Origin of the sequence: Candidatus Liberibacter brunswickensis (genome assembly GCF_036858155.1) — a bacterium.
In the GTDB taxonomy this organism is placed as follows: Bacteria; Pseudomonadota; Alphaproteobacteria; order Rhizobiales; family Rhizobiaceae; genus Liberibacter; species Liberibacter brunswickensis.
In genome coordinates this window covers 1-85,396 of record NZ_JAAEJX010000006.1, presented here as the reverse complement: position 1 = coordinate 85,396, position 85,396 = coordinate 1, and the positions used below count along the sequence as shown (strand labels likewise).

Genomic DNA, 85,396 nt, shown 5'->3' with positions numbered 1-85,396 from the left:
AACAGATAACATAATTTAAGTCAACTAAAATTACTCATAAAAAATTACTCAGTCACTATACATAACATAACCTAAAATATTTGACTCTTACAAAGAAAAATATTTATAAAATATAGCGATATACATCCATTTCAGAAGAAAAATCACCTATATGTAAACGCACGTACTTTGAATCAATCACAACGGTTTTTTCTTGAAGCTCTGAAGCAGAAAAAGATATATCTTCTAAAACCCTCTCCATCACTGTTTGCAATCTACGAGCACCTATATCTCCAACAGTACTATTTAAATTCACAGCTACATCAGCAAGAGCATCTATTGAATCATCAGTAAAGTTTAAAGTAACACCTTCTGTCTTCATCAGCTCCTTATATTGGAGTATGAGATTTGATTCCGTGTCAGTTAAAATCAATTTAAAATCATCTCTAGTTAAAGATTTTAAATGAACACGGACTGGGAACCTTCCTTGCATCTCAGGCAAAAGATCAGCTGGCCTAGAAACATGAAAAGCTCCCGATGCAATGAAAAGAATATGCTCTGTATTAACAGAGCCATATTTCGTCGAGACAGAAGATCCTTCTACCAAAGGCAAAAGATCACGCTGCACCCCTTCACGAGAAACACCTATTCCGTCTCCTGAATCTCTTGCAACTATTTTATCAATTTCGTCAAGAAAAACAATCCCGTAATTTTCAACCATTTGGATACTATCTCTATGCAATTTATCCATATCAATCAATCGATCAGATTCTTCACGTATAAGTTCTGGATAACACTTTTGAACAGATGTACGAATCTTTTTCTTACGTCCTCCACCCATAACCTTGGAAAATATTTCTGAAAGATTTAGAACTCCTACACTCGCTCCTATTCCTGGTATATCTAGGTTTGAAATATCAGGAGCTGTATCAGATACCTCCATATCAATTTCCTTATCAGACACTTCCCCATTGCGTAATTTTTGACGAAATACTTCTCGCGTATTAGGTGTGGAAGACTTTCCAACCAGAGCATCTAATATTCTCTCTTCTGCATTAATACCAGCTTGTTCTCGCACCTCATAACGTCTATTTTCACGGACTAGATTGACTGCAACATCAACTAAATCTCGTATAATCTGCTCAACATTACGCCCAACATACCCAATCTCAGTAAACTTAGTCACTTCAACCTTAATAAAAGGTGCTCCTGCTAACTTTGCCAAGCGACGGGAAATAGCTGTTTTTCCAACACCCGTAGAACCAACAAGCAATATATTCTTGGGCATCACTTCGTCACATAAATTAGCAGGTAACTGCTGCCTTCTCCAACGATTTCTCAGTGCTATCGCTACAGCACGTTTAGCGTCTTTTTGGCCAACAATATAGCGATCAAGCTCAGAAACAATTTCACGCGGAGAAAAATTAAATGTAAGTGTAAGCATAGTATTTCCTATTCACCTCCGACTTCCAATGTTTCTAATACAATTTCATGATTAGTATAGACACAAATATCAGCAGCAATAGACATAGCCTCGCGAGCTATTTCCTCTGCACTCTTCTGAGTATTCATCAAAGCACGAGCAGCAGCAAGAGCATAAGATCCCCCAGATCCGATTGCCATAATTCCATGTTCTGGCTCAAGAACGTCCCCCATACCTGTAATAACCAATGTTGTTGCTTTATCAGCTATCAATATCATTGCTTCAAGATTGCGCAAATACTTATCCATACGCCAATCTTTAGCTAATTCAACAGATGCACGTAAAAGCTGATTTGGGTATTGTTCAAGTTTTTTTTCTAATCTTTCTAAAAGAGTAAATGCGTCTGCAGCAGATCCAGCAAATCCAGCTATTATATTACCCTTACTTAAACGACGAACTTTACGAGCATTACCCTTCATAACAGTGTTCCCAAGGCTTACCTGTCCATCACCAGCAACTACGACAATTCCATCCTTACGCACCGTTAAAATTGTAGTAGAATATATTTTAACAGCAGAATGCTCATTATTCATTGCTTCCATAATTGCTCCGTAAATTATTGCTTGATTAAAAAAAAATCTACCATCATAGGAATATCCTTATAAAATTATGATATTAAATGCAATCCGATAAAACATTTATGGTATATATCACAATAAATTATCTTAATTATAGCGTAATTAAAATTATAAGTGAAATTCCTATTAAAGATAATATGAACACATGTTCTAATATACAGAATAACAAAAAAAAAATTATTTCTTTCAATGATTTATGATTTATGCAAAAAATATGTTATGCAAAGTATAACATTTCCCAATTGTGTATTGTGAAATATCATAAAAGATAAAATTATCTTAAATGTATGCCTCGTGATAAAAAAATGAGGATACAAAACTTATATAATTTTAATTACCAAAGAATATTATCTTATGAATATGAAAAATAATTCCCTTTATCACTTTTTTACATCTCACGAATGGACGGATCATGTAAACATTTCTTCTGCCCAAATTAAAGCAATAGATAATAAATTACTTTTTATTGATAATCCAATTAATACAAATGAAATAATCAAAACATACCTACCCTTATCATATTTTTTACTGATAGATGTGATCTCTAATAAAAAAAAATGTCAACAGTATGATAAATTTTTAAGTATCAAAAAAACAACTAAAACAACATTGACTATTGGAATTACGGGATCTGTTTCCGTAGGGAAGTCCACTGTTGCCAGCGTCATATGTCTTTTGTTACAACAAATTTCTAATTTTAAAGTTTCCCTTATTTCGACGGATAACTTTCTTTTTCCTAATGAAATTCTAACTAAAAAAAATCTTATGCACAGAAAAGGATTCCCTGAAAGCTATGATGTAAACAAAATAATAAGGTTTCTTTATGATGTAAAATATGAGAAAAAAAAAGTTTTTGTACCACGTTATTCGCACTCGGAATATGACATATTAGAAGGAGAATTCTACGAGATCAACCAACCTGATATAATTTTGATAGAGGGGGTTAATATACTACAACAAAATACTTCGTTAGATGTTCATAAAAATACACCTATAATTTCAGATTTTTTGGATTTTTCAATTTACATAGATGCCGATGAAAAAGATATCTATCAATGGTATCTAAATCGCTTCATGGAATTGCGAACAAAGGCATTGCTTGATCCAAGTTCATATTTTTATAGATTAAACAAAATAAGCGAAAAAAATTCTTTACAAATAGCAGAAAAAGCTTGGCACGAAATAAATCTACCTAACTTAAAACAGCATATTTTGCCAACACGAGGACGCGCAAACATTATTTTATCAAAAGCGAATAATCACTTAGTAGAAACAATTGCTATAAGAAAATTATAATATATTTACCCTTTACGAAAAAAATTTGCTTTATGATATCAGCAATTTTTTCTTTTTAGAATTATCCTCAAACATTGACAATAGTTCTCTCACTTTTATATCGTATGCTTTAATATCGCTCCAAGAACTTCTTGGATCCAAAATTTTTTTATCTAATCCCTCAACCTCTATAGGAACAGAAAAACCAAAATTTTCATCAATACGATAAGGCATATTTTTAATAGAATTATCAAAAATTGCTTTCAAAAGTGCACGTGTTACGCTTAGAGGCATACGATAACCTTCTCCGTATGAGCCAGAAGTCCACCCAGTATTTACAAGCCAACAGTCAACGCAATACTTATTAATATAATCCTTGAGGATTTTACCATATTTAGCAGGATCTCTGGACATAAATGGGGCTCCAAAACACGCTGAAAATGTTGCTTCTGGCTTTAAAACTCCCTTTTCTGTTCCAGCGACTTTAGCAGTATAACCAGAAAGAAAATAATATAATGCTTGCTCAGGATTTAAATATGCGACTGGAGGCAAAACTCCAAAAGCATCAGCAGCAAGCATAATAATATGTTTCGGATGTCCTCCTACTGACTTTAATGCATGATTAGGAACAAAATTCATAGGATAAGCAGCACGAGTATTTTCTGTAATAGAACCGTCTCTAAAATTAGGAACACCACAATTGTCAACAACTACATTCTCAAGAACTGCTCCAAAACGACAGGAAGCAGCAAAAATTTCCGGTTCCATTTCTTTCGAAAGATTAATAGACTTCGCGTAGCAACCTCCTTCAAAATTAAAAACCCCCTCTTCATCCCAACCGTGCTCATCATCCCCGATAAGAAATCTTTCATTACTTGCTGACAAAGTTGTCTTCCCTGTTCCAGAAAGACCAAAAAATAACGCTACATCTCCCTTTTTATCCATATTAACAGCACAATGCATTGGCATAATCCCACGTTCTGGAAAAACATGATTGAGATAAGTAAATATTGATTTTTTTATCTCTCCAGCATATGAAGTTCCGCCTATTAATATCAAACCTATACTAAAATCAATTGCTATTATTGTCTCTGAACGACATCCATGTCGATTTGGATCAGCACAGAATTCAGGCAATACTATAACCTGTAAATTCTTCATATCATGAATATATTCAAGATCTTCTTTATGCTTCAACAAATTTCGTATAAACAAGGAATGCCATGCATATTGCGTCACTACACGTACGGAAATGGAATTTTTTGTATTAGGACAAGCAACTAAATCCTGTACGAATAGTTCTTTATCCTTGATATAATCCAACATGTCAGATTTTAACGCAGATAAATTATCAGGAGAGATATGTTTGTTATTCTCCCAAAAAACATCTTTTTCGGTAGAATCATCTCGAACAATGAATTTATCACGAGCCGAGCGACCTGTATGTTGCCCAGTTAATGCTCTCAAGGATCCATGACAGGTGACAACTGTTTTTTCTCGGCGGATTGATTCTTCATATAATCTGCTTATACTCAAATTATAATATACACGAGGAGATCCCGCCAAATCAAATTTATCCATAAAAAAACTCTTCCCCTTATCACCAATATCCATCAAAATACACTATAGTGAAACATTTTTATCATTTATGAATTGTCTTATATAGACAACCAAATTTTATTATAAAAGATTCCAGATTATTATATCTCAAAAAACTGCATGATACATAGCTAATCTTTTTGTACTAGCCAATATTTTTTATATAATAATTGTCATGAGAACAAAATATTGATTGATTATAATTAGTATTTCACTATCTAAATCAATGATATCTTAAATAAGTATATTATCTTAATTATACTATAATAAAAATAAGAATATCAAGGATAAATTAGATATTAAAAGCATATTATTCCTCCTACTAGAGGGAGCTTTACTTAAGATAGAAAAGAAGGTAAAGACTATAATTTTTTAAAAGACACTTACTCATGCTGACATATCAAAGATACTTACTCATGCTGACATGTCCTAGTATTCAAAAAATACTGATTTTGATTTGTAATTTATTTCAAAATAGTAGAAAATAAAATAGTTTCAAAAAAACAAATAGAATACAAAAAATCACAAAGCAAATAGACTGTGACAATGTTGACACAAACAAAAATCCCTCGTCAAAATAAGATATAATATGCTCAAAAGATAATTTATTTTCTACAATAGCCACTTAAATTGGTTATAATAATGTAAATGATGACAAGCATTGCAACAATAGGCACAGGAAATTAATTAGGAGTTTAGACAATTATCTCTTGTAAAATAGCACTATTTGGAACGATAGTTGTAATACTATCCTTTACCATTACTTCAATAATACTACTCGTGCGACAAAGGAATAATATCGCTAAGAAGCTTAACGAAACATACTCTTGTCTTTCTAAAGTATATTATCAATTATCAAAATACCATTCATTGTTGACTAAAAGTAATTGTATAATCATTGTTTGGGATGGAAAAGATGAAAAAACTGAAGTAATTGGACAATTAAATCAAGAAATAGATATTCCTCAAACAAATATTGACATTCTATCTTTCGAAAATTGGTTAAAATTTCATCATTATATAAAACTATCAAGGGAAATAGAGAATTTACGTAAAGATGGTAAATGTTTTGATCTCATAGCAGAGACTAAAAATGATTGTGCAATTAAAATAGAGGGAAGAGTATCTGGAAGTTGCGCGTTTCTTCGTATTTTAACTCTTAATGGTATATATTCGGAATTAGCAGAAAATATTTTGCAATGCAAAAAACTCAGTGGTCATATATCAATTTTCAAATTATTATTTGATTCCCTTGATTCCTTAGTATGGCAACTTGACCAAAGAGGAGATATTATCTGGACCAATAATAGCTACAAAAAAAATACAGAAACAGAAGAAGATTTTATTAAAAAAATAATTTTTGACAATCGTAAATTATTCGAAGAAGAAATTAAAAAGAAAATGCTATCTTATAATGAATTAGGAGAGGAATTTTGCGAAACTATCTCTACGTTGGAACATGAAAAAAACAAATCTTATAAGATAATTCGTTCATTAAATTCTTTTGGAGAAGCTGGTATTGCCATTGATATTTCAAAAGAAATAGCTTTCAATAGTCAGCTTACCGATACATATGAAATACTACATAATTTGGCATTTGCCATAGCAATATTTGATCAAAATAGATACTTACAATTTTACAATCAATCTTTTATAAAATTATGGGGAATAGATTCGACATTTCTAGATTCCAATCCAAGTAATGATGAACTTATTGAATTTTTAAGATCTGCAAATAAATTACCGGAGCAACTCAATTGGAAAACTTGGAAAGAAAATATTTTTTCTGTTTACCAATCTTCAGGAACGTATGAAGACACTTGGCATTTACCTAATGGACAAACACTACATGTTGTAGTCTCTTATAATAACCCACGTGGAGGAACAACTTGGATGTTTGAAAATTTAACAGTCCAAGTAGACCTAGAAACAAGATATAACACCCTATTAAAAGTACAAGGAGAAACTATCGATCATTTGTCTGAAGGAATTGCTGTTTTTGGGCCGGATGGTAAAATAAAGTTATCAAATCCTGCTTTTAGATCTCTATGGGAAACAGATGAAAACCAAATATCTCCTGGAACACATATTCGTAATATTGCAACTGCTTGTTCTAGATATTATAATAAGTCAGATGGATGGGATATATTTGCTGCAATAATCACAAGTTTTGATGATGAAAGGAAATCATTACAAGGAAAACTTGAGTTGTTATCAGGTTCAGTCCTTGAATATTCTATTATTCCTTTGCAGAATGCACAAACAATGTTAACTTTTGCAAATGTGACAGATTCAGTTAGAGCAGAGAGAGCTTTAACAGAAAAAAATGAGGCATTATGCAAAGCAGATGAAATTAAAAATAATTTTGTCCAACATGTATCTTACGAATTGCGTTCTCCTTTAACTAATATTATTGGATTTACTGATTTACTTAAAACATCTAAATTAGGTAGATTAAATCCTAAACAATCTCAATATGTAGAGTATATATCTACTTCGTCAGAGCTTTTGTTAAATCTAGTCAATGATATTCTTGATCTTGCTACTGTTGACGCTGGAATTATGGAATTAAATTACAGTACCATTGTTCTCAATGATCTATTAAATGAGGTAAAACAATCTATTGCTAGCAAAATGCATGAAAATAATATAGAGCTCAAGGTTGTTCCTAGTTGTGAATTAGGATCTTTCGTCGCAGATAAACAAAGATTACTTCAAATTTTTGCCAAAATACTCAGTAATGCTGCAAATTTTTCTTCTAAAGGATCTAAAGTAATTTTAAATGCTTCTCGTGAAAATAATGATTTTATTTTCTCTGTTACAAATAATGGATCACCTATTCCTGAAGATATATGTAAAAATGTATTTAATAGATTTATTTCAAATGCACCTCCTGGACAACGCAGAAGGGTAGGATTGGGATTATCCATAGTAGAAAGTTTTATAAATCTTCATGGCGGAAATGTATCAATTAATAGTTCTCATGAAGGAATTACAACAATCAATTGTAGAATTCCCTCAAAAGAATGAAATTAGATTTACTATGAAGTTTTATGAAGAAAATATTGCAATAATTCCTCTTCCTAATGAAGAAAACACTATTCTACTTGGGAAGTGTTTAGCGTCTATACTCCAACTAGGAGACTGTCTAAACCTATCAGGGGATTTAGGATCAGGAAAAACTTTTTTAGCACGCTCTATAATACGTTTTTTAGCAAATAATAATGAATTAGAAGTTTTAAGCCCTACTTTTACATTAGTACAATTATATGAAGCTAGTATACCAATAGCTCATTTTGACTTTTATAGATTATCTAGCTATCAGGAGATATTTGAATTGGGATTTGATGAAATTTTAAGCGAAAGAATCTGCATCATTGAATGGCCTGAGATAGGGAAAAGTTTTCTTCCGAAAAAATCTATTGATATACAACTTAATCAAGAGAAAAATGGAAGACAAGCTACTATTTCAGCGGAGAAATGGATTATATCCTATCTTAATAAAAATTACTCATTCATATCAAAAATAGAATAATTTAACTAAGATAAACCAATTATAATTGATAAAAATGCGAAATAAAAAATCCAATATTTTTACTATTTCACCGTCTTCTAATTTTTTTAAGGAGATGATCGTTCATTTATTAGATGGATCATTAGTAAAAAATTTTCAATACGATTCATTTAATCCTATATCTTTAGCTTCAGTTACAATTTATGTCCCCACAAAACGTGCAATCCAAGAATTGCGTTCAGAGTTTATAGAAATTATAGGGCAGAAATCTATCATTCTACCTGTAATAAAATCATTGGGAGATATTATAGAAGGAAACTTCACTGCAGATCTTCTACTCTCATATAATCTCAATCCCCCTGTTCCGAACATACAACGCCTTTTAGAACTAGCACACTTAATTCTAATTTGGCGAAATCAGTTGCCTAATAATATAAAAAATATATATCCAGAATCACCATTAATATTGCCAATAAGCCCTGCTAATGCCATTTGGCTCGCAAAAAATTTAGCAGAGATTATTGATATAATTGAAACAGAAGAAAAACAATGGGAAGTATTGTATAAACTTAAGAATGAACAATATGGTATGTGGTGGTTGATGGCTTTAGAATTTTTAAAAATTGCTAGTAAATATTGGATAGCAAGACTTTTTGAACTTAATTACTCTTCTCCTGTTCAGTATAAAATAGCTCTCATGAAAGCAGAAGAAGAATACATTTTGAAAGGGACAAAAGGCCCTATAATTATTGCTGGTTCAACCGGTTCAATCCCTGCAACTGCCAGATTAATGTCAACTGTAGCAAATGATCCAAATGGTGCAATAATTTTACCAGGATTAGATTTTTCTATACCAACTAAGATATGGAATATGATTACAGAAAAATCTAATAATATTGCAAACTCAAAAGTAAAATACTCATCTCACCCTCAATATTCTTTAGCAAATCTTTTGAAATTTTTGAATATTAAACGTGAAGATGTTAAAAATTTAGGAACAGTTGATGACGAAATGTATTTTCGTTCAGTAATTATTTCAAAATCATTTTTACCACAAGATAACTCTGAAATACATGATACAGATCTTTTAGAAAATAAAATAAGACAAAATATCCAAAAATCTTTTTCCAATGTAAAATTAATTGAAGCAGATAACGAACGAGAAGAAGCAACTGCTATAGCAATTGCATTGCGTATGTCTATCGATGAAAATAAAAAAACAAAATCCGCACTGATAACAACTGATCGAGACCTAGCTCGTCGTGTAAAACTAGAACTTACACGCTTTGGGGTAAATATTGATATTTCTGCTGGTATACCATTATCAGCTACCTTACAAAATTCAATTCTTATATCTATTTTAAATGCAGTATTTAAACCCAATGACGCTATGGCTATTGCTATCTTAATTAAACATCCTCTAGCAAAATTTGGATTTTCTGAAAAATATCTATCCAAAGCAAAAAATGCACTTGAATTAATTGCACTTCGGGATAATACCAATCATTATGATATAGTTTCTTTAAAATCTCTAGTTATTGAGAAAATTAATGCACAAAAAGATGATTCGCATATTCCTAATTGGCAATCACGCTTGTCTGAAGAAGATAAAGAATTAGCTATATTACTAGCTGATAAAATCGTAAAATCCATAAAACCTTTAATTGAAAATCAGATGGATAAAAATTACGATAACAACTTAAGTATATCAGATTGGACAAAATTAACAACTATTTGTTTGCAAAATGTATGCATTGATGAAAATCAAGAACTACCCGATTTGTGGTTAACAGAAGAAGGGAGAACTCTATTTTCATTATTCAGGAAAATTCTTGAAACTGGTTCTTGCATAAAAGCAAGCAATATTGAATGGATTGATATTATTAAATCTCTTATTGCTGGGGAGACGGTTCAACCTAAGATTGAAAAGTCATCTAATATATTCATATTGGGTACATTAGAATCTAGATTACTACATTTTGATACATTGATACTAGGAGGTCTGAACGAAGGTACTTGGCCTAAAAATATCTCTAAAAATCCTTTTTTATCACGAACAATGAAATTTGATCTAGGGTTAGAAACAGATGAAAAATACATAGGGCAAGCAGCACATGATTTTGAAACAGCAAGCGGAACACGCCATCTTATATATACACGCTCTTTACGAGAAAATAATATTCCAACTATTGCATCACGTTGGTTGCAACAACTTTTAATTTTTGGAGGAAAAGATTTTTCAAATAATCTCAAAAAAAGAGGTCAATGCTATCTAGATTGGGCTAGGAATTTAGATAATACAAAAAGACAACCACATTACACACGCCCGAAACCTTTCCCTCCCCGAAATATGCAACCTAAAACTTATTCTTTTTCAGAGATAAAAAAACTAATAAGCGATCCATATGCTATTTACGCAAAGAAAATTCTCAAATTACATTTTATACCTAGATTTAAGAAAGATCCTGACCAACGAGATCGCGGAATACTTTTTCATGATATTATCGCAGAATTAGTAAAAAGAAGAATTAATAAAAACACACCTGAAATGAATTTTCTTATGACAAAAATTATTGATTCTGCTTTTGAAAAAAAAAAAATTCCTCATCATATAGATATTATTTGGCGTCATCTTTTTCATAAAATATCTCATTGTTTTTTAGAGAATGAAGAAAAAAGACAGAGGAAACGTTTAATAAAAAAAAGCTTTGTCAATGTTCATGCAAGCATGAAAATAGAATCCATTGGAGTTAATTTAACTGGTTTTGCTGATCGCATTGATCTGTTAAAATCTGGTTTCGTTGACATCATAGATTATAAAACTGGGGATAATCCTACTAAGAATATGGCTCAGCAACTGATTGATCCACAACTTGCTCTAGAAGCTGCAGCTTTGCAAACTGGATCTTTTAATCAAATTGATTGCAAAAAAGTTGATAATCTTATTTATATAAGGCTCAAACAAAAATTTAAAGAAGATTGTATTACAGATAATAAAAAAAAATGTTCTGCTGTTGAGCTTGCAGAAAGATCTCTCAACAATTTAATAACAATGATAACATTGCTACAAAATGGTAAGAGACCTTTTATATCACATTTACGTCTTTCAGAAAAAAACGATATTTGTATGGAATATGATCACCTTGCCCGCGTGGCAGAATGGAGAGAAGAATATGATACATCATAATTCATTCCAAGATAATTTTGAAACTACAAACTTAATATCTCAAACAAAATCAAAACAATTATTAGCTTCTGATCCAACTAGTTCTGCATGGGTTTCTGCTAATGCTGGATCTGGAAAAACCCATATTCTAGTTCAAAGAATCTTGCGTCTTCTCCTGGCTAATTCTCATCCTTCTACTCTTTTATGCCTTACTCATACTAAAGCAGCAGCAGCAGAAATGTCGCATCGTGTTCTAGAAATAATTACTGAATGGTCTCATTTATCTACCGAAATTCTTTCTGCTGAAATCACGAAAATCCAGGGTAAAAAGTCCACGAAAAAAGATATTTCCAAAGCTCGATCTTTACTTACTAAAATACTTGAAACTCCTGGAGGATTAAAAGTTCAAACTATTCATGCTTTTTGTGAATCAATTATGCAACAATTCCCCTTGGAAGCAAATATTACAAGTAATTTTTCTATAATAGACGACGATCAATCAAAAAAGCTAATAGCAGAAGCTCAAAAATCAATGCTTTCTTCTATCATGTTAGATAACAATATAGAGCTCAAAAAGGCTTTTTATAAAATAATTGAAATATCAAATGAAACAGATCTAGAAACATTAATGTCTGATATCATTAGTAATAGAAATGCTCTTAAGCAATTTTCTTGTTTTGCTAAGAATCATGGTGGAGAAGAACAATTATTAAAAAAGCGCTTCGGCCTGTCTTCTAATGAAAGTTATGAACTTATATATAAAGATTTGTTGATATTACCATGTTCTCAAGAAAATTACGTGCAGGAATATCTTCAGTTACTTATAGAAACAGAAGAATATGAAATATCAGATCAAATTCGAAATCTAAAAAAATCATCTAAAAATCAATGTATTGAAGAATATTTTAATATTTTATCATATTTTTTTTTAACAAAAAAAGGATCTCCTAAAAAGAATATTATCTCAAAAGAAATTGCTAAGAAAGCACCTTACTTAAAGGAAAAACTACAAGAATCACAAGAAAAGTTCTTAGAAATAAAAGATCGCTTTAACACATACAAAATTTTTAAATCAACTTTAGCATCATTAACATTAGCTAAACATATCCATTCTCATTATGAAGAATTGAAAAAAAAGAACTATGTTCTTGATTTTGAAGATCTAATCATTTACACTAACGATCTTTTAAAAAAACGTGATGTAAGTGCATGGATACGCTATAAAATTGACCAAGAAATCAATCATATACTAATCGATGAAGTACAAGATACTAGTCTTATTCAATGGGAAGTAATTCGTTCTCTAACTGAAGATTTTTTTTCTGGAAAGAACCAAAATACTCGTACATTATTTGCAGTAGGTGACGAAAAACAATCTATTTATTCTTTCCATGGGGCAGAAACTCATCGTGTTTCACGTGAAAAAAAAATTAATAAAAAACGTGCTACTGATGCAGGACAGAAATTTTCTATAATAGAACTTCCCATATCTTTTAGATCAACTTCGGATATTCTAACTGCTGTAGACAAGGTCTTTTCTATACCAGATAATGCAAAAGGGCTTAGTGAAGATAATAAATCTACTATTATGCATCGTTCTAGTCGCATTGGACATGTCGGAACAGTACAGCTTTGGGAAGAATTAATTTCAGAGCGTAATTCTGAAAATGAAAATTGGATATCTTATTTTGATTCTACTCCAAAAGAATCTTCTGCTTCTATTTTAGCAAGACGCATTGCTCATACCATTGCGAATATGATCGGTTCTGATACCATCAGAAGCAATGATAAAAAAAGGTTTATTCAAGAAAAAGATATACTAGTATTAGTACGAAAGCGCAAATCTACTCCTTTTATCACATTTCTGACAAGATTCCTTAAAAATGATTACAAAATATCTGTTGCTGGAAATGATAGATTCATTCTGACAGATCATCTTGCTATAAAGGATTTAATCGCTCTTGGACATTTTATTTTATCACAAGAAGATGATTTATCTCTGGTTTCCATTCTGAAAAGTCCTTTGTTTAATTTTTCTGAAGAAGAGATATTCTCAATATGCACACAGCGTGGTAAAGAAGAAACTGTTTATGAATATATAAAAAAAATGGCCAACAACGGCATATCTAAATTCAAACATATAATTCAATATATAAATGAACTCATTAATATTTCCCAATTTTGTAATCCTCATGATTTTTTTACATTAATATTAGTAGCAAAAAAAGGCAGACAACAGTTCATTTCTCGTTTTGGAAGCGAAGTTATTGACGTTCTTAGTGAATTTATTAACTTTATATTAAGGAATGAACAAAAAGGCTGTTTTAGTCTACAAGAATTAATGTCAGAACTAGAACATTATCCACCTATTATCAAAAGAGAAAACAGTACTAATCATAATGAAGTTCGTATTATGACAGTGCATGCTGCTAAAGGATTAGAATCTTCTGTGGTTTTCCTTGTGGATACAGGATCAGCATATTTTTCTCATAATTACATAAAGAAAATGCATATTGCTCCATCTTTTAGCGATGATCCTGGAACGCCAATGTGGATACCAAAATCTAATGCACGCAATAATATGGTTTCAAATATCATCGAATATATTAAAAAATCTACTAAAGAAGAATACAATCGTCTTTTATATGTTGGAATGACAAGAGCTTCAGACAAATTAATAATTTGCAAGTATTCCAATAACAATCATAACAATAATCATGAGAAAAAATCAAATAAAAGAACTTGGTATGATATGGTCTATGATTCTTTCTCTGGTGATCAAAGAGTAAAAAAAATAAAGTTAAAAAATTCTTTAAACAAAGATGAATGGACAGCATATGAATGGAGTATTCATCATCCTGAGAATATATCAGTTGAAACAGAACCAATTACAAAACAATTATTTGAACAAAAGATAATTCCTGAAAAACTTTTATATCCTATTAAAAATAAGATAAACGAACCTTATATTCTCAATCCATCGATGATAGAAAAAAACAGTGCAACAAGTCTAACAACATTATTATCTGAAAGTAATACTTTAAAACGTGGATTTATGATTCATAAATTACTACAGATAATTTTTAAAATTCCTGAAAACGAACGAAAACAATTCATAACTTCATACTGTAAAAAAAATGCTAAGTTTTACTCCGTACAAGAGTATAAAAATTTAGTACTATCTATTACAAATCTTTTAGAACATCCAATCATGATTACAGCTATGTCTTGTGATTCTCATACTGAAGTTTCAATTTCTGGAAAAGTTTTTTTTCCAAAAAAAGATGTTATAGTCTCTGGACGTGTTGATCAAATATCGATCTCAAAGAAAAATATTTTTATATTTGAGTATAAAACTCATCATAATGTTCCCGAAGAAATTGATTCTATTCCATCTAATCATATTGAACAACTTTCTATATATGAACAAATCCTTAAGGATTCATATCCTAATAAGAGCTTAATATGTTTGCTTATTTATGTTTCAAAACCAAAGATATTTGTTATTCCTCAACATAAATTAAATAAAGCTTTTGCAGAAATAGAAATTAAGATCCCTTGATTATAAATTAGATTAAGATTAGTAAAGTATTGAATTAATTGTTTTACATGGAGTATATGTGATGAGTGCACTAAAGGTAAATACTGATAGTTTTGATTTAGAAGTTTTAAAATGCTCTAGTCCAGTAATCGTGGATTTTTGGGCAAGTTGGTGTCGTCCTTGTATGATTTTATCACCTATTATTGACGATATTGCAGATGAACTTGCTGAAAAGATAAAAATAACAAAGCTTGACATAGAAGAAAACCCTTCTATATCTAAGCAGTATAAAATATCTTCTATCCCTACCCTTATTTTATTTAAAGATGGTCAAATAGTAGGCACCATGATGCCAGGCGGTTCTTCTAAGAGTGATATAACTAAATGGATACTATCTCTCGTATAAATATTATTAATACAAGAGTGAAATAATATTAAAGCTAAATAATAATGGTGAAAAATAGTAGATAATATTTAATTTATTTGCACTCCATTTTTATAAAGGAACTCTCCTACAAGGTATAAAGATCCTCCTATTAGAATAAATGGAGGAGGCATTTTACCGTTAATTTCTTTTACTTTTAAAAGTGCCTCTGTAATAGAAGAGCAAGCTAATGCTCTGAAACCTAATTTCATGGCTTCTTGCATTAAAACCTTTGTATCCACACTTATTGATGATTTAATATCACTTTTATTGTTCATAACAGGAACCGATATTACAATTGGGGATAATCTGACGAATGATTCCAAATATTTTTTATAGTCTTTTTCCTTACGCATACCTATTACAAGATAAAACGTCTTGTGATAGAATCCTGGTAATTTAGGTATTTCTTTAGAAATAGCTAAACCAGCACCTGGGTTATGACCACCATCTATCCATATTTCAGAATGATCTGGTAAATTGCTAAGCAAGCAACCATTATTAATTTTTTGAAGGACTCCAAACCATTGTACTGACTGTAGTGCATCGTTAATAAAGATATCTTGTAATACAAAACCAGCCATCTGAACAGCACAAATAGCAGTTGCTGCATTAATATACTGATATTCACCTATTAGGTTAGGCATAGTTAAATATTTTTGAGAAATCTCATCTTTGTATACAAGACATTTATTTTTTTCAAAAGAACAGAAATGATCGCCGTACAAACGATATGGGCATCCCATTTTTTTTGCTTCTGCAATAAGAACATCACGTGCATCATCATATATTTGATGACCTATTACTACAGGACATTTACTTTTCATAATAGCTGCTTTTTCTTTTGAAACTTTACTAATAGTATCTCCCAAATATTCTACGTGATCTAAAGAAATAGACGTAATTATAGAAACAGCAGTTCTTTCAATTATATTAGTAGCATCAAATCTTCCACCCATACCAACTTCAATAATAGCACAATCTGCTGGATATTCTGAGAATAAAACAAAAGCAACCGCAACTGATAATTCAAAAACAGTAATATTTCTGGCACTTTTTAGTCTCATAACACGACTAAATACATCAATTAACAAGAGATCTTCTGCTAATTTTCCCCTACCTCCCTTGACACCTAAACGGAAACGTTCATTCCACTTAATAAGATGAGGAGATGTATGGACATGTACAGATAATCCCGATGATTCAAGTAATCTTTGAGAAAATGCTGCTGTAGATCCTTTACCATTCGTCCCCGCTATATGAATTATCGGAGGAAGACGATCTTGTGGTCTACCTAAATCTTTTAAAAGATGCTTCATTCTATCTAGTGAAAGAATACCCATATAAATCCATCCATGAAGCAAAGGAAAAAAACAACGAATAATTTACTTATTTCTTACTGTGCAGATTTAGTTAGTATTTTACATACAGAAGATATAACTTTTGGAATATCATGCCGATGAACAATCCTATCTATCATTCCATGATCCACTAAATACTCGGATCTCTGGAAATCATCTGGCAATTTTTCTCTTAATGTCTGTTCAATAACTCTCCTTCCAGCAAAACCAATTTCAGCACCAGGTTCAGCAAAATGAATATCGCCAAGCATTGCATAAGAAGCTGTAACACCACCAGTTGTGGGATTAGTGAGTACGACAATATAAGGAAGACCTAAATCTTTCAGCATATTTACTGCAATTGTAGTCCGAGGCAACTGCATAAGTGATAAAATACCTTCTTGCATACGTGCACCTCCAGATGCAGTAAACATCACAAGAGGACATTTTTCAGCAATAGCCCTCTCACAAGATTTTACAATGGCTTCACCTGCAGCAATACCTAATGATCCTCCTATAAAAGAAAATTCGTGAACAACAGCAACTAATTTTAAACCTATTACATTACCAACAGCAGATATAATTGAATCACTTAAACCTGTTTTTGAACGATTTTCTTTTAAGCGATCTATATACTTTTTACTATCACGAAATTTTAATGGATCTTGACATACTTCAGGTTGTTCTAATAGACAATATTCAGATTTATCAAATAAAAAATTCAACCTTTCCTTTGCAGGTATTTTCATATGAAAATCAGAAGAAGGTACGACCCACTGATTCTCTTTCAAATCTTTGTGATAAACCATTTCTCCTGTTTCTGGACATTTTACCCAAAGATTTTCTGGAATTTTCCTGTTACCGAATACAGAATTTATACGTGGACGAACAACATTTAAGATCCAATTCAAATTAAAAACTCCTAATTACAATGAGTGTTTACTCTAAAAACTTACCCATAATAAGCATTTTATCAGATATATCAAAAAGTTTTTTTAAAAAAAATCCAAGAACACAATCCTTCAATATCCTATTCTACTTAAAAACATCATTGTTTTTTATAAAAATATTTTAGTCTAATTAATGAATTGCTATTTTAAATTTTGATAATTATTTACTTAAGATCAAAATTTTTTAAAAATTTTCTTTATTATAAATAGAGGTATAATGATACTAATATCCAACATTATAAAATAATATTTTTATAAAAAAATAATTGTTACAATTAGGGTAAATTTTTATATCAAATAAAAATTAAACTATAAAATTTTTAATAAAGTATTCTTTTATAGTAATGGTATATTCATAAAAGTTTTACATTTTTTACTGATGTTGAGGTGTATAAGTGTTGGTTATAGGATTAACTGGATCCATTGGAACAGGAAAGACAACTGTAGCAGAATTTTTGAAAAAACAAAACATTTCAGTCATAAGTTCTGATGACATAGTTGATCAACTATATCATAATGAAGCAGTAGATGTAATTGGTAATTTTTTTCCTGAAACAATTCAAAATAACAAAGTGAATAAATATTATCTATTGGAAATATTACAAAAATACCCTGAAAAATTAGATATTCTTGAAAAGATCGTACATCCAATGGTTAGGCTTAATGAAAAAAAATTATTATATGAAATGTTTTATAGAGGAGAAAAAATAGTTTTTTTTGACACACCTTTGTTATTTGAGAAAAAAAAAGAGTATTTATTCGATGCAGTAGTCGTTGTTACTTGCAGCTTTGAAACACAACGTAATCGTGTTTTATCAAGGAAAAATTATACAGAAGAAAAATTTCGTTTTATTCTTTCTAAACAAATAAACGAAAAAGATAGAATATCTCGTGCTGATTATGTGCTAAACACAGAAGGAAAAATTGAGGCAATAGGAATAGAAATTCAGAAAATGCTCAAATATATTATTGATATAAGTGATTTTAAAAAACAAAATGCGTAAAATAATATTTGATATAGAAACCACAGGACTTGATGAAAAAAACGATAGAATAATTGAAATAGGAGCTATTGAGATATTAGATTATTCTAAAACTGGTAGAACTTTTCATACTTATATTTCTCCTGGCGATAGAAAAAATAGTACTGGTGCTTTTAAAGTACATCGTATAACAGACGATTTTTTAAAAAATAAGCCATCTTTTTCTTCAATTTTTCCCAAATTTTGGAATTTTTTTAATGATAAAAACGCAGAATGGATAGCTCATAATGCCAAATTCGATGTAGGTTTCATTAATGCTGAGTTACAACGAATAAACAAGGATCCTTTAGATCCATCAAGGATTACTGATACTTTATCAATTGCAAGACGTAAACATCCTTCGTCTAAGAATGATTTAAATTCCCTTTGTAAACGATATGGAATAGATATTTCTAATCGATCAAAACATGGAGCATTATTGGATTCTCATCTTCTTGCAGATGTTTATGTGCAAATGATGGTTGGAGGATCACAAATAGATTTTGGATTCAAAATAAACAAAGATTCCTCCTTTAAAAAAAGTGAAAATAAAACAATAGATATCTATTGTTTAAAACGAGATAAAAAGCTTGATGTGAGAATAACAAAAGAAGAACTGAATAGACATACTAAAACAATACAAATAATAGGGAAAAATGCTGTTTGGGATAAATATATCTTTTCTAATTAATAATTATTATTTGATTTTTTATCAATTATTCTTGGTTTTCTATTGAGTTTTTTTGTTGAAATAATTTTAAAAAATCAATTGTATCGATCATAAAAGGAGGAAAACCGCCATCTCTTATTGTATTCGAAATCATTTGTCTTACAAAAGGAAAAAGCAGATTAGGACATTCAACAAATAGAATATGCGGAATAGAATCTTTTGGACAACTTACAATCCTAAGAATTCCACTATATGAAATCTCTAAACTAAAAATTATTTTTTTATCGCTTTTAGCTTCAATATCAAATGAAAGAACAACATCAAAATCAGTATCAGAAATAGAATTTGAATTTACTTGTACATTGATTTGTATTGTGGGTTGCTGATTTTTAACATCAGAAAAACAGTAAGGAGCATTAGGAGATTCGAAAGATAAATCTTTGACATATTGATTTAAAATAATAAATTGTTGTTTTTGTTCCATTTCTAATCCTTTTTTATCGTCCTTATTGAATTTGAATCATACAACCCTTGCCTATGGAAGTATAAAAAGGTATTGTACTTAGTACGATTGAATATTACTATCCTTTGAGGTTATACATGTATTTTAAAAAATTTAAAACAGGCTTCAATCAAGATATGTTTTTTTTACAATTATGCCTTTCTTAATTTAAGATAAATAAAATTTGAAGTCATTACTACAATAAGCTTACTCAAACTTTAACAAAGATGGTTTTTATCAAAATGGATTTAGGTGATTTTTTGATACTTTTATTTGCTTTTATAACGATTTTTATTTTTTTACAGTTACGTAGTGTTTTAGGAAAAAAATCTACGCGTGAAAAACCTTTCCCAGATTATTTAAATGAAAAAAAGAAAAAATTCTCTCTTTCAAAAGAGGATACCTGGAATGTTTTGTCTTTTAAAAAAGTGAAAAAACAAGATATTTTAGATTCTGTTAATGAATTATTCCCTATCGGGACTCACCTTAATAAAACTATGCGAGATATTATTTCAATTTGTTCTAATTTCGATCCCAAAGATTTTTTGAATAATGCTCGTAGTTCTTACGAAACAATTGTTGATTCTTTTTTTGAAGGAAAGATTCATGAAATTGAGAAATTAGTCGATGGTAAAGTATATCAAGACTTTAATGATTCTCTTATGGAACGAAAATATAATGAAAAAAATGTTAAGTCAAGTCTCGTAGGTATAGACGATTTCAAAATTGTTAATGCAAGTATAGAGAATAATTCTATATATATAACAATACGTATAGTTGGGCAGTTTATTTCTGCTTCTTATGATAAAAATGATGCATTAATTTCTAGTGATCCTGAAATTTTTGGAAAAGTTATTGATGTATGGACTTTTACACGGAATGTTTCTTCTGATAATCCTAATTGGATATTAATTTCTACAAAACCAGGAGAATAAATATGATTTTTCTAACTTCTTTTTTGAAAATTTATTTCATTGTATCGGCAAATTAGAGAGTTTCCAAAAAAATATGACTAATGATATAAAAAAATCCAATTATAGTGCTGATTCGATAAAAGTTTTAAAAGGGTTAGACGCAGTTAAAAAAAGACCATCTATGTATATAGGTGATACAGATGATGGATCTGGATTGCACCATATGATATACGAGGTCTTAGATAATGCGATTGATGAAACACTGGAAGGATACGCAAATATTATTACTGTCACATTGAATATTGATGGTTCTTGTACAGTAAATGATAACGGACGTGGTATTCCAACAGATATCCATAAAGAAGAAGGTATATCTGCTGCAGAAGTTATTATGACCAGATTACATGCTGGAGGCAAATTTGATCAAAAATCTTATAAAGTATCAGGAGGATTGCATGGAGTTGGTGTATCTGTGGTTAATGCACTTTCTTCCTGGTTAAAATTAAAAGTTAAACGAGAAGGAAAAATATATGAAATTTCCTTTATCAATGGAATAGTAAATAGCCCATTAACTGTTACAGGTGATGCTTATAATGATACTGGCACAGAGGTGACTTTTTTGCCAAGTAGTGATATTTTTTCAACTCAAGAATTTAATTATGATATTTTAAAGCACAGGCTAAGAGAGCTTTCATTTTTAAATTCTGGCGTACAAATTTCTTTAATAGATAAACGTGTCCCTCAGTCTAAAGAAATAAAAATGTGTTATGAAGGCGGTATAAAAGCTTTTGTTTCTTATTTGAATAGACATAAAAAGCCATTGATACCAGATCCTATTAAAATCCAAGGCTTAAAGGATAATATTAGTGTTGATTTGGCAATGAGTTGGAATGATGGATATCATGAAAATGTTTTGTGTTTTACAAATAATATTCCTCAAAAAGATGGTGGGACTCATTTATCAGGGCTACGTTCTGCTCTAACCCGTCAAATAACTTCTTATGTAGAAAAAAGTTGTGGTTCTAAAAAAGATAAAAGATCAATTGTTGGTGATGATTGTAGAGAAGGATTTACATCAGTTCTTTCTATAAAAATGCATGATCCAAGGTTTTCTTCTCAAACTAAGGAGAAACTTGTATCATCAGAAGTTCGTTCTGTAGTAGAGGGTCTTGTTAATGATGGTCTTTCTTCTTGGCTAGAAGAACATCCTGTTGAAGCAAAAATTATAGTAAAAAAAGTTGTAGAAGCTTCTATGGTTAGAGATGCAGCTCGGCGTGCTCGAGATCTTACACGTCGTAAAGGTGTTCTAGATATAGCATCGCTACCAGGAAAATTAGCTGATTGTTCAGAAAGAGATCCTAAAAAATCAGAATTATTCTTAGTCGAAGGTGATTCTGCTGGTGGTTCTGCAAAGCAGGGTCGTTCACGCGAGAACCAAGCAATTTTACCTTTGCGTGGAAAAATTTTGAATGTAGAACGAGCCAGGTTTGATAAAATGCTATCAAGTCAAGAAATAGGAACCCTAATTACTGCTCTTGGAACAGGAATAGGACAAGATAGCTTCGATATCAATAAATTACGGTATCATAAAATTATAATTATGACAGATGCTGATGTTGATGGAGCTCATATTAGAACTCTTCTTTTAACATTTTTTTTTAGACAAATGCCCTCCTTAATACAAAATGGATTTTTATACATAATAAAACCTCCCCTATATGGAATCACAAGAGGCAAGTCTTTGGAATATGTTAAAGATGAAGAATCTCTTGAGGATTATTTAATAAACCAATCTCTTTTGGAAAAAATAGAACTTTATTGTGATGATACAAAAACAATAAGTGGAGATAATTTACGAAATTTTATATATGAAGGTTTAAAAATAGATAAGATAATCAGAAATTTTTATCCAAACCATGATAGAAAATTAATTGAACAAGCAGTAATTTCTGGTATTTTTAATTATGAAAGTAATCAAGAAATTAATATAGATCTTGCTTCTAAGTTAGCAAATAGATTAAATTTTATTATAGAAAAATCTGAAAGTTCTTGGTCTGGTAGCATTATTAATAATTCTGATATAGTAGTTAATCGCATATCACGTGGTGTTAAAGAACAATTTATTATCGAAGGATCTTCTATTCTTGCTTTTGGAGCTAAGTATAAGAGAATCTTGTCAGAAGGAATTGAGGAAAATTATTTAAAAATTCTATATTTGGTTTTTAATGGAGAAAAAATAAAAATAACAGGACCTTGTTCTCTATTAGATGCGGTATTTTCTATAGGTAGAAAAGGTGTTTCCATGCAACGTTACAAAGGACTAGGAGAAATGAATGCTAGTCAGCTTTGGGAGACTACATTAAATCCAGAAACCCGTTCTTTATTGCGAGTTAAAATAAACGATGCTTCTCAAGCAGATGACTTATTTTCTCGTTTGATGGGTGATGAAGTGGAGCCACGTAGAGAATTTATACAAGAAAACTCATTATCTGCTACTATTGATATATAGTTTTTTTTAAAATATTAATCAATTAATTTTTCTTTTTTAAGATCATTAATAAGTTCTGTAATAGGAAGTCCAACTATAGCAAAATAACTTCCTTTAATTGAGCTAAATAATTGAATACCTTCTTTATCAATTTGATAAGAACCTACACTTAACAAAGCTTTTTTACCAATTTTTTTTAAATAATTTCTAATTAATTCTTCAGAAAATTTGTACATAGTCAATTGTGCTATAGAAATATGGTGACATAAAACCTTACAGTTTTTTACTATAACATATGCACTTCCAATACGATGTTTCTTACCAGATAATTTTAATAAGTTTTTTTCTGCTTCCAACATATTTGCAGGCTTATGATAGATATCATTACCCAAAGACATAGTCTGATCACATCCTATGACAACAGATTGAGGATATCTATTGCTTACTTCTATAGCTTTTTTCTCTGCTAATATGAGTGCAACTTTTTCAGATCTTTTTCTATCGGAGATATCTATTTTTTTTTCTATTTCTCTTTCATCAATATTAGGTTTCACAATCGAAAAATCAATACCAGAATTTTCCATGATTGTTTTACGAGACAAACTAGAAGATGCTAAAATAATATTTTTTGACATATTTTTTATATATATAAACCATTTTTTAATAATAAAGACATAATATTTTATACATTGTTAAATAGTTATTTTTCCACTACATGCATCCTTTTAAAATATTTTTATAATTATTTAATATACTGCCTGTAAAAAAGTAAATTAATTATTAACCTATTATGAATAAATTTCATATTTTTCCAAAGAATTGAAATATTCATCTATTTTAACTTTTTAATAACTTATTAAATTGTTATACATTATTATAACTTGATAAGTGATTGATTTATCTTCTATAAATTATAGAAAATATTAATCATTTAAAAAAAAATTTTTTCTGTTAATTGTAGATAATTTATTCATAAGTTTAATATAGTGTGTATTATAGAATAATTACCGTTATTTACACACAATAATAATAATAAGTTTTTATAAAAATAATTAATTATTTATGAAAGAAAACAAACAAAAAATAATTAAAGTTTTAGAAGGAAATGTAATTAATCCTCCACCTATTTGGCTTATGCGACAAGCAGGAAGATATTTGCCAGAATATAGGGAAATACGTAAACATTTTAAAAACTTTTTGGATATGTGTTATACACCTGATTGTGTTGTAGAATTAACTTTACAACCTATACGTAGATATAATTTTGATGCTGCTATCTTATTCTCTGATATTCTCGTTATAGCTGATGCTCTAGGTAGAAATGTTCGTTTTATAGAAAATGAAGGTCCTAAAATGGATCCTATAACTGATAAAGATATATATTTGTTAAATCAAAATGTTGATATGATTATTGAATATCTTTCGCCAATATTTAAATCTATTTCTATTTTACGAAAAAAGTTACCTATTCACACAACATTAATTGGATTTTGTGGTGCACCATGGACTGTTGCTTCATATATGATATCTGGTGGTTCTATAAAAGATCATGCTAAAAATCGTCTTTTTGCATATCAAAATCCTCGTGCATTTAATTGGCTTTTAGATTTTTTATCTGATATTTCTGCAGAATATTTAATAGCTCAGATTAATTCAGGAGTTGATGTAATTCAAATATTTGATACACATGCTGGTTGTCTTGGTGCATATGAATTTGAAAATTATGCTGCTAAGTCGGTTGGTCGCATAATATCTAAAGTTAGAAATAAATTTCAAAATGCTAAATTTATTAGTTTTTCTAAAGGTGCTGGATATATGCTTAAAAACTATCGTAGTTTGACTGATTCTGACGCTATAGGGCTTGATTGGTCTGTTCCCCTATCATTTGCTTCTGAGCTTCAAAAGGAAGGTCCTGTTCAAGGAAACCTTGATCCTATGCGTTTATTAGCTGGCAATCAAGTAATGATAGATGGAGTTAATGCTATCTTAGATGCATTAAGTTCTGGTCCGTTTATTTTTAATCTTGGTCATGGCATTACTCCTCAGGTTGATCCTAAGAATGTTTTTGATTTAGTTAAAAATATACGTTTGGAGAATAATTAATGAAGTTTTTACTGTCAGACTTTAAGGGTAAAAGAATACAGAATATAGCTTTTCTTGCATTATTTTTATTTTTATTTTTATCTTTATTTTTATTTTTTTTTTTTACGGCTAAATTTGATTTATGTGTAAAAAGTATACACATAATATCTGTAATATCTTGGATGGCAGGATTATTGTACATGCCAAGGATTTTTGTTTATCACAGTTTATCATTGCCACATACAGATCAATATAAAACTTTTGAAATTATGGAGGAAAGACTTTTAAAAGTTATAATGAATCCAGCTATGGTATTGTCATGGATATGTGGTATATATTTATCATTAAAAACTTCTTATACTAATATTGGTTGGTTGCGTATAAAAGTAATTTTTGTTTTCATTCTATCTTTTTATCATATTTATTTAGCTTTTTTAATGAAAAAATTACGTTGTAAAAAATCGTCTCACAGTCCAACATATTTTAAAATTATAAATGAAGTACCAACTTTAGTTATGATTGTTATTGTATTTTTATCTGTTATAAAGCCTTTTTAGTTTTTTTTTTGATTTTATATTCATTTTCATATATTCTATTTGATAGTTGTTATCAATTAGCTCTTGTATTTGTTGATTGGTATCTTTAAAGCATATATTTCTTTTGTGCTTTTTATTCCCTAATTTGTTCGTTTTTTATTATTAAATATAATCTAGGTGGTATATCTATGTCTGAAATGAAGCTTCAAGAGCTTAAAAATAAGTCTCCAACTAAACTTCTTGCTTTTGCTGAATCACTTGATATAGAAAATGCTAACGTTATGCGTAAGCAAGAACTTATGTTCTCTATATTAAAAGTTTTATCTGGTAGAGATGTAGAAATTATAGGGGAAGGAGTTATTGAAGTTCTTCAAGATGGTTTTGGTTTCTTACGTTCTCCTGATGCTAATTATTTAGCTGGTCCAGATGATATTTATGTTTCTCCTTCTCAAATTAGGATTTTTTCTTTAAAAACAGGCGATACAATTGAAGGACCAATTCGTGCTCCTAAAGAAGGAGAACGATATTTTGCTCTTTTAAAAGTAAATTCTATTAATTTTGATGTTCCAGAAAGAGTGAGAAACAAAATATATTTTGATAATTTAACACCCCTTTATCCAAACAAGAGATTTAATATGGAGTTGAATGATCCTGAAAATAAAGATATATCCTCTCGTATTATTGATTTAATAGCTCCCATTGGAAAAGGACAAAGAAGCTTAATAGTTGCTCCTCCCCGTACTGGTAAGACAATTCTTTTGCAAAGTATAGCTCATTCAATTAAAAAAAATCATCCAGAATGTTATTTAATTGTATTGCTTATTGATGAAAGGCCAGAGGAAGTAACTGATATGCAGAGATCTGTACAGGGAGAAGTTATATCTTCAACATTTGATGAATCTGCGGCTCGTCATGTACAAGTTGCTGAAATGGTTATTTCAAAGGCTAAATGTCTTGTAGAGTATGGACTTGACGTTGTAATACTTTTAGATTCGATAACTCGTTTGTGTCGTGCTTATAATGTTTTAATGCCATCTTCAGGGAAAATCTTGACTGGGGGAGTGGATGCAAACGCACTTCAGCGTCCAAAAAGATTTTTTGGTGCAGCTAGAAATATAAAAGAAGGTGGATCTCTTACTATTATTGCTACTGCATTAGTAGATACTGGAAGTCGTATGGATGAAGTGATTTTTGAGGAATTTAAGGGTACTGGTAATTCCGAAATAGTTCTAGAAAGAAAAATAGCAGATAAGCGTATTTTCCCTGCTATGGATATTATTAAATCTGGAACTCGTAAAGAAGATTATTTAATAGAAAAGCAAGATCTTCAAAAAGTTTTTATGTTGCGTAGAGTTGTTTCTTCTATGAATAGTTCTGATGCTATAGAATTTTTAATTGATAAGATAAAACAAACCAAAGATAATAAAGAATTTTTTTATTCTATGAATAAACAAAATTGATTTAAAATAATTTTGAAACTATTGAAATTAATTGTTAATGGATTATAAAAAAGAAACAATTTTTGCTTTATCAACTGGAAGTCCTCCATCAGCTATTTCTATAATTCGTTTGTCAGGTCCTTCTTGTTTTAAGGTTTGTGAATTTATATGTAAGCAAAAAAATTCTTTTCCACGTATAGCATCGTTGAGATCTTTTTTTAGTTCAGATTATAGAATACTAGATAAAGGTTTATTGATTACTTTTCCTGCACCAAAATCTTTTACAGGTGAAGATTCTGCTGAGTTTCATGTTCATGGTGGTATTGCAGTTATAAATAGTATATTGGAAGAATTAGCAAAAATTCCAAATTTACGCCTTGCAAATCCAGGAGAATTTTCTCGTAGAGCTTTTGAAAATGGTAAAATTGATTTAGTTGAGGCGGAAAGTTTAGCTGATTTAATTTCTTCTGAAACTGAAATGCAACGTCGTCTATCAATGGAAGGAATGTCTGGAAAGTTATCTAATTTATATAATAAATGGATAGATAAGTTAACATATATACGTTCTTTTATAGAAGCTGATTTAGATTTTTCAGATGAAGAAGATGTTCAAAAAAATTTTTCTACAGAAGTATTGAATGATATTTTTCTTCTTAAGAATGAGATTTATTCTCATATATCTAGAGGAAGATTAGGTGAAATTATTCGTAATGGTTATAAAATTGTTATTTCAGGAAATTCTAATGCAGGAAAGTCAAGTTTATTTAATGCACTAGCGAAAAGAGAAATTGCTATTGTTACTGATATTCCTGGTACAACTCGTGATATTCTTACAATAGATTTAGATTTAGAAGGATATCTTGTAAAAATATCGGATACTGCTGGTATTCGTGAGACTGACGATATTGTTGAAAAAGAAGGTATTAAAAGAGCATTTATTGAAGTAGAAAGTGCTGATTTAATTTTATTATTGCAGGAAATTAATTCAAAAACAGAAATTTCTTTTCCTAACAATATTGATTTTATTTTTGTTGGGACAAAAAGCGATATTCATACTACTAATTTTCAAAAATATGATCAGATTATATCTAGCGTTACAGGAGAAGGCTTAGAAGAATTAATCAATAAAATTAAATTTATTATTTCTAATAAATTTAATAAAATTTCTTTTTCTATTCCTAGTCATAAAAGACATTTAGAACATTTATCTAAAACTATAGAATATTTAGAAATGATTTCTTTAGATAAAGAAGAATTTAGGTTAGATATTATTGCTGAAAATTTACGTTTGGCATCATCTTCTTTAGGGAGAATAACAGGACATGTTGATGTAGAACAATTACTTGATATAATTTTTTCAAAGTTTTGTATAGGAAAGTGATTTTTCGCAATATGAGGTAAGTTATGATAAATAGGTCTTATGATGTTGTCGTTATTGGGGGCGGACATGCTGGTTGTGAAGCGGCAGCAGCAGCAGCAAGACTAGGTGCTTATACGGCTCTTATAACCCATAAAATTTCTACTATAGGAGCTATGTCGTGTAATCCTGCTATTGGAGGGCTCGGGAAAGGTCATCTTGTTAGAGAAATAGATGCTTTAGATGGTTTAATGGGTCGTATTGCTGATGCTTCTGGTATTCAGTTTCGTATATTAAATATTAAAAAAGGACCAGCAGTACGTGGCCCAAGAACTCAAGCAGATCGAGAATTATATCGTTCGGCTATGCAGAAAGAAATTTTATCTCAAGAAAATATAGATGTAATCCAAGGTGCGGTAACGGCCTTTAATGTAGAAAACAATAGAATTACTTCTATAACAATGGAAGAAAATAATGTTATAAGATGTTCTTCTGTAGTTTTAACAGCAGGAACATTTTTAAGAGGTATTATACATATAGGAAAATTAAAAATTCCAGCAGGAAGGATGGGTGATATTCCATCAAATGCTCTTTTGGATAGTTTTATGAAGTTTAATTTTGATATAGGGCGTCTTAAAACTGGGACTCCTGCTCGACTTGATGGAAGAACTATTTTATGGGAAAAAATAGAAAAACAATATGCGGATGATAATTTAGTTCCTTTTTCTTTTATGACAGATAAAATCACTAATAAGCAAGTTGAATGTGGAATTACTAGAACAAATTTAGATACACATCGTATTATTATTGATAACATAAAACATTCTGCTATTTATTCAGGTGATATTAAATCTTCTGGCCCGCGATATTGTCCATCAATAGAAGATAAAATCATTAGGTTTGGAGAACGTAATGGGCATCAGGTTTTTTTAGAACCAGAAGGACTTAATACTGATATAGTATATCCTAATGGGATATCTACCGCCTTACCAGAAGAAATACAACATCAATTTATTCGCACAATTCCAGGTTTAGAAGAGGTAAAGATTATTAGTCCTGGTTATGCTATTGAATATGACTATGTAAATCCTAAAGAACTATTCCCAACTTTAGAAAATAAAAAAATTTCTGGTTTGTTTTTAGCTGGACAAATCAATGGAACGACAGGATATGAAGAAGCAGCTGCTCAAGGATTGGTTGCTGGCATCAATTCTGCTCGAAAATCTAAAGGATTAGATTGTGTTTTTTTTAGTAGAACTGATTCTTATATTGGAGTTATGATAGATGATTTAACTTCTAAAGGAGTTTTAGAGCCTTATAGAATGTTTACTTCACGTTCGGAATATCGCCTTTCTCTTCGTCCAGATAATGCTGATAATAGATTAACTCCTATTGGTATAGAATGGGGGTGCGTTGGGAATAAAAGAATAGAGCGTTTTAAAAATTACATGCAAGAATATAATTTTCTTAGTAACATGCTTAGATCTTTGGTTTTAACTTCCAAAAATACTTCTTCTTTTATGTCTCTTAAAAAATGTGGAAAAATTATTACTGCGTATGATTATTTGTCGTATCCAGATTTTTCTACTAAAAATCTTTTTTCTATATGTCCTGATGCATGTAAATTTTCTTCAATTGTCCTTGAAAGGCTTCAGATTGAAGCTACTTATAGTGTTTATACAAATAGGCAAATGATAGAAGCAAGAGAAATTAGATTTGAAGAAAAGAGATTGATTCCAAATGATTTTGATTATTATTCTCTTCCTGCATTGTCTAATGAGTTAAAAGAGAAATTATCTCGCGTAAAACCTTTTAATTTGTTACAGGCGTCTAAAATTGAAGGTATGACTCCTGCAGCTTTAAATTTACTATTGATTTATCTTAAAAAAAATGTTGCTATAAAGGTAAATAAAATAGTTTAATATAAAATATTACGGTTTGAGTGGTATATTGAGAAAAAATTATTTTTTAAACAAATATAATGTTTCACGTGAAACATTAGAAAAATTAGAGTATTTTCATTTTTTATTTCTAAAATGGTCAAAAAAAATAAATTTAGTATCATCTTCTACTGTAGATTTTTTTTGGGAACGTCATGTTGAAGATAGCTTGAGAATATTCCAATTGCATCCTTATCCTTCTACTTGGATTGACCTTGGTAGTGGAGGTGGTTTTCCTGGAATTGTTACTTCTATTCAACTTGCAAGTATTGGTGGAGGATTGGTTAATTTGGTTGAATCTAATAACAAAAAAGCTAGTTTTTTGCGATATGTTATTCAGAAAACCGAAGCCAGGGGCAAGGTTTTTCATTGCCGTATTCAAGATGCTTATAAAATAATTACAAAATGTGATGTTATATCTGCAAGGGCATTAGCAAGTCTTGATAATCTTTTGGAATATAGTTTTCCTTGGCTTTCGAAAAACGTTCATACTAAAGCTTTTTTTTATAAAGGATGTAATTATGAATTAGAAATTTATAAAGCAAAGAAAGAATGGAATTTTTCTTTTATAAAACATAATAGCCTTGTTAAGAATGATTCTATTGTTTTAGAAATATCTCATGTAAATCGTATTCTAAAGTCTTAAATACTAAAGGGGTAGTCATGAAAGGGAAAAATAGTCGTATTATTACTATAGCTAATCAAAAAGGAGGAGTAGGTAAAACTACAACAGCTATTAATCTTTCTACTGCTTTAGCAGCTATTGGAGAAAATGTTTTATTGATTGATTTAGATCCTCAGGGTAATGCTAGTACTGGACTTGGAATTGAATTGGAAAATAGAGAATATTCTTCATATGAAGTATTAGTCGGAGAAAAAAACATTGATCAAGTTTTAATTCAAACCGCTATTCCTAAGTTATCAATTATTCCTTCTACTATGGATTTATTAGGAATAGAAATGCAGATAGGTAGTGAAAAAGATAGATTGTTTCGTCTTGATAAGGCTTTGTCTTCCCAATTAAAAAGCGATTTTTCCTATATCTTCCTAGATTGTCCTCCTTCTTTTAATTTGTTAACTATGAATGCTATGGCAGCTTCTGATTCAATACTGGTTCCGCTACAATGTGAATTTTTTGCTTTAGAAGGATTAAGTCAGCTTTTAGAAACAGTTGAGGAAGTTCGTCGTACGGTTAATTCTTCTCTTGATATACAAGGTATTATATTAACTATGTTTGATTCTAGGAATAGTTTATCTCAACAAGTTGTTTCTGATGTTAGGAATAATCTTGGAGAAAAAGTATATAATACTGTAATCCCAAGAAATGTTAGAATTTCCGAAGCTCCATCTCATGGAAAACCTGCTATTATATATGATATAAAATGTGCAGGAAGTCAGGCATATTTAAAATTAGCTTCAGAATTAATACAACAAGAACGTCAAAGAAAAGAAGCTGCTTAATTTGTTTGAGGAGGAAAAATGTCAAATAATTATTCTAAACGTCGTCTTGGTCGTGGACTTGCTACTTTGATTGGAGATATTAGTCCATCTATTGATTCTAGTGAAAAAAAAAGAAAAGATTCATTTGAATCTCAAAATTATATATCGATTCATTCTATAGTGCCTAATCCTAGTAATCCTCGAGATTATTTTGATTCAGAAGAATTAGAAGGACTTTGTGAATCAATAAAATCTCATGGTATAATACAGCCAATAATTGTGCGTGCAACAGATAATGGATTATATAAAATAATTGCTGGTGAAAGACGTTTTCGAGCTGCTAAAATGGCTTCTTTATCAGATATTCCTGTTATTATTCGCAATATAGATAATAAATCTTCTCTTGAAATTGCAATCATAGAAAATATTCAGCGTAAAGATTTAAATCCTTTAGAAGAATCTTTGGGGTATGAAAAATTAATTTCTGAATATGGATATACACAAAATGATTTAGGATCTATTGTAGGCAAAAGTCGTAGTCACATTGCAAATATATTGAGGATTTTAAAACTACCTGATTCTGTTAAAGATATGATTTGTAAAGAAGATATCTCTTTAGGTCATGCTCGTGCTTTGGTTTTAACATCTGATCCTTTAACTCTTGCAAAAATTATTGTTGATCAAAAAATGTCAGTGCGTGATACAGAAGAATTGGTTAAAGGAAAATATAATAAAGAAGGAATAATCAACAAACCATTTAAAACAAATATTAGTAAAAAAAATGATTTTTCTGATTTAGAAAAAAAGATATCTACTGTAATTGGTTTAAATGTTTGTATAAAAAATAGCAATAATAAAGGTCAATTTTGTATTAAATATGAAAATAATGATCAATTCAAGCTAATATGTTCTTTATTAGGTGAAAATGATTCTTAAATATCTCATATCTTTACATGTTATCATAAGGAGCTTTTCCTTTATTAGGTATTTCTGAAATTAGTAATATAGTTTGATATATTATACTTTTCTCCAGAGATCTTTTTTTTCTTGTAATACTAATTGTTTGAGCGATTTTATATAAAGCTTTTTTTACAATAACTTTATTCCAAATTTGTAAGGATTTTTGTAATAATATCTTTTTTTTAGGAATAATGTTTTTTTCAATTTTTTGGATTATTTGTTCAAATGATATATTAGAGTATTCTTTTTCTATATGAATTTTATCTAATAACTGAAATTTTTGTAAAAATCCATGTAGTAGAGCATGTGAAGACATTTTTGATGTAAAAAAAAAATCAGTTAGCATAATCGCATTATATGTTTTCCCTTGTAAAACAGCATTAATAATTTCTTCAATATATAATACGTGCGTATCACAAATTATATTTTTTACATGTTCTTCTGTTATTAAACTATCTTCTAAACAATAAGATGATAATTTTTGAATTTCATTTCTAGAAGAAATTCTATCTCCTCCTAAGTTTTCAAGTAATATATTTTTTGCTTCTATAGAAATTGATTTTTTATTTAATAATAGATTTTCTTTTATTAAGTTCATTAAATCAATTTTAGTATCAGGATAGCAAGATATAGCAAGAACATTTTTAAATTTTTCTGCTATCTTTTTTAAAATATTCCCTTTTTTCATTTCATAAGACTTAATAATAATAGTACTATTATTATTATTTTCTGTAATTATTTCTTCTAAACATTTAATAACGTTTTTTTCATTAGATAGGTTTTCGATTAAAATTATTTTTTTTTCATTAAATAAACCTATTGAATTTATTGCATTCCACAATATTACTGGATCTTTTTGAATTTCTATAGAATTTAGCACAATAATATCAAATGAATTATTATACGTAATACGTATTCTTTCTTTAAATTTATTAATTAATTCAAATATTAATCCTTTATCTGATCCATAAAAAATGAACACAAAATGAGAAAGACAAAGTTCTTGGGTGGATTTTTTAATGAATTCATATGATTTGATTATGGGCATTTTATTATTCGATGTTTTTTATGAAACTTATAATATCAACGTAGATATTTTCTGATAATTCTTGGATAGCATTATTCTTTGAATTTTTAATAGATCTCATTGTAGAAAATTTTTGATTTGAAAAATCAAATATAGAAGTTACATAAGTACGATTTTTATATAAGATTTCTCCTTCTGGGACTTTTATTAAGCTATAATTTGCTTCTAAGGTAATTCTTCCTGTATTTTTGAAATTATCATCAATAATTGAATTATCTATATTTGCTTTTACCACTATGTTGAGTTGATATCTTTGTTTTGTTAGAACATTAGATGTAAAGGAAATAAGATTATCCTGTATTTCTTGTTTATCAATATTACTAATAACTGATATTTTAATAGGATATATGTATTTTAAATTATCTTTACTTCCAACATAGTGTAGAGGATACATTTTACAGCTAGTAAAGAAGAAACAAATTAAAAAAACAAATATTAGAGATATATATTTAGACAACAATATTTATTATCCTCTTTGAAACAAGAATAATCTTTTTAGGTATTTTACCTTTTAATATATTCTTTACTATATCTAAATCCAGTGCAGTTTTTTTTATGAAATCATCTTCTGAATCAATCGGTACCGTGATATATCCCCTTTTTTTGCCATTTATTTGTATTGGAATGACAATATCCGTGTTAAGTTCTGCATTATAATCAATTTTTGGCCATTTTTTTTGAGCTACTAATCCTGTATTACCTAATAATTGCCAACATTCTTCTGCAAAATGTGGAATTATGGGAGATATTACAATGATTAATTTTTCTAAAATATCTCGAATAGTAGATCTTGTAATTTTGGAGCTTTCTTTTGAAGCAATTTTTATGAGCGGTTTGCTTAAGATATTTATTAGTTCATGAATATTAGCTATAACTTTGTTAAAAGAGAATTTTTTATAATTTTCTTCTATTTTTTTCAAAATTGTCTTAGATTTATTTGTAATAGACATATCTTTTTCTGTTAATGATATTTGTAATTCATCTTTAGCATCATAAATTAATCGCCACATCTTCTGTATAAACTGGTAAGTGGAATTTACTCCGTTACTAGACCATATAAGATCACGATCTGGAGGAGAATCTGATAAAACATACAATCTAGCGGTATCTGCACCGTAAGATTTTATTATTTGAATAGGATCTATTACATTTTTTTTTGATTTTGACATCTTTTCTAAAGAGCCTATTATTACTTCAGAATTATCAGAAATGCGAAATGCACAATTTTTATCGTTTATCTTTTTAAAAAATATTTCTTCTGGTTTAAGAAAATTTTTATTATTTATTCCCTTTAATTGGTAATATGTTTCATGAACAACCATACCTTGAGTAAATAGACGTTTGAATGGTTCTTCATTATTAATGTATCCTATTTTTTTCATAGCATGAGCGAAAAATCTAGCGTAGAGAAGGTGTAATATAGCATGCTCAACACCACCGATATACTGGTCTACAGGCAACCAATAATCAACTAATTCCTTATTAATAGGATTTTTTGCGTGTGGCATAATATATCTCATATAATACCATGAAGAATCTACAAAAGTATCCATAGTATCTGTTTCACGTACAGCTTCTGCTCCACATTTGGTACAACAAACTTTTTTCCAAGTAGGATGATTATCAAGTGGATTCCCAGATATGGTAAAATCTACTTCTTCTGGTAATTGCACAGGTAAATCTTTTTTGGGGACTTCAACAATACCACATTTTTTACAGTGAATAATTGGAATAGGACATCCCCAATAGCGTTGACGAGATATACCCCAATCACGCAAACGAAAGTACACTTTCCTCTTTCCTATAGGAAATCCTTTAAGATTTTTTTCTTCTAAATATAATATTATAGCCTGCAAAGCTTCTGTATTTTCCATTCCGTTAAGGAATGATGAGTTAATCATTATACCATTGTCATTAAAAGCCTTGCCATTAGCAATGTCGATGTCATGGCCTTCCATTATAGGAATAATAGGTAAATTATATTTGCGAGCAAAATCCAAATCTCTTTGATCAGCAAATGGACATCCAAAAATAGCACCAGTTCCATAGTTTATAAAAACAAAATTTGCTATATAAACAGGTATTTCTAAATTATTATCTAAAGGATGCTTGACAAGTATACCAGTATTAATCCCTTTTTTTTCATTTTTTTCTAATTCAGATAGAGAAGTTCCTTGTTGTTTTTCTTTGTCGCAAAATTCTTTGATATCCTTTTTCTTGCATGATAATCTTTTAGAAATTGGATGGTCTACAGCGATGGCTATAAAAGATGAACCGAAAATCGTATCAGGTCTTGTTGTATATATTGAAATTTCTTCAGCATGATCTATAGTATTTGGAATAATTTCCCATCTAATTTCTATTCCTTCGGATCGTCCTATCCAATTTGTTTGCATGATTTTAACTTTTTCTGGCCATTCAGAAAGATTTTCAATAGAATCAAGTAATTCTTGTGAGAAATCGGATATTTTAAAAAACCATTGAGATAAATTAAGTTGTTCAATTAATGCATCAGAACGCCATCCACGACCATTTATGACCTGTTCATTAGCAAGAACAGTTTGATCTACAGGATCCCAATTTACTTTTGCAGTTTTGCGAACAACTAAATTATGTTTCATGAAATCTAAAAATAATAATTGCTGACAATGATAATAATCAACATCACAAGTAGCAAATTCTTTGCTCCAATCTATAGATAATCCTATAGATTGGAGTTGTTCTTTCATAACTTTAATATTATCATAAGTCCATTTTTTGGGATGAATATTGTGTTCTCGTGCAGCATTTTCTGCTGGCATTCCAAAAGCATCCCAACCCATAGGATGAAAAACAGAATAATCATGTGCCATCATAAAACGAGATACAACGTCACCTATTACATAATTACGTAAATGTCCCATGTGGATATTACCTGATGGGTAAGGAAACATTTCAAGTACAAAATATTTTTTTTGTTTTTTTTTGTTGTCAGCTTTAAAAATACCTGCTTCATGCCAGGCATTGTGCCATTTATAATCGGTCTCTTGAGGAGAATACTTCCTTTTTTCCATCTTAATGCCTGCAAAGAAAAAAATACTACTATCTAGCTAGTAAAAGCGAGGATTAATTTAAAAATCAACTAAATTATATACCCTAGTGGATTATATTGCATTATGTCAATTGAAATATTATAGTATAGTTATGTCTTTAGAAAGTAAATTACAGATTTTTAAACAAAGAATTGAACATAATGAATTCATTTCAAGACGTCCAAAAGGAAGTGTTTCTTTGATTGCTGTTTCAAAAATGGTTGATATTCAAAAGATTAGATCTGCTTTGTCTTTTGGACAATTAATTTTTGCAGAAAACAAGTTACAAGAAGCAAAAAAAAAATGGATTCCTTTGCGAAAAGAATGGAAAGTACAATTGAGATTTATTGGTTCTGTGCAATCTAATAAATTATCTGATATTGTCTCATTGTTTGATGTCATTGAAACAGTTGATAGAGAGAAGATAGCAAATTTATTGTCTATTGAAATGGTAAAACAAAACCGTTTTTTACCTGTTTATATTCAAGTTAATACTGGGCATGAGATACAAAAGTCTGGTATAATGCCTAGTGAAACAAAAGATTTCGTGGTTTTATGTCGACAAAAATATCGTCTTAATGTCGAAGGATTGATGTGTATTCCTCCTGCTAAGGTTAACCCTGAGCCTCATTTTCGTTTGTTATCTAAAATTGCTAGAGAATGTGAGATAAATAATTTATCCATGGGAATGACAAAAGACTACGCTTTAGCCATTGCATTGGGTGCAACTAGCGTTCGCATAGGTTCTGGTATCTTCGGAAAACGTCCATCTTAAAATAGTTTAAATACAGAATAATATTTATATGAGAAAACAATTTTTTAGATTAAAATTAATTTATTAGTATCAAGAAATTAAATATTTTGTATTCTACTAGGAAGAAGATTTAGATATATCGCTGATTATTTTATCATTTTTTCCCTCTATATTTTTTAAACTCTTTTTTATCTCTGAATCTAGATCAATTTGAGAACAAAGACCTAGTGTTACAGGGTCAATAGGCACTAGATTTGCTGTATTCCAATGCGTTCTATTACGGATTTGTTCTATAGTTGCACGAGTAGTACTAACCAAATGAGAAATTTGCGAATCTTTAAGTTTAGGATAATTTCTAATCAACCACAGTATTGCATTAGGTCGATCTTGACGTTTCGATACAGGAGTATATCGTTTCTTTTTTTTAGTAGTTTCAATTGTGTAAGATTGTGGTGGTTTAGATATTTTTAATTTGTAATTTTTATCCTTTTCTCCTTTACTTATTTCTTCGGGAGACAATTGTCCAGAAGAGATTAGGTTTAAACCTTTTATCCCTTGTAAAGACTCTCCATCAGCAATAGCTAATACTTCTAAAAGATGCAAACCACAAAATTCCGCTATTTGATCGAAAGAAAGAGATGTGTTTTCTATAAGCCATACAGCGCTAGCTTTGGGCATTAAAGGTCTTTGACACATATTGTATATCCTTAATCACGCAAGTAATGCTTGTTTTTTTTACAAAATCAAATCCAATTTTCATATATCATAACAGGGAAAAAATAAAAATGGCAATATCATTTTATATTTCTCTTTTCAAATGATGTAGAAATAATAAGATATATTTTTCAGTATTTAAATAAAGGTTGATTATGACATCATCATTATTCAGGTTATATTTAACTGATTTTATACAAAAGATGAACTAATTTTTAACTTTAATATATGACTAATATATAGACTAGCGTTTTAAACAAAACGTGTAATAGTTTTCTATAGCTAATATATTTTTACAATTTGAAATATGGTTTTATCGTAAATGTCTGAAAATCTATCTTTTATTATAGAAGATAAAAATAAGAAGTTTTTGTTGTCAGATTGGTGCAAAAAGAAAATAAAAATCTTTGCTGGGCTGATATTACTTTGTTTATTATTTTCCATCATTTTATCTTTAGCTACTTGGGATGTATATGATCCTAGCTTTTCATATATTACTCTTCGTTTACCTAAAAATTTTTTAGGATATGGTGGTTCTATTTTTTCTGACATTGTGATGCAGTGCTTTGGTATTGCTATCGTATTTTGTTTGCCTCCTCCTACGGTATGGGCTTTTTCGTTATTATTTGATAAAAAGATTTATCTTTTTTCGCAAAGGTTTACTGCATGGTTAATAAACTTTTTGGTTTCGGCAACTTTTTTTTCCTCGTTGCCTATATCTAATTCATGGCCTATTCAAAATGGTTTTGGTGGTATAATTGGTGATATAATCATAAGGCTACCTGCTCTTTTTTTCGAAGGGTACCCGAGGGAATTAGGATTTCTTTTGTTTCAACTTGTATTATTTTTGGCTATGATATTGCTTTTATTTTTTTCTTCTGGGACTATACTGAATAGTAAACCCAATGATCGTCATAATAATTCAGATTATTCAATTAATTTTGATCAACAAAATGAAAATCAAACAGATGTTATTAATCCAAGCATTTTAAAACATACTTGGAATAGGTTAAATTATTGGATTAGTGTTTTTTTTAGATTTGGTTTTTTATCTTTTTTGATTAAAAAATATTCAAGGAATTCTAGTATATCTATGAGTGATAATTTTGAAAAAATTGAACCTACTTTGGATTTGGGTTTTTCTAAAGTTATGGATTCTGAATCAAAAATAAGGATTCAAGAAGATCAGAAGTTAGATACTGATGTAGTTAGAAATATTCCTGAATTAAATATGACGAATTATGGTTCTGGGAACTTTGATCTTCCTTCTACAAAAATTCTTTTTACATCTCAGTCATGTAAAAATAAAACGAATTTTTCTACAGAGCTTATGCAAGATAATGCATGTATATTAAAAAGTGTGTTAAGTGATTTTGGTATTCAGGGAGAGATTGTTAATATTCGTCCTGGTCCTGTTGTTACACTCTATGAATTAGAACCTGCTCCAGGAATAAAATCATCTCGTATTATTGGTCTTTCTGATGATATTGCCAGATCTATGAGTGCTATCTCAGCACGTGTTGCAGTTATACCAGGACGTAATGCTATAGGAATAGAATTGCCAAATGATACGCGTGAAACTGTTATACTAAGTGATTTGATTGTTTCGAATGTTTTTGAAACAAATAAATGTGATTTGGCGATAAACCTTGGAAAAAGCATAGAAGGGAAACCTGTCGTAGCTGATCTTGCTAAAATGCCACATCTTTTAATAGCTGGAACTACTGGATCAGGAAAATCTGTAGCTATAAATACTATGATTTTATCTTTGCTTTATCGTATGACTCCGGATCAGTGTCGTTTAATTATGATTGATCCCAAGATGTTAGAACTTTCTGTTTATGATGGAATACCTAACCTTCTTACTCCAGTTGTTACTGATCCTAAAAAAGCTGTCACTACGCTTAAATGGTTGGTTTGTGAAATGGAAGAAAGATATCAAAAAATGTCTAAAATAGGCGTTCGAAATATTGATGGATTTAATCTTAAGATTGCACGATATCGTAATGCAGGGAAAGACTTTAATCGTACAGTGCAGACTGGTTTTGATCGAAAAACAGGTGAAGCTATTTATGAAACAGAATATTTTGATTTGCAGCATATGCCATATATTGTAGTTGTCATAGATGAAATGGCTGATCTAATGATGGTGGCTAGGAAAGATATAGAATGTGCTGTACAACGTTTAGCACAGATGGCTCGCGCATCAGGTATTCATGTCATTATGGCAACACAAAGACCTTCGGTAGATGTTATTACTGGTACAATTAAGGCTAACTTCCCTACTAGAATTTCTTTTCAAGTATCTTCAAAAATTGATAGTCGTACTATTTTAGGAGAACAAGGAGCAGAACAGCTTTTAGGTCAAGGAGATATGCTTTATATGACAGGAGGAGGGCGTGTTCAAAGGATACATGGGCCTTTTGTCTCGGATATTGAAGTTGAAAGGGTCGTTTCGCATCTGAAAAAACAGGGAGAAGCTAATTATATTGATATAAAAGAGACAATGGTATTGAAGCAGGGAATAGGAATGTCGGAAAATTCTTCTTGCACTGATGATTTATATAAACAAGCTGTAGATATTGTCTTGCGGGATAATAAGGCTTCTATATCTTACATACAGCGTCGATTGGGAATTGGATATAATCGTGCTGCGTCTATTATAGAAAGCATGGAAGAAAAAGGCGTTATAGGTCCTGCTAGTAGTACTGGTAAACGAGAAATTTTATTATCATATATGGAGGAATGTTAGAAAAAAATATTTTTGTTTAATGTTTTTAAAATACCATTTAAAAACATATTTGTGATTTGTTTTTTTATAAAAAAATCTATTTCAGAGCATTATTTTTATATAAACGTATTGTTCTTTTGTACGAATTTTTTCGTTATATGTTTAGCAAAAAATATTAATATGTAAAATAAATATTCGATAATTATGATATATTCTATTGATAAAAATTTAATATAAATCATTGTAATAATAGGGTATTTATTTATAAATATTTCTAGTAGATTTTAATGATATTTTCCTTATACAATAGTTATTGTTTAAAATATTAGAAATATATAATAGAATTTATATTCATGCGGTCTTTATCATCTTTTATCTGAATGACTTTTAGAATTGTATAAAACAATTAGATACAGTTAAGTTGATTACTAGAGATAGATAACAGTTCTATTACTATTTGTTTTTAATGAGAAAATTATATCTTGTTTTTAAATGAAATAGCAGCAGCTCTTGCTATTTGATCAACTTTATTATTTTCTTGATTCCTTGCATGACCTTTTATCCAATACAAATTAACTTTATGTTTTTTGGACGCGTCTATAAACTTCATCCATAGATCTACATTTTTCACAGGTTTTTTTTCAGCAGTTTTCCAATCATTTTTTTCCCATTTGCATATCCATTGTGAAAATCCTTTGTGGACATAAGAACTATCTGTATACAAAGTAACTTTACATGGATATTTAAGGGCAGTAAGTGCTTTAATTACAGCTGTTAATTCCATTCTATTATTTGTTGTTTCTTTTTCTCCTCCTGAAATGATTTTTTCTTTCTCTTGATATTGTAATAATACTCCCCATCCTCCAGGCCCTGGATTCCCGGAGCAAGCACCGTCAGTATATGCTATAATTTCTTTTAAGTTTTTAAAATCCATATTGTGATACACATGATGTTTTTTTGTGAAATCTTATTTTACGAATATATTCCATAGGATCTTTTGTAATTGCAATAGAATTAAATGGTATGTTTTGGCTATCATATAGACGAGTCAAAAAGAAACGTAATGCTGATCCACGTAATAGAATAGGAAGTGATTGCAGTTCATTTTCTGAAATACTATTTACTTTATTGTATCCATTTACAATAGAAAATCCTTTAGATTTGTTATAAGTATCATTTTCATTAAAGCACCAAGCATTGATACAAATAGAGAGATCATACATAAAAAAGTCATAGCAAGAAAAGTAGAAATCAATTAATCCTATAATTTTATTGTTATAAAATAGTACGTTATCTGGAAATAGATCCGCATGAATAATACCAGTGGGCAAATTTTTAGGCCATGATTCCTCTAGAAAACATAATTCATTATCTATTTCCTTTTTTAAATTTTCATTTATCTTATCACTGCATATTAGCCATAAATTTTTTAGATCAGGTAGTGATAAATTATTTTTTCTATAAAGATGGAAACCTTTTGTTTTTTGATGCATGGAAGCAAGAATACTGCCGACTTCTTCACAATGCGTTACAGATGTATTACTTAATGATCTGCCTTTAATAAAAGAGAAGATAGCAGCTGGTTTATTAGAGATAAATCCATAAATTTCTCCATCATTTCTAGAGATAGGTAGAGGGCAAGGTAATTTATTGCAATAAATATAGCGTAATAATTCAATAAAAAAAGGTATATCTTTTTTATTGATACGTTTTTCATAAATAGTAAGAATGAATGTTCCATTAGAAGTTTTAAGGACAAAATTAGAATTATCTATACCATTAATAATAGGCTCAATTGAAACTAGTTGTCCTATTTTGTATTCTTGTATGAAAAAATCGATTTCTTTTTGAGAAGGATGGGTATAGACAGCCAATATTTAAACTCATTGTATATAGGAAATGCTAAAAAACATTTTATTTAAAAGACAAGATAATTAAGCGTTAATCATACTATTAAAAAAAGCAAGGAATAATTCCATATTATTATATCTCTTGTAAAGATTTTTATATAAGGATTTTTAATTAATGCAGTTCTTATTTATATACTAATTTATATAAATATATTGAAAATTTCTTCATATAATACTTTTTTAATGAGATAATCCAACTATCTCATGAACATATTTCATCGTTTCTTTAGCACGAAAACGAGCGAGATTTGCTCCTTCAATTAAAATATTATCAAGATAATTTCTATCTTCTAATAGATGGTAAATTTTTTTAGATATAGGTGTAATTTCCTCTATTATAGCATCAGTTAATGCCAGTTTAAATTTAGAAAAATACTGTCCTGCAAATTGTTTTAGTACTTCTTCTTTTTTCATATTTCGTATTGTTGCGAAAATTTCTACAAGATTTTTTGCTTCAAGTCTATTTTCAAGTTCATAAAATTCATAAGGTAATACATCGCCATCTGTTTTAGCTTTTTTGATCTTTTTTGTAATTATATCTGCATTATCTAGTAAGTTAATACGTGAATAATCAGAAGAATCTGATTTAGACATCTTTTTAGATGCATCTTTTAAAGATTTGATACGAGATGCTGATTTGTCTATTATAGCTTCAATTATAGGGAAAAATCCTTTGCTAAATTGTTCTTCTTTAGCATATTTTTGAGAAATCTCGTCTATTTTATGTTTAAATTCGGCGTTAAACCTTTGTGCTATAAGGCGAGTTAATTCAAGATGTTGTCTTTGATCTTCTCCTACAGGAACATGAGTAGCTCGATATAATAGTATATCTGCTGCCATCAAAACAGGATAAGCATATAATCCAAGTGAAGTTGTTTTGCCATTCCCTCTACTTTTTTCTTTGAATTGAATCATATTATTCATCCAGCCCATTCTTGCAATACAACTAAAAATCCAAGCTAATTCACTATGTTCAGAAACAGCAGACTGTTTGAATATAATGTTGCGTGGAGGATCAATCCCTGCTGCCAGTAATGAAGCTGCAACCAAACGTGATTGATATTGCAAGTTTTCTTGAACTACTTTATTGGTAATCGCGTGTAGGTCTGCAATGAAATATATTCCAGTACAATCGAAAATCTGTTGTCTGCTAACAACTTTTTTGGTCATACCTAAGTAATTTCCAAGATGTAATCCTCCAGTTGGTTGAATTCCTGATACAAAAAGATTTTCAGACTTTCCCATAGTATATCCAAAAATAGGGTTATTTTTAATTGTCAATTGAATATCACATTAATATTCTTTGTTCTACTTATTTTTTACAATCTTTATTAATAAATATAAAAAATCTTTTCCAATAAGTAGAAAAATTGAACATAAATAGAATAATAATGAACCCGATAGTAGCATAGAAAGATTTATAAATTGATCAAAAAAAGTTTGTTTTGCAGCTAATTTATTATATAAGTGTGGTTTGGATAATGTGATAAAAATCCCCATTAATCCAGATGATATTAAAATTGATAAAATTCTATAGATGGTTTTAGGATAAAAATTTATTTGCTTACGCTTCCATAGAGTCATCGCTAGATAAATTGTATTTACCCATCCTGAGAATACTTCTGCACAAGCAATACCATATCCTCCTATAAATGGAAATGATGTTATAGATATTATAAAATTTATAAAAACCGATATTAAAGAGATCTTCATAGGACTTTTCATATCATTTTGAGCGTAAAATGATGTTTGAAGATTTTTAGCAATTATAAAACCTGGAATTCCTATGCTATAAATAGATAAAAATGAGGATACAAGAAGTGTATTTTGAGAAGAAAATGCCCCTCGTTCATATAGTATTGTGATGATTTCTTTTGAGAAGATGAATAAGATAACAGCAGAAGGTATAGTCAAAAAAGATACAAATTCAATAGCCTGATTTTGAAGTTCACAACTCTTTTTTTTGTTTTCCAATTTCATAGATCGAGATAATTCTGGCAATATTGCAAGCATCATAGCTCCTCCAATAACTCCTACTGGCATTAGATATACTCGTTCTGCATATTGTAGTGCAGATACCATTCCTATATTACTAGAAGCTATAGCTCGGCCTACCATATTGTTTATTTGAATAACACCTCCTGTTACAATAAGAGGAAGTGTCAGCTTTAAAAATTTTTTAACATTGTGTGTTAGGCGAGGATATTGAACTGATGGATTAATTCCATGTTTTTTTGCATAAAAATAAGCAATAAATAACTGAACTATGGTGGTCAAGAATATTCCCCAAGATAAAAAATATGCAGTTCTTTGTGGGGTAAGATTATACCATAATGCGTAAGTTAGCACAAAAATTGGACCTATATTGAGAACTATTGGATTTATAGATCCAATAAAATAGCACCTTAATGCAAAGAATATGCCCGTTATTAATGATGCTAGTGACATGAAAATTATGCTTGGAAACATCAATCTAGATAATTGTACCGTTAATAAATACATATCTGATTGATAGGCGAATCCAGGTGCTAATAAGAATCTGATAAGAAATGGTATAATTAGTTCTACGATAACAGTTAGTAATAATAGGCTAATAATTAGAACACTGAAAATTTCAGAAGAAAGTTGCTGTGCGCTTTTAGATCCGTTTTTTTCTTTTTCTTGAGTGAATAGTGGGATAAAAGAATTGTGAAATACACCTTCAGCAGCTAGCCTGCGAAAAATGAAAGGGAGATAAAATGCTATGTAAAAAACATCCGATACTTTTCCTATGCCAAGGGTTGCTGCTATGAGAGTTTCACGTATAAAGCCAAGAAAGCGGCTTCCTAATGTTAAAGTACATACCGTAAAAAAATTCTTCATAATCTGCATTTTATATCATAATCCCATATTTTAATCTCTCGTACATATATTCCTTTTGGATGAATGAACCAATAGTCTCTAAATAATGTAAACAATTAACTTTCATCCTAGACCGCAGTATAGTATATACTACTGAACTATGTAATAGTGAAATTTATTTTAGTTTTTAGTTTGGTTATAAAACTATATTGTCATTTAAATAAATTTCACTGTAGATACTGTTTTGCGGTAAATTGTTCATTATTATTGTTCAATGAAGAGGATTTTATGAAAAATAGTAATTCATCTGTTTCACACGTAGACTTAGTCATGTTGGAAAAGCTAGCAAAAGTTTCGTTGCAAGTTGGTGTTAATATTCAACCAAGACAGCATCTTATAGTTATGTCTCCGATTTGCGCTTTGCCTTTAGTAAGATTAATCACTAAACATGCTTATATCTTAGGAGCTGGATTAGTTAGTGTATTTTATAAGGATAGCGAAACTGCTCTCATGCGCTATAAATATGGATCTGATTATTCTTTTGATAGTGTTGCAGATTGGTTCTGTGAAGGGCTTTCTAAGGCGTATTCTGCTAATACTGCTTTATTGAGCATTTCTGGTGACGATCCTCTATTGCTATTGAATGAAGATCCAGAAAAAGTAAGTCGTGTAAATAAATCGTATTTAAAGGCCTATAAGCCATCTTTGGAGAAAATTTCCAATTTTGATATCAATTGGAGCATTATTCCTTATCCAAGTTGTGAATGGGCAAAGGTTGTGTATCCTAGCGATCCTACTCCAATAGCTTTAGCAAAACTTGCAAATACCATTTTCTCCGTGTCTCGTGCTAATTGTATTGATCCTGTAGTTGCTTGGACGAAGCACAATAATTTTCTTCATAAAAAATCTCAATGGTTAAACGAAAATGATTTTGCGGAAATTCGTTTTTCAGGACCTAACACATCTTTAAAGGTTGGTCTGGCAGATGGACATCATTGGTCGGGTGGATCTTCTCTTGCGCAAAATAGTGTTGTTTGCAATCCTAATATTCCCACAGAAGAAGTATTTACTACTCCTCATGCGAAAAAAGTAGATGGATATGCAACAAGTACTAAGCCGCTCGTATATCAAGGGACGTTAATTGAAAATATTAGGGTTCGCTTCGATAAAGGTCGTGTAGTTGAAGCATCTGCTTCAAAAGGGGAGGGGATGCTTAATAAAATTTTGGATATTGATGAAGGGGCTCGTAGACTAGGAGAAGTAGCTTTGGTTCCGCATTCTTCTCTGTTATCTAAAACTAATACTTTGTTCTATGATACTTTGTTTGATGAGAATGCCGCTTCTCATATAGCTTTTGGGCAATGTTATTCTAAATGCTTGAAAAAGCCTGTAAATGAATCAGATAATTGGATAGAGGAGCAGGGTGGAAATTCAAGCATGGCTCATGTTGACTGGATGATTGGTTCTGGCGAAGTGAATGTTGATGGTTGTACAAAAAATGGTGTTATCGTTCCTATTATGAGAGGGGGAGAGTGGGCTTTCTAAAATAATTTGCCTTGGTTTTCGGATAGGTTCTTCTTTCTTTTACGTATGTTTTTTTTAGTAGATTTACCCTTCGTAATAGGATGATTTTTATTTATTACGATGGCATTTGCTTCTCCATCAAAAAAATCAATTAGTATAACTATTTCATCAGATAGATTATTCGCCTTAGTTATAAAGTTATTATTGGTATCTCGTATGGTTGTATATCCTCGTTTTAGTGTGTTCTCATAAGAGAGAGATTGCAATATTTGGATTGTTGTTGAAATAGATGTACGACAATTTTTTATTTTATGTGATAGCATTAATTCAATACGGTTTATTATCTTTTTTATATGTATATTAATATGTGATATGTGACTTTTTGTTCGTTCTAGTAGCATGCGAAGAATGACAATTTTTTCTTTTTTTTTCATGAATATATAACGCATGTTTTGTTCAATTATTTTTTCAATATATTGTTGTTTTTCTATAATGTTTTGACGGTTTTTTTGAATGATTTGCGGGAAATCTGATTTTATACTATTTTTTATATTGTAAAAATTACGGCATTTGCGAAAAATTATAATTTCAAGATTATGTTCCAATCCACGGGATAGTCTGTCAAGTCTATAACGTGGACAAGAAAAAATTTGATCGTAGCTTGGAATAGTCCTAATTATATAATTCAAGGTGTTGGTTTTGTTTTTTATTAATCTAATACTTGTGTTATCAAGTCTTAATCCAAGATTCTTTAGAGATGATAGCAAATGCTCTTTTACAGGAACAGCAATTTCTGCAGCTCCTGTTGGAGTTGCTGCTCTTAAATCTGCTGCATGATCAGCTAGTGTCCAATCTGTTTCGTGTCCAATGGCTGATATTATGGGGATAGAACTACTTGCGATAGTTCTAACAATCATTTCGTCGTTAAAATACCATAGATCTTCTATGCTGCCACCACCACGAGCAATAATTATAATATCTGGTTTAGGACAATCGTTCTCTTCTTTTATATCATTTAATTGAATAATTGCATTAGTGATCTCTTTAGGGCATTCCTCTCCTTGTACTTTGACTGGAAAGATAATTACTCTCAAAGGAAATCTGCATGAGATTGTTTTTAAAATATCACGAATTACCGCTCCTGTAGGAGATGTTATAACTGCAATTGTTTTTGGTATAAAGGGAATAGGTTTTTTGTTTTTATCTAAGAAAAGCCCTTCTTCTGATAGTTTTTTTTTTCTTTTCTCTAAAGTGTTCATCATTTCACCTGACCCATATGGTGTCAAGTATTCTATGATTATTTGATATTTAGAAGATCCTGGAAATGTTGTTACTCTTCCTAGAATAAGAAATTCAATTCCTTCTTCTGGCAAATATTCAATTTTATTGAGAGTTCCTTTCCAGATAACAGCATCAATTCGTGATTTATTATCTTTTAATGAGAAGTATACATGTCCTGACGAATGAATTCCTCGATATCCAGATACTTCTCCTCGGACTGATATATAGGAAAACTTAGATTCAATTTCATCTTTTAGATGGTAAGATAGCTCTGATACGGAGTATTCTTGGAGATTTAAAGAATTTATTTTTGAAAAAGTATCCATACATTAGTTATTTTAATATCTTTATATTTTTAAAGTATCTGTTCTTTCTAATATAGGTATTTTAAGTGATGTTAAGTGTATTGGAAACATTTTTTTTTATAATATACATAATATGGATTAAAAGAGATTTGTGAAAGATGCAATAATGAAGCAATGTTTTGTTTTTAGTAGTAATATTTTTTGTTTTTTTTTTGTAGATGTAATGGGATTTATTTTATTAATGAATTGTAAAGTTGACCCTTTTTACAGTCGTATATTTTCCATTGCTATAGCATTTTTAGTAACTTGGAAACCAAACCGTTTGTTTGTATTTCTTAAATTACGGCACAGGTCTTTTCTTGAAACAATTCGTTATGGTATTATATACTGTATAGCATCTGTTTTGAATTACGCTTTATATGTGCAATTACTGCTAACTTTTAAGGGATTGTTTCCGTTATTAGCAGTTATTTTGTCATCTCTGCCTTCTATAATATTTGTTTTTTTTATGTATATTAGGTTTGTTGTTAAAGGGGGTTATTTTATAAAAAAGTAATATTTTTTTAATAATTAACATTAATGTGATATTTTTAAATAATAGGTTCATTTAAAGATGTTTATCTATTTTCATGAATTGCTAATTTGCAAGTTTTTGTAGCATGGTATATGTTTTATAAGTATTGACAATTTGGACATGAGAGCGTTACTATTTTGTCATTATCATTGATACTTTGTATTATGTGATTAGGGGCGGGATGATTCTCCGCTATTTTGTTTTTTAAAATTGGGTAGTGAGGATAGTAGTAGTTGGAAAGCACGCATGTTCTTTATAATAAATATGAACCTCGGCTTTTTGAAGAAGTGGGATTAGCTTGCGATATATCTAATTTGATTAAGCCTATTGTCGAAGAAATGGGTTTTAGGATTGTTCAAGTATCTCTGCTAGAAGGGAAAAATATTGTATTGCAGATTCTTTTAGAACGTGATGATGGAAGTATTACGTTGCGTGACTGTGAAGAATTATCTAAGGCTATATTCCCGATTATTGATATAGAGAATATAATAGATGGGCATTATAAAGTAGAGATTTCTTCTCCTGGTATAGATCGTCCAATGGTTAGGAAGTCTGATTTTATAAGATGGAATGGTTACGTTATGGAGTGTGAAGTTCGTTCATCTTCTGGTGATAAACAGAAGTTTGTTGGGAAAATTATAGGGAATAACGAGGTTGAATTTTTTCTCGAAAAAGAAAAAATAAAAGGAGAAGATGCAGATGAATTGCATATTGCTATATCATTTGCTTCACTTATTTCGGCAAGACTTGTCATCACTGATGAATTGATACGTGCTTCCTTGAATGGCTAATGCGAGTTATGATGGGTTGTAGGGAATTAAGGAGATTTTTGTATTATGGTTTCCGCAAACCGACTTGAGCTTTTGCAAATTGCAGATGCTGTTGCTTGTGAAAAATCGATAGATCGGGATGTGGTACTCTCGGTTATGGCAGATTCCATCCAGAAAGCTGCTCGTTCTCTTTATGGAACGATGTCTGACATTCGGGTTGAAATCAATCCAGAAACAGGAGATATTTCCCTGTTTCGTATGTTGGAAGTAGTAGAAGAAGTTGAAAATTATTCTTGTCAAATTTCATTGCAATTAGCCCGTGATCGTTATCCTGATATTGATATAGGAGGTTTTGTCTCTGAGCCTCTACCTCCTGCTGGATTTGGTAGATCTGCAGTTCAATCTGCCAAACAAGTGATCATTCAAAAAGTACGTGAAGCTGAACGAGATCGTCAATATCTTGAGTTTAAGGATAAGGTAGGGGAAATTGTTGGTGGTACGGTTAAGCGCGTTGAATATGGTAATGTTGTAGTTGATCTTGGTCATTCAGATGGGGTAATTCGTCGTGATGAGACAATTCCTCGGGAGAATCTTCGTCCAGGAGATCGTGTAAGAAGTTACATATATGATGTTAGACGTGAACAAAGAGGTCCTCAGGTTTTATTATCTCGTACGCATCCTCAATTTATGGTGAAATTATTCCAGATGGAAGTTCCGGAGATTTGCAATGATATTGTTCAGGTAAAAGCGGTTTCACGTGATCCTGGCTCTCGTGCAAAATTAGCGGTTTTCTCTAGTGATTCCTCTATTGATCCAGTTGGTTCTTGTGTTGGCATGCGTGGATCTCGTGTTCAGGCAGTCGTGGGAGAATTGAGAGATGAAAAAATAGATATAGTTGTATGGTCTCCTGATCCTGCAACATTTGTGATTAATTCGCTTCGTCCAGCTGTTGTTACAAAAGTGGTTTTGGATGAGGATGTTGGGCGCATTGAAGTCATTGTTCCAAAGGAACAGCTTTCTTTAGCTATCGGTCGTCGTGGTCAGAATGTACGTCTTGCTTCGCAATTAACGGGTTGGACTATTGATATTATAACTGAGGAAGAAGATTCTGTTAATCGTCAGAAAGATTTTAATGAACGTACTCAATTTTTTATGCAGGCTATTAATGTTGATGAGATGATAGCTCACCTTCTTGTTGCTGAAGGTTTTTATGATGTTGAAGAATTGGCATGTGTGAAGATTGAAGAAATAGCTTCTATTGAAGGATTTGATGAAGAGACAGCTTCTGAAATACAGGGGAGAGCTAGAGAATATCTTAATGGCTTAGATGCTGCTCTCCTATTAAAAATAAAAGATCTTGGTGTTTCGGAGGAATTATCTGATGTTCCTGGAATGAATTCCAAAATAAAGGTAGCTCTCGGGGAAAATGGAATTAAAACTATGGAAGATTTAGCAGGTTGTTCTATTGATGATTTGTTAGGTTGGAGTGATAATAAAAATGGTAGTGTTGAGACATTTGATGGATTTTTATCAAACTTAGGGCTTTTAAAAAATCAAATTGAAAGCATGATTCTCTATGCACGATACAGGATGGGGTGGATTGAAAAAGAAGAAATTTTAGATGAGGAAAGTAAAGATTTTGATTAAAGATTTATTTATTTTTCTCAGCGGTGGATTAGGGGATTATGACAGATAATAAAGATGAAAAGAAATCGAAGATAGTAGAGAAAAAGACTCTTACTCTGAAAACATCACCTCTCGGTGGGGGTAGTGCTTCATTGCAGAATAAGGGTACGAATCAGGTTCGTGCTAGATCTGTTGTAGTAGAGACACGCAAGCGTCGTTCCTATAATCAGGGAGAAGAAAAAGTATCTGTTTTCCGGAAGAATTCACGAGTTATAGATTCTTCTACTAGTAATTCTCAAGATTTATCGCAGAAAAAAACTAAGGCAAGTTTTCGAAAATCTCCTAGTTCTCAAAAAAAATCTCCGCAAAAAAATGATTATCCTTTTGGAAGATTGTCACATGATGAGATAGAAAGTCGTCGTCGTGCTCTTCATGAGGCCCAAGTGCGTGATGAGGAGTTGCGTATTAAAGAATTAGAGCAGCAATCGCTTGAAAAAACCTCTAAGAACATTGATTCTTCTACGGCACTTGATATTAATCGAGATGATGAGATCGTTTCATGTAAAAAAGAAGATTCTTGTAAAGATAGGGAAAATCTTGATATAGGTGTGTCAGAGGTTGATAATGGATTTGAGACAGGAATAGAATCCAATATTGTTTTATCTAAGGATATCATTGATAGCTCTCCATCAACTTTGGTTGATTCTGTACTTGTTAATGATAAGGCACGAAAATCCTTAGATGATAGTGTTAATAATAAATCACGAAAATCTTCAGATGATAGTAATCGTGGTAAATCTAAGGGTGGTGCGGGTAAGAATTCTCCTGCATATTCATCAAAATCTACGCTTCGTAACAAAGTGGGTGATGATGATAAAAAATACAAAAAAATTAAGATTTCTACTGTTGATGATGTTGATGAAGAGGGAGGGGGCTCAAGGAGAAGATCTCTTTCAGCGATGCGTCGTCGACAAGAAAAATTACGTAGGAATCAACGACAGGAAAAAAGAGAAAAAATTTCTCGAGACATCATAGTTGCTGAAACCATTACTATACAAGAATTGTCTCAACGTATGTCAGAACGTTCTGCTGATGTGATAAAATTTTTGATGAAAGAGGGGCAGATTATGAAGCCTGGTGATCTCATAGATGCTGATCTTTCCGAGATAATTGCTAATGAATTTGGTCATGTAGTTAAGCGTGTTTTGGATTCAGATGTCGAGTTGGGTATTTTTGATAATATAGATAGTGAAAGTGACTTAGAGGTTCGTCCTCCTGTTGTAACAATTATGGGGCACGTAGATCATGGGAAAACTACTCTTCTTGATGCTATACGCAAAGCTAATGTCGCAAAAGGGGAAGTGGGAGGAATAACCCAGCATATAGGTGCGTATCAAGTTAATTATCAAGGGAATAATATTACCTTCCTTGATACTCCAGGGCATGCTGCTTTCTATGGAATGCGTGCTCGTGGTGCCCGTGTTACAGATATTGCTGTTCTTGTTTTAGCTGCAGATGAGGAAATAATGCCTCAAGCTATCGAATCTATTAATCATGCTAAATCTTCTGAGGTTTCAATTATCGTTGCTATTAATAAGGTTGATAAACCAGGTGCAGATACGCAAAAAGTTCGTATGAACTTGTTAAAATATGATATTTTTGTTGAAAGTATGGGTGGAGAAATTCTGGATGTTGAAATTTCTGCTAAAAACAATCTTAATTTAGATAAATTACTTTCTGCTATTCTTTTGCAAGCGGAAATGCTAAGTTTGAGAGCTGGTATCAATCGTAAGGCAGAAGGGGTTGTAATTGAAGGCAATCTTGATCGTGGGAGAGGTCCAGTTGTTACTGTTTTAGTTCAAAAAGGTACATTAAGTAGAGGAAATATTTTAGTTGTAGGCGATCAGTGGGGCAAGATTAGGGCTTTATTTGATGATAAAAGGAATAGTATTTCAAAAGCTGTTCCATCTATGCCTGTTGAGATTCTTGGTTTGCAAGGGATGCCGATGGCTGGAGATAAATTTGTTGTCGTTGATAGTGAGAATCGTGCTCGGGAAATTTCTCAATATAGACAGCGTGTATCACGTAACAAGTCTATGGCACGAAGATTGGGTTCACGAAGTCCGTTCGAGAAGTTTATGAGGGATGCAAATATATCATCTAAAACTAAGGAGTTTTCTGTTATTATAAAAGGTGATGTTCAAGGTTCTGTAGAGGCTATTGTTGATTCTTTGATTAAGTTAAAGACTAAGGAAGTTTGTGTTTCTGTTGTTCATTCTAGCGTTGGGGCGATTAATGAAACTGATGTGTCGTTGGCTAAAGCTTCTAATGCTATTGTTTTTGGTTTCAATGTTCGTGCAAGCTCTCAAGCGCGGACGATTGCTGCAAGAGATGGAATAAAAATACTTCATTATAATATAATTTATGATCTTCTCGATTCAATAAAAGATTTTATGTCAAGTTTATTGCCTCCAGAAATTAGAGAGACGTTTTTAGGAAATGCTGAGGTGTTGGAAGTTTTTTCTGTTACTAAGTTAGGAAATGTGGCTGGATGTAAAATATTAGAAGGCAAGGTTGAGCGTGGATCAGGTGTACGTTTAGTACGTAATGGAACTGTTATGTATGAAGGAAAACTTAAAACACTTAAGCGTTTTAAAGATGAGGTTTCAGAAGTTAATATGGGACAAGACTGTGGTATGGCTTTTGACAAATATGATAATATACAAGTTGGTGATATGATTGAATGTTTTAATATAGAGCATATAAAGCGTTCTCTTTAGTGATTTATATCTTGTTTATAAGAAGTTAAGTAATTTGGGGGGATATGTTGTTTTGAAAGATAGGAGTTCAAGATCTTCTAGACGTGCTTTACGTGTTGGAGAGGAAATTCGTGCTGCCTTGATGTGGATTATATTCAAAAATGAATTCCTAGATGATTTAATTAATAGAGATGTTATATCTATTTCAGAAGTATGTATGTCGATTGATTTAAGGGTTGCTACAGTATATGTTTCCTTGCCACTAGATGTTTCTTCTGATAAGATTATTTCTGCTTTAAATCGTAACGTTAAGTTTATTCGATTCCATATTAGTAAATCTCTTAAAAAATTGAGATATACGCCGGAATTTCGTTTTAAATATGATACATCGTTGCAGAATTATTGGAAACTTGATAAGTTGATTTGTTCTTCGAAAACATCTTCCGTGGAACTTGAAAAGTAATCATATTTTTGAGTGATTAGCGTGTTTTCCTTGATAAAGTAGTTTTCTATTAGATGGAAAAAGATTAATAAATCAATAAGTGTTATTAATTTGTTTTTTAAAAAGCGGGAATAATTATATTCTCGTTTTATATATGTCTTAATAAGGGGTGTTTATGTCAATAACTTTGGAACGTAAAAGAGAACTTATAAATGAATATGCTTTGTCAGCTAATGATACTGGTTCTCCGGAAGTTCAGATTGCGGTTTGTAGCGAAAGAATAGCTAATCTTACAGAGCATTTTAAGAATGCTAAAAAAGATGTAGATTCTAAAATGGGGCTTAGTAGATTAATTTCTTTAAGAAGTTCTCTTTTAAAGTATCTTGAAAGAGAATATGTAGATAGATACAAAAAGATAGTTAAAAGTCTTAAACTTCGGCGATAATTTTTTATATTTTACTGTATATTTGATTTTAGCAATATTTTGTATCATTAATGAATACATTTTGGCTGTTTTCTCTTATTAAGATATCATATATTAATAAGATTAGTTATTTTCTTTTTACAAAGTTTTTTACGTTTTTCTTAAAAAAAAGATGTTGTTCTGTTGGGTGTTATTGATAATTAAGGATGTGTAATATGTTTGATGTGCATACAGTTGAAATTGAGTGGGCTGGTCGTCCGCTTAAGTTAGAAACCGGTAGAATTGCACGAAATTCTGATGGATCTGTTTTAGCAACTTATGGGGAGACTATTGTTTTAGCCACTGTTGTTTTCGATAGGTCACTTAAAGAGGATCAAGATTTTTTCCCTTTTACCGTTAATTATCAAGAAAGAACATATGCTGTTGGTAAAATTCCAGGAGGATATTTAAGACGAGAATCACGTCCTACTGAACATGAAATTTTGATTTCTCGTATGATTGATCGTTCTATTAGGCCTTTGTTTTCGAAGAATTTCAAACATGAAACACAGTTAATAATTAATGTTATTCAGCATGATTTGGAAAATAGTTCTAATGTTGTGAGTATGATAGCAGCATCTGCTGCTTTAATGTTATCAGGGTTGCCATTTGAAGGTCCTGTCGTAGGTGCTCAAGTAGATTATATTGATGGAAAATATATTTTGAATCCACCTTTAGATGGAGAGAAAGGATCCCTTGATCTTTTTGTTTCAGGTACTCAAGATGCTGTTCTTATGGTTGAATTAGAGGCTAAGCAATTATCAGAAGATGTGGTGCTTGATGCTATTATGTTTGGTCATGATAAATGTAAGCCTGTTATTAAAGCTATTTCCAAGCTTGCAAAGATGTGTCCAAAAGATCCAATAACCGTAAATTCAAAAGATTTATCACAACTAGAAGAGGAAATGTCTCAGATGATTGAGGCAGATCTTAAAGTTTATTGTTTTGTGATTGAAAAATCTAAGCGTTGTAAATTGATTGATGAACTTAAAGAAAAAGTGATTTCTCATTTTTGTAGTGAAAATTTTTCTTGGAGCGAAAGGGAAATTATTTCTTTATTTGAAGATATTCAGGCTAAGATTATTCGTGCTGGTATTATGGAAACTAGTATTCGTATGGATGGACGCGATGTTGATAAGGTGCGTGATATTAGTTCGCAAGTTGGTCTTCTACAGCGGACGCATGGTTCAGCACTCTTTTCTAGAGGCAATACTCAGGCGATGGTAGTTGTCACTCTTGGAACAAGAGAAGATGAGCAATATGTAGATTCTTTGGCTGGAACACAGAGAAATGATTTCATGATGCACTATAACTTTTTCCCTTTTGCTGTACGAGAAGTTGGTAGAATTGGAGCTCCTAATCGGCGTGAAATTGGTCATGGTAGATTGGCAAGGCGTGCTATTCACCCTATTTTGCCGCAGGCCTCACAGTTTCCTTATACTATACGTATAGTATCTGAAATCACTGAATCTGATGGTTCTTCTTCAATGGCGACGGTATGTGGATCATCATTAGCGTTAATGGATGCTGGAGTTCCTATATCTAAGCCAATTGCTGGAATAGCTATGGGACTCGTGAAAGAAGGTGATCAATTTGTTGTTTTGTCTGATATATCGGGAGATGAAGATCATTTTGGTCATATGGACTTCAAAGTTGCAGGAACAGATTCTGGTATTACTGCAATGCAAATGGATATGAAAATAGGGGGAATCTCCAAAGAAATTATGATGACTGCTTTGCAGCAAGCGAAAAAGGGTCGTCTTCATATTCTTGATGAAATGTCAGATGTCTTATCAGAAAGCCGGTTACAGCTTGGTGAATTTACTCCACGTGTTGAAATTATGTCTATTCCGCAAGATCAAATACGAAATGTAATTGGCATGGGAGGAAAAGTTATACGTGGTATAGTTGAACAGACCGGTGCAAAGGTTAGTATAGATGATGATGGTACTATAAAAATAGCATCTTCTTCTCTTTCAGAAATAGAAGCAGCTCGTGAAATGATTCGCTCCATAACGGATGTCCCAGAAATTAATAAGATTTATAAAGGAACTGTAGTGAAAGTTATGGATTTTGGGGCTTTCGTGCATTTTTGTGGTGCACGTGATGGGCTTGTTCATATATCTCAACTTTCTACAGAAAGGGTTTCTAAAACAAGTGATGTTGTTAAAGAAGGTGATGTTGTGTGGGTAAAATTATTGAGTTTTGATGACCGTGGAAAAATTAAATTATCTATGAAGGTTGTTGATCAAAATACAGGACAACTTATTGCTTAATTGTTATTATTGCTTTGGTTTTTTGAATCTTATTTCAACTTATTTATATATAGATATGTTGGAATTGGAATAATTTCTTTTGTATAAAGTATTAGGTTTATCTATTCATTTCTATTAAAAATTTTATTTTTTTTATTAAAATAAATTTTTGATTTAATATATAAAAATTAAATGATTTATAATATATTTTATGTTTCTTATTGTATTTTTAAGTAGAAAATATTGTTATATATTAAGTATAGATTATTATAGATATTAAGGGTATATAAAGTAATAAGTGATTTTTCATAAAATATTTTAATAGAGACTATTTTTTTGAAAAATTATAGAATAATAGTTCTATTTTTATCATTATAAGAAGTATTTTTAGATTTTGTTATTGTTAAGCATTTTATTGATATAACTTTTTAAATTAAAAAGATATGTGATAGTATTCATAATTGTAGATGAAAATTATTTTTCTTTTTATTTAAATCTGGGTGTGTATCTTCCTTGATTCATGTTTTGCTGTGTCATACGTAGAGAAGATATATGCCATACAAATAGAGGGGTAGCTTTATATATGGATGATGATACTATTTTTGATAGTTCTGATAAATTCCTTGAATTGACTGTTGATATAGTTGCCGCATATGTGGGTAACCATGTTGTTCCTATGGATGATATCGGGGGGCTTATTACGGATGTACACTCTGCTCTTAAGGGAATAACTTCTAGTTCTCCTTGTCAAGATAGTGTGCAACCTGAAAGGCTTAAACCAGCCGTTCCAATACGTAAATCTATAGAAGATGGTTGTCTGTATTGTTTAGAAGATGGAATGCAATTCAAGTCTTTAAAACGTCATTTGAAGACACATCATAATATGACTCCTGATGAGTATCGTATTAAATGGAATTTATCTAGTGATTATCCAATGGTTTCTAGGGAATATGCGACTACCCGTTCTAAACTTGCTAAGAATATGGGTCTTGGACGCGGTCGTAGAAATCGTGTGTCAAATTCTAAGATATAAAGTAAAATACTTTTTATATTTAGGTATCTATCTCAAAAATTATTTTCGTCGTGAACAATAAAAAAACATCAAAGGATTGGGTCTGTTTTTTTATATATATCATTGAAATATAAAAATGAAATTTTACTCTTTTAGCATAAAAAAATTTAATTTTATTTATTGGTATCTATAAACCAGTTATACAAAAATTTTTCATATATGCATGTTAAATCTTCAAGATCTTGGATAGATGTGTTTTCATCTACAGCATGCATTGTTTTTCCTACAAGTCCAAATTCGATTACGGGACAATAATTTTTTATAAAACGTGCATCAGATGTTCCTCCAGAAGTAGAGAGCATAGGGGTTTTCTCTGTAACATTATAAATGCTTTTGCTTAATATAGATATTAGTTTTTTATCATTTGTTAAAAAAACGGGAGAAACAGGAGATAAAAAATGTACACTATGAGATAGTTTTGGTACACTCTCGATTCCCTTTGTTATACGAATTTTAATTTCTTCTTTTAATGTTTCTTCATTCCATAACTTGTTAAAGCGTACGTTAAAAGATATTTTTACTTGTGCGGGGATTAAATTTTTCGTGTAGTTTCCTACGTCTATTGTTGTTACTTCTAAATTTGTTGGGATAAAAGCATCATTGCCAGAATCGAATTTTATATTAGTTAATTGATGTAATAATGGTATAAGTCCTCTTATGGGATTCTCTGTTAAATGTGGATATGCTACATGGCCTTGTTTTCCATGAATTGTGATTTCTCCTGAAAGGCTTCCTCGGCGTCCTATTTTTATTGTATCACCTAATATGTTTGTGCATGTTGGCTCTCCTACTATACATGCATCCCACTTTTCTCCTTTTTTTTTGATCCATGAAAGCATCTTTCTTGTTCCATTTATTGCAGGTCCTTCTTCATCTGAGGTAAGTAACATTGAAATAGATCCGAAATTTTTGTGTTTTGTAATAAAACGAGAAATAGCAGCTATAAAACAAGCTATACTGCCTTTCATATCAACAGTTCCGCGTCCATATATTCTATTTTCTATAATGGTGGCAGAAAAAGGCGAATGTTTCCAATGATTCAAATTGCCAGGAGGTACAACATCTACATGTCCAGCAAACATTAAATGGGGTTTTTTTGTTCCAAAACGAGCATAAAGATTTTTAACTACTTGAGTTTTTTCTGTTTGAAAATATTTTTCTTCAATAACAAAACCAAGTGGTTTTAAAGCATTTATTAATATGGAAATTGCTCCTTCATCTTTTGGAGTTATCGAAGGGCATTCTATTAATTTTATGAGATATGTCAGGTAATTTTGGGACATTATGCAAAAATGTTAAATATTATTAATAATCTCGTAATAATGTATTTATACTGGTCTTAGATCTAGTTTTCTCATCTACTTTTTTAATGATAACTGCGCAATAGATATTTGGTTCCACTATATTTTTTTTCAAACTTTTCCCTTGATAACTTCCTGGAACAACGACAGAATATGGAGGTACTTCACCATAAGTAATTATCCCAGTATTACGGTCTATAATTTTGGTGGATTTTCCAATAAACACTCCCATTCCAAGAACAGATCCTTCACGAATTATACATCCTTCTACTATTTCGGAACGAGCTCCAATGAAACAGTTGTCTTCTACAATAGTTGGGCCTGCTTGAATTGGCTCAAGTACTCCACCGATTCCAACTCCTCCTGAAATATGGACATTTTTCCCAATTTGAGCACAGGATCCTATTGTTGCCCAGGCATCTATCATGCTTCCTTCATCAATATAGGCACCTACATTAATAAAAGATGGCATCAATACAGTTCTAGGAGCTATATATGAGGAATGACGAACTATAGTTCCGGGAACTGTACGAAAGTTATGTTTTTCAAAATCTTGTTGTGTCCATTTTTCAAATTTTCCAGGTATTTTATCCCACCATGTCGAATATCCATTCCCGTTAGAAATTATTTCTGTAGAGTTAATTTGGAAAGATAACAAAATAGTTTTTTTTATCCATTGATGTGTTGTCCAGTGACCGTTATTCAGTGATGCAACTCGTATAATGCCTTTATCTAATAGATTCAAAGTAGATTGGACGGCATCTTTTACATCTTTAGGGATTGAATGATTTTTAGAATTACTATTTTCAAAGAAAGAATTTATTGTATTCTCTAATTGAATAATGTGAATTTTATTCATAGGAAATTCTCCATCAAGAAATAAAAGTTGTATCAAAAAATTTAAGATAAAGGTTTAAAATATTAAAAGAAAGTACCTTTTAGCAACAACATTTGTCATTTTTATCACTCACTGTTTCTTGAGAAGTTTGCAGTTCTTTACGAATCTTTTTTGCATTAAGCTCTAAATTTTCCAGAGTTTCTGTTTTTTGTGCTGAGTGCATGTTACTACCGAGCAGTATACCGTCTCCCTTTTTGCATGGAATGATATGAAAATGCAAATGTGGAATTGTTTGTCCAGCAGAATTTCCATTGAATTGCAAAATCTGAATTCCATCTGCTTGCAATGATTTCTTGCAAGCTATCGCAATTTTTTTTACAACGAGTATTATATGTGAAAGAATACTTGTAGGAGCTTCAAAAATATCTATTATACGAGATTTTGGAATAACTAATACATGTCCAGGATTATGGGGCATAATATCCATTATAGCAATTAATATTTCGTCTTCATATACTCGACATGCGTTTATTTCATTGCGTATGATTTTGATGAAAATATTTTTATCATCGTACTTAACTGAACATTTTTCTTTCATAAATTTATGTCCCTTGAAAGCACATGATTCTAACGAATTTATCTTAGCTTTTATTTTGCTAAACTTGATCTTCTAAAGGCATACCATATACACCATAACATTTTATTATCTTTCTGAAAAGAGAAAAGGTTTTTAAATCTTCATGTTTACGATATTAAGAAAAAAATTAAGCAATTTATAACAATGTCAAGGGATTATCTTGATTTTATATTGAGTCGAGTGTATCTCATATTAAGTATTATATATTTCGCACGCAAAAGTAAGTAGTTAACTTAGTTGACAACTTTTCCGGTGGCATGATGTTTGGGCATCTTGATTCACGTTTTGCGGAGGACAAACCGGATAACAAAGGATTTTTTTATTATGGCTATTCCAAAGTTTACTATACAACAATTACTAGAGGCAGGAGTACAATTTGGTCATAGGGATTTTTTATGGAATCCTAAGATGGGAAATTATATCTTTTGTAAGCGTAATGGCACGCATATTATAGACCTTTCTCAGACAATGCCTATGCTTTATAAGGCTTTGCAAGTTGTTTCTGATACTGTAGCACGAGGTGGTCGTATTCTATTTGTAGCTACAAAGCCTCAGGCTTCTGATTGTGTTATGGAAGCTGCTAAACGTTCTGCACAGTATTGTGTAAATTCTAAGTGGTTGGGTGGAATGATTACCAATTGGAAGACTGTCTCTCAATCCATTCAGACATTAAGAAATTTAGATGATACCCTAAATAAAGAAAACCATGGATTTACCAAAAAAGAACGTTTGAATATTGAACGTCATCGTGACAAGCTAAAAAGGGCTTTAGATGGTATTCGTGATATGGGAGGATTGCCTGATTTGATGTTTATAATAGACACAAATCGAGAGAAGCTTGCTATTAAAGAGGCTCGTCGCTTACGTATACCTATAGTGGCGGTAGTCGATACCAATAGCGATCCTGATTTGATAGATTATGTTATCCCAGGGAACGATGATTCTTCGAGATCTATTGCGTTGTTTTGCGATCTTGTAGCTTCAGCTGCTATTGATGGTATTGCTCGACAACATAGTTATATGGGTGGAGATACTAAGTCTTCAGATAATCCTGAAGTACATTTAGAAAAAGAAGATGTACAAGAATCTAAAGATTTAGAATTTGATAATAATAAAGAAGTTTATGTTGTGCCTGAATTAGTAGATTGATGTATTAGGAGAATTATTTTTGATGATTAAAATAGATGCTATTGCTGTAAAACAGTTGCGTGATAAAACTGGTGCTGGAATTATGGATTGCAAGAATGCGTTGCTGGAAGCTAAAGGTGATAGTAAGTTGGCAACTGAAATTTTAAATTCTAAAGGGGCAGTAGCAGCTAAAAAAAGAGAAGATAGGAATCCTTTAGAGGGTGTTGTAGGAATTGCTCGAGATGGTTTTGAAAAATCAGCTATTGTAGAGGTCAATGTTGAGACTGATAGTCTGGCACAAAACGCTGATTTTAAAAGTCTTGTTTCCAAGATTGCAAAGGTTACTCTTTCAACAGATGGTTCTTTAAGTAATGTTCTTGCAGAGCCATTCGACCATAGTGGAGTTACTGTAGAGGATAAAATTAATAATTTTATTGCTATTACTGGGGAGTGCATTAAATTGAGGAGAGCTGCTGTTCTTTGTGCTCCAGGAGGTGTTATATCATCTTATGTTCACCCTTCTCCTTCTGATGATTTAGGTAAGATTGGTGTTCTTGTGGCTCTACAGTCTTCTGCAAAAGATAAGAAAGCTATTTGTTCTATAGGAGATCAGATAGCACTACATATAGCTTTAGCTTGTCCGTCTGTAATTTCTGTGCAAATGCTTGATTCTGCTATTGTTGCTAAGCAACGAGCTCATTACATGACACAGGCTCTTGATGCTGGTAAATCTGGCAATATAGTTGAAAGGATAGTAGATGGAAAAATGAATAATTTCTTTAAGCAAATTGTTCTTACGCATCAAGATTTTGTAGTTGATACTTCTATGACTGTATCAGACTTTTTAAAAGCATCTGAGAAATCAGTTGGTGCTTCTATTAAGGTTATTGGTATGATGCATTTTATTATGGGTGAAGAAGCAAAAGATTAATAGGTAAAATAAATGACCTTTTGTGTTTTTATTATTTTAAATTTTAGTTAGAGAGAAGTGATTGTCTGATTTACCTTATAAACGTATTCTTTTAAAAGTTTCAGGTGAGGCTCTTGCTGGGAATTCAGATTTTGGAATTGATATGGATTCTGTTAATAGGATATCTAATGATATAGCGGAAGTGCATTCGAAGGGTATTGAAATTGGAGTTGTTATAGGTGGAGGTAATATCTTTAGAGGAAGTAAAATTGTTTCTGAAAATTATCAATTATATGAACGATCTACGTTTGATTCTATGGGTATGTTGTCAACAGTTATAAATGCTTTGTCTTTGGATCTTGCTTTACGTAAAGCTAAAGTGCCTACTATTATTATGTCTTCTATATTTATGCCTCAAATTTGTGAGGTTTTTTCATGTAGAAATGCTATGTCGTATCTTTCTCAAAATAAGGTAGTTATATTTGCTGGAGGGACTGGTAACTCTTGTTTGACGACTGATTCAGCAGCTTCATTAAGGGCAAGCGAAATAGGTGCTGATGTAATTTTAAAGGGGACACAAGTAGATGGCGTATATTCTGCGGATCCTCACGTAAATTCTTCTTCTACTCGTTTTGATAGTTTGACGTACAATCAATTTCTTGAGAAAGATTTGAAAGTTATGGATTTTTCGTCTATTATTTTGGCTCGTGATTTTTCTATCCCCATTATTGTATTCTCTATTCATAGTAAAGGGGGAATTCTAAAGGTTTTATATGGATTGGAGAGTAGTACTATTATTTCTGAGGGATAGCTTCTTGTCTGTTTTAGTAATGTGTTTGGAAGGTAAATATGAATCAAGTAGTTGATTTAAAAAACATCAAAGATCGTATGGATGATGCTATTTCTTTTTTGAAGAAAGATATTATGGCTTTGCGTACTGGGAGAGTTTCTCCTTCTATGCTTGATTTAGTAAAAGTTGAGGCGTATGGCTCACATCTTCCTCTTAACCAAGTAGCTAACGTTACATTATCAGAGCCTCGTATGCTTGTAGTATCTGTTTGGGATAAGGAAATGGTTGCATCTGTAGAGCGTGGAATTCATGAATCTAATCTTGGTTTAAATCCAATCGTTGAAGGTCAAATTATGAGGGTGCCTATTCCCGAAACAACTGAAGAAAGGCGTCTTGAGCTTGTAAAGGTGGCTCAGAATCATGCTGAAAAAAGTAAAATTTCTGTTCGAAATATCCGTCGTGATGGTATGGATCATTTAAAGAAATCTAAAAAGTCTGGAAAAACCAGCGAAGATGAAGCAATGATTTTAGAAAATGAGATCCAGAAAATTACAGATAGCGCAATACAAAATATAGATTCTTTTTTTGAAGAGAAAAAAAAGGAGATTGTGAGGTTTTGAATTTTTTAGAAATATTCTGATTCTTTAGGTGGTTATTCGTATGACGTCCTCATTAGTTCCCGATCATATTGGTATCATTATGGATGGTAATGGGCGTTGGGCGTTAGCTCGCGGCCTTCCACGTTATGCTGGGCATCGTAAAGGTATGGAAGTATGCAGTGAGATAGTAGTTGCGGCTGCTGAGATAGGTGTTAAAAATCTTACAATTTTTGCTTTTTCTGCCAATAATTGGTGCAGGCCTAATTCAGAAATTGATGAATTGATCAAATTGACTAAAGTTTTTGTTAAAAAAGGATTTGATGTTTTTAAAGAAAATAATATAAGAGTTCGTGTTATTGGAAGTCGTGTAGGTCTTAGTGATGATGTTTTTTGTTTATTGCAAGATGTTGAAGATAGAACTAAGTGTAATACAGGGCTAAAGTTATTTATTGCGTTTAATTATAGTTCTCGAGAAGAGATTTCTCGTGCCATAAAAAATATTTTAAGTGATGTAGAATCTGGTGTTGTGAGTTCTCATGATATAAATAGTATTTTAATTGCCAAGTATTTAGATACGTATGATGTTCCTGATCCAGATCTCATTATTCGTACTGGTGGTGAAAAGCGTTTGTCTGATTTTTTGCTTTGGCAAGCAGCTTATTCTGAATTTATTTTTCTAAAAGAATATTGGCCTGATTTCTCTAGAGAATTGTTTTTTTATGCAGTAAATCAATATAATCTTCGTGATAGACGATTTGGTGGTTTGTCTAAAAAGGGATAGTTTTTATTTGAATGTCAAAAGAGCTTAGATTGAGAATTATTACTGGATTTACGATTGCGTGTGGTTTTATCCTAATTTCTTTGATAGGAGGCATGTGGTTTCGTCTTTTGGCTATAGTAATGGGTTTGTGTATTTATTACGAATGGACCAATATTACTGGTTCAATATCTTTAAGCTTTTATGAAAAAAATCTGAGATTTTTTTCTTTTTTCATTATATGCTTTATGATATTTATGGGTTTTTTAAAGATATCTTTTTTCCTTTTAATGCTTTATTCTTTTATAGATTGGGTGATTTCAATTAGAAAAAATAGAATTTTTTGGCATTCTCTAGGAATTATATACTCTGTATTACCATCAATATCGCTTACTTATCTTCGTGGTGATAACGCTAAAGGACTTTTTATAGTACTTTTTATTTTGTCTGTAGTATGGGCGACTGATGTTTTCGCATACTTTATTGGACGTTTTATAGGTGGTCCTAAAATATCTTCTAAAATATCTCCTAGTAAAACTTGGTCTGGATCTATTGGAGGAGTTATATCTTCCGTTAGTGTAGGCATGGTTGTTTTTTCTATTTTCTATCCTAATTGTTTTCAACTATCACTTATACTTTCCATGATGATATCTATATCTTGTCAATTGGGAGATCTTTTTGAATCTTATGTTAAAAGGTGTTTTGGTGTTAAACATTCAGGTTGGTTTTTGCCAGGACATGGTGGTGTAATGGATAGGTTTGATGGATTGATTTTTTCTTGTTTGCTTATGTCTGTTATTTCTTTTTTAGAAATAGGCATGGATTGTACAAGCGTTCTTACAAAATAGTATGATTAGTATGGATTAAAGAGATAGGATATAAGGAATATATTATGTTTGGATTAGATTATTTTTTATTATATATAATATCTTTTTCAATTATCGTTGTTATGCATGAATTTGGACATTATTTAGCAGCACGTTTATGTAATGTAAGAGTCCTATCTTTTTCTGTTGGATTTGGTCCAGAGATTTTTGGAATAAATAGTAGTTCTGGTGTTCGGTGGAAGATTTCTCCCATTCCTTTAGGTGGATACGTTGCTTTTTCAGAAGATGATAATGATCGGCGTTCTTTTGTTCGTGCTCCACCTTGGAAAAAAATTATAATTGTATTGGCTGGCCCTTTTATAAATTACGTTATGGCTATTTTGTTTTTTTCGTTTTTTTTCTATAAAATGGTTATAATAGAGCCTATTGTGTTTAACGTTTCTCCTGATAGTCCTGCTGCTATTTCTGGTATTAAGTCTGGAGATCGGATATTATCCATCAATGGAAGGGTTGTATCATCATTTGAAGATATTTCTTCTTATATAAGTAGCAGAAATTCGTTGCGAGAGATGGATATTGTATTACGTCGCGAAAATGTTGGAATGTTAAATGTAAAGGTAACACCTCACATTAAAGTTTTTATTGATAAGTTTGGAGTAAGTCATAAAATTCCGTCAATTGGAATTTTTTTTAGTTCTGATAAGGGATTTCGTAATAGAACGGTTTTGCAGTCCTTGTTAAAGGGATTAAATGAAGTCATTTCAGTTACGAGGAAAGCTTTCAGTCTATTAGTTAATATTTTTTCCGGTGATATGCGATCTAATCAAATATCTGGGCCAGTAGGTATAGCAAAGATTGCGAAAAACTTTGCTGATAATGGTTTTACCTCTTATATAAGATTCTTGGCTATTTTTTCTTGGGCTACAGGTTTTATGAATTTATTTCCTATCCCTATTCTAGATGGTGGCAATCTTATAATTTTTCTTCTTGAGATGATAAGGGGAAAGCCTCTTAAAGATTCTACTTCAAGAGCTATTACAAGAATTGGAATGTTTATGATTTTATTTTTATTTTTTTTAGGTATTAGAAATGATATTTATGATTTAATGAACTGGTAAAAACCTAGAGAATGAATTATTCTATGGATATTTAGGAGTAATAAGTGCAGAAAGGTACAAAAGATTTTTTCAGTGCTAAGAGGTTATTTGGGCAATATTTTCCAAAGTATTTACTAGGATTTTTTGTTCTTTTTTATACTGGCATCACCGTTTCTGTGGTACATGGATCAAATTCATCTGTTGTTAATCGTATTGATATTCGTGGTGCTGTGAATGTAAATAAACAGATTATTCTATCTCGTATCCCTATAGTTGTAGGAAAAACTTTTTCTAAAGAAGACTTAGATTCTTCTTTAAGGAATGTTTATGATATGGGTTATTTTTCTGACGTAAAAATAAAGTTAGAAAATTCCGTTCTTGTTATATATTTAAAAGAGAAAAAAATTATAAATCATTTTTTTTTAAATGGGAATAATAATTTAAAAGATGATCAGTTAAGAAGAATAATATATTCTCGAGATTCTGCTGCATATGATGAAGATAATGTTAATTCTGATGTTCGTATAATAAAGAAAGCATATGCATCTATAGGGTATTTGAATGCTGTAGTAAATGTACATCGTCATTCAATTTCCCCGACGATGCTTAATTTGACTTATGCTATCGAAGAGGGTATCAAAACAAAGATAAATTCAATTAGATTTGTAGGTAATAAAAGTTATTCTAATGTTAGATTGGAGAGAATTATCTCTCTTAGAACATCTGGTTACCTTTCCTTTGGTGGTACAGATGTTTATAGTAAAGAACAAGTAAGTTTCGATGAGGAATCTATTAGAAATTTCTATTACAATAGAGGGTATGCAGCAGTTAAGGTATCTTCTAGGGTTTTGTTTGATAAAGAAAAGAATAGTTATGATTTGATTTTTGATATTGATGAAGGCGGAATTTATAGATTTGGAAATGTTGATATTCGATCTACTTTGCAATCGTTTAGTAATAATATTATTTCTCCATTAATTAAAACAAAATTTGGTAAGTTTTATGATCCACGGAAGATTGAAGAAACCACTGAAAATATTGCAAAATATTTATTTTATAAGGGAAAATCTTTTGTTCACACAAGTTCGAGGATTAATCGAGATTTTGCAAAAAGAATAGTGGATATTGAATACATTGTTGAGCAAGATTCTCCTCACTATATAGAACGTATAGAAATCGAAGGGAATAATCAATCGCATGATTCTATAATTCGTCGTGAACTTGATTTTAGTGAAGGAGATCCAATTAGTCCTTTTATGATTGAGTCTGCTAAACGTCGTATCATGGCAACTGGTTATTTTTCTAGAGTTGATATTTTAAAATTATCAACAAGTGTACCTGATCGCGTTGTCTTGAGGGTTAGAGTAGAGCAGTTAAGTTCTGGTTCTTTAGGTTTATCAGGTAATTATGAAGTAAAAAAAGGTGCAGGGATAGAAGGATATATTGCTGATAATAATTTCTTTGGGCGTGGATATAAATCTCGTATATCGTTGGGTTTGGGAAATTCTCAATTAAGAAACTATGTATTTAGTTTTGAGAATCCTTATTTTTTAGGTAGTCGTGTGTCTGCTGGGTTTGATATTAAAAAATCCAGTTTTATAGAAAATGCTCTTTCTATAGGGAATAGATCTGATTCTGTACATATTACTTTTCCTGTTACTGAAAGAATATCGACAACTTTTGGTTATGATCGTAGGGTTATAAATTATAGTGATCCTATAGGACAGATTTCTGATATAGAAAAAACATTGTTAAATCATAGAGAATTCAGGGGTCATTCTATATCTCAAGGTATTATGTATAGTACTTTAGATAATCGTATGATGCCACGTGAAGGTGTGTTGATGGCATCTTTATATGATTATGCAGGTTTTGGAGGAGATTCTAAGTACCATAGAATCAAATATAAAGCTTCGTCTTTTTATACCCTATCAGATAATTACGATGTTATCGGTTCTTTGAAATTTGGATATGGATGTATTATTCCTATTAATAAAAATTTACAAATGTTCGATCAGCTTTCGATAGATTATGATGATTTGAGGGGATTTGCAGATAGAGGAATAGGTCCGCGTGTAAATGGATTTGCAATTGGAGGTAAAGTTTATTTTTCTGCTAGTGCATCAGTTAGTTTTCCTATGCCTTTTATTCCTACACGGGTTGGTCTACGGAGTTCTTTTTTTGTTGATTCTGCTACTCTTTATGGAAACCATTTTCATCAAGGTATTGGTAATAACAGAATAAATGGAAATGATTCTTTCTTGCGTTTTTCTACTGGTGCAGAAATATCATGGGACTCTCCGTTGGGCATAATAAGTGTTTATTATGGGATACCGCTACGCAAACAACCATATGACAGTGTTATGAGGTTTGGTCTTCATCTCGGGAGTCGTTTTATATGAATTTATCAGTGATTTGAAAATGAAAGGTTTTTTTTTGAGTGCATAGATTGAATTTTTTTTCATCTCATCAGGAGATCTCTTTGATGGACTTGGCGGTGAAAATCGGGGCATCGCTTTCAGATGAAAATTTAGGTGAAATTATGGTTTCTTCAATTTCTTCTGTTGCGCGTGCATTGCCAGGAGATATTTCTTATGTTAAGTCAAGTAAGTTTCTTAGTGGTATTGATGAATGCAATGCGTCTGCAATAATTTGTAGCGAAGATATTAAGCAATTTATCCCTAAGCATATACTTTGTTTGTTGTCAGATAATCCAGAAGTTTCCTTTGCAATCGCTGGATCTGTTTTATATCCACATGCAATGAGGGTGGAAGATGAATCTTCTTTTGTAGGGATAAGTCCACAGGCATTTTTAGGAAAAGATGTAAGGCTTGAAGATGAAGTTGTGATTTCTCCAATGGCTGTAATATGTTCTGGTGTTGAGATTGGGCGTGGAACATATGTTGGTCCAGGAGCTGTTATAGGTGCTAATGTTAGGATCGGACGAAATTGTAGTATTGGTGCTGGTTCTAGTATTTATTCATCTTTAATTGGTAATAGTGTTATTTTGCATTCTGGTGTAAGAATAGGGAATGATGGTTTTGGATACGCACGTGATGTTTCGAATATACATAAAATAGTTCATGTTGGTCGTGTAATTATTCAGGATAAGGTTGAAATTGGTGCCAATAGTGCAATTGATCGCGGGACAATGGATGATACTATAATTGGCGAAAATACTAAGATTGATAATCAGGTACAAATCGGACATAATGTCCATGTGGGTTCTGGATGTATTATTATTAGCCAAGTTGGAATTGCTGGATCTACTGATATTGGCGATAACGTATTGATAGCAGGGCAATGTGGTATTGTAGGACATATTAAAATAGTTGATAACGTGCAAATTGCTGCTAAAAGTGGGGTCGTTAAAGATATTCTTATAGAGGGAAAATATGGTGGTATTCCAGCTCGTCCTATAGCGGAATATCTTCGTCATATGGTTATGTTGAGTAAACCTAGTAAGTATTTTAGTTATAGAATAAAGGGGTAAAATGATCGATGAATCTGCACGTTTAGATGCAAAAGATATTGTTGAATTAATGAGGCTTCTACCCCATAGGTATCCTTTTTTACTTATTGATAAGATAGTTAGCATTCAACAAGATGAATTTGCTATAGGGATAAAGAACGTTACTTTTAATGAACCTCATTTCATGGGTCATTTCCCAGGACGCCCCGTTATGCCTGGAATTCTGATCATTGAAGGTATGGCGCAGACAGCAGGTGCTATTTGTGCTTTTCATAATGGTTTTGATAAGCATGATCCTGCATACTTGATGTCAATTGATAAAGCTCGTTTTCGTAAACCAGTTATTCCAGGGGATCGTTTGGAATTTCATGTGCGTAAAATCCGTAATCGTATTGACCTTTGGAAATTTCGGTGTTTCGCGAAAGTTGAAGATATAGTTGTAGCTGAAGCAGAGATTTGTGCTATGGTTATGCGTAAGAAAAAAAGTAAAAAATGAGTCGTGTTGGCAATAATACTACTATTCATCCTCTAGCACTAGTTGAAGAGGGGGCTTCTATTGGTGAGTATAGTTTTGTAGGCCCATTTTGTAGAATAGGATCTGAAGTTGAAATTGGTATTGGTGTTGAATTAATCTCACATTCTGTAATAACAGGGAAAACTAGAATTGGTGATTTTACAAAAATTTTTCCTATGGCAGTTTTAGGTGGAGATACTCAAAGTAGGTATCATAGTTTTATTGGTACAGAGTTACTAATCGGTAAAAAATGTGTGATTAGGGAAGGTGTAACTATAAACAGAGGCACTGCTGAGTATGGTGGTAAAACTGTTATAGGTGATGGTAATTTCTTTTTGGCTAATTCGCATGTTGGTCATGATTGTAAGCTTGGAAGCAGTATAGTTTTATCTAATAATGTAATGCTTGCAGGACATGTTACTGTTGACGATGGAGTGGTTTTTGGGGGAGGTGCGGCTGTTCATCAATTTGTTCATATTGGAAAATATGCCTTTATTGGTGGAATTTCAGGTGTTACTTATGATGTTACGCCTTATGGTATGTTGAGTGGGAATCCAGGAGTAATTAGGGGGATTAATATTGTAGCAATGAGACGTGCTGGTTTTAGTAGAAACACTATACATCTCGTTCGGTCTGTATATAAACATATTTTTCAACAAGGTGATTCTATATACAGTAATGCAGAGACTATTCGAAAACAAAACTACAATTCGCCTGAAGTTTTGGATATAGTAGACTTTATTTTGTCTGATCGCAAGCGTCCTCTTTCTATTTGGGAACGTTCGAGAAAATAGGATTATATGTGAAACGTCTTCTTATCATTGCCGGTTCTGGTATGTTGCCTTATTATGTTGCTAAGGCTGCTAGGTTAAAAAATGATGAACCTGTTATTGCATCAATTTTAAATGAATGTTCTTTTGATTGGAAAGGTTTTGAATGTCAAGAATTGCCATTAGGTGATTTTTGTGTTTTGCGATCAATTTTACTGCAGTATAATATAGGTCGTATTGTTGTAGCGGGAGCTATAAGTATTCGTCCTAGTGTGAGAGACTTATGTTTTTCCATTAAGGATTCGTTTAGAATTTCAAAGATGATATGGCAACTAGTCTCGGGGGGTGATGCCTCTCTCCTCAATTCGATTATTAATTTCCTTGAGAGTTATGGGGTAAGTGTAATTGGAGCACATGAAATTATTCCGGACTTATTAGCAGAAAAAGGTTCTTTAGGTATTTGCGTTCCAAGTAAAGATAGTAGACGAGATATATTTGTTGCTATGAAATCAGCAGAGGCTTTATCTGAGCTTGAGATTGGACAATCTGCTATTAGTATTGGAGGTAGAGTTGTAGCTTTAGAAGGCGTTGAAGGGACTGATTATATGTTACAGCGTATTGTGGATTGCAGAGACAATGGAAAGATTATTCCAGGTATGTCCGGAGTATTAGTTAAAATGTGTAAATCACAACAAGATATGAGAGCTGATTTGCCTTCTATTGGAGAAAAAACAGTGCAAAATGTGATTAGGGCAGGTCTTTCTGGTATTGCTTTAGAGGCTGGGAAATCTCTTATTTTGGAAAAGGAACTTGTAAAAAAACATTCAGATGAGAAAGGAATTTTTGTCATTGGTATAGATCGTGAATTTTCAATATGAGTTGTCTTAAGGTTGCTGTTGTTGTCGGTGAAATATCAGGAGATCTTCTCGCTGGTGATTTGATAAAATATCTCAAAGAAATTGTAAATTGTCCTGTCCATCTCATAGGAGTTGGAGGTGATGCTCTGCGAAAAGAAGGACTTGTTTCTTTATTTGACTTTTCTGAATTGTCAGTAATTGGATTTATGCAAGTTATTAAACATTTGCCACGGTTTATTTTACGTATTAATCAGACTGTGGAATTGATCGTTTCTTCCAAACCAGATGTTTTATTGATTGTTGATAATCCTGATTTTACTCATCGTGTAGCAAAAAGGGTTCGAAAGAAAATACCAAATATTCCTATTATTAATTATGTTTGTCCAAGTGTTTGGGCATGGCGCGAAAATCGTGCATATGAGATGCGTAAATATGTTGATCAAGTTTTGTCTATCCTTCCTTTTGAAAAAGAGGTCATGAAGAAGTTAGATGGACCTCCTACTGCTTATGTAGGTCATCCTCTTAGTAGTAATTCTTCGGTATTGAAAATATATAGTCAGAAAAATAAAAATCACAATACTCATTCTGAACATAAAACAATACTCTTATTGCCTGGATCTCGAGCTAAAGAAATTTCTAAAATTTTGCCATTTTTTGAACAATCTATGTTGTTTCTTATTAAGAGAGATCCTTCTATGAAATTTTCATTAGTTACATTACCATCGCAGAAAAATCTTGTAAGTCGGATAGTATCAAAATGGGATATACCTCCTGAAATTATTGTTGATACAGACAAAAAGGAAAAGGCTTTTATAGAATGTGATGCTGCAATAGCTGTATCTGGAACAGTTGTTTTGGAATTGGCATTATGTGGAATTCCTATGGTCGCTGTTTATAAATCAGATTGTATTGTTAATCTTTTGAGTTTTTATATCAAAACATGGACTGCTTCTTTACCTAATCTTATTGTTGATTATCCTCTAGTTCCTGAATACTTTAATAACATGATTCGTTCAGAAGCATTGGCGCGTTGGATTGAAAGGCTGTCTCAGGATACTTTACAGCGTCGTGCTATGTTACATGGTTTTAATGATTTGTGGGCTTATATTAGTACAAAAAAACCAGCAGGTCAGATGGCATCGAAAATAGTACTTCAAGTATTGAAAGAAAAGGGTATTTCTTATCATTAAGGATAATTTCTAAAAATATATTTGTTGCTAAATCTATTTTTACTGTACGATATAATTTCCTCCTATAGTTAATTAGATTATGAATAATAAAACTAAAATTAAGTGTTTGAATATTAATGAATTTCGCAATTACGATTCTTTACGTTTAGTATTTGATTCTCAAAATACTATTTTTTTTGGAGATAATGGAGCAGGGAAAACCAATATTTTAGAAGCTATATCATTCTTATCTCCTGGTCGAGGACTACGCCGTGCATCTTATTCTGATATAACTCGTATTGGATCTTCCTCCTTTTCTACTTTTGCAAGTATAGAAGGAATGGAAGGATTGGCAGATATATCTATAAAACTAGAAACAAAAGACGATAGAAATATACGATCTTTACAGATAAATGATTTTGTAATACGTGTTATAGACGAATTGAATTCTCATCTTAGAATTAGTTGGCTTGTTCCTTCTATGGATCGGATTTTTAGCGGTCATGTTATAGAAAGACGTCGTTTTCTTGATAGAATGGTTTTTGCGATTGATCCAAGACATAGGCGTCGTATGATTGATTTTGATCGTTTGATGCGTGGACGCAATCGTTTATTATCGGAAGGATATTATGACCCATCGTGGTGTAGTAGTATTGAATTGAAAATGGCAACACTAGGGATAGAAATAAATATTGCTCGTGTGAACATGATTAATAATCTTTCTTCTTTAATAACGGAATATGTACAAAAAGAAAAATTTCCTCATATTGAATTAAGTATAAAAGGATTCTTTGATAGATCATTTAATAAATCTTATTCTAATTTGATAGAAGAGTATGTAAAAAAACTTTTTGATGGACGTAAAATAGATGCTATTGCAAAGCGTACTTTAGTAGGACCTCATCGTTGTGATTTGATTGTTGATTATTGTGACAAAGCTATCAATATATCTCATGGTTCTACTGGAGAACAAAAGATTGTTTTGATAGGTATTTTTCTAGCGCATGCACGTTTAATATCTAATACAACTGGTTTTGCCCCTATATTGTTACTAGATGAAATTTCAGCGCATCTTGATGAAGATAGACGAAATTCATTATTTCGTATTATTACTGATATTGGGAGTCAAATTTTCATGACAGGAACGGATAGATCGGTTTTTGATTCTCTAAACCAAAAGGCAACATTTATTAGTATTTCTAATCATCAAGCATTTTATATTTGATTATTCATGTTTACGACGTTTACTTTTCTTAGATATTCTATTTTTAAAATGCTTATTTTAAAAACGTTGTTTTTATAACAAATATTTATAATTGTCATAAAAGATTAAAGTTCTTGCTTTTTCTAGATCATCTGCATTATCGACGCTAATTGCATTTGATCGCACTATTTTCAAATCAATGCGCATATTATTTTCTAAAGCTCGTAATTGTTCTAGAGATTCTCTCTTTTCTAAAATAGAAGGAGGTAATTGAGTAAAACATTTCAATGCATCTCGTCTATAAGCATACATGCCTATGTGTTTATAAAATGGTCCTATTCCATATGGAGTTTTAGTACGTGTAAAATATAGTGCACGAAGACATTCATTTTCAGAAGGAGAAGCCACTATTTTTACAACGTCAGGATCATCTTGCTCTTTGCTATTGTGGATTTTTATTGCTAGAGTTCCTATATCAACTTTAGGATTGCGTAGAGGTATTAGTACAGAAGATATAATCTTAGGTTCTATATTTGGAATATCTGCTTGAATATTTATAACTATTTTGACTTTTCTTCCTGGATCTATAATATTTAACGCTTCAAATATACGATCAGATCCTGATTTATGACTTGTATGCGTCATTACCGTTTTGAACCCTGCTAGTAACAAAGCTTCATTTGTTTCTTTGTCGTCAACAGCAATTATTACACGCCCAATATTTGCTTCGCGTGCACGGATTGCAGTGTGCAGTATCATAGGGATTCCATTTATATCTGCAAGGATTTTTCTAGGTAATCTCGTTGATTTTATGCGAGCTGGAATGATAACAAGAACGTCTTCCATTCTTTAGATCTTTCATATAAGGTTTTACCTAGTACTGAATTATATTTAAAATTATTATATAATAAAAATATTTATAAAATTCTACAAATCTAATTTTTCCTTTAATTGTATAGCATGAACGATATATACATACGTTTCAATAATTATAAATAATTTTTTATGGATTTTTTATCTATTTGAATATTTCACCTGGATATGTTCCCCAAATTTTTTTTTGCTTAACCCATCCTTCTATATCGGTGTTATATACGAAACACCATTGTCCTGAACACTCGTTTATTGTTAGTAAAACTCCAGGTTCTACTTTAGCCAAAATAATTGATTGTATTTCTGGTTTTTTATATATATTGACGTATTTGTTAGTTTTACGCTCCCATGGAGAAACGATAGCAGAGCGCTTGTTGGATAGTAAACTTTTATTAATCCACCCAATGGTACCATCAAAATCGCGAATTTGTCTCCAATTTTCATATTCATTAATAATTTCGACTGGAAGTCCTCTTGTTAAGTATGTGCAAACAATAGCATATATCATCCCTGGTCCTACACGGGAATTAGCACGGCTAGATTTAATTGTAACAAAACGAGGGAGGGATTTTTTTTCAAATAATTGTACTCTCTGAGAGTAACCAGGAATCGGAGATGAATAAAAATATATTATTAACGTAAAAACAAGAAAATTTTGCAATATTTTAGGCATATATTTTCTCATATATAGGTTGTTTCCCATCATGATTGAGCATGATATATTATTTATAGGAAGAAATAATACATTGAATAGGGAATAGTATAAATGTTAATATGTAATTAGCCAGTAGTTTTTCTTCCACTAGAAAGTATTCTTTGTAACCGAGATGTTTTGTCAGAAATTAAAATTAAGAATTTATAATACGATAGTTGTATATATGGCTTGTGTTTTATAATAAGATGCCTGATAATCTTGTTGGGAGGCTGGGAAGTGAACGCTATTCTTGTAAATCGAGTCAGGTCTGGAAAGAAGCAGCTCTAGCAATGTTATGGTGGGTCGTTTTTTCAGCCTCTCGTATTAAGTTTTTAGATTTTATTAAAACTATGAGAGAGTTTCCCCTTGTCTACATTCGAAGATCATTATTGTGTTTTAGCGAGAAAGTATCGTCCGCATAGTTTTGCGGATATGATAGGTCAAAAAGCTATGATTAAGACTCTGAGTAATGCTTTTAAATCTGGTCGCATAGCACAATCTTATATGTTATCTGGAACAAGAGGTGTTGGGAAGACAACAACTGCCCGCATTATTGCTCGATCTTTGAATTATAAAACAGATTATATAAATGTTCCTACGGTAGAATTTGAGTGTTTTGGAGATCATTGTAAATCAATAATTCGCGGAAGTCATGTTGATGTAATTGAATTAGATGCTGCTTCTCATACAAGTGTTGATGATGTTCGTGAAATAATTAATCAAATTTATTATAAACCTATTTCTGCAAGGTTTAAGATTTATATCATGGATGAAGTACAAATGTTGTCGACATCCGCTTTTAATTGTCTTTTAAAAACCCTTGAAGAGCCGCCTCCTCACGTAAAATTTATATTTGCTACCACAGAAATTCGTAAAGTTCCAATAACAGTTCTTTCAAGATGTCAGCGTTTTGATTTGCATCGTATCTCTATCAAAGAGATCATTGAATTATTTACAAAAATTTTGGATAGAGAATCAATAAAATTTGATCATGAAGCTATTGTAATGATCGCACGAGCATCTGATGGATCAGCACGTGATGGATTGTCTTTATTAGATCAGGCTATTGCCCGATGTGGTGATAAGATTGTTGTTTCTAGTGTGCATTCAATGCTTGCACTTGCTGATCGAAATAGAACGATGGATTTATTTGATTATTTGATAAAAGGGGATATTGCAAATGCTTTGCAAGAATTTTCTTCGCAGTATAATTCTGGTGTAAATCCTTCTGTTGTTCTTCATGATCTTGCTGATTTCACTCATCTGGTTACGAGAATTAAATACATTCCAGAAATGGCAGATAATTTGATATATAGTGAAACTGAAAATTCACGAGCATTGGAATATTCAAAAGAGATATCTACTACTTTTCTTTCTCGTTTCTGGCAAATGATTTTGAAAGGTGTTTCTGAGATAGAAAGTTTTTCTCGTCCTATGGAAGCAGTTGAAATGGTTTTAATACGTTTAGCACACTCTGTTAATTTGCCTTCTCCAGAAGATGTTGCTCGTTATATTATGGAAGAAAATAAAAAAAAAAAACTGATGATTTAAACTCTTCTTCTATTGTTATTGGGAACAGTCCAATACAGAAAAGTATATATTCCGATAAATGTTTTGCTTCAACTGAAAATAATATTATTGCAAAACGAGATATATTGAATGTGAAATTAAGTTCGCGTACTTCATATAAAAAAAGATTAATCGATTTATGTGAGGAGAATGATGATTATAAAATGAAGTATATGTTGCAGAGTGTTTTGAATATTACTTCTTTTGAACAAGGGAAATTAGAAGTATCCTTTACGGAAAAATCTCCTGATAATTTTATTGAAAACCTTGTTATAAAGCTTAAAAATTGGACTGGCAAAGATTGGAAAATAATATTTTCTTTAGGAGAATATTGTGAAAATTTTGATATTGATGCAGATCTTCAAGCAATTCGTACTATCTTCCCAGAGGCTAAAATTGTTTGTATGCGTTCTGTTGATAATTTAAAATAATAAAAATTGATATAATATATATAGTAAGTAATGAAGGAATTTTACTAATGAGTAATATAATGAAAATGATGGGTCAATTTAAAGAAATACAAAGTAAAATAGATAAAATGAAGGAATCCATTGTTGTTTTAGAAGCAGAAGGCAATGCTGGAGGGGGTATGGTTAGTATTCGTTTGAATGGAAAAAATATGCTTAAAGAAGTTAAAATTGACAGTTCTTTGTTATGTAAGGAAAATGTTGAAATATTAGAAGATCTAATAGTTGCAGCTCATAGTGATGCTTATAAAAAAATAGAAGATCTTGTTGCTACAAAGACTCAAGAGGTAACAGCTGGATTGCCTATTCCTTCTGATTTTAAGTTTCCTTTTTAGTAAGATATTAATATTTTTAAAATTTATATGGAAGATTATTTTTTATGGTATTCATATTTTGTTTTTAAAAATAATATTAATAGGTTTTACAAAAATATAGGGAAAACATTATCAACAATTTTAAATTGTAATATATAAAATTTTTTCTCTTTATTGGAGTTGGTATCCTATATGACAAAAAAAGTAACAGGTATAGAAATTGAAAATCTTATTAAAATGTTAGCGCGTATCCCAGGATTTGGCCCTCGTTCTGCTAGGAGGGCTACTTTGCATTTGGTAAAAAAAAAAGATAAATTATTAGGTCCGTTAGCAGATGCTATGGTCAATATATATAACAAAGTTCGTCTGTGCTCTATTTGTGGGAACATTGATACTACAGATCCTTGTATTATATGCTTAGATCATAAACGTGATAATTCACTGATTATAGTTGTAGAAGATGTTTCTGATTTATGGGCTTTAGAACGTGCTAAGGCATTGAATGCTCTTTATCACGTGCTTGGAGGAACTCTTTCTCCTCTTGATAGAATTGGTCCAGAAGATATTGGAATAAAGTCTTTGATAGAAAGAATCAAAGTTAAAGATATTAGAGAATTAATTCTTGCTATTAGTGCTACGATTGAAGGGCAAACAACTTCTCATTATATTATTGATAAACTTAAAGGAGTAGATATTAAAATTACTAGATTATCTTACGGTATTCCTATAGGTAGTGATTTGGATTATCTTGATGATGGGACTATTTTTGAAGCCATTCGTTCTAGAACTTTGTTGTAGTTGTAAATAATTATTATTTTATTAGTTTGTTTATGTTGTTATCTAGAACTTTATGATAATTGATAATTTTCTTCTAAAATAAGTTATTAAGTTAATATTAAATCATCTATTGCGGTTGGGTATAGTCATAAGTTAATTATGATTTTTTATATGAATATTTTATATCAAATAAACTTTCCTGGATTCATTATTCCAGCTGGATCAAATGATTCTTTTATTTTTTTCATCAACTTTATTTCTGTTTTTTCTAGGATGCTGCCTAATCTTTTTTTATGTAATTGTCCAATTCCGTGTTCAGCAGCAATTGATCCTTTATAAGATAATACTATTGAATAAACGATATTATTTATTTCATGCCAATATCTAGATAAGAATTCCTCTTGATTTTCATCAGCAGGGGGAAATACATTGAAGTGAATATTTCCATCGCCTATATGGCCGAATAAACCTATACGCGTTTTAGGGAAAATAGATAAGACAGATTTTTCTACTTCTCTTAGGAAAGATGGTATTTGTCCTATAGGAACTGAAATATCATGTTTGACAGATCTTCCTTCCTTTTTTTGAGCTAAGGGAATACTGTTTCGTAGTCTCCATAGTGCATTTTTTTCCTCTTCTGAAGATGATAATATCCATTCATTAATTAAATTTTGTTTTAATCCTGTTTCTAATATATTACCTGCTATTAAATTAGCTATTTCTTTTGTTTCTGAAGAAGATATTTCTAATAATATATACCAAGGATATGATTTTGATAAAACAGGAAAATTATTTGGAATATGCTTTATAACTAGTCTTAGTATGAAATCGGAAATTAATTCAAAAGCAGTGACCATATTCCCTGCGATTTTTTGGGTTAGTTGTAATAGTTTAATAGCATGTTCTAAAGATTTTATTGCGATAAATGCAATTTGTTTATCTTTTGGATAAGGGAATAATCTAAGTACAGCACCTGTAATAATACCAAGAGTTCCTTCTGATCCTATGAATAGGTCTCGTATATCATAACAGCTATTGTCTTTTATAAGTTTACGCATTCCATTCCAAATTTCACCATTGGGAAGAACAGCTTCTATTCCTAAACAGAGATTTCTTATATTACCATAGGATAATACGGCAGTTCCTCCTGCATTGGTTGCAAGATTTCCACCAATTTGGCATAATTTTTCTGATGGAAGAGAAAGAGGGAATAATTTATTGTTTTTTTTTGCAATTTCTCGAACTTTTAATAGATTAATACCAGCGTCAACTGCAATTGTGTTGCCTATTAAATCAATGTCTCTGATTCTGTTCATACGTTTTATTGATAAAATGATATCTTGTTTATTTGTGCGTGGTATTTGTCCGCCAACAAGCCCTGTGTTTCCTCCTTGAGGAGTAATTGATGTACTTGTCTCTGAAGCTAACTTTAAAATTTTGGATACTTCATTCGTACAAGATGGTAATAGCACTAGAGGAGATGTTCCGTTATATAAATTTCTTTCTTCTTTAAGATAAGGAGATATGAGCTTTTGTTCATCCAATATGCCATCAGACCCAACAATAGATATAAATCTTTGGATAATATTAGGGGATAATGTACTCATTCTGTTCCTTTCCAGATTAATTTCGTGGTGCAGCTGCTCTTTCTAATCTATTGTTGATAGCTATACCTAATCCATGGTTTGGTATAGGACTAAATGCAATAGAACTGGCACCACTGTCATCAGCCGTTTTCATATAATTGAAAAGATTAAATGCGGCTTCTTGTAATTTTCCTTTTTTGCTTAAATTAAGTGATATAATGGCATTCTCAATATTTTTAATTTGGAAGTTGCCAAAACTTATTAAAGCCTCTCCGGGATTGACATGTGTAGCTCTTAATCTTACGCAGCATTGTGGCGCGTAGTGTGATGTTAACATTCCTGGAGATTGAGGATTAGATATCTCTTCAAAATACTCTAATTCTTTGTTAATAGCTTTTTTAATTCTTTCAATTTCTAGTCCTCCGGGGCGTAAAACTTGGATTCTTTTGTCACATTTAACTTTAATAATTGTCGATTCTAGGCCAATTTTAGAAATTCCTCCATCAATTATAAGGGGTATTTCCTTACTAATAGGAGAAGATAAAATATGTTTTATATTGGTTATGCTGATTTGACCAGATATATTAGCAGATGGCATTGTTAAAGGATGGCCATAGGCATTAATAAGCTTTTTCGAAAATCCACAAGGAATACGAAAACAAGCTGTTTTAAGGTTAGCCGTAGCCAATGGATGGATATCATTTTTTTCTAAAAGATCTAGTACAATAGTTAGAGGCCCTGGCCAAAATAATTTTGCTAAATTAAAAGATAGGTAATCGATATGCACATATTTCTCTATCATAGGTATGCTACTTGCATGGCATATAAGAGGATTTATAGTTGGGCGTTTTTTAATTTCATAAAGACGGCGAATAGCTGAAGGATTTCTAGCATCTACAGCTAAACCATAAACAGTTTCGGTTGGAATCGCTATAGGTAGACCAGCATCTAAGAATTCACATGCTTTTTGTAAGGCATTTGAATCTGTAATAGAAATAATTTGCGGCATTGATTACTTTACACAGTTTTTTAGATTTTTTCTATATTGGGATTTAATTTGTCTATATAGGCCTAATATAATTTTTATTTGCATTAATTCACTTTGGTTGATACAAATAATATTAATAATAAATATATTACATCTTTGTTGGTGCATCCGACAATAGAAGAAAAGAACCGTATAGTCAATACCTTACATTCAAGTTAGGCAAAGTCCCTAGTAAAATATAAATACGTAGAATCAAGTGCTTAGGAATCAAAATGCCTAACCTTTTTTACTGAATTAGCTATCATTTTAGCTGTATTATAAGCTAGTTTTTTAGCATTGACTCCTCTTGTATATCACTCTGCCATTTCCATCTTTGACCATCCGTACATAGCCATCAATTCATGAGGACTAGCCCCCGAATTAGCCGCTATTGTTGCTCCCGCTTTCCTTAATCCATGAGCTCGGCATTTATCTGATAATCCAGCTTCTTTGCCTCTATCTCTAAACCAATTACCAAAAGATCCTGATGAGGAAAAGGGTTTATTATGAGCGGTAAGCAAAAATGTATCACCATCTTTGCCAACCGCATCTAAACACTTTTGTAAATCTTCAAAAATAGGAACATGAACTTGCTTGTCCGTCTTCTGTGTATAGATAGATAAAACATTATCTTTAACATGTTTTTTGCCTATTTTGATTACATCAGATCTTCGAAATCCTAAGAATAACATTAGTTCTAAAGCTAATCTCGCCATTGAATTTATAGGATGATAATTACGGAATTGTTTCACTTGTTCCATTGTCCACGTATGATGACCTAAAGTGCGAAGTACAGGTCTTCGTACCCCAATCACGGGATTTAGTTTAATGTAATCACTTTCTTCTGCCCATCTGAATACAGGAGAGATAGCATTCAAAAAAGAAATAGCAATTGAGGGCTTTTTTGCCCTTTTGTCAACTGAATTTTGTATGTCTCTGCGTGTTATTTTTGATAATGCAATAGATCCAGAATTTTCTATAATATGCATGTATATATTAACTATCCTTGTTGTATAATTTAATGATTGGAAGTGAGTGCCTAAGCGGTATTTATTAATAGCCCATTTAAGCGTTCCTTTCGCTTCTGGCGCGTTTTTTGGCTTAATTCGTCCAAGTAAATCATCGGCGTAAGCGCATCCATAAACTCTTTAGTTCCATAAGCATTAGGCAAACGTATTCGATTTCCTTTATTTCTTCGAAAGTAATAAATAATCTTCCCATGTCGTGTTCGTTCTTTTGTGACAAAAGGGGTAAGTCTTAATTTGGATGGCATACTTTAACCTATTCAAAGCTCTATATTGTCTTCTGGTCTACGGTGCAAGAACATGTCAGAGGTTCAGTAGGAGCTACGATGCAAGATACTAAATGGGCAGCTGGCAGAGGATTAGGAGGAAATATATTACGCTTGGCGTTTCAATTCCTGATTATGCCGATATCTTTTTTGCGAATGCATTTGATAGAAGCTCCTAACACCATGGTTGGTGGAGGAGGGGGATTATCTGCCAATGTATATAGGGCTAAATTCACCGCTATTAGTTTAGTAGGTGACGAATTAATAAGGAACGTTCTCATTCCTTTGATTTCTGGCAAAGAACCAAGGTTTGATTATACCGATCCGATGGAATATGCAAAAGCGATTTTGAACGCAATCACGCATTATCAAAGGTGGTCTCCCCTAGGGGAAAACGATATTAAGTGGGATATCTTGGGTTCTGCTCCTAGACAGATGGGCAGATTGGCAAATTCTGCATATGAGGCTTACAAAGAAGAGCACCCACGGAAAAGAGGTAAAGCCCAAGCTAAATTTGCAAATGAGGTTATCAATACTTTGGTTCCTTACC

The 85,396-nt window shown here is 31.2% G+C and carries 71 protein-coding genes, 1 other RNA gene and 1 pseudogene; 49 read left to right on the top strand and 24 right to left on the bottom strand.

The features are described 5' to 3' along the window. Window positions 1–103 precede the first annotated feature (103 nt). Window positions 104–1,423, bottom strand: a complete 1,320-nt coding sequence (gene hslU / locus GY664_RS02565) for an ATP-dependent protease ATPase subunit HslU (RefSeq protein ID WP_333947900.1) — start codon at window positions 1,421–1,423, stop codon at window positions 104–106. An 8-nt stretch (window positions 1,424–1,431) separates the two neighbouring features. Beyond that, window positions 1,432–1,995: an ATP-dependent protease subunit HslV gene (gene hslV, locus GY664_RS02560; RefSeq protein ID WP_408612123.1), complete on the bottom strand. Its 564-nt coding sequence runs from the start codon at window positions 1,993–1,995 to the stop codon at window positions 1,432–1,434. Window positions 1,996–2,394: 399 nt separating this feature from the next. Here hslV and coaA point away from each other — a divergent pair, with 399 nt between their 5' ends. Further along, window positions 2,395–3,336 (top strand): type I pantothenate kinase, encoded by a 942-nt coding sequence (gene coaA / locus GY664_RS02555; protein WP_333947897.1) that lies wholly within the window; start codon window positions 2,395–2,397, stop codon window positions 3,334–3,336. 30 nt (window positions 3,337–3,366) lie between these two features. Here coaA and GY664_RS02550 read toward each other — a convergent pair whose 3' ends face one another. Further along, a complete protein-coding gene (locus GY664_RS02550) occupies window positions 3,367–4,896 on the bottom strand; it encodes a phosphoenolpyruvate carboxykinase (ATP) (protein WP_333947896.1) in 1,530 nt (509 codons plus the stop codon). A 798-nt stretch (window positions 4,897–5,694) separates the two neighbouring features. Here GY664_RS02550 and GY664_RS02545 point away from each other — a divergent pair. From GY664_RS02545 to trxA, 5 genes are all read left to right on the top strand, one after another. After that, a complete protein-coding gene (locus tag GY664_RS02545; protein ID WP_333947895.1) occupies window positions 5,695–7,944 on the top strand; it encodes a sensor histidine kinase in 2,250 nt (749 codons plus the stop codon). Beyond that, window positions 7,877–8,449: a tRNA (adenosine(37)-N6)-threonylcarbamoyltransferase complex ATPase subunit type 1 TsaE gene (tsaE, locus tag GY664_RS02540; RefSeq protein WP_333947894.1), complete on the top strand. Its 573-nt coding sequence runs from the start codon at window positions 7,877–7,879 to the stop codon at window positions 8,447–8,449. Before GY664_RS02545 ends, tsaE begins: the two co-directional genes overlap by 68 nt. Window positions 8,450–8,483: 34 nt before the next feature. Continuing rightward, on the top strand, window positions 8,484–11,615 hold the full coding sequence (gene addB / locus GY664_RS02535) for a double-strand break repair protein AddB (protein ID WP_333947893.1): 3,132 nt from the start codon (window positions 8,484–8,486) through the stop codon (window positions 11,613–11,615). Beyond that, on the top strand, window positions 11,572–15,156 hold the full coding sequence (addA, locus tag GY664_RS02530; protein ID WP_333947892.1) for a double-strand break repair helicase AddA: 3,585 nt from the start codon (window positions 11,572–11,574) through the stop codon (window positions 15,154–15,156). The genes addB and addA overlap by 44 nt, the downstream gene beginning before the upstream one ends. 61 nt (window positions 15,157–15,217) lie before the next feature. Next, window positions 15,218–15,541: a thioredoxin gene (gene trxA, locus GY664_RS02525; protein ID WP_333947891.1), complete on the top strand. Its 324-nt coding sequence runs from the start codon at window positions 15,218–15,220 to the stop codon at window positions 15,539–15,541. Between the two features lie 68 nt (window positions 15,542–15,609). Here trxA and GY664_RS02520 read toward each other — a convergent pair whose 3' ends face one another. Then, entirely contained in the window at window positions 15,610–16,902 is a 1,293-nt protein-coding gene (locus tag GY664_RS02520) for a bifunctional folylpolyglutamate synthase/dihydrofolate synthase (RefSeq protein ID WP_333947890.1), read from the bottom strand. A 53-nt stretch (window positions 16,903–16,955) separates the two neighbouring features. Beyond that, window positions 16,956–17,810, bottom strand: a complete 855-nt coding sequence (gene accD, locus GY664_RS02515) for an acetyl-CoA carboxylase, carboxyltransferase subunit beta (protein ID WP_333947889.1) — start codon at window positions 17,808–17,810, stop codon at window positions 16,956–16,958. A 434-nt stretch (window positions 17,811–18,244) separates the two neighbouring features. Here accD and coaE point away from each other — a divergent pair, with 434 nt between their 5' ends. Both coaE and dnaQ read left to right on the top strand, forming a co-directional pair. After that, window positions 18,245–18,853, top strand: coding sequence for a dephospho-CoA kinase (coaE, locus tag GY664_RS02510; RefSeq protein ID WP_333947888.1), 609 nt, complete (start codon window positions 18,245–18,247; stop codon window positions 18,851–18,853). Continuing rightward, complete coding sequence (gene dnaQ, locus GY664_RS02505; RefSeq protein WP_333947887.1) at window positions 18,846–19,562, top strand: DNA polymerase III subunit epsilon; 717 nt, start codon at window positions 18,846–18,848, stop codon at window positions 19,560–19,562. Before coaE ends, dnaQ begins: the two co-directional genes overlap by 8 nt. A gap of 25 nt (window positions 19,563–19,587) precedes the next feature. On the opposite strand, the gene secB is transcribed toward dnaQ, so the two are convergent. Then, on the bottom strand, window positions 19,588–20,025 hold the full coding sequence (gene secB / locus GY664_RS02500) for a protein-export chaperone SecB (protein ID WP_333947886.1): 438 nt from the start codon (window positions 20,023–20,025) through the stop codon (window positions 19,588–19,590). 260 nt (window positions 20,026–20,285) lie between these two features. Between secB and GY664_RS02495 the strand changes: the two genes are divergently transcribed. Together GY664_RS02495 and gyrB are read left to right on the top strand one after the other, a co-directional pair. After that, on the top strand, window positions 20,286–20,978 hold the full coding sequence (locus tag GY664_RS02495; protein ID WP_333947885.1) for a Tim44/TimA family putative adaptor protein: 693 nt from the start codon (window positions 20,286–20,288) through the stop codon (window positions 20,976–20,978). A gap of 73 nt (window positions 20,979–21,051) precedes the next feature. Continuing rightward, the gene (gene gyrB / locus GY664_RS02490) at window positions 21,052–23,466 is read left to right on the top strand and encodes a DNA topoisomerase (ATP-hydrolyzing) subunit B (RefSeq protein WP_333947884.1); all 2,415 of its coding nucleotides are present in this window, start codon (window positions 21,052–21,054) and stop codon (window positions 23,464–23,466) included. A 14-nt stretch (window positions 23,467–23,480) separates the two neighbouring features. Here the strand turns inward: gyrB and GY664_RS02485 are convergent, their stop codons facing one another. Continuing rightward, the gene (locus tag GY664_RS02485; RefSeq protein WP_333947883.1) at window positions 23,481–24,080 is read right to left on the bottom strand and encodes a Maf family protein; all 600 of its coding nucleotides are present in this window, start codon (window positions 24,078–24,080) and stop codon (window positions 23,481–23,483) included. A 427-nt stretch (window positions 24,081–24,507) separates the two neighbouring features. Between GY664_RS02485 and hemE the strand changes: the two genes are divergently transcribed. From hemE to GY664_RS02445, 8 genes are all read left to right on the top strand, one after another. Continuing rightward, the gene (gene hemE, locus GY664_RS02480) at window positions 24,508–25,548 is read left to right on the top strand and encodes a uroporphyrinogen decarboxylase (RefSeq protein WP_333947882.1); all 1,041 of its coding nucleotides are present in this window, start codon (window positions 24,508–24,510) and stop codon (window positions 25,546–25,548) included. Then, on the top strand, window positions 25,548–26,084 hold the full coding sequence (hemJ, locus tag GY664_RS02475; RefSeq protein ID WP_333947881.1) for a protoporphyrinogen oxidase HemJ: 537 nt from the start codon (window positions 25,548–25,550) through the stop codon (window positions 26,082–26,084). The genes hemE and hemJ overlap by 1 nt, the downstream gene beginning before the upstream one ends. A 167-nt stretch (window positions 26,085–26,251) precedes the next feature. After that, on the top strand, window positions 26,252–27,523 hold the full coding sequence (gene rho / locus GY664_RS02470; protein ID WP_333947880.1) for a transcription termination factor Rho: 1,272 nt from the start codon (window positions 26,252–26,254) through the stop codon (window positions 27,521–27,523). Between the two features lie 37 nt (window positions 27,524–27,560). Continuing rightward, complete coding sequence (mnmE, locus tag GY664_RS02465; protein WP_333947879.1) at window positions 27,561–28,883, top strand: tRNA uridine-5-carboxymethylaminomethyl(34) synthesis GTPase MnmE; 1,323 nt, start codon at window positions 27,561–27,563, stop codon at window positions 28,881–28,883. A gap of 23 nt (window positions 28,884–28,906) precedes the next feature. Further along, window positions 28,907–30,781, top strand: a complete 1,875-nt coding sequence (gene mnmG, locus GY664_RS02460) for a tRNA uridine-5-carboxymethylaminomethyl(34) synthesis enzyme MnmG (protein WP_333947878.1) — start codon at window positions 28,907–28,909, stop codon at window positions 30,779–30,781. 28 nt (window positions 30,782–30,809) lie between these two features. Then, the gene (gene rsmG / locus GY664_RS02455) at window positions 30,810–31,445 is read left to right on the top strand and encodes a 16S rRNA (guanine(527)-N(7))-methyltransferase RsmG (protein WP_333947877.1); all 636 of its coding nucleotides are present in this window, start codon (window positions 30,810–30,812) and stop codon (window positions 31,443–31,445) included. Window positions 31,446–31,462: 17 nt separating this feature from the next. Beyond that, complete coding sequence (locus GY664_RS02450; RefSeq protein ID WP_333947876.1) at window positions 31,463–32,260, top strand: ParA family protein; 798 nt, start codon at window positions 31,463–31,465, stop codon at window positions 32,258–32,260. A gap of 18 nt (window positions 32,261–32,278) precedes the next feature. After that, window positions 32,279–33,175, top strand: a complete 897-nt coding sequence (locus tag GY664_RS02445; RefSeq protein WP_333947875.1) for a ParB/RepB/Spo0J family partition protein — start codon at window positions 32,279–32,281, stop codon at window positions 33,173–33,175. Window positions 33,176–33,188: 13 nt separating this feature from the next. On the opposite strand, the gene holA is transcribed toward GY664_RS02445, so the two are convergent. The 3 genes from holA to leuS are packed head-to-tail and all read right to left on the bottom strand — an operon-like array spanning window position 33,189 to window position 37,339. Further along, the gene (holA, locus tag GY664_RS02440; RefSeq protein ID WP_333947874.1) at window positions 33,189–34,247 is read right to left on the bottom strand and encodes a DNA polymerase III subunit delta; all 1,059 of its coding nucleotides are present in this window, start codon (window positions 34,245–34,247) and stop codon (window positions 33,189–33,191) included. 4 nt (window positions 34,248–34,251) lie between these two features. Then, window positions 34,252–34,743 carry a hypothetical protein gene (locus tag GY664_RS02435; protein ID WP_333947873.1) on the bottom strand — a complete coding sequence of 164 codons (492 nt, stop codon included), beginning with the start codon at window positions 34,741–34,743 and terminating at the stop codon, window positions 34,252–34,254. After that, on the bottom strand, window positions 34,736–37,339 hold the full coding sequence (gene leuS, locus GY664_RS02430; protein ID WP_333947872.1) for a leucine--tRNA ligase: 2,604 nt from the start codon (window positions 37,337–37,339) through the stop codon (window positions 34,736–34,738). The genes GY664_RS02435 and leuS overlap by 8 nt, the downstream gene beginning before the upstream one ends. Window positions 37,340–37,469: 130 nt before the next feature. Here leuS and GY664_RS02425 point away from each other — a divergent pair, with 130 nt between their 5' ends. Further along, window positions 37,470–38,132: a YggS family pyridoxal phosphate-dependent enzyme gene (locus tag GY664_RS02425; RefSeq protein WP_333947871.1), complete on the top strand. Its 663-nt coding sequence runs from the start codon at window positions 37,470–37,472 to the stop codon at window positions 38,130–38,132. 96 nt (window positions 38,133–38,228) lie between these two features. On the opposite strand, the gene GY664_RS02420 is transcribed toward GY664_RS02425, so the two are convergent. Beyond that, a complete protein-coding gene (locus tag GY664_RS02420) occupies window positions 38,229–38,807 on the bottom strand; it encodes a cell cycle transcriptional regulator TrcR (protein WP_333947870.1) in 579 nt (192 codons plus the stop codon). A 340-nt stretch (window positions 38,808–39,147) separates the two neighbouring features. On the opposite strand from GY664_RS02420, the gene GY664_RS02415 reads away from it, so the two are divergent. After that, the gene (locus tag GY664_RS02415) at window positions 39,148–41,577 is read left to right on the top strand and encodes an FtsK/SpoIIIE family DNA translocase (RefSeq protein ID WP_333947869.1); all 2,430 of its coding nucleotides are present in this window, start codon (window positions 39,148–39,150) and stop codon (window positions 41,575–41,577) included. 454 nt (window positions 41,578–42,031) lie between these two features. Here the strand turns inward: GY664_RS02415 and rnhA are convergent, their stop codons facing one another. From rnhA to murJ, 4 genes are all read right to left on the bottom strand, one after another. Beyond that, complete coding sequence (gene rnhA / locus GY664_RS02410; RefSeq protein WP_333947868.1) at window positions 42,032–42,490, bottom strand: ribonuclease HI; 459 nt, start codon at window positions 42,488–42,490, stop codon at window positions 42,032–42,034. Continuing rightward, complete coding sequence (locus GY664_RS02405; protein ID WP_333947867.1) at window positions 42,480–43,430, bottom strand: homoserine kinase; 951 nt, start codon at window positions 43,428–43,430, stop codon at window positions 42,480–42,482. Before GY664_RS02405 ends, rnhA begins: the two co-directional genes overlap by 11 nt. A 216-nt stretch (window positions 43,431–43,646) precedes the next feature. Then, entirely contained in the window at window positions 43,647–44,711 is a 1,065-nt protein-coding gene (gene trpS / locus GY664_RS02400; RefSeq protein ID WP_333947866.1) for a tryptophan--tRNA ligase, read from the bottom strand. A gap of 63 nt (window positions 44,712–44,774) precedes the next feature. Continuing rightward, window positions 44,775–46,337, bottom strand: coding sequence for a murein biosynthesis integral membrane protein MurJ (murJ, locus tag GY664_RS02395; RefSeq protein ID WP_333947865.1), 1,563 nt, complete (start codon window positions 46,335–46,337; stop codon window positions 44,775–44,777). A 258-nt stretch (window positions 46,338–46,595) separates the two neighbouring features. Between murJ and GY664_RS02390 the strand changes: the two genes are divergently transcribed. After that, a complete protein-coding gene (locus GY664_RS02390; RefSeq protein WP_333947864.1) occupies window positions 46,596–47,852 on the top strand; it encodes an aminopeptidase in 1,257 nt (418 codons plus the stop codon). Here the strand turns inward: GY664_RS02390 and xseA are convergent. Then, on the bottom strand, window positions 47,849–49,438 hold the full coding sequence (gene xseA / locus GY664_RS02385; protein ID WP_333947863.1) for an exodeoxyribonuclease VII large subunit: 1,590 nt from the start codon (window positions 49,436–49,438) through the stop codon (window positions 47,849–47,851). The genes GY664_RS02390 and xseA overlap by 4 nt on opposite strands. A 145-nt stretch (window positions 49,439–49,583) precedes the next feature. Between xseA and GY664_RS02380 the strand changes: the two genes are divergently transcribed. The 8 genes from GY664_RS02380 (at window position 49,584) to GY664_RS02345 (ending at window position 59,339) form a co-directional block, all read left to right on the top strand. Further along, window positions 49,584–49,973: a GtrA family protein gene (locus tag GY664_RS02380; RefSeq protein WP_333947862.1), complete on the top strand. Its 390-nt coding sequence runs from the start codon at window positions 49,584–49,586 to the stop codon at window positions 49,971–49,973. A 251-nt stretch (window positions 49,974–50,224) separates the two neighbouring features. After that, the gene (gene rimP / locus GY664_RS02375; RefSeq protein ID WP_333947861.1) at window positions 50,225–50,782 is read left to right on the top strand and encodes a ribosome maturation factor RimP; all 558 of its coding nucleotides are present in this window, start codon (window positions 50,225–50,227) and stop codon (window positions 50,780–50,782) included. A gap of 42 nt (window positions 50,783–50,824) precedes the next feature. Continuing rightward, window positions 50,825–52,408, top strand: a complete 1,584-nt coding sequence (nusA, locus tag GY664_RS02370; RefSeq protein WP_333947902.1) for a transcription termination factor NusA — start codon at window positions 50,825–50,827, stop codon at window positions 52,406–52,408. A 38-nt stretch (window positions 52,409–52,446) separates the two neighbouring features. Then, window positions 52,447–55,167, top strand: a complete 2,721-nt coding sequence (gene infB / locus GY664_RS02365) for a translation initiation factor IF-2 (RefSeq protein WP_333947860.1) — start codon at window positions 52,447–52,449, stop codon at window positions 55,165–55,167. A gap of 52 nt (window positions 55,168–55,219) precedes the next feature. Then, the gene (rbfA, locus tag GY664_RS02360) at window positions 55,220–55,609 is read left to right on the top strand and encodes a 30S ribosome-binding factor RbfA (RefSeq protein ID WP_333947858.1); all 390 of its coding nucleotides are present in this window, start codon (window positions 55,220–55,222) and stop codon (window positions 55,607–55,609) included. Between the two features lie 154 nt (window positions 55,610–55,763). Next, window positions 55,764–56,033 carry a 30S ribosomal protein S15 gene (gene rpsO, locus GY664_RS02355; protein WP_333947857.1) on the top strand — a complete coding sequence of 90 codons (270 nt, stop codon included), beginning with the start codon at window positions 55,764–55,766 and terminating at the stop codon, window positions 56,031–56,033. Window positions 56,034–56,227: 194 nt separating this feature from the next. Then, a complete protein-coding gene (gene pnp / locus GY664_RS02350) occupies window positions 56,228–58,327 on the top strand; it encodes a polyribonucleotide nucleotidyltransferase (protein ID WP_333947855.1) in 2,100 nt (699 codons plus the stop codon). Window positions 58,328–58,889: 562 nt separating this feature from the next. Further along, entirely contained in the window at window positions 58,890–59,339 is a 450-nt protein-coding gene (locus GY664_RS02345; RefSeq protein ID WP_333947854.1) for a MucR family transcriptional regulator, read from the top strand. A gap of 152 nt (window positions 59,340–59,491) precedes the next feature. Here GY664_RS02345 and dapE read toward each other — a convergent pair whose 3' ends face one another. The 3 genes from dapE to GY664_RS02330 all read right to left on the bottom strand — a co-directional run bounded on the left by dapE (window position 59,492) and on the right by GY664_RS02330 (window position 62,115). Beyond that, window positions 59,492–60,664 (bottom strand): succinyl-diaminopimelate desuccinylase, encoded by a 1,173-nt coding sequence (gene dapE / locus GY664_RS02340; protein ID WP_408612122.1) that lies wholly within the window; start codon window positions 60,662–60,664, stop codon window positions 59,492–59,494. Between the two features lie 19 nt (window positions 60,665–60,683). Beyond that, entirely contained in the window at window positions 60,684–61,538 is an 855-nt protein-coding gene (gene dapD / locus GY664_RS02335) for a 2,3,4,5-tetrahydropyridine-2,6-dicarboxylate N-succinyltransferase (RefSeq protein WP_333947851.1), read from the bottom strand. Between the two features lie 79 nt (window positions 61,539–61,617). Next, window positions 61,618–62,115, bottom strand: coding sequence for an HIT family protein (locus GY664_RS02330; RefSeq protein WP_333947850.1), 498 nt, complete (start codon window positions 62,113–62,115; stop codon window positions 61,618–61,620). 363 nt (window positions 62,116–62,478) lie between these two features. Between GY664_RS02330 and rpsB the strand changes: the two genes are divergently transcribed. The 14 genes from rpsB (at window position 62,479) to recF (ending at window position 76,269) form a co-directional block, all read left to right on the top strand. After that, complete coding sequence (gene rpsB, locus GY664_RS02325) at window positions 62,479–63,303, top strand: 30S ribosomal protein S2 (protein ID WP_333947849.1); 825 nt, start codon at window positions 62,479–62,481, stop codon at window positions 63,301–63,303. 22 nt (window positions 63,304–63,325) lie between these two features. Continuing rightward, the gene (gene tsf / locus GY664_RS02320; protein ID WP_333947848.1) at window positions 63,326–64,213 is read left to right on the top strand and encodes a translation elongation factor Ts; all 888 of its coding nucleotides are present in this window, start codon (window positions 63,326–63,328) and stop codon (window positions 64,211–64,213) included. 61 nt (window positions 64,214–64,274) lie between these two features. Continuing rightward, entirely contained in the window at window positions 64,275–65,003 is a 729-nt protein-coding gene (gene pyrH / locus GY664_RS02315; RefSeq protein ID WP_333947847.1) for a UMP kinase, read from the top strand. A 38-nt stretch (window positions 65,004–65,041) separates the two neighbouring features. Continuing rightward, window positions 65,042–65,602, top strand: coding sequence for a ribosome recycling factor (frr, locus tag GY664_RS02310; RefSeq protein WP_333947846.1), 561 nt, complete (start codon window positions 65,042–65,044; stop codon window positions 65,600–65,602). A gap of 40 nt (window positions 65,603–65,642) precedes the next feature. Then, a complete protein-coding gene (uppS, locus tag GY664_RS02305; protein WP_333947845.1) occupies window positions 65,643–66,362 on the top strand; it encodes a polyprenyl diphosphate synthase in 720 nt (239 codons plus the stop codon). Between the two features lie 11 nt (window positions 66,363–66,373). Then, the gene (locus GY664_RS02300; RefSeq protein ID WP_333947844.1) at window positions 66,374–67,186 is read left to right on the top strand and encodes a phosphatidate cytidylyltransferase; all 813 of its coding nucleotides are present in this window, start codon (window positions 66,374–66,376) and stop codon (window positions 67,184–67,186) included. Window positions 67,187–67,230: 44 nt separating this feature from the next. Continuing rightward, window positions 67,231–68,283 (top strand): RIP metalloprotease RseP, encoded by a 1,053-nt coding sequence (rseP, locus tag GY664_RS02295; protein ID WP_333947842.1) that lies wholly within the window; start codon window positions 67,231–67,233, stop codon window positions 68,281–68,283. A gap of 44 nt (window positions 68,284–68,327) precedes the next feature. Then, the gene (bamA, locus tag GY664_RS02290) at window positions 68,328–70,664 is read left to right on the top strand and encodes an outer membrane protein assembly factor BamA (RefSeq protein ID WP_333947841.1); all 2,337 of its coding nucleotides are present in this window, start codon (window positions 68,328–68,330) and stop codon (window positions 70,662–70,664) included. Between the two features lie 38 nt (window positions 70,665–70,702). After that, window positions 70,703–71,755 carry a UDP-3-O-(3-hydroxymyristoyl)glucosamine N-acyltransferase gene (lpxD, locus tag GY664_RS02285; RefSeq protein ID WP_408612121.1) on the top strand — a complete coding sequence of 351 codons (1,053 nt, stop codon included), beginning with the start codon at window positions 70,703–70,705 and terminating at the stop codon, window positions 71,753–71,755. Window position 71,756: 1 nt separating this feature from the next. Beyond that, window positions 71,757–72,230, top strand: a complete 474-nt coding sequence (fabZ, locus tag GY664_RS02280) for a 3-hydroxyacyl-ACP dehydratase FabZ (RefSeq protein WP_333947840.1) — start codon at window positions 71,757–71,759, stop codon at window positions 72,228–72,230. Then, window positions 72,227–73,042 carry an acyl-ACP--UDP-N-acetylglucosamine O-acyltransferase gene (gene lpxA, locus GY664_RS02275; RefSeq protein ID WP_333947839.1) on the top strand — a complete coding sequence of 272 codons (816 nt, stop codon included), beginning with the start codon at window positions 72,227–72,229 and terminating at the stop codon, window positions 73,040–73,042. The genes fabZ and lpxA overlap by 4 nt, the downstream gene beginning before the upstream one ends. An 8-nt stretch (window positions 73,043–73,050) precedes the next feature. Further along, window positions 73,051–73,896 carry an LpxI family protein gene (locus GY664_RS02270; RefSeq protein ID WP_333947838.1) on the top strand — a complete coding sequence of 282 codons (846 nt, stop codon included), beginning with the start codon at window positions 73,051–73,053 and terminating at the stop codon, window positions 73,894–73,896. Continuing rightward, window positions 73,893–75,065 carry a lipid-A-disaccharide synthase gene (gene lpxB, locus GY664_RS02265; RefSeq protein WP_333947837.1) on the top strand — a complete coding sequence of 391 codons (1,173 nt, stop codon included), beginning with the start codon at window positions 73,893–73,895 and terminating at the stop codon, window positions 75,063–75,065. The genes GY664_RS02270 and lpxB overlap by 4 nt, the downstream gene beginning before the upstream one ends. A gap of 79 nt (window positions 75,066–75,144) precedes the next feature. After that, window positions 75,145–76,269, top strand: coding sequence for a DNA replication/repair protein RecF (gene recF / locus GY664_RS02260; RefSeq protein ID WP_333947836.1), 1,125 nt, complete (start codon window positions 75,145–75,147; stop codon window positions 76,267–76,269). Window positions 76,270–76,341: 72 nt separating this feature from the next. Here recF and GY664_RS02255 read toward each other — a convergent pair whose 3' ends face one another. Together GY664_RS02255 and GY664_RS02250 are read right to left on the bottom strand one after the other, a co-directional pair. After that, window positions 76,342–77,094, bottom strand: coding sequence for a 3-deoxy-manno-octulosonate cytidylyltransferase (locus GY664_RS02255; RefSeq protein ID WP_333947835.1), 753 nt, complete (start codon window positions 77,092–77,094; stop codon window positions 76,342–76,344). A 172-nt stretch (window positions 77,095–77,266) separates the two neighbouring features. After that, entirely contained in the window at window positions 77,267–77,806 is a 540-nt protein-coding gene (locus GY664_RS02250; RefSeq protein ID WP_333947834.1) for an SH3 domain-containing protein, read from the bottom strand. Window positions 77,807–78,040: 234 nt separating this feature from the next. Here GY664_RS02250 and ffs point away from each other — a divergent pair. From ffs to recR, 5 genes are all read left to right on the top strand, one after another. After that, an RNA gene (ffs, locus tag GY664_RS02245) (signal recognition particle sRNA small type) lies at window positions 78,041–78,138 on the top strand. Between the two features lie 43 nt (window positions 78,139–78,181). Next, window positions 78,182–79,366 carry a DNA polymerase III subunit gamma/tau gene (locus tag GY664_RS02240; RefSeq protein ID WP_408612120.1) on the top strand — a complete coding sequence of 395 codons (1,185 nt, stop codon included), beginning with the start codon at window positions 78,182–78,184 and terminating at the stop codon, window positions 79,364–79,366. A gap of 110 nt (window positions 79,367–79,476) precedes the next feature. Then, complete coding sequence (locus GY664_RS02235) at window positions 79,477–79,815, top strand: hypothetical protein (RefSeq protein ID WP_333947833.1); 339 nt, start codon at window positions 79,477–79,479, stop codon at window positions 79,813–79,815. Between the two features lie 47 nt (window positions 79,816–79,862). Continuing rightward, window positions 79,863–80,186: a YbaB/EbfC family nucleoid-associated protein gene (locus GY664_RS02230; RefSeq protein ID WP_333947832.1), complete on the top strand. Its 324-nt coding sequence runs from the start codon at window positions 79,863–79,865 to the stop codon at window positions 80,184–80,186. A 171-nt stretch (window positions 80,187–80,357) separates the two neighbouring features. Then, window positions 80,358–80,963 carry a recombination mediator RecR gene (gene recR, locus GY664_RS02225; RefSeq protein WP_333947831.1) on the top strand — a complete coding sequence of 202 codons (606 nt, stop codon included), beginning with the start codon at window positions 80,358–80,360 and terminating at the stop codon, window positions 80,961–80,963. A gap of 164 nt (window positions 80,964–81,127) precedes the next feature. Here recR and GY664_RS02220 read toward each other — a convergent pair whose 3' ends face one another. The 3 genes from GY664_RS02220 to GY664_RS02210 form a co-directional block, all read right to left on the bottom strand. Further along, the gene (locus GY664_RS02220; protein WP_333947830.1) at window positions 81,128–82,549 is read right to left on the bottom strand and encodes an FAD-binding oxidoreductase; all 1,422 of its coding nucleotides are present in this window, start codon (window positions 82,547–82,549) and stop codon (window positions 81,128–81,130) included. Between the two features lie 16 nt (window positions 82,550–82,565). Then, entirely contained in the window at window positions 82,566–83,537 is a 972-nt protein-coding gene (locus GY664_RS02215; RefSeq protein WP_333947829.1) for an L-threonylcarbamoyladenylate synthase, read from the bottom strand. Window positions 83,538–83,869: 332 nt separating this feature from the next. Beyond that, window positions 83,870–84,544, bottom strand: coding sequence for a tyrosine-type recombinase/integrase (locus GY664_RS02210; protein ID WP_333947828.1), 675 nt, complete (start codon window positions 84,542–84,544; stop codon window positions 83,870–83,872). A 362-nt stretch (window positions 84,545–84,906) separates the two neighbouring features. On the opposite strand from GY664_RS02210, the pseudogene GY664_RS02205 reads away from it, so the two are divergent. Continuing rightward, a pseudogene (locus GY664_RS02205) lies at window positions 84,907–85,396 on the top strand (hypothetical protein); the annotation flags it as partial.

Excerpts from the sequence above, each read along its gene's own strand:
- GY664_RS02330 (WP_333947850.1), bottom strand. The coding sequence starts at position 62,115 with ATGAAAGAAAAATGTTCAGTTAAGTACGATGATAAAAATATTTTCATC.
- GY664_RS02345 (WP_333947854.1), top strand. The coding sequence starts at position 58,890 with ATGGATGATGATACTATTTTTGATAGTTCTGATAAATTCCTTGAATTG.
- secB (WP_333947886.1), bottom strand. The coding sequence starts at position 20,025 with ATGGAACAAAAACAACAATTTATTATTTTAAATCAATATGTCAAAGAT.
- tsf (WP_333947848.1), top strand. The coding sequence starts at position 63,326 with ATGATTAAAATAGATGCTATTGCTGTAAAACAGTTGCGTGATAAAACT.
- GY664_RS02425 (WP_333947871.1), top strand. The coding sequence starts at position 37,470 with ATGTCTTTAGAAAGTAAATTACAGATTTTTAAACAAAGAATTGAACAT.
- dapD (WP_333947851.1), bottom strand. The coding sequence starts at position 61,538 with ATGAATAAAATTCACATTATTCAATTAGAGAATACAATAAATTCTTTC.
- lpxA (WP_333947839.1), top strand. The coding sequence starts at position 72,227 with ATGAGTCGTGTTGGCAATAATACTACTATTCATCCTCTAGCACTAGTT.
- uppS (WP_333947845.1), top strand. The coding sequence starts at position 65,643 with ATGACGTCCTCATTAGTTCCCGATCATATTGGTATCATTATGGATGGT.
- GY664_RS02300 (WP_333947844.1), top strand. The coding sequence starts at position 66,374 with ATGTCAAAAGAGCTTAGATTGAGAATTATTACTGGATTTACGATTGCG.
- hslV (WP_408612123.1), bottom strand. The coding sequence starts at position 1,995 with ATGAATAATGAGCATTCTGCTGTTAAAATATATTCTACTACAATTTTA.
- leuS (WP_333947872.1), bottom strand. The coding sequence starts at position 37,339 with ATGGAAAAAAGGAAGTATTCTCCTCAAGAGACCGATTATAAATGGCAC.
- hemE (WP_333947882.1), top strand. The coding sequence starts at position 24,508 with ATGAAAGAAAACAAACAAAAAATAATTAAAGTTTTAGAAGGAAATGTA.
- coaA (WP_333947897.1), top strand. The coding sequence starts at position 2,395 with ATGAATATGAAAAATAATTCCCTTTATCACTTTTTTACATCTCACGAA.
- gyrB (WP_333947884.1), top strand. The coding sequence starts at position 21,052 with ATGACTAATGATATAAAAAAATCCAATTATAGTGCTGATTCGATAAAA.
- GY664_RS02420 (WP_333947870.1), bottom strand. The coding sequence starts at position 38,807 with ATGTGTCAAAGACCTTTAATGCCCAAAGCTAGCGCTGTATGGCTTATA.
- mnmG (WP_333947878.1), top strand. The coding sequence starts at position 28,907 with ATGATAAATAGGTCTTATGATGTTGTCGTTATTGGGGGCGGACATGCT.
- GY664_RS02390 (WP_333947864.1), top strand. The coding sequence starts at position 46,596 with ATGAAAAATAGTAATTCATCTGTTTCACACGTAGACTTAGTCATGTTG.
- trxA (WP_333947891.1), top strand. The coding sequence starts at position 15,218 with ATGAGTGCACTAAAGGTAAATACTGATAGTTTTGATTTAGAAGTTTTA.
- pnp (WP_333947855.1), top strand. The coding sequence starts at position 56,228 with ATGTTTGATGTGCATACAGTTGAAATTGAGTGGGCTGGTCGTCCGCTT.
- hemJ (WP_333947881.1), top strand. The coding sequence starts at position 25,548 with ATGAAGTTTTTACTGTCAGACTTTAAGGGTAAAAGAATACAGAATATA.
- fabZ (WP_333947840.1), top strand. The coding sequence starts at position 71,757 with ATGATCGATGAATCTGCACGTTTAGATGCAAAAGATATTGTTGAATTA.
- rpsO (WP_333947857.1), top strand. The coding sequence starts at position 55,764 with ATGTCAATAACTTTGGAACGTAAAAGAGAACTTATAAATGAATATGCT.
- GY664_RS02210 (WP_333947828.1), bottom strand. The coding sequence starts at position 84,544 with ATGCATATTATAGAAAATTCTGGATCTATTGCATTATCAAAAATAACA.
- GY664_RS02485 (WP_333947883.1), bottom strand. The coding sequence starts at position 24,080 with ATGTCAAAAAATATTATTTTAGCATCTTCTAGTTTGTCTCGTAAAACA.
- lpxB (WP_333947837.1), top strand. The coding sequence starts at position 73,893 with ATGAGTTGTCTTAAGGTTGCTGTTGTTGTCGGTGAAATATCAGGAGAT.
- GY664_RS02450 (WP_333947876.1), top strand. The coding sequence starts at position 31,463 with ATGAAAGGGAAAAATAGTCGTATTATTACTATAGCTAATCAAAAAGGA.
- GY664_RS02445 (WP_333947875.1), top strand. The coding sequence starts at position 32,279 with ATGTCAAATAATTATTCTAAACGTCGTCTTGGTCGTGGACTTGCTACT.
- holA (WP_333947874.1), bottom strand. The coding sequence starts at position 34,247 with ATGCCCATAATCAAATCATATGAATTCATTAAAAAATCCACCCAAGAA.
- addB (WP_333947893.1), top strand. The coding sequence starts at position 8,484 with ATGCGAAATAAAAAATCCAATATTTTTACTATTTCACCGTCTTCTAAT.
- GY664_RS02230 (WP_333947832.1), top strand. The coding sequence starts at position 79,863 with ATGAGTAATATAATGAAAATGATGGGTCAATTTAAAGAAATACAAAGT.
- GY664_RS02495 (WP_333947885.1), top strand. The coding sequence starts at position 20,286 with ATGGATTTAGGTGATTTTTTGATACTTTTATTTGCTTTTATAACGATT.
- GY664_RS02250 (WP_333947834.1), bottom strand. The coding sequence starts at position 77,806 with ATGAGAAAATATATGCCTAAAATATTGCAAAATTTTCTTGTTTTTACG.
- rpsB (WP_333947849.1), top strand. The coding sequence starts at position 62,479 with ATGGCTATTCCAAAGTTTACTATACAACAATTACTAGAGGCAGGAGTA.
- hslU (WP_333947900.1), bottom strand. The coding sequence starts at position 1,423 with ATGCTTACACTTACATTTAATTTTTCTCCGCGTGAAATTGTTTCTGAG.
- GY664_RS02255 (WP_333947835.1), bottom strand. The coding sequence starts at position 77,094 with ATGGAAGACGTTCTTGTTATCATTCCAGCTCGCATAAAATCAACGAGA.
- GY664_RS02415 (WP_333947869.1), top strand. The coding sequence starts at position 39,148 with ATGTCTGAAAATCTATCTTTTATTATAGAAGATAAAAATAAGAAGTTT.
- dnaQ (WP_333947887.1), top strand. The coding sequence starts at position 18,846 with ATGCGTAAAATAATATTTGATATAGAAACCACAGGACTTGATGAAAAA.
- rnhA (WP_333947868.1), bottom strand. The coding sequence starts at position 42,490 with ATGGATTTTAAAAACTTAAAAGAAATTATAGCATATACTGACGGTGCT.
- infB (WP_333947860.1), top strand. The coding sequence starts at position 52,447 with ATGACAGATAATAAAGATGAAAAGAAATCGAAGATAGTAGAGAAAAAG.
- GY664_RS02220 (WP_333947830.1), bottom strand. The coding sequence starts at position 82,549 with ATGAGTACATTATCCCCTAATATTATCCAAAGATTTATATCTATTGTT.
- GY664_RS02380 (WP_333947862.1), top strand. The coding sequence starts at position 49,584 with ATGAAGCAATGTTTTGTTTTTAGTAGTAATATTTTTTGTTTTTTTTTT.
- xseA (WP_333947863.1), bottom strand. The coding sequence starts at position 49,438 with ATGGATACTTTTTCAAAAATAAATTCTTTAAATCTCCAAGAATACTCC.
- mnmE (WP_333947879.1), top strand. The coding sequence starts at position 27,561 with ATGGATTATAAAAAAGAAACAATTTTTGCTTTATCAACTGGAAGTCCT.
- recR (WP_333947831.1), top strand. The coding sequence starts at position 80,358 with ATGACAAAAAAAGTAACAGGTATAGAAATTGAAAATCTTATTAAAATG.
- murJ (WP_333947865.1), bottom strand. The coding sequence starts at position 46,337 with ATGCAGATTATGAAGAATTTTTTTACGGTATGTACTTTAACATTAGGA.
- tsaE (WP_333947894.1), top strand. The coding sequence starts at position 7,877 with ATGTATCAATTAATAGTTCTCATGAAGGAATTACAACAATCAATTGTA.
- GY664_RS02550 (WP_333947896.1), bottom strand. The coding sequence starts at position 4,896 with ATGGATAAATTTGATTTGGCGGGATCTCCTCGTGTATATTATAATTTG.
- rseP (WP_333947842.1), top strand. The coding sequence starts at position 67,231 with ATGTTTGGATTAGATTATTTTTTATTATATATAATATCTTTTTCAATT.
- frr (WP_333947846.1), top strand. The coding sequence starts at position 65,042 with ATGAATCAAGTAGTTGATTTAAAAAACATCAAAGATCGTATGGATGAT.
- GY664_RS02215 (WP_333947829.1), bottom strand. The coding sequence starts at position 83,537 with ATGCCGCAAATTATTTCTATTACAGATTCAAATGCCTTACAAAAAGCA.
- trpS (WP_333947866.1), bottom strand. The coding sequence starts at position 44,711 with ATGGGAAAGTCTGAAAATCTTTTTGTATCAGGAATTCAACCAACTGGA.
- GY664_RS02520 (WP_333947890.1), bottom strand. The coding sequence starts at position 16,902 with ATGGGTATTCTTTCACTAGATAGAATGAAGCATCTTTTAAAAGATTTA.
- rho (WP_333947880.1), top strand. The coding sequence starts at position 26,252 with ATGTCTGAAATGAAGCTTCAAGAGCTTAAAAATAAGTCTCCAACTAAA.
- recF (WP_333947836.1), top strand. The coding sequence starts at position 75,145 with ATGAATAATAAAACTAAAATTAAGTGTTTGAATATTAATGAATTTCGC.